The sequence below is a fragment of the Erythrobacter sp. JB2-19 genome, assembly GCF_057365005.1.
Map to the genome: position 1 here is coordinate 338,714 of NZ_CP200290.1, position 112,524 is coordinate 451,237.

Below are 112,524 nucleotides of genomic sequence, written 5' to 3' on the forward strand. Positions count from 1 at the left end.
CCACCCGTGGTCGGATCGCCTTGGCGTTTGACAGGCTCATCTGCTGGAAGCTTGGATTGAGGCACAGATCGGTTTCATCACAGCGGAAGACGCGCACGCTTTGGCCTTGGGTTCCATCAAGCAGCGCGCTCACCAGCGTCGAAGACGCATCGCCAGCGAAGGGCACAAACTTGCCCGGCTCGTCATCCTTGGGCGGGACGTAGATCACCGTGCCGATCAGCGTCATGGCGTATTCGGCGAGTTCGCGGTCGAAAGTGCCGCTGGGGTTGAAGAAGGCGCTCTCTTTAAGGACGTGCCACGTGTAGTTGCGCGCTACGCCGGGATTGACGTCGGCATAGTCAGTACCGGCGCTTTCATTGGTGGAAGCGCGCTGGCCTCGCGTGCCGCAGCCATGCTTGGCAGCGGCATAGTCGGTGAAGATGCCTTCAGAATTTCCGATCGCTTCGCAGATTGCTTTGTCGGCCAAATCGCCTTTGGGCCAGAGCCCTCCCACCAGCCCCTGCGCCATCTCGCAGGAATTGATCGAGAGATTGTTCATGAGCTGAGCCTTCTGGCTAAACTCCTGCATGATCTTATTGCATTCAGGGCAGACGGTATCGATCGCCAAGCTGAAGGCGAAGCCGACTGCATTGTTGGCCACTGCCTTCATCAGCGCGACCATCTCGCTTGCATTGATAAAGGAAAAAGAGCCGGCAAAGATATCGATCCCGCCGCACCCCGCACGCGCTCTGGGCAATTGCAAATTGGCGATATTGGTCGTCTTTTGCGGAAATCGCGTCCACACATTGCCCAGACTATAGTAGCCCGCAGACTGGCCTTCGAAGGCGGTCGGACCGGTAACGTTTGCCGCCGCGCCCATGTCATCCATAAAACGATCCATGCTGTCGCCGACATTTGCCGCGAGAGGCGAGGCTATCATGCTGGCAGCAGCAAGGCCGAGCGCAGCGTTTCTGATGCTAGTAATCATGTCCGGCTTCCTTTGAGGTGAGGAGATAGATGCGGTCTTGCAGCTCATCAGCGGACAGCACACCGTATCCGATCGGGATCGGCCGTTTGGCCTCGCTGTCCCACAGGACCAAAGCGGGCGTTGCTTTGGTCTCAAGGCCCATCCGCTCTCTTTGATTGGTTTCGACCCTGTAGTCGGGGAAGTGCCTTGACGGCCCGCCATCGGTTGAGATCGCGCGTACGGTGATCCCCCAGCGGCTGGCGACGCCTTTCACGATCGGGCTCATCACTTCGCACGGGCCACAAGTGGCGCTAAAGAAATAGAATAAGCCATAACGCTCCGAGAGCCTGCCCATCACGGTGTCGCGTTCTGCTGCCCGCACATCCTGCCACTGTTTCTTGGCGACCGCACCGACAGGACGCTGCAGCGTGTAATCGAGTTCGGGATCCTGCCAGATGGCCCGCTGCCAGACGTCGGAGAAGAGCGAAGCACGATCGAGCTGCGCGCGCTGGAAGCGGATGTACGCTGCGACATTGTCTCTCGTCGGATAGAGGATCGCGCGCGCTTTCAACTCGCGCAGCTCGCTGGTAATTGCTTCCAATTCTTGGGCGGCTGGTATCGCCTCCTGCTCCGGTTCTACCTCTTGCTGTGGCTCGTTTTTGGGGATCGGATTGGCGCAATAGAACCAATAGCCGAGCTTGCGCTCCTGGCAGTAGAGCGTGTCTGCTGCAGTGCTTCTCTCGGTGCTCTCAACTCGCTGTGCGCTTGCTGGCACTGCGCTCAAGACTGCCGAGATGAGGATTAGCGCAAGCCGTGATGCTATGCTCATCATTGACCGCCCCTTGCGTAATAGTCGTCGATCTTTTGCTGGATGAGGATGCTCGTTTCGAGCTCATCGGGGAGGCGCGCCGCTTCGGTGAATTCGGCATAGACTTCGCTGAAATCCATGAGGCTCAAATCAAGCTGCGCAAACTCGTCGAGGGTAAATCCTTCGCACTGCTCGTGCTTGGGCTTGTCCCATGGTTTGGGGAGCTGTTTGCGACCCTGTTCCTGCAAGATGCGCGAGAGCTTACTTTCAAAGCAGCAATAGGCTTTCTTCTTGGTCAGGCAGACACCGAGGAATTTCTTCGAACAATAGGTCCCGACATAGGCACAAAGCCCCTGCGCATCGCGTTCATGGAGCAGCACTTCCTCGCGGTCGCAGCCAAGCGCGACCAGCAAGCTGATGCCGGGGATCAGCGGAAAGCCTTTGCCCTTGCAGCAATTGAGCACGCCAAAGACTTTGGAAGAGCAGGTGTTTCGGGTCCCACGGAATAGCGTCAGCGTATTGGGATCGAACTGCCCACGCGCCTCATCCATTGCATTGAGCGCGGTGACCGCATCTTTGAACTCATCATTGGGCGTGCGCTCAATGGTCTCGCAGCTTCCATCGATGCAATAGACATCGCCATCGCAGACGAACTGGGGTGAGTTCTCGGTTTCTGGAATCGGGCATTCGTAGATGCGCTCCCAGGTCTCACAGGGAAGCTCCTCTGTGATACATTCTTCGCGCACAAAGCGGCAGGTGCCGAGCGCTTCGACATCCGAGCAATCGCTTGCCGCTTCGCGTGATGTGCAAGTGTAGCTTCGCTCCCATTCCCAGCAGCTCCGGGTGACAGCCACTCCATCAACAATTCGGGTTCGCGGGCTCTCATCGGTGCAGATTTCCGCATCGAGTGTGCAATCTCCATCCTCCGCAAAAGGCTGGCACTGGGTTTCATCTGGAGCGGCGTCGCCCGTGCTTTGCGTGGTGATCGCATAGGGCGTGTAGCGCGAGTCAGGCGCGTCGCAGGAAATCTCAGCGATAGGATCGCCCGGTTCAGAGCAGTAACGGTTAAAGCCGTTATCCCACCACTGCAGACATGGGCCTGGTCGATAGCCGGTGATGCGGCACAAGCCGCTGTTAAATGTAGAGCACCATGGGAGACCTTGTTGGATGCCAGTATCGTTGCAGAGATAGTGCCATTGCTGGCGCTGGGTCACGCTTGCGACTAGCGGGACAGAGCATTGCCCCTGGGCTTGCTCGACCCGTGTGCCTGTGTTGCATGTTGCTGTGTAAGTGCCAGCGGACCCGGAGCCAGGCGGCAAGGGGACGCATTCGCCTTGACTGCCCGAGATCGACATACCGCTGGTGTAATCAAGCGGTGCCTTATTGATTGCCAAGCTGCGGGCAATCACCGCTTCAATGTCATCGCTTTCAAACCGAGCGCGATTGGCCATGCTATCGCGCACCAATCGATGGCCTTGATGATTGCGCGATGCGGCCGTCGCCGTTCCCTCGATCTGGTCAGGATTGTCAGCAAGCCGCTCGAGATTTCGCACGGCGTTGCGGTCAAAATTGGGAAGCTCGGATGCGTTCGGCTCACTTTTGCTTGCAGCTTGCGCTTCACCGCGCAGGCTCTCGCCAAAGGCTTTGCCATCGCTTCTGGCCTCCTGCTGCTGAGCCGAGGCCGGAACCGCGAGCAAAGACAGAGCAAACAATAGCGCTTTCATGCCTTGGAGCCGGATCACATCTGTTCTCCTTGTATGCGGCGGAGATGAAGGCGGGCGAGGCGAGCACCGGGACCGCTGCCACTGGCAAAGGTTTCGAGCACGTCTTCAACGCTGATATTGCCAGCCACGCGGTCATGGGGTGGCACGGCGTCAGTGCAGTCGAATCCATCGCATGGAGAAAAATCGCTCGCGATCATGACGAAGCTTGGGGCCGCTTCGATCTGGAAAGCGCGGAAGAGACGCGGATCAATGCCGAGCGTACCGGCTTCGTGACCATCGCTCCAGATCGCCGCGAGGCGCCGCTTAAAGGCTTTGCTGTCGCCTTGAGGGAAACCTCGAAGGACAGTGATGCCGCCTGCTTTTGTCATGTCTCGCACCAACGCTTTCAGCGAAGCTTCCGGCATGCCGAGCGATGCAAAGGCGATGAACTTGGGCGTGCCGCCAAGGCTCGCTACTTCCGCATCGGCCTGCGCGCGGATCATGCCATCCAGATCAAGCGGGCCTTGATCTGCCGCTGCCTGCGCCGTTGCGGCGTAGCTAGCGCGATTGTCCATTGCCTCTTGCTGTGTTTGGTTGGCTTCTTGCGCCAGAGCTTCGGCTTTGGACCGTACTGCGGTGGCGAGCGCTTCGGCGTCGTTCGTGTGTTCGCTTGCGCGCGCTCGGATTTCAGCAAGATCGAGTTCGGGTGAAGCATCCTGAGCTGATGCGACAGCTACAGTTGCAGCGATCGCAAGACTGGTGATGGCGAAAAGCGGGAAGCCATGTTTCATAGCGCGCAGCAATTCCTTTTGCGCCAGACGAGATATCCCATGTCTTCGCCAATGGCGGGGATCATCTGTCCGGGAGATTGAAAGGTGGTCGAGGCACCAATCGGCGGGCAGGCGTAACGGCCTTTGGTCGCCGGATTGGGGTTGGTGGCCTGGAAGCGATATTGCTGCTTTCGCATCACAGGCATGAGGTATTTGCCGCAAAGCCCTTTCGACCCCATCGTCCCCCATGAGACGAGCTGGCGGTGCAGCTTGTAAGCAAAGCGTGAAAGAACGAGCCGCGAGGCTTGCACATGGCCGATCGAGGCAGAGACATTGCCATTCATCGGATACATTGAGCCCTGGCAGCCCGCGCACCAAAACATTTCATCAAGCGGAAGATTGGCGGTCGAAGCCGCGCAGTCGGCAGCGCAGGCGGCTAGTGCGAGCGGATTGGCGAAGAGCACCGCTTCAGGGTTGATGATCGCGGTAAGCTCGCTGTCCTGCCACAGCGGATCAATCTCGGAAATGTAGAGAATGTCGATCGAACCGGGTTCAAGGCACAGGAAATCAGCAACGATTTCCATCCAGTAGATGAGCGGATAAGCATACCAGTGGACATGCCAGCTTGAATAATACTGGCTTGCTCCGCCAATTGCAGACGGTCCGGAGATCGAGCGAAAGCCAATATCGAAGCCGGGATCGAGCTTCATCCCGCCCAGATTGACGAAGCACCATGGCTTCATGCTGACATCGGCAAGCCGTACCGGCTCCCAGAACCCCATCGCGATGCCAGGCCGGATACCGCAAAGGCAAAGCGGAAAATCAGGATTATCGGGATCAGGACGGCTTGAAGGCCAGATTTCAAGCCCGCCGACCGATATCGGGAACAGGCACGACCAGCAGATGTCGGTGATCGGATTGACGAACTGCCCGGTGCATTTGCCTGGCCCGGCATCGGCGGAAGCGGGCGAAGCGAAGGCCAGTGACAACGAGGCGATCACGAGAGCCAGGAAAGCGCGGATAGTGCTCATGGCCGCACCTTCCGCACTGGCAAAGCGATCTCGCTTACCTCAAGTATGCGCCCTTGCTGACGCACTCGTGCTGGCACAGCTTTGATGTTGAACTTGGCCGTGAGTTTGCCGGCTTGATCGAAATAGAAGCGGCGCTGACGAGTTTTCATGAGCTCGAGCGGTGCGCCTTTGACCAAGATCAGCTTGGCCTTTGAGTCTTGCTCAAGCGCCCATCGGATCTGCGCTGGATCATCGCCATCGAGGAACAGAAGGTCAGCGCGCAGCTTCACACTGTCGAGCGGATTGACCCGCGTTCCGGCAGCATGGATGAGCTCGCCTTTTGCCCCGCGAATATCGGCAGCCAGCGTGATGGTTGGATCGAAGATCCAATTGCGGCTTTCGTGCGCGCGGATGAGACCGGGAACAGGATCAGGTCGATTGACCCGCGCAATGGTTCGTCGCTTCAATTCCTGATTAAGCCGCGCGCTCTCGCCTGACTTCTCCATTGCCACAAGGCGCGAGTGGATCTGTTCGAGCAGGTCGCGCTCGACAATCGGAAAGAGCGTGCCGCGCTGACCGTAGTCGCGCGCTTCTGCCTGTGTCGGCAGGATGGCGAGAGAAAGCGCGATGAAAGACAGAGTGGCGCGCATCACAGGATGGCCCTCCCGCTGCCAGTGATCTGCCTGGCGCAGACAAATCCTATTTCCGCATAGCGGCTATCAAGCCCGCGCGGATGATCGGTTCCGGCGTAGAAACACCCTTCCGGGATCTCGCCTTGCGGCCCTTGCGTGAGCGCTATGCCGAGGCTGGTTCTGTCGAGACGCGTCGCAATGGGGTCGCCATTGATGAAGACTTGGTCGCCGTCATGGCTGACCATATCGCCGGGCATGCCCAGCACGCGCTTGCCGAACATTTGTGGCTCTTTGCCAAAATGGGTTTCGACGAGCTCGCTTTTTGGTGGCTCGAAGAAGATCAGACTGCCGCGCGTAATCGGTGTCGCCTTGTCTAGCCAGAACGCCCAATTGGGCAGGCTTGGGCTCGCATTGATGAGGAAGGCGTGGTTTTTGCTAAAGGCATCGAGTGGTGCCCAGGCGAGCGGCAAGAGGACGACCCCTAGGAGGAGCAGCGGGCGCATGAAGCGAAGAGGCAGATTCATGGCCGTTCTCCCGCTTTGAGCTTTTCAGCGATGCGCGCTTCGAGCTCGGGTGTTGCGTCATCGGCCGCGCCTGCGAGCACAGCTTCGGCAACCAGAATGACGCGCCCGTCGCGTCCCATATCGTCAACCGCGCTTTCCGCTGCTTTGAGGTAGGCAAGGCTTGCCGCCTGGACCGCCGCAGGATCCGCATCAGCGCGAGCGGCTTCTTCGACAAATGTCCCGATCGTCTCGGCAAGCCGGACTGTGACGATGCGTTGGATGTGTGGTTCGTTTGTGATCTCTCGCGTGATCCATGCGCCCCAAAGAAAAGCGGCGATGCAGGCTGACATGACAAGCGCTTTGACAAGGAGCGGGCGGGTTAGGTTTGCATCAGGCATGGGACACCTCGTCTTCATGGAGGCGGCGCTCAAGCCGACGCAGGAAACCTGGTATTCTAAAAAGGGCAAGCGTCCCCGCGATTATAAGGAAGGCGATCTGCAAATCCGATGCAAAGAGCCGCTGCGCTAGGGGTTCAGCGGTTCGGTAATGGTCAGCAAGATTGCCAAGCTGCGCGAACAGCGTGGTGAGATCCCAGCCTGCGAGCAGCAGAAAAACGAACAGCGGCAGGCCAAGCACCAGTAACAGAGTGCTGGCTGCGAAGATGACGCATTCGATCAGCACAAAGCAGCTGCCTTGAAAGAGCGCGAGCCAATTGAAGGAGCGCCGCGTACGCTGTGCCCATTTCGTCAGGGGCAACGGTGTGCGATCGACAAGCGTGTTGGTTTCGAGCGTCATTGGCTTTCCCCTTGGATGCCCGCGACGAGAGCGACTGCGCGTTCCAGTGGCATGCCGCTTCCGACATGGCTCTGGATGGCAGCATAGGTGTCAGGATCAGAGGAGAAGATCGTGGCTGAGAGCGGGTCGAGCACCAGCCTTCCCACCGCTTCTGTCTCTGGGCCCTTCACATAGATCTCGCTATATTCGGTGCCCGAGCGCTTGAGGCTGCGGATCAGCGTCTCAGTGCGGTCATCCATGTCGAGCCGCGCTTCCTTGCGGAAGTCGGCGATGGTCTCGGGCTTTTGCTGGAGCACAAGCATCCAGTCGCTGTTTTCAAGCGCGGCGCGCGCGCCATCCGATTTGTAATAGTCATTGAGAGACTGGGTGGCAGTCGCAAGAGCGCCGCCATATTTGCGCGCTGTTCGAGCGTAAGTCTCGACAAACTCGCCCATCGACCCGCCTTTGAGCATGGCCCAGGCCTCGTCGATAAGGAGCAGCTTCTTGATTGCCCTAGAGCTGCGTGTCATCGCCTGACCGGTCATGAACATGATGGCGGAGAGAACGACGCTCCTCAGTTCCTCGCGGCTCGCCAGATCGCTCATCTCAAAGACGGTGAAATCATCTTCGAGCGCAAAGCTGGCTTTGCCTGAGAAAAACCCGGCATAGCTCCCACCTTGGCAAAAGGGCGCAATCGCTGTCGCAAGCTCTTTGCCCGCTTGGTTCTCGCTTGAATGAAGCGCGTGGGCGACATCATCCACGGCCCCGCCGCTCCCAAGTGCATCCCATACATGGGTCACAGCCTGATCAATCAGCCCACGCTCGGTGTCCGATGGCGCCGTGCTTGGCCGCGCCATCTGGCCGATGATCGCTTTGATCATGGCAAAGCAATCGAGCCGGTAATCTTCGTCGATCTCGGCGCGCGCATCATCGACCATCGAGAAGGGGTTGAGCGAAAATCCAGAGGCGAGCGTAAACTCGACAAAGCGACCGCCTTGCAGCTTTACTGAATGCTCAAAGCTGCGACCGTCATCAATCACCACAACCTTCGCGCCGGCACCGCGCAAAGCGGTGCAAAGTTCTTGCAGCAGCACCGACTTGCCCGAACCGGATTTACCGCAGATCGCGATGTTGTGATTGCCCGCGTTGTTCTCGAAGGGCGACCAGAAAAAGGGTTGGCCGCGCCTTCCAAGCAGCAAGAGATGCGGGATTTCTCCGCCGAGATACTCGCCTTGCAGCGGCGCGATATTGGCAGCTGTCGTCGAGAGCATCGTCCGAAAGCGCTTGAGACGCGCCATGTCTTGGACAAGGCCGTCCGCAAGGCTCAGTGGGAACGCAGCGACCAGACCTTGCAGCTGCAGGAACCGTTCGTCGGCCAAATCCCATCCGGCCGCTTTGTAGATTGCCTTGATTGTGCGCTCATGCGCATCGCCTTCGCCAAGCGGGGAGATGGTGGTGACACCGTAGAAGAGTTTGACCAGTTTCTTGCCCGCCTGGAGCTCGGCCTGAACGTGTTTCCATTCGGCCGATTGCTGGGAGAGATTGGGAAGAAAGCGCGCGCTTTTCGTTTCAGAAAGGCTGGTCGTACGCATGAATTTATAACCTGCACGAGCGCTAGCTGCTTCCTGATCGGGATAGTGCAGGCACAGCATCGTGGCTGCAGGGCAAGGGAAGCGCAGTTTGTCGGTGAACATATCACCGATGAGGCGCGCACATTCCCACGGCGCCCAGCGTTCAGGTGTCGAACGCACGCCATAATGGCGAACGTCAAAGCGGTCGGGATAGCATTCGCCCATTTGCGGCACGCCATCGCGGCTTCGGCCGGTTTCGCGAAAGCGCTCGGTGCGAAGGATCAACCGATCATCTTCGACTTCCAGTTCGATATCGCGTCGGATCGCTTGGGCATCGAGCGTGTCTTCGCGGTTCCAATGTGTAGTCTCAGGCTCGCGCGCCGTGGTGGGCGATGTGAGTTCATCGATCAGCGCCAAGAGCCCAGCGGGCTCAAGCGGGGTTGACGAAAGGCCCAGCGAATTGAGCATGCCCATCAGGCCCTTGAGGCATTCGCTAAGCTCTGCGTCGCTCACATTGCTTGGAACTGGCACGCCAAGCGAAATGATCAATCGTGTATGGCGGGCATGGAAAGGCGCGTGCTCGGAGCCAGATTGCCAGACAAGATCGTAAAGCCGGTCGGTGCGCGCTTTGGCTATCGCTTCATAGATGCCGCCTTGCTCGTAACGCGGAGCAAACCAGGGCGCGACAATCGAGCCGATGCGCGGGCTCGCGAAATTGAGCACTTGCAGGCATGCGCCCCGCGGCAGACTTTCAGAAAAGAACTGTCCCAAGATTTCGCCCGTGCGTTCGTCGGCACCGATCAGCGGGGTCACTTCAAGAGCAAAACCTTTCGAATGGGCGTTGCGATAGAGCCCGGCGCCTTGATCGAAGACGCGGTAGGGTAGCCAGTCCGACAGCATTTCAAGCGAAAAATGCGCCGCCGTTTGGTCGGCTTTTTTGGCATCGCCGAACAGGCCTGAAAGAAGCGCATCGCGCGCAGAGCTTAGTGAGAGGGTCATAGCGTCTCTCCATCATCTGTTGGCGATTGGGGCACCCGGCCTGGGGAGGGGAAAGGCCGGGTGCCCCTGCGGCCGGCGCTATCGCGCCGGGCAGCTCCGGAGAAGTCTGGGAGGGGATAACCAGAACGTCCGGGAGCTGCTGCGGGGTAAAACTGGAAGGTGGAGCAATGGGTTGCTGTTGCTGTGTGCCTTGGCTGGCACGGCCGAGCGCGCGAAGAACCTGGCCCGTTGAGAGTGGCGCCCGCCACTCCGAATGCGGCTGCTGAGGCAAAGGCACATGGACAATGCGCGCTTCGTGCTCGCGTCCGCTGGCATCGCGCCGCGCAGCGACCACAATACGCAGCCTGCGGTCACTGCTTGGCGGTGCCACCTGAGTGACAGGTTCTTGAGGCAGGCTCGCCTTGGTCGCGGCATCATCAATCGCCGATGTGGGCGCGCAGCTGCCACCCGGCGCGCGGCAAGCGAAATCACCGCTCACATTGCTGCCCAAAGTTGCGCAGCCACTGATTGTGACAGCGAGCCCAGCAAAGATCGCAAGCTTGTAGGTGCGCCGGCTCATTGGTCTGCTCCGCCTTTGGCAAAACGGATCAGCGTTTGCGCATCGCGGTAGCCGTGAAGCACTGCACCATCTTTCGCGCGAACGATGACGGGCGTTCCGGAAAAGCCATTGGCTTTGGCAAAGGCCTCATTGGCATCTAGCGCCTCGCTTACATCGCAGCTCGAGGGTATTGGGTGTGTCTGCCCGGCATAAGCCTGATGCATCGCTTTGGCGGGATCACGCGCGCAGAGCACGCCTTCAGCCATCCGGCGGCTTGATGCGCCAAAGATCGAGATCGGGCGTTCTTCGATGAAAAGGCCTGTGTCTTTGAGGGCGCCGGTGAGCTGGCGGCAATAGCCGCATTGAAAGTCTGAAAAGACGATCAGCTTCTCAGCCCTGGGATTGCCCCAGTGCACTGCGCCGTCTTTCGGAAGGCCAGCTGTATCGACTTTGGATTTCGCAGCTTTCGCTGTGTGGCTTTGATCCGCGCTATCAGCGCCTCGAGCGGCGCGCGCGGCTCCTGCGGCCAGAAGATCGGGGTTGAGCTCGATCAGCCGAGTGGCTGTTACATCACGGCGTTTTTCAAGATCATAGAGCCGTCCGACGAAGAGATAACGCGCCGCCTCGTCGATATAGAACAGCGTGTCGCCTGAAACCACTTCGCACCAGGGCGCAAAGCTCTTGCAATCTAGCGCATCAATCGGCGTTTTTGGCAGCCGGAGCTTGAGCGCCTGGCTGACATCGCGTGCAATCGCGGCATGGGCCGGGATGGCGGTCACCATAGCGACACCGCTGGTGAGCACGGCAGCGGCGCTCGCCGCTGCAATCGAGAAATGAATAGCCCGTGTCATCAGACCGGGACGAAAATCGTGAAAGTTCATTGAGAGGGGCTCCTGACATGGACGCCGTCGAGAAAGACGATTTCGACTTCGATGCCGGTCGGCATCTCGACGACGGGTTGGTATTGTTCGGCGCGTTCGATGAGGTATTGGCTGACGGTGTCGGCGGCTTCGCCGGTGCCTTGGCCAAAACCGCCTGCAAGAATGTCGGTGGGGGAAAGTACCTCGCGCTGGCCATCCTCGCCGACACGGCCGGCAAAAATGCCATTGGCGTTGGCGGAAAAGCCCCGGCCAAACCCGCCGACAATTCCAGCGAGCAGCGCTTGACTTACAAGACTACCTTCGCGGCTCACGACGCGGCCGCGAACGCCGGACTTGCCAGCAAAGGCGATGAAGCCTTTGACCTCGCTTACCGCATAACGACCGCCTGGCTGCGCGCAGGTCATGCGCGCTAATTTGACGTAGACTTTCTCAGCCGAGAGATCGCCGCGCGCCGCGCCATTGACGAGGCAACCGGTCAAATCGGTGGTGAGGAGGCGTTTGCCTTTGAGGACAGAGCGCGCCGGGCCAGTGATGCGCAGTACCACAGGGAGCGGATCGCTTTGACTGGTCACGCCCGTAGACGCATCAACCCCGACGATGACCGTCGCTGGCGCGTAGCTGTTGGGCGGCAGGTAATCTCTGCTCGCTTCCAAAAGCAGCGGGGGTGATCCGTTGCTTGCAGTGCTCGGCGCAGGTTCGGAGGTCGCGCTTGTAAAACTGAGCAAGCTTGCCTTGGGTTCGGCAAGCGGTGCTGGCTCCAATGCTGTTGGCTTGGAGCCAGGCTGAGGCGGAGCAATCGGCGCGACAGGCGCCACAGGAGGATTGGCTCTTGCACTTTCGAGCTCCGAACGAAGGGCCGCATTTTCAGCTGAGATCGCATCGATTGCGGCCTGGCCATCGCTGAGCATGCGCGCGTTTTCGCCGCGCAGTGTATCGAGTTCCTGTTCGATCGAGCTTTTGGGAAGCTGGCTTTCTTGCAGGTCCTTGATCGCGCGGCCCTGCGCATCGAGCCGATTGCCATAGGTCGCCACAAACTCGCGTTGCGAGAGATTGCGGTTCACCAAACCGCCCGTATCGATCGTGGTCGCACCGCCATCCGCGCCATTTTCCGCTTCATCGCCGCTGAAAATGAACATCGATCCGCCGATGAGGGCTACCGCGCCGATCCCGGCGAGGAGCAGCTTTTGCCGTTTGGCGATCGCGCTGTTGAGACCCGCTCTTTTGCTGTCGGGCGCTTTGGCATTGCTCTCAGCCATCACTTCAGCCCTCCCTTGGCAAAGACGAGGAAGGCCCGCGTCGTCTCGCCGGGTGCGAGCGTCTCGCTGGCATAGGCAAAGGCCAGCGCGCCTGCGGGCCCATCGCGCTCATTTGCAAGATCGATTGTCTCAGATCCGAGATTGCGCAGGGTGAAGGCTTGGCCGGTGAGTTCCCCGCCTTCATATTCTGCGACCTGTTGAACTTGGAGACCGCCTGTGCGGCGATGCCGCGACAAAGCTGCGCGCGTCCGAAAACCGGGTAGCACTGCATCGCTCGCCATCGCTTCGATCAGACGGATCGCGGCTTCGTCTTCGGATGGTGCGGAGTTCAAGCCGTCGCCATCTTCGGGTTTGGCTAGCGCTGGATTGGTGACGAAGAGCTGGCTCGCTTCATCGCCTTCGACTGTGCAAGTGAATTTGTAGACATGGCCCTTACTGCTGGTGGCAAAGAAGCTGACCCGTGCGCTCGCATATTGCTGCGGGACGGAGACATAGATGTCACCGCGCACTGGCTCATGCGTCACTTCAAAATCATTATAGGGATAGCCGCTTGCCATCTTTGAGACATTGGCAAAGCCGTCTTTGATCAGCGCAATCCGGGTGAGCGCACCGCGCGCGAGGACGCAATCAATCGTTGCTCCATCAGCGGCTTCGACAAACTGATCTGCATGCGCAGGGGAAGCCTGGATGAGCGAGGCTGAAGCGAGCAGCACACTTGTAAGGGCTGTCGACAGGGATCGGGTGGAGAAGCTCATTGGCTTTCCTCCTCTTGGGCAGGAAGTTGGCGGAAACCGGTCAGCCCAAGGCTGAGGCCGCGACGCTGCCAGATGAACTCAAAGCTGCGGGTCTGGCTTGCGATCACTTGCGCGCCGACAAAGGTCTTGAGCGTGCCGCTGACGGTCGAAGTGAGTGTGTCAGGATCGACATGGATTTGTGCGATCACGAACGCCTGACTGATGTCCGAGCCGCGCTGCTCATCAACGATCTTGATCAGTTCAGCCTTGAGACTTCCGCGCGCTGCTGGATCAGCAAGCTTGAGGATGCTCTCCATCCAATAATCGAGGCTTTCGGGCGCGCGGTTGAGCAACATCAGAGCGGTGTCACGGGTAACAAGCTCGAGATATGTCGCGTCGATCCCGCCACTCGAGAGCTCGACCCGTTCCGAGGTGATCGGCATCAGGATGAGCGCTTCATCGCGAGTTGCTGCGGTACCGACAGCGAGAACCGTGGTGAGGCCGAGCACGCCTGCCAGCGCCGCAAAGCGGTTGCGCTGCTTCAAATGGCGTTGCGCCTCTTCATAAGCGAATTCAGATTTCATGGGTGTCCTCCCTCAGCCGGCAAGCAGGCGGCAATGGGAGGGCGGCGTGGCTTTCAAGCCGAGGAAGCTTCCCGGCAAATACCAATAGGCAGCGTGCACCAGTTTCGAGCTTGCACCAGATCTTTTCGCTTTCCGAAGAGCGAACCAGGTTACGGCCGCGAGGCCAGTCCCGATGAGAATGTGCTGCGCTAGAATACCCCAAGCAAACGGGATCAGCAGTCCCGCAAACTCATCGATTGTCCAAAAGCCAATCAGCTCCGGATCATCGAGTCTTTGAGGCACCAAGTATGTGTCGGCCATGCCGCCCTCCTTTCAGCGTAACCAGCGATCAGATGGTCGCGGTCACGACAGAGGTGACGATCGGCACACCGGTGCCAACGCCGATGCCAACGCCCACAGGCACAGCGACCTGGCCAAGCGCGAAACGGCCTGAGGCCAGCGCGATGAGGCCACCGGCGAGGCTAAGGACAGTAATGATCTTACCGCCGGAGCCTTCGAGGAAGTCTGTGAACTTCTGCAGCGCGGGATCGAAGGTCGTATCAGCGCCGGCATAGGCCGCACCGGCGCAGGCCAGGGCAACGGCTGCCGGGACGATATAGTCGCGTGTCCGTATGTTGCTTTTGGCCTTTGGGGGGAGAGTAAGGATCTTGGTCATCGAGGAACTCCATTGGGAACAAGAAGCAGCGATGTGTTCGCTGTATGTTCTTTCCTCGATTGAGTGGCGGGGTGTAGGAAAAGCGAAACTGAGAGTTTGTCGCCCGCACCAAGCAAAAAGCGACATTGAAAGGCTTTAAGGCCGGAATGTGCGTCGACCGGGCGTCGTATGGAGCGGTCTGCGCCATCTGGTGCGCCAGGCATGCCGCATTGTGCGCGTAACCTGCCGGAATCCGCGCGAGATCATGAGAATTGACTGATTCGGGAATTCCTTGATGTTCTATTTATGTTCTTTTGTATTTCCTACACCCTTCCTAGATCGATAGCTCGATCCTGAAGCCACAGCTCAAGGAAGGAATCGGCAATGACCGACATGGTGCAATTCTCCGAAGAACAGACCCGCGCTGATCTCGGACGGCTACTGACAAGCGCGGTCGAAGCAAGCGGGCGCACACGCTGCGACATTGCGCGTGATGCGCAGATTCATAAGGACGCCTTGCGTAGGGTTTTGACGGGCAAGCGGTCAGCGAGTTTGGGAGAAGCATCGCGAATCTTGCAGGCCAGCGGTGTTAGCCCGCAACAAGCTCTGTCGATGTTTTTGCTCTCCGACGCCGATCAGTCGGCAGAATGGCAGGGAACCGAGATTGGCCGGTTTCTGGAAGACTTCCTGACCGCTCTTCCGATAGCCTTGACTTGCGAGCTTGGGGGCCGGCTACAAGATGTAAGGCCCCGCTGGGCCAGAGGCACTGCGCACCGTGTTGCGCGGCTGCTGTCTGATCATATTGATGAGCTTGAGCGGAAGGATGTGTTGCTCGGAGATGTCTTTGCAGTGGCCGAAAGAAGTCATCATGGGTGAGCATTTAGGAAAAAGACTGGACGAGCCGCGCCGCGTGACACGCCTCATTCGTCTTCCAGAAGTGATGAGCCGGGTCGGGCTTGGCCGTTCAACGATCTATCGCTGGATGAGTGAGGGTAGGTTCCCCAAGCCTGTGCAACTGGGTGGACATGCCGTGGCTTGGTCTGAGGACGACCTCGACAAGTGGATCGCAGGTAAGCTCAACTAGCCTTTGCCTCGAGCTCACGGTCATTCCAGTCCTGACCCAATTGCGGACGTTAGCTTAGAGCCCAAGGTCACCGCTGGGATTGCCTTTCAACAAATGTGAGAACGGCTTTACTTCAAAGCGGCTTCAAGCGCTCGTGCTTGTCAGTCTCGCATTCAGAGTGGTCATTGATCGCCGCCATGACCTGGCATCCGCCGACCTTACCGCCCCTGCAATTTTCGATCATGCGTTTCAGCTCGCGTTCCAGAGCCTCTAGCTGCCCCAGCCGCTTTTGGACTTCGGCAAGTTGCTTCTGAGCGATCGCGTCCACCGCTGAGCAGTCTTGGTCTGGTTCAGTCTGCAATCCAATCAAATCTTTGATTGCGTCCATGGAAAAACCAAGTTCGCGGGCATGCCTGACGAATGAGAGGCGTTCCACATCGACGCTGCCATAGAGCCTTTGCCCACTTGCGCTGCGGTCTGGCGTGCCCATCAAGCCGATACTTTCGTAATATCGAATGGTGGTCACTTTGACCTTTGCAGCGCTTGAAAGACGGCCAATTGTCATTGGTTTCATATGAGTGTGCTTTTCCCTCTTGCCCCTACAGCCGCTGTAGACTGTATCACTTGATTCAGAATCATAATCAAGCGAGTCGGAAAATGCCTCAAACCCAGATTTCAGAGCGATCCAAGAAACAGAAAAAGCTGTATTTCCCGCCCCTGATGCAGTTCGCGTTCTATGGCCTTGCTGGCTATATTCTGGCGACAAACCTGCCCGCGCTTGCTTACGGATCAGTGCCTCTTTTTTGGCTATCGGTTCCCGTCATTGCGGCTGGAGCGCTGGTGCTTTTCTTTGCGGTTCGATCGTTTGGGAGGGCGAACACAACGGTAAATCCGATTACGCCTGAGCAAGCCGAGCAACTCGTTACAACAGGCCTCTATCGCTTTACCCGAAACCCGATGTATCTGGGTATGCTGCTCGTGCTTGTGGGTGGAGCCTTGGCCCTCCAAAACCTCGCAGCATTCAGCGGGCCAATTCTCTACGCCCTCTCTATCACGCTCATCCAGATAATCCCTGAAGAGCGAGTTCTGGAGCAGAATTTCGGAAGCGCATTTACAGCCTACCGCAACCAGACGCGGCGCTGGTTGTAGGAGTGCTGCACATGATTGACCTGCCTTCATGGGTCGCTTGGGGTTTGTTCGGATTAGCGGCCAGTTCGATTTGCGCGATAATCGGGCTCTCCATTTTTGCGGTCTTGAGCGGAAAGTTTCAGTTCTTCCCTCCCCCTTCAGGGGACAGTTGGCAGCACCGCACCTTCATGGCGCTGTTTCGCCTGTTCCTTTACCCATTGCTGGCCCTTTCCCTTCTCGACTTTGAGTCTGTGGCTCCCGCTGATGCCTTGCTCCAATATACTGTGGGCCTCGCACTGTTGGTTGTAGGCTTTGCTCTGGCATTCTGGATTACGTTCCAGATGGGCTGGCGCAATGCATTTGGCGAAAAGCACGGTCTGAAAACCACTGGTTGGTTCAGCCTAAGCAGGAACCCTGTCTACGTTGCGACATGGGTTGGCATGATTGGTTGGGGCCTGCTCGCTAACACGTTGCTTGTCTGGATATTATTGACGCTCTGGGCGGCCATGTATTTGCTCGCTCCTATCTTCGAAGAGCCATGGCTGGAGCAGCAATACGGTCAGGACTATTTGGACTATAAACGCCAGACAAGGCGGTTCCTGTGATCAGCAATCTTTGTCAGAATCCTGGGCCGTGTTTACCCTTCTTTTGCGGGCTGCATTTTTCTGGCGCTCGGAATAGCATCTCTCATTCAGCCGGAAATCATGAGCTACTATGCGATTGGGCTCGACCAGCCATCGGCCCGGGTGGCTATGCGCGCCATGATCGGAGGCGGCGAGATAGGTATAGGCGTTGTGCTGATCCTTGGGGGGCGCATCAACCTCTCTTCGCGTCAACTTAGTCTGATTGCTGCCGCAGTTTTTATCTGCGTAGGGTTAAGCAGAGTTGCCGCTGTTTTCATCGAGGGCGCTGATCTGCTTGCCGTCCAACCGCTACGTGAAGCTCTCATCGAGATATTGCTTGGCGGCATGGGGCTATGGGCGGCGCGTGGATGGGAGAACGATCAACTATGAGCATTTTCAGCCATCCAAGTCCCATGATTGATATAAACTTGAACAAATCTTCACGTGTTTCTAAGATGTTCACTGAAGTGACACGCAAGATTTTGCCTTTTCTCGCGGTATTAGCGATCCTTTTCAGCAGCGTGCTGTCTCTCCCGGACGTGCATGCCGGGGAAGGTGAGAGCTTCGCTCATGCAGCCGATCATATCTATGCGCATGGCGCGGACCACTTTGATACGAACGATGCAACGCCAGACCATGATGAACAGGACCATTCGGCAACGCACCACCACAATTGCAGTTTTAGTCTCGCTGACACCAGCATGCTCCTGCGATCACCTTTCTGGAGTTCGGATAACCTGAGGGGCCCGCTTGCCACGTCATCGCTCGCCTCCCTTGCTCCCCCAGTCCTGATACAGCCTCCCAAAGCCTGACCGACAATCATTTGCGAGCTCGCTTTCGAGCGCGCTCGATTGGTTTCAGTCAGGAGATAAGAAATGCGGTGCATTGCACTGGCCGCGGCCTTAATTGCCGTGTGTACGGGTTTGCCGATATCGGCACAGGAAACAATTACCCTCGATGAAGCGCTCGCCAGAGCGGGCGTTGACGGTCAAGAGGGTACAAGTTCGAACAGCAATCCGCGCGTCTACGGCCCGCAAGCGGAAGCAGAAGCCGCGCGTGCGGCTATCGACCAGGCGCGGCTTCGGCCTAACCCTTCGCTGTCGTTCGAGGTGGAAGACATTGCAGGTTCCGGTGCATTTTCCGGCCTGCGCTCTTCCGAATATACTCTGGCGATCGGCCAGCAGCTTGAACTCGGCGGCAAACGAAGGGCGCGCATCGCGAGCGCACAGGCATCGGCCGACTTCACCGGCTTGCAGAGCGACCTCGCCCTGTCGCAACTCGCGCTGGGCGTTCGTGAGCGATATGTCGAAGCTGTCGCCGCAGGCCAGCGCCTCGTCCTGGCGCTCGAAATCGTCGAGCGGAACCGTGAGCTAGCCCGGATCGCCAGTGTGCTTGTCGAGGTCGGGCGAGAGCCGCCGCTGCGTGCCATGCGCGCCCGTGCAGCGCTTGCAGAAGCGGAAGCTGAGCTCCAGGCTGCAGAAGCTGCCGATCTAGCGGCACGTCAGGCGCTCGCGGCTCTTTGGGTGTCCGGCCGGCCCAACCCGGTGGTATCGAACGTCTTTCCTGATTTAGCGCCGCCGCTCGCGCCGCTGGGTTCCGAAGATCCCTTGCAGCTGCGCATTGCGGATGCGCGAACCACCTTTGCTGAGGCCGAAATTGCGCGTGAACGCTCGCTCGGTGTTCCCGACCCCACGCTGTCGGCAGGCGTGCGCCGATTTCAAGAAAGCAACGATCAAGCCTTCATTGTCGGGATTTCCATTCCGCTGCCTTTCCGCAACCGTAACCAAGGCAACATTGCAGCCGCTGAAGCGCAATATCGCGCGGCAAGCGCGAGCGAAGCGATAGCCGAGGCGGACTACCGCGTAGAGTTTGAGCGGACGCGAACGCTGTATCTGGCCGCCGAAACGCGAGTGGAGACCCTTTCCAGCGCATCTCTGCCGCAGGCCGAGGAAGCACTCCGACTTGTCGAGATAGGATACCGCAATGGCAGGTTTCCGCTGATCGAAGTTCTGGCAGCTGCCGAAGCGCGCGACGCCATTCGTGAAAACCTGATCCAGGCAGAAGAGACCCGCGGCCTGCTCGCCGCGCGGCTCATCTGGCTCACCGCACAGTGAGGCCAATTTCCATGACACGCAAACAACTCATCGCCGCGATCGGCATCCTCATTCTTCTGGCGGTTTCGGCCTGGGCCTTCTGGCCAGAAGGTCAAGATGCTCACTCTGAACACGGACATGCCGAGGACGGGCATAGCGAGGAGGGAGACGGTGAAGAAACCGACACTCCCGAAGGCACCGTGCCAATTACAGAAGAACAGATCACAGCTTCGTCGATAGAAATCGAAGCTGTCCAATTCGGCGCTGCGACTGAGCTCGTATTCCCCGCAACGGTCGCCGCGGCGCCGAGTGCCAGTGCGCGGATCGATGCACGCGCTTCCGGAGTCGTGAGAAGCGTGAACAAGACGCTTGGCGACTATGTCAGGCGAGGTGAGCCGATTGCCCGGATCGAAAGCGCTGACGCTGCCGGACTGGCTGCGCAGGTTGCTGCGGCGCGTGCCCGCGTAAACGAACTGTCCGCACTCTATGACCGGGAAAGGCGGCTGTTCGAGGCCAATGTGACGGCTCGGCAGGATCTCGAAGCTGCGCAGGCCAATCTGCAGGTAGCAAGGTCCGAACTTTCCCGCGCGCAAGCCGCATCCGCAGCTGCTGGTGTCAGCGGGGATGGACGGTCGCTTGCTGTGACGAGCCCGATTTCAGGGCAGATCACCAGCGCGCCGATCGTGCTCGGCTCCTATGTCTCAGCCGGTGAAGAGATGTTCCAGATCGTGAACGCGAGCGGCTTGCAAGTGCAGGTTGCTCTGCCAGCCAGCGATGCCGCGAGAATTAGGCCCGGCGACGAGGCAACGCTGGAATTCGGGGAGGAGCGGGAGATCGGCGGACGTGTGCGCTCGATAACCCCCGCGCTCGATCCGGAAAGCCGAAGCGCCACCGCTATTATTTCCCTTGCGAGGGCAGTGCCCGGATTACAGCCAGGCGCATTTTTGCAGGCGCGCATCCAGCCCTCAGGTGAAACCGATGCGACCTCGATCTCGGTGCCTGAATCCGCAGTTCAGATGGTCGAAGGCCGTGAAGTCGTGTTCGTTCGCACGCGTACCGGCTTTCGGGCGACGCCTGTCGTGACGGGATCGCGCTCTGGAGGGCGCATCGTGATCGAGTCCGGATTGCAGAATGGCCAGCGGATCGCGACCGAAAACGCCTTCCTGCTCAAAGCCGAACTCGGAAAAGAGGAAGCCGAACATGGACATTGATCGTTCTGAGAGCGGCTTCGAAAAAGAGGCCGGCAGCAATGGCGGCCTGATTGGCGGCGTCCTTGACTGGTCGGTGCGCAACCGCTGGGCGGTCGTAGTTCTGGCACTCGGCGTGGCGATCTGGGGCGCGTTCAATCTTGCGAAACTGCCGATCGATGCAGTGCCGGACATCACAAATGTTCAGGTGCAGATCAACACCGAGGCACCGGCGCTCTCGCCCTCACAAATCGAAACGCAGGTAACCTTCCCTGTCGAGACGGGCCTCGCCGGGATCGAGGGACTGGAAATGACCCGCTCGATCTCGCGCAATGGCTTTAGCCAGGTCACTGCGATCTTCGAGGAAGGCACGGATATCTATTTTGCGCGCTCGCAGGTGGAGGAACGGCTTGCCACGCTCGCCTCTTCGCTTCCTGCAGGTGCGGAGCCGTCGATGGGTCCGATTGCGACCGGTCTCGGCGAGGTGTTGATGTATACCATCGAATTCGAGCATCCGGGTGGAACGGATGCGCCAAAAGGCGGCGCCATTGGCTGGCAGAATGACGGAAGCTTTGTAACCGACCGGGGCGAGCGATTGGACACGGAGGTGGCGAGAGCCGCCTACCTGCGCACGGTGCAGGACTGGGTGGTCGCGCCGCTGATGCGCTCGGCCGACGGCGTCGCGGGCGTGGATTCGATCGGCGGCTTTGAAAAGCAATATCTGGTGCAGCCCGACCCGGATCGCCTGGGCGGCTACGGTGTTTCACTCGACCAGTTGATTACTGCGCTCGAAGCGGCGAACCAGGCGGAAGGCGCGAACTTCGTCGAACGTGCCGGCGAAGCGCTCCTGGCCCGTGTCGATTCCCGGCTGAATTCGGTAGAAGACATCGATCAGGCGGTGGTTACGACCCGCGAAGGCGTGCCGATCCGCGTAGGCGATGTTGCCACAGTCGAGATTGGCGGTGACCTTCGCACAGGGGCTGCCTCGCTCAACGGCGATGAAGCGGTCGTCGGAACTGTCCTGATGCGAGCGGGCGAGAACAGCCGGACGGTTGCCGCCGGCGCTGCAGAAAGACTTGAGGAAGTTCGCGCATCGCTGCCTGCCGGAGTGGTGGCTGAGATTGTCTACAATCGGTCCACTTTGGTCGATGCGACCATCGCTACGGTTCGCAACAATCTGGTGGAGGGCGCCTTGCTTGTCATCGTCGTCCTGTTCCTGCTGCTCGGAAACATCCGCGCTGCCATCATTGCCGCTCTGGTCATTCCTTTGTCGATGCTGATGGCAGCGATCGGTATGAACCGGCTCGGCGTATCGGGCAACCTGATGAGCCTTGGTGCGCTCGATTTCGGCCTGATCGTCGATGGCGCCGTCATCATTGTCGAGAACAGTATCGCCCGCCTCGCCCATAGGCAGGAGCTTGAAGGACGCTTGCTGACGCTGCGTGAACGCCTCGTGGAGACCCGCGCAGCAGCGCATGAGATGATCAAGCCGACCGTTTACGGTCAGGCGATCATCTTTCTGGTCTTTGCGCCTCTTCTCACCTTCACCGGTGTGGAAGGCAAAACCTTCACGCCTATGGCCATCACCGTCATGCTTGCCCTGGCTTCGGCTTTCATTCTGTCACTGACATTTGTCCCTGCGATGATCGCTCTCTTATTGAACAAGAAAATCAACGAGAAAGAAGTGAAGCCAATTCGCGTGGCAAAGGAACGTTATGGTCCGCTGCTGCGCAAAGCCCTCGCCCGTCCATGGCCGGTCATCGGCACCGGTGTCGGCGTATTTGCACTTGCAGCGCTGGTGTTCAGTTTCATCGGCAGCGAATTCACGCCGCAACTCGACGAGCGAGATCTGGCGGTGCAGTCGCTGCGCATCCCATCCACCCCATTGGAGCAGTCGCTCGCTATGCAGCGCCAGGTCGAGGCGCGCCTCACACAATTCCCACAGGTCGAGCTGGTGTTTTCGCGCACCGGCACGGCCGAGGTCGCAACCGATCCCATGCCGCCGAACATCTCGGATGCCTATGTGATCCTCAAGCCACGCGAGGAATGGCCCGATCCCTCGCTGTCCAAGGAAGAGCTGGTTAGCGAGATGGAAGAAGCGCTCGGCGGCCTCGTCGGCAATCTCTACGAGTTCAGCCAGCCCATCGAACTGCGCTTCAACGAGCTTATCGCCGGTGTCCGCGGCGATGTGGCGGTCAAGCTCTATGGCGATGATCTCACAGCCATGACTTCAGCTGCAAACGAAGTCGCCGCCGTGCTGCGCGGCGTCGAAGGCGCGGCCGACGTCAAGGTCCAGCAGGTCGCTGGCTTCCCGACACTCGATATCGCCTTTGATCGGCCCACGATCGCGCGCTACGGTCTAAGCGTCGAGGAGGTGGCGCAGTCCGTTGCCATCGCGCTTGGCGGTCGCAACGCCGGCCTTGTGTTCGAAGGCGATCGCCGGTTCGATGTCGTCGTCAGATTGTCTGATGCCAATCGCAACGATTTCGACCAGCTCGGCACCTTGCCAATTGTTCTACCCAATGGGGGAAGCATCCCGCTCAGAGCCGTAGCTCAATTCGAGGTCGTCGATGGGCTGGCCGAGGTCCGGCGCGAACAGGGCCGAAGACTGGTTATCGTATCCGCCAATGTGCGGGAACGTGATCTTGGCTCATTTGTCGAGCAGGCCCAGTCCGAAGTGGCCGCAAACGTCGATCTGCCATCCGCCTCGTTTATCGAATGGGGCGGGCAGTATCAGAACTTGCAGCAAGCGCAGCAGCGCCTGCTGATCGTGGTTCCGCTCGCCTTCGCGGTCATCCTGTTGCTGCTCTACATGGCGGTCGGCGGATGGGTTTCGGCGCTCGCGGTGTTCAGCGCGATTCCGATGGCACTGGCTGGCGGGGTCTTCTTTCTGGCCCTGAGAGGCATGCCATTCTCGATCTCGGCGGCCGTGGGTTTCATTGCTCTATCCGGCGTGGCCACCTTGAATGGTCTCGTCATGATAACCGCGATCAAGCAGCGGCTCGAAAAGGGTTTGGAGCTTGGTGAAGCGATTGTCGAAGGCGCAATTGCACGCCTCCGCCCGGTTCTGATGACGGCGCTCGTCGCCTCGCTCGGCTTCGTTCCGATGGCGCTTGCGACCGGAACCGGTGCCGAAGTGCAGCGCCCGCTCGCCACGGTTGTGATCGGCGGGTTGATAACGGCAACAGCGCTCACGCTGTTCGTGCTGCCTGCCATTGTGAGCCTGATTTTCGCGCAGAAGTCGCGGCGTAACGGTTCTTTGGACACGCCGGGCCCTGTCGATGCGTGACGTCTCGACCGGCTAGGAACATGCATAAACTCAAGAAGTTGGCTTAAAGGAGAGTAGATATGAAGAATATCAATATATTACCGACAATAGTCGGCATTATGACGATCTCGATAGCTCCTGTATCGGCACAGGAGCAGACTACGCCGGCTCCGATCGCCGGCGTCTGGAGCATCGGTGAAACGCGGTCCTGCGACAGCGGGCCGGCATGGGTGTTTTTCGCAGATGGCTTTTATGCCGAAGTGCAGCTTCCGGACGGTGCGCCCGCCGCTGTAGGCGTCTGGCGCGACGAGGGCGACGCCATCGCTTACACGCATGCCCACATGCCGTTCGAAGGTCATGAGCGGCCGATGAGAATTCGTCATTTGACCATTGAAGAGCGTAGCGCCGAGCGGTTGACGATGCGGAATTTTCGCGGCGATGCGCGCGTGTTTCACCGCTGTCCGGCAAGCTCTGTTCAAAAGCCAAATGGTCGCTCAGGCCATTAAATACGACAATCGGCGGACATCGAAATCACCCCAAGAATGGCGAAAGGTTTAAGAAGGGAAATACCATGAGCGGCGAGCATGAATTCGAGCTGGATACTGCTGAAAAGCGCCGAACTTTGTGGATTGTCCTGTGGCTTAATGTCGCGTTGGCCGTCGGTTTCTTGTTCGCCGGATACTTTGCCGACTCTAACGCGCTTCTCGCCAATGGTCTCGACAATGCATCTGATGCTCTTGTCTATGTCCTGAGCCTTTTCGCACTTAGCCGTTCTCGAGTGTGGAAGCGCAACGCGGCTCGCCTTTCAGGTGGCTTGCTCCTGTTGTTTGCCGTTGGCGTCATTGCCGATGCAATACGTCGCTTTCTGGAGGGCTCGGACCCTGGCGGCATCGAGATGATGGCCATGGCTGCGATCGCAGCCGTAGTGAACCTCATTTGCCTTCGCCTGCTGCAAAACCTCCAGCAGAAGGACGTCAATCTGCGAGCCGCAACGACTTTTAGCTTCAACGATTTTGTCGCTAATGGCGGGATTATTGTCGCTGGACTGGTCGTCATGCTTACTGGTGCGAATTGGCCAGATCTACTGGTCGGCGTCGCTGTTGCCGGGATCGCGATCTATGGCGGGATCGATATCCTGCGCGATGCGCACATGGACCAGCACGATGAAGAAGGCACGACCCACAGTGAGAACTAGAGCCAATTGCTCGTGGGCCTTATGCTGGCTCTCACCTCAAACTCTTATGCAAACTGCGGCTTTGCCAGCATCCAAATCGCCATGCCGATCATGAACAGGTTTTCGGTCAGCGAAACAAAGCCGAGCGGCACGTTGCTGTCCCCACCGACGCACGCGCATTTAAGTTCACGCTTGTCGATGTAGACCGCCTTGAACACGCTCGCTGCTCCGATTGTGCCGATGAAAAGCGCTACCGGAATCGAAATGATGTTTAGCACGTGCGCAGTCATCAGCACCCCGGCAAGCCCCTCGGCGAAGGGGTAGATGTACCCGTAGGGCACCCACCGTCTTGCGAGCAGGTCATAATTCAGGAACATGGTCGAGAAGCTCTCTACGTCGCGCAGTTTGAGATAAGCGAGGCCGCACATCGAGAAGCTTACGAACCACTCGGCAGAAAGGATCGAGACAGGCTGCCCATTGGCAACCCAGGCCGCTGCAAAGGCCATAAGAGCCATCATACCAAACAGCACAACGACAGGTCGATAGGTAATCCCGTCCTTCTCGACCGCATTCCCGAAATGGGCCGCGAGATCAGTGTATCCGCCTATGCGCTTGTCGCCGATCCAGGCTTGCGGTGTAGTTTTGACACTGTGCTCGTCCTTGAAAGCATCGGTTTCTTCACGCGTTGTCAGATGATGATCTTCGACCCTGTAGCCTTTGCGCTCAAGCAACCACTTGGCCTTCAGGCCTGACGGACAAAGATGATCGGGCATCACCATGCGATAGAGTTTTGCTGTTTTCATTTGAGTCATCTCTGATTGCCTCGACGAAGTCTTAGTGTTGCTGGGATAGATGCCCTGGCCCGTGGGACAGTTCCGCTCCCCAATACCCTTGCAGGACCACAGCGATGGCAGCGATTGACAGACCTGTGCGTAGGGTTCTTCGCGCATGGTCAGGAGGTCTCGCTGCGAGTAGCGCAAGACCAATCGACAAAACGGCCAGTCCCGTTCCGACCCACCTGTGCTGTTGCATCAGGGCTTCTCCTCCCATCCACATGCCAGTGTGTATCCAGCCAAAGAGAGCTGCAATGACTGTTCCAGCGGCAGCGAAATAAAGGATGATGCGGACGGTCTGTTCCAGACCGGAGTTGGGGCGAAGGATCAGCAAGGCCTCAACCGCAGCAGCCAACAAGAGCAGCGCAATCGGGAAGTGAACTGTGGCCGGGTGCAGCATACGCAGCGTTTCGAGAGCCGAACCGACCTCATCAGCAAGTTCGATCTCGCCCCCTGCTGCGTCCGCTTTCTTGGCAGCTGGCTCATCTCCTACCGCTTGCGCAACAGGCTTTTGCGCCGCCGCAGCGGTGCCATGTTGCTCATCGCCATGCGCCCAAACAGGCACACTTGTGAAAGCCGAAAACATCGCAATGCACAAAATCATCATTCTGGCGATAATTGTCATAAGTGCCTTCACCTCGTCTGTTTTCCGCCTTGGAATACGACCTACTGCTTGGTCAGCGCGGTAATCGTGTTGCCGTTTTCGGTTGCCTCGGCTGTAAACTCGATTGCATCACCCACAGCCACATCGCCGCGCACGTCTTCGCTGGCATCGAAAGCCATCACCATCTGAGGCCAGCCAAGCTCTGCAACGGGTTCGTGATCGACAGTGAGAGTGCCTGCCTCGGGATCAATGGCGGTTACGGTACCGATGGCACTGGCGGTTTTTGCACCCTCGCTCTCATCCATCGCTGACATATCATGTCCTTCCATCGACATCTCGTCCGCGCCCATTTCGTCCATGGTCTCCATCTCCTGCCCGCTGTCGCAAGCAGCGAGGGCCAAGGGCGCGGCCAGCAACATAACTAGGTTTGAGGTACGCATTCAGTTTCTCCTTCGGATTGTGTTGGCCGATCGGGCCGGGGGCGCCGCATCAAGAGATATGCGGCGGGGATAACGAACATGGAAAGCAGCGGCGCGGTGATCATGCCGCCCACCATCGGTGCGGCGATGCGGCTCATGACCTCCGATCCTGCGCCGGTTCCAATGAGGATCGGGAAGAGACCGGCAAGAATGACGGCCACGGTCATTGCCTTGGGACGCACGCGCAAAAGAGCGCCCTCCCTGATCGCTTCGCCCACGCCGTCCGCATCGAGGGCACCGCTGCGCCGGGCCAGTGCAGACTTGAGGTAGATCAGCATGATGACGCCGAATTCCGCTGATACCCCGGCAAGGGCGATGAAACCCACCGATGTCGCAACAGACTGGTTGTAGCCCATCAGATAGAGCAGCCAGAAGCCGCCGGTGAGTGCAAAGGGCAGCGTGCCCATAACCAGAAGCGCTTCGTCGAACCGGCGGAAGATCAGATAGAGCAGGATGAAGATGATGCCGAGCGTTGCGGGAATGACGACCTGCAACCGCTCATTCGCGCGAGTGAGATATTCAAATTGGCCCGCATAGGAAATGCTCACACCGGCAGGCAGATCGACGCCCTCTGACACCGCCGCCTGAAGATCGCTTACGACCGAAGTCAAATCGCGCCCGCGCGTGTCGACATAGACCACGCTGATGAGACGGCCCTGCTCATTCTTGAGCATAGGAGGGCCATCGCTGACGCTCACCTGTGCGACCGTTCCGAGCGTGATTTGCTGGCCTGACGGGGTTAACAAAGGCAGCGCGCGCAGTTCTCCGAGGCTGTCGCGGATCTCGCGCGGATAGCGGACATTGATGGGATATCGCGCCAGTCCTTCGACCGTTCTGCCGATATTTGCGCCGCCGATCGCGCCTGACACAATCTGCTGAACATCGGCGATGTTCAGCCCGAAACGCGCCGCAGCGACCCGGTCGATGTCCACATCGACATAGCGGCCTCCCGATAGACGCTCTGCCAAAGCGGAACTGACGCCGGGAACCTGTTTTGCGACATTCTCGACCTGCAACGCCACGCGCTCAATTTCGGCAAGGTCTTCGCCGGACACTTTCACACCGATTGGGCTCTTGATACCGGTCGCGAGCATGTCGATGCGGTTGCGGATCGGTGGCACCCAGACATTGGCGAGCCCCGGCACCTGCACCGCGCTGTCGAGTTCTTCCACCAGCTTCTCCGGCGTCATTCCGGGCCGCCAGTCTTCGCGCGGTTTGAAGCGGATCGTTGTCTCGAACATCGTTAGCGGTGCAGGGTCGGTCGCAGTATCCGCACGTCCGGCTTTTCCGAAAACGGTGTCGACTTCCGGCACAGATTTGATCAGTCGGTCTGTCCGCTGAAGCAATGCGGACGCTTCACCGGGAGATAGGCCGGGCAGCGCGCTCGGCATGTAAAGGAGGTCGCCTTCATCGAGCGGCGGCAGGAATTCTCCTCCCAGACGGGTGAACGGGACCAGCGCTGTAAGGAATACAAGGCCTGCCACAACCAAAGTGGTTTTCGGTCGGCGCATTACCCAATCAAGACCCGGCCGATAGGCCTTGGTCAGCAAGCGGTTGAGGACGTTGGTGTCCTCCTTGGGTATCTTCCCGCGGATCAGCCACCCCATCAGAACGGGAACCAGCGTCACCGACAGAATGGCGGCCGCCGCCATGGCATAGGTCTTTGTGAAGGCCAGCGGCGAAAAGAGGCGGCCTTCCTGCGCCTGCAGAGTAAACACCGGCAGGAACGATAGGGTTATGATAAGGAGGCTGAAAAACAGCGCTGGCCCCACCTCTTTCGATGCTTCCGCAATCAGCTTCCAGCGCTCATCGTTGGACATCTGCTCGCCCGGATGGTCCTCTTCCCAATGCTCGATGTGTTTGTGCGCGTTCTCGATCATGACGATGGCAGCGTCGACCATCGCGCCAATTGCGATGGCGATGCCGCCCAGGGACATGATGTTCGCATCGACCCCTTGGAAACGCATCACGATAAAGGCCGCCAGCACCCCCAATGGAAGCGTGACGATAGCCACCAGTGCTGATCGCACATGCCACAAGAACAGCGCGCATACGATCGCAACGATGATGAATTCGGCAATAAGTTTTCCGGTCAGGTTTTCGATCGAGGCGTCGATCAGCTTCGAACGATCATAGGTCGTGACAATCTCGACCCCTTCGGGAAGACTGGCTTGGAGTATTTCGAGCTTCTCTTCGACAGCCGCGATGGTCGCCCGCGCATCCTCACCCTGTCTGAGCACAACAATACCGCCTGCGACCTCGCCTTCGCCATTGAGTTCGGCGATGCCTCGCCGCATTTCGGGGCCAAGCTGAATCGTGGCGACATCGGACAAGGTGACGGGGATGCCGTTTCCGACCGATTTCAGCGGAATCTGTCTGAAGTCTTCGAGAGACGTGAGATAGCCTGATGCGCGGACCATAAACTCCGCCTCGCCCATTTCGACCACCGATCCGCCAGCTTCCTGATTGGAGGCCTGGATGGCACGCACGACCTCGCTGTAAGTGACGCCAAGCGAAGCCATCCGGTAGGGTTCCAGCACGATCTGGTACTGCTTGACCATGCCGCCGACGCTGGCGACCTCTGCAATGCCCGGAATAGTCTGGAGCTCATAACGCAGGAACCAGTCCTGAAGACTTCTGAGGCCAGCAAGATCGCTGTTCCCCGTTCGGTCAATCAGCGCATATTCGTAAATCCAGCCCACCCCCGTCGCGTCCGGCCCTAGCGAACTGGTCACTCCTTCGGGCAATTCGTTTTGCACTTGGTTGAGATATTCAAGCACGCGCGAGCGCGCCCAATAGAGGTCGGTCCCGTCCTCGAAGATCACATAAACGAAGCTGTCGCCGAACATCGAATAGCCGCGCACAGTTTCCGCTCCCGGCACCGAGAGCATCGTCGTCGCAAGCGGATAGGTGACCTGATCTTCGACGATGCGTGGAGCTTGCCCAGGATAATTCGAGCGAACCACAACTTGTACATCAGACAGATCGGGGATCGCATCGACCGGCGTTGCGCGTACCGCCCAGAAGCCGGCGAGGGTGACCGCGATGGCCGCCAGAACGATGAAAAACCGATTGGCGATCGATGCGTCAATAATCCGCGCAATCATCGTTCGACCTTCCGAATGGACTCGATGCGCGGACCGGTGTCGTGCTGCGAGAACGTGAACTCGACATCGTCCCCCGGTTCGAGACCCTCGACCAAAGAGGCGTCGGCCAGGGCAAAGGGCATCACCATGCTCGGCCATTCGAGGGCGGGAACCGGCGCGTGATTGAGAGTGATCGAAGCTCCGGCAATCTTCGTTATGCTTCCCGTGGCAGTGTAGGTTTTCATCTTTGCTGAGCCGTCCGACGCCATGCTTATGGTGCCATCGATCGACCTGACATCGATCCCGGCCAAACTCGCTTCAGAGTCGATCAGGAACTGACCCGAGGTGACGACTTGCTCGCCTTCGGCGAGGCCCCCGAGTATCTCGGTCCTGCCATTCGCCTCGCGCCCGATTTCGACCTCGGCAGGTAGGAAGGCCCCGTCATCCTGCTTGAGCATCACAAGATTGCGGCGTCCGGTTCGAATAACCGCCTCCGACGGCACCAGCAGAGCACGCCGTGTGTCGGGTGAGAGCGAGACCTGCGCGAACATCCCCGGCTTCAACCTGCCGCGTGGGTTCGGCAGCTCAGCCCGGACGGTGATCGTCCGGCTTGCTGCATCGGCGCTGGGCAAAATGGCCGTAATGCTCCCTGCAAATCGTTCATCGGGAAACGCTGCCAGAGTGGCGCTGACAGTCTGACCCTGCCGTACGTTTGCGGCCTGTGCCTCGGGAACTGAGGCTTCCAGCCATATCGGCGAGAAGCCTGTAATCTCGGCCAGTGTCTGACCTTCCATCACCGTCATGCCCGGCCGCACACCGAGCATGGTGACAGCGCCGCCTACCGGAGCAGTGACAGTGATCGTGTTTTGCGCTCTGCGTGTGCGTTCAACCGACGCGATCATTGCGTCGGTCATGCCGAGCAAGCGCATGCGCTGCCGCATCGCGTCTGCAAGTGCCTGATCGCCGGTATCGAGCACGGCAATGTACTCACGCTGCGCACCGCCCCAGTCAGGAACGAGAATATCGACTATCGGAGTGCTGCGACCCACGACATCGTCCTGCGCAAGGCCATAGGTGCGTTGGACATATCCGCCCGCTCTTGGCTGGACGATGGCAACATCTCGGCTATTGTAGGCTAGGACGCCCGTCACGGTGATTTCCGGCTCGAGAACTCCGAACTCCGCCGCTGCCGTGCGAATGCCGAAATTCTGGACCAGGCCTGGATCAATCCGGACGCCCGCTTTCGCAGCTTCTCCCGCGCACTTGGGAACCAGCATCATGTCCATGAAGGGCGACTTGCCAGGCTCGTCAAAGCGCTGTCCGGGAACCATCGGATCGTACCAGTAAAGGACCTCTTCGCACTCCGCCTCAGCGGAGCCCGACATCCCACCCTCGCTCTCATCGCCTATAAGCGAGAGCGCATATCCCGCGCCGAGGCTGACAAGCGCGACGGCTGCCATGATTGCATAGGTTCGCTTTGAAGGGCCGGAGCTGTCGACTGTATTGCTCATGGCTGCTGCTCCCCGTAGGTCAAGCGAAGCATCTCTGCCCATTCCACGGTCGCAGCTTCGCGTTCAAAGATTTCAAGATCGAGCAAGGCCAAATCTGCCTTTGCTGCAATCACATCGATCAGGTCTGCGTTTCCGGCAGCAAAGCTCGCCGTCTCCAGTTCAACCCGTTGCCGGGCCAGCGGCAGTAATTCATCGCGGGCGCGTTCCCATTGACGCTTCGCGCTGCGCCATGAGGCGAGATCGGATTCGAATTGCACACGCAGTGCCCGCAAACGATCGTCGCGCTCTGCCTGCGCCGCAGCAGCTTCTGCCTCGGCGGCACGAATGCGCGGCTTTTGACGTCGATCGGTAAAAATGGGCAGGGTGACCGATCCCATGACAGAGAATGCGTCTCCGAAGGCAGGGTCGCGTCGGCCATAGTTCACGCTCACGCCGAAGTCGGGGCGCAAGTCGGCGCGCGCGAGGTCGGCGTTCGCTTCTGCGCGTCCGGTGGCAGCATCGGCAAGACGGATGACGGGGTTAAGGTCCAGAGCTTGTTCGAGGCTGCCGCTGTCGACATCGGCCGCTGGCGCATCACCCGCGACTGTAGGGTCGTCTGTCTGAATGTAGCTCGAGAGCATGGCGCGCGCGGCATCTCTTTCGGCTTCAATTCTTGTGATTGCATCTTCAATCACAAGGAGCTCGCGGCGAATGGCAAGGCTTTCAGCTGGACGCGCTGACCCCGACGCGACAGCGCTGTTTGCCACCGGCTGAAGCCTGCGCAGATCGCTCAGCGCCGTATGGGCGAAGGCGAGCTTCTCCTCGGCATAGTACAAGTCGATCCAGGCGGTTGATGTGGCGATATCGATCCGCTGCTGCGCAACTCCAAGCCGCATTTCCGCGACCGCGACGTCTGAGTCCGCGACGCCTCGACGGGCTCTTCGCCGTGCAAGGTTTGGGATTGGTTGCTCAACACCAATAGCTATCTGCGTTGGAAGCTGGCGATCAAACTCGAACGCCACAGGCCCGGTGATTGGCAAGTTTGCAATCCCGCCACGCAAAACAGGATCGGGCAACTCATCTGCGGCATCCGAGGCATCTCGTGTGCCGTCGATACGCAATTGCGCGGCCTGGAGCAGCGGCTGATCCTCGCGCGCTGCCCGCAAAGCTTCTTCATAGCCAACCGGCTGCGCGAGCACGACCTGCGCCGGCATCAGGGCGGCGGCAAGGATACCGCCTATGGACCGTTTCATGGAAAAATCTCACTCGATGTAAGCGATGCGCACGCCCAGCAGTCCATCACTGCTCGTTGATGAACAGTGACGCTCACAGACAGCATCTCAACAAGGGGCTGACAGCCCCGCTGTTACATTGGAGTTAGAAGCGCGGAGGCGGGTAGTCAGGCGGAAGCGCTCGACCAGCCAATTGATCAGTTACCGCCGTAAAAAACTGCTTGGTATTAGGGGGAAGGTTATTGGACAGGTTGGGAAGGGTGTTCCCCATCAAAACCGGAGCAACAGCGTTCATGGAAAGCATGCACTTCAACGACATGTCATCACAAGGGTCATTTTGATTTTGACCTGCGTGCCCGGAATGATCCGACGCGTGATGCTTCATCTTGGCGCAGTCCGCCAAGGTCATAGTTTCTGCTTGGGAGAGCGATGCAGCCTGGGCCGAAACCTGAAAGATCAGGCCGAGGCACATTAATACCGCAATGATGTTCCCGAAAACACGCATTGCCGAGACATAGGTGACAAACGCTTTCCCGACAAGGCGCGAAGTCTGAATAGCCAAGTTGTTCTGGGTAGTGGATTCCATGTTTATGTCGGTTGCGGCATTCTCAAACTCGACATGAAACTGTAATCACCAACCTCCGATTTCAATCCGTTCAGTCCACCAAAATCAAAATTCAGAGGTACTATTGAACAAGTCAGCGGGCCGTTTTGTGGTCCTTTTGATATCCACACATGGGAATATGCTTATTTATCAAAGGCATAGAATTTTAATTCGAGTCCTCTTCTGGGCACCATTTATCTGAAAATATACAATAAAAACAAGGTGCTGCGTGGATTCTCGAAATCCGGCCCACCCTTCCGTCCACCTCGATTTTTGCGATGTAGTGGGTTTGCATGTGCTCCTATGTTCCTTCCAATCACGCAGGTTGGAGAGAACAGATGGCCAAAGCGGATAGAACAAAGGGCGGCTCTATAGATCTGCTGATCGAGATCGATAGCTTCGAGCAATCCTATCACATTGCAGATCACCGGGCTGAGATTGGCCGCGTGGACGACGAGGCAATAATCGACATTCGCGGGAAGATCGTGCGATCCAGCTACCAGCAGCCTTTGGTTGGCGCGCCCGCTGACTTGTCACTGGTCTGTTCTCAGTCTTACCATGCCGCTCCTGATGCATCGGAGGCGCCGTTGCCGATGCTCATGACAGCGAGCCATGTCAAAGGCAGGTTCAAAGCCTTGGGTTACTTGCCTCCCGAGCCATTCTGGGCGCTTCCGAAAATGATCTCGTCTGGCAGGGTGTCTCACGTCATTGTCGATTATCGGGCAGGGGTCGGCAGAGGCTACGAGCTTCATGCCTTGTATTTTTCATCCCACGAAAACATCAAGCGCCAAGAGCTAGTCCACTCGCCATAGCGCGCTCGCATCTAGCCAATTGCCCTTGCGTATGATCTCGTCGCTGATAGCATTCGAAGTGCCTCGGAGGCTTTTGCCAACCCCGAGCATCGCGATGCTCTTCAATTAGGAGACATCGTGATGAGGATTTTGTCGAAGCGTCAGGTCAAGGAGTTAGTACTGTATTCGCCTCAGCACATCGCACGTCTGGAAAAGGCCGGCCAATTCCCCAAGAGGGTACAGCTTGGCCCGAGCCGGGTCGGATGGGTTGAGGACGAAGTGCTGGACTGGCTGCAGAAGCGCCTGGAAGCCCGAGACGAACCTGTCCGGCACTCCTGAGAAGGAGCGGGTGGTCGAGTTTGCAAGCTTGGCCACCCAACTTAATCGAAACGTTCGACATCAATATTCGGCTGCCCCATGCGGCTGATGTAGGCACCAAATCTCTGCACAATGTTAGAAAGGAAGGGCGCGGCGATTGAAGCCACCCGATCACCAAGCCGCTGATTGAGTTCTTCCATTGACATCGACTTCAGATCGCCAAAATGGACCAGCAGTGGTTCATCCTGTCCCGGCAGTGGTGGCAGGAAGTGTTTGGCAGGGCCAAGATTCTGGTTAACGTACGCACGGAGGAACTCGGCAGGCTCCCTCTTCTTCTTTTTGCTCGTCGCTTCCTTCAAAGTTTGGACCTGATCCTTCCAGTCCTTGATCCCCGGCAGGCACTTAGCGAGAATAACGTTTGGCACTTTTTGGGTTGCCATGTCGCATTGTGGCGTCAGGACGACCCACGTGTCCCCATCAAGGCTAAAAATGTCGCCGGTGTGCGACCTGTCTTCAAGAAGGGATGGGCTCACGTAGGCCTCAAATGGGTGCCAAGCGACTGAATCCGGCCCATCCAGCCCGAGAAGCTCTGCTATGTGACTGACGTATTGGCGCGTAACTATGTCAACCAAGTCCGTATCGCTACCGTCTTCGAGAGCGGCAAAGCTACTCCATTTGGGCCAAATCCGGCGTAAGAAAACCTCTGCCGCAGAGCCATCAATCTTGCTTCGCGCCGCGTCCAACACACCCAGCATACCCCACAGTTCCGAGAACCATGAGACTGCTTGGTCATAGGCGGTTCCATCATCATTTTCTGGTGCGTTCTTGTCGAACACGCGAACTTGCCCGGCTTCCCTGACTTCTGCTTCAAGAACGCTATCATCAGCGGTCATAATTCCGACAGGTATGCCACGTTCTCTCATGGCCATGAGCGCCAAACGGTTGCCCGAAGGATTGGCGGTTTGAGCGACCTGATCTTCAGATCGAACGCGGAGATCGAAGAGCGCCACATCAAATCTCTGCCGCCTCAGCAGTTCCTCTGCCTGTTCAACCGTTTCGGCTTTTTCATGATGCCAGCATCTTCCTGTCTCAGCATTCTTCTCGTTCCAGTCCTGAATGGCTGTTTCAAAAAGGTCCTGCTGAGCAGCTTCATCGTCGACAAATAGGATGTATCTATCTGGCATTGTTATCCATCACCCTCGGAAATCGGATTTCGAATCTAGCACCATCGGGAAACTCAGGGTGGTAAGCCAAGGTTGCGTCGGATCGGGCCAAGGCTTCCTTCGCAATATTCAGACCAAGACCGGTCCCACCGGTCTTCAAAGAGAAACCCACATCGAAAATCAGTTCAGCAAACTCTTCTTTGACGCCGGGGCCATTGTCCTCGACGTAAACAACGGCATTCTCACCTTTCGCGCGAATGACAATCGAGATTTGCGGATTCTCGGTATTGGAGTCTTCCAACCAATGCAGTGAGTTGGCGATTAAGTTGACCAATGCGGTCGACAGATCGTCCTGGTAGCCAATCAGTTCTATCACGTCGTCAGGATTTGATACTTGGATCGGTACGTTACGATTCTGAAAGAGGTCGATAGCGCCATTGATAGTGTTGATCGCAAAGAAGAAGCTTGGCGGCCCACGTTTGCCCCCAGCGAGCGGCTTGAGATTCCGGAACAGGGTGGCAAGTTTCCCGGCATTGTCAGCAAGCATGGGGAGCTTTTTCTTGAATTGAGCCTTTGCTTCGTCGGTCTTCTTGCCGCGGCCTCCGAATAGATCGGGATAGAGCCTCTTGAGCCTCGATGCGGTCGTGGCGATGTATGAGGCAGGTTGAGCGCCTTCGTGTAGCACCTCGCTTACAATGGCACCCAGCGAAGACTTGGCCTCCAGAATTCTCTGACGCTCTTCCAGTTGGTCAATCCGGTCGGTTAGTCGCGCAGATTCCGTATCCAAGAGTTTTTCGGCTTTCGCACGTTCGACTGGCTCAAGGGATTGAACCAGTTTCCGAATCTTGCCCAACTCAGCAAGCTGTCTTGCCTCTTGATATGTTGTTTGGCTTTTTCTCGATATTCCGGCTTGCGACCTGAACTTGTATCGCCGTGGCTCGACTTCACGGTCCAGCAACACCTCGACTTGTCTTGTGAGGCGTCTGAATGCTCCGTTCTCCTCGAAACCTTCACGACTACTACGTTCGACGAGATTGGATTCATCTTGATCTTCTACCGTGATGTAGCCTGCAATCTGATTGTGGCCCACATGAAGTGATGGATTTTGAACGCGACGCTTATCGAGAGTTAGCCAGTCATTATCAGGGTCGCCGTAAGGCCTTATCCGAAATCCACTTCTGTAGATTGCCACACCAGCAATGTTGTCGAGAATTTTGCGAGCCTCAGTCGCTGTAAGATCACCCAAGCCGGCGGCTCGCATATTGCTGCGCAAAGCATCCGCTTCACGGTCGAACAGGAATAGGCGCACTCCTACCGGACCGCAGCTCTCTTCTTCTTCATCCCACTGTATGCTTATCTCGAATTTCTGACGCCCCGATCCAGCACGACGGTTTTCAAACGTACCATCAAAATTACCCTCAGCGTCAAACGTTCCAACAACCTCATAGTCGCAACTCGTCAGAAGCGGGAAAGGCAGGACTTGGTTCGGCTTGGATGTACTCTCGTCTGATTCGCCACCGGCAGAATTGGCGAGATCAAGCAGCGCTTTCCCATCAAAACCTGCAGTCTCCTTGGTGCATTCTGTGAGATCGAGGAATATCTCGAACCGATCCTCGGTGCCCTCCAATACGATAGGTGAAAGCAGGCGCCGCAGCTCCAATATGAGCCGATTAATCTTCGCCTCAGGCCATGCTTCATGCAGGTCGAGAACTTCGATCAGCGTGCCGCTCGGACCATCTGTTAGCTGCGTATAGTAGTCTATCGCCACATCAGAGAGATAGGTCTCTCCGTCAAACACAGACCAATCCAACTCGGGAATCAAGACTTCCTCGCGCTTATCCTCGCGCTCACTCGTAGACATCAACGCCATCCGACCACCGAGCTTGGCCGCCGCAAATCTGCCTATCCCCTTTGACCCCATCATGAGTCGCCCTTTTTGCGGCGATCTTCGATTCTTGGTCTTTGCGGTCGTGGCCGGTTCCATCCATTTGTCCGTGATGTCTGAGAGGGCCATCCCGTGACCATCGTCTTGAATGGTTATTCGGCCCTGCCCGCTTCTCAGGGGAGGATGGAATTTCACAGTGACTGTTGAAGCGTCCGCGTCGTAGGAGTTTTTAACCAGCTCAATGACAGCAGCTTCCGGCCCACTGATTAACTGGTCGCCGATCGTACGAATAATCCTCGCCCTCGGCTTGAATCTCAACTTCTCAAGTTCTTCTGACACGTACGTCTTCTCCAAGAACCTAAGCTAGGTGACGCGAAAATTGTTGTCGACCAAATGATTGCGGGAAGCAGACCCTAACGTACAATTCACGCACTTTTCCACCATGTTCCGTTTTTGTTCTGGACATTTTGTTCGCTTTCTGGGATTCAATGGGACACATTGTCCAAAAGCGTCCCAGAGGTTTTCATGCTGAGCGAAACAACTAATAGTAAATTTTCGGTCCTGAGGAGAAAAGCTGGCCTATCCGTAGAAGACGTAGCCAAGCTGATCGGACGAACTGACAGGACCGTCCGGCGTTACGAGGCCAAAGATGGAGCGCCTCCACAACTTGTAATCGATACGCTTCAGCGCGTTGCTCAGATCGGGACGACTGCTTCGTCCGGATCTGATTGTGCCTTTCGTTTCATAGACCTCTTCGCCGGTATTGGCGGACTACGAAGGCCGTTTGAGGGGATCGGCGGCAAATGTATTTTTACTTCAGAATGGGACCGCTTTGCGCAGGAAACATACCTCGCCAATTTCCCCGATGATGAAGATCATCAGATGGTTGGTGATATTCGGCCATTCGCAGAAGATCCTTCTAAGATTCCTGCACATGACGTTCTGCTCGCAGGGTTCCCATGCCAACCATTCTCGATTGCAGGGGTGTCAAAAAAGAATTCGCTCGGACGTCCTCATGGGTTCATGTGTGATACCCAAGGCACCTTGTTTTACGACGTGGCGAAGATCATTAGTCACCATCAGCCAGCAGCTTTCCTGCTTGAGAACGTGAAAAACCTTAAACGTCACGATGGCGGTAGGACATTCGCCACCATCATGCACGTATTGGAGGAAGAGCTAGGCTATAAGGTTCACACGAAGGTTGTGAGTTCGGAACCTTGGGTGCCGCAAAAACGGGAGCGTATTTTCATCGTCGGTTTTAAAAACTGCGGTACGTTCTCATTTGAAGATTTGGCCATCCCTGACTACGCTGATGGCCCGGTGCTTGGCGACATTCTCGAAGATCAGGTCGATCCCAAATACACACTGACCGAGAAACTCTGGAGCTATCTCCAGAACTACAAGAAGAAGCACGCCAAGGCTGGAAACGGGTTTGGCTACTCCCTGTTTGGTCCGGGCGATGTCACGAGGACTCTCTCTGCTCGTTACTACAAGGACGGATCAGAAGTTCTCGTTGCCCAAAAGAACAATCGGCCGAGGAGACTGACGCCACGTGAGTGCGCGCGTCTCATGGGCTTTGACAGCCCACGGTCATCTGACTTCGTTATTCCGGTATCTGATACACAGGCATATCGCCAGTTCGGTAATGCCGTGGTTGTTCCGGCAGTCCAAGCAGTTGCGAATACCATGAAACCACACATTCTTGATGCGGTCTCAGTCCCCGCGATTGAACCACTGAAGGAAGCAATGGCTGTCGCCTGACTTTTATGGTGGATGTCGTGGCCAAAGCTACCCGCAGCCGGATGATGTCGGGCATCAAGGGTAAGGACACAAAACCGGAGCTCTCACTCCGTCGAAACCTACACCGACGTGGGTTCAGGTATAGATTGCACGCAAGAAATCTGCCGGGGCGACCTGACATGGTCTTTCCTCGTCTTGGTGCTGTCTTGTTTGCAAATGGATGCTTCTGGCACGGACACGACTGTGCGCTATTCCGCTGGCCTAAGACACGGCAGGAGTTCTGGGAAGAAAAGATCAAAGGAAACCAAGCTCGCGATATGAGGAATGAGCAGTTGCTTCTTGAGGCACGCTGGCGAGTTGGAAAAGTCTGGGAATGCGCTTTGAAAGGTAAATCCAGGATCGGCATTAGCGAAGTAGTAGAACAATGCACGAGCTGGTTGGAGAGCAGCACATTGCAACTTGAACTGCGCGGTATATGAAAAAGGGGCACCTATCAGAATATTTTGACGGTGTCGGAGTAAAGGTGCTTTCGGATGTCGATGCGACAGCGAAATCGCACCAGCATGAAATCGGCACCACCAAGGCAATGCGGAGATTTCTTGGTGAAGGAAAAACCAGATTCGAAGTAAACTACATCTGGCTTGGTGGAGAACAAGAAAGCGTTACCGACCACGACTGGGCCACCCATTACAATACGAGGGAGGGTAAACCTCGTAGCGCGGAGTATCGGCTCTACTATCCATCCAATAGCGTAACCAACATGATGACGGCTGGGGACACGCTCTTCCTTGCAATGCGCAAAGATCGCTCGATCCTCTTAATTGTCGTGCCCAAGGATAGCGGTTTAACCAGCCACTTACTGTGGCTTTTCGGCATGGACGAGCAACCAGAACTCCAGTTCAGCGCACAGCAGTACGACGATAATAACGATGCTGTTCTCGATTTTGCGGCAAGGTTTGTTCTTGATGAAATTGGTATCGAATTTGAGGACCCGAACGCGAATACCCTAGACGCGATCGTTGACCGGTTTGGATCTAGTTTTCCACCTACGGCGGAATTCTCTCAGCTTGCTCGTTTGACACTGCCGGAAGTTCACGCTGAGGATGACCCTGACGCGGCCCTCTTAGCGTGGCTCGACCATGAAGAAGCGATGTTCAGACGTCTTGAAAAGAAGATTGTTGCTGAGCGTATCTTGGAAGGTTTTGTGGAGGATAGCGAGGTGGATGTGGATGCCTTCATTCGCTATTCGCTCGGGGTACAAAACCGACGAAAATCTCGGATGGGACATTCTCTTGAACATCATCTCAAAGCAGTCTTTGATGCGTGTTCGATCCGATATGATGCCCAAGTGATCACCGAGAAAGGAAAGAAGCCAGACTTCATATTTCCGGGGCGGGGCGAGTACAAAGACCCGAATTTCAACGTCAGTCTACTTACCATGCTGGCTGCGAAATCGAGCTGCAAGGACCGATGGCCACAGGTGCTACCTGAAGCGGAGCGAATTCCGCAGAAGCATCTAGTAACGCTCGAATTGGGCATTTCAGAGGCACAGACTAACACGATGGAGGCATCAAACGTGCAGTTGATCGTGCCATCAAAACTACAATCAAGTTATCTTGATTGCCAACGATCTTGGCTGTGGTCGCTACAGGACTTTGTGGGCGAAGTCTCTAGCAGACAAGGAAACTGATTGAGGATTGGGGGGCTAATTGGAGTGTAAGGCATGCGGAGCAAAACTCGATCCGCGCGACAAGTTTTGTTCGAAGTGTGGAGCGGTAACCGAGCACGGCAAAGGCACTAGCGAACTTGCTGGCCGATATGTAGCGGAACTCGTCGATGGCTTTGGAAAGCTCTTTGCCGCAGTTCTTGGCTACGTCACCAATCCTGAGAATCGAAAGAGGGTCGCAATTGGCGGAGGGATAGCCCTTGTTTTGCTCATCTCTTTTACAAGCAATCCAATCTCACGCGGTGTCTGTGGTTTGTTTTCTTCCACGCCTGATGGCCCGACTTACAACGATGATGGGACACCCAATTTCGCGGAATACGAGGACGTGTTCCTTGCGGAACAGGCATCATACGACGTCAAAGGGCAAGCAAACGTTCGTGATTTTCCAACCGGCGAGGGCACTACCGTCATAGGCACCCTTGTTGAGGGCGAAACGGTCGAAGCCCAGGAGGTGATGGCATTTGACCCGCTGTCTAGGTGGTTGAAACTGACTTCAGGCGGATATGTATGGGGCGCTAACCTATCGCCGATTGGTCCAGACCCAGAGCCTAGGTTGCCTATGTTCCCACCCAGATTTCAAGGAAGTTGGTCTACCCGCGAGTCTTGCGATCGCAATGGAGCGGATATCTTTGTCGACATCGGTCCCACTGCCATTTTCGTTCAAGGAAATCGGAGTGATCTCCTCCGCACAATCGAGGATGATAGCTCTTTCACAACCTATGTCATTCGCCCGACGGCGAACCCCGATACTGAGATGCAAATCACCATCGACTATTCAGCAAACGGACGCTGGATCATTCTCAATCACAAAGAGCCCGAAGACATAGGCGTCTGGAGTTTGCATGATCCAGAAATGCCATGTCATTTGCTCTATCGCTGATGGGGATACGAGACCGGCTTACTCTATCCCCATGCTGATAGCTTCCCGATCCCCATCCATAGCTGCACATCGGGCATCACTGCGGCGCACATTGCGATGGGGATACAGAATGACTTCAAGATCTTTCTCTACTTAATTTACGAGAAATATCTTGAAGTTGCGCGAGCCCATTATTGGTTCACGGGGCCACAATAAACTTGACCCTGACAGCCTCTATTCTCCATCCTAAGAACTCAAACCACATGGAATAGGGGCATCCATGGATATTCTCTTAAAACGCGAACAGAATCGAAATTGGCGAGGACGGGTTGTCTTCCGGCTTTGGGCGAAGGCTGAGATGTCTGATGACGAGCGAGCTTTGATTGATCGCTATGATATGGGCGACTCATGCCTGATTGCAGCTGACGACTTTGACCATCTCAAAGGTGCAATGGTCATTGGTTTCGTAGCGTTTCTGACTGGGGGTCTCTTTGGAGCCTTTGCATCAGACGAAGTCTTGGGTGGCCTTGCCTTTGGCCTGATAACTGGTGTTGGCGCGGGCTATTGGTGGCTTAACGAAAAGCGCGAGACCATCTGGATGCGCGATCTGCTTTATGGCCGCAGGTTCAAATGCGATAGCATCATCGAATTGGCCCAGAAGGAAGCGATGCTCGACAACGCGTGCATTGCGCTTCGCCAAGTGGTTGAGACAGCGAAGCATTGGGACGGGGTCGAGACCCGGCCCGTGCCGGTCTTGCCGCCAGAAGAGGCCAAGGAAGTGGTCTTAAGGCTCGGCTGACATGGCTTCAGACATTGGCGCCAAGCTCCACAGTTTCTTGCATGGGTTGATCAGACCCAGCGAGAAGGATCTTGTTCGTCGCCAATGGGAAGAGGTCGCCCGTCAGTTTGAAGCACATGACCTGCGAACAATCCAAGAGCGTGAGCGGCTAATTGCGTCTATTGCGACCGAAGTGCGCTTTGAGCTGTTTGCCGATGCGCCGATGAACGATCAGGATGGTGTCATCCTAAACCTCGTTTTGCAGCTCTTCGACTACGACCAGCTCTTTGTGCTGCCAGAGGTTGATTGGGAGCGAGAGCGCACGATCGCTGAGCTATGGGAAATCCGCGAGGAGCTGACCCGCCAACAGAAATTGCTCGACGACTTCGATCGCCATGTTGAACTGATCCAATTGTCGACAGCAGCGATGCTCCGACCCGTCTACGAGGCGTGCCCCGCACTGCTTGACGAAGCCGATCCATCAGACGGTATCTCGGTTCCTACAGACCTGCTACGAAGCTTAGGAGACACTGGCGAAGTCACCGAGCAGGTGTTTGGTGTCAGCTTCGCGCAAGAGCTCGTTGAGACCGATCTGCTCACCAATTTGCGCCGACGGTTGGACTACAATCTGATCGCGGCTTCAGGTGGCAACCCCGCCGATCCGTCGAGCTTCAAGCGGGCTCCAAAGATGCCCAGCCAGTTCGATGCGAAGACCCCGGAGGTGATGCTCGAGACCTATCTAGGTGGCACACCGCTTGCCGCGCTGTTCGATCAGGAACTGACCTTCACTATTCCCACAAAGTCGCGCTTTGAACACCAGCACATTGTCGCGGGCTCAGGCCACGGCAAGACGCAGACGCTGCAATATCTGATTGCGCAAGACCTGGCCGCGATGGAAGATGAGAAGCGCACGGTCATTGTGCTCGATAGCCAGGGCGATCTCATCAACAACATTGCCAAGCTTGATGTCTTTGGTCGTGGCGGCGCTCTTCACGATCGGCTTGTTCTTATTGATCCGACTGACGTTGAGTATCCCGTCTCGCTTAATCTCTTCGATGTCGGCCAGAAGCGGCTTGATGGCTATGCGCCTCTTGAACGTGAGCGTTTGACCAACTCAATTCTTGAGCTCTACGATTTTGTGCTTGGCACGCTGCTCGATGCGCAGATGACGCAAAAGCAGAATGTGATCTTTCGCTATGTCACACGGCTTATGCTGCATATCCCCGATGCGACGATCCACACGCTGCGCGAGTTGATGGAGCACGGCAGCGAGGTGAAGTTCGCCGAGCATATCGCCAAGCTTGAAGGAACGGCCAAGCACTTCTTCGAAACCGAATTTGCCTCTCGCGAATTCGAGCAGACCAAGAAGCAGGTCTTGCGCCGCCTTTGGGGCATCCTCGAAAACCAGACATTCGAGCGGATGTTCTCACATCCACGCTCCAAGCTCGATCTCTTCACCGAGATGAACGCTGGCAAGGTCATCCTGATCAACACCGCGAAGGACTTGCTCAAAGAGCAAGGCACCGAAATCTTCGGGCGGTTCTTCATCGCTATGATTGCGCAGGCTGCCCAAGAGCGCGCCACGCTGCATGGATCAGAGCGCGTACCGACGATGGTCTATATCGATGAAGCGCAAGACTACTTCGATCGCAATATCGGCCTGATCCTGGCTCAGGCGCGCAAATACAATGTCGGCATGGTGCTTGCCCATCAGTATCTTGGGCAGCTTGAGCCCAAGCTTCAGGAAGCCTTTGCCGCCAACACCGCGATCAAATTTGCGGGCGGCGTGTCAGCCAAGGACGCGCGTTCGCTTGCGCCGATGCTCTACACCGATCCGGCCTTCATTGAGGCGCAGGGTAAAGGCAGCTTCGCTGCGTATATTCGTGGAGTCACAAAGCACGCTGTGCCGCTTTCATTCCCGTTCGGCCATTTGGAAGACTTACCGATCATGGCATCGCAGGACCGCGTTACGCAGCGTGATGTCATGCGCGAGCGGTATGCGGTGCATCACTCCCAAATTGGCGAAGGTGGGACCGAAAATGATGCGCCGGAGGGCGATGTAGGCGATGAGCTAGGCGGTGATGATCCAAAGCCCGACAAACCCAAGCCAAGCGGCCCAAAACCCAAGGGGCCATCAGGTTCTAGGCCTCAAGCGGAAGGGGTGACACAGTCGGATGATAAAAAGCCGACAAAACCTAGCAAGAATGGACGCGGACATATCGATCACACACCGAGTGATGAGTGGTAATTATTGTCGCTGACCTTAGTGGCCCAACCCTGATCTTGGCGAAACACTTCTGAATTTGCTGCACGGTTACAGGCCAGCACTATATGCATAAAGACGTGGGCCTCCGAAGTTCCAAGAGGACCACGCCATGTCACCAAAACCGAAATTCGACGCGTTGGGGCGGCGTTCCCGCACTAGGCCAACGGCAACCGGCAAGCGCATAACACCGCAATCGCGCGATCTGCTGTGGTTCGAGAAACTCGCTGAGCATGGACCTTTGCCGTCTTCGTTTCTGTTCGCGTTCGCCAAAGACTCACATCGATCTGAGAAACGAGCGAAAGAGCGTTTGACCGACCTCTTCAATGAGGATCGCACGCCGCATAAGGGCACCTATCTCACGCGTCCGATGCAGCAGTTCGACACTCTCGATGCGCGCTACAATCAACTGGTTTATGATCTCTCGCAAGCGTCAGCTGCAGCCTTGCGAAAGAGCGGCAGTACAATCCGTCCGGCGCGCTCAGGACCTTGGCAGCATAGCCTGATGGTGAGCTGCATCACCGCCTCGATCGAGCTTGTGTGCAACGAGCGCGACGACATCAATTACATCCCACAATCAAAGATATTGCAGCGTGCTGAAGCATCTCTGCGATGGCCGACCAAAATCTGCGATCCTGACAGCGGCGCAACTTATGAGAAAGATTTGATCCCGGATGCCGTGTTCGGGCTCGAATACCTAACGCCGACTGGAAAGCGCTACCGCTTCTATGCTCTTGAGGCTGATCGCGCGACCGAACCGCTGCGTTCCGCCGAAATACACCGCAAGAGCTTCCTTCGTCATCTCTTGCAGTATGAAGACTACATCGAAGGTGGCGGATATCGGGAACATCTCGACTTAACCGCGCCGGTGATGGTGCTCAACGTCACTACCAGCGAGGAACGGGTTCAGCGAATGCTCGGTCTGACGAAAGAACTGTTCCCGGCGGGGAACTCTTACCAGCTGTTTCAATGTTGGGATGCTTTTGGGGCGGTATTTGAACCACCGAGGCCTAACCCCTCATTGATCGAGGATGCTTGGCGAAAGGTGGTTGCGGAATTGGTAAGTGGTGAGCCTACGCCGCCCATGATCGCGAGCGCTTTGATCATTGGAAGCAGTTGAGTGCGCTAGTCAGTCGGCGTGCAGCCTGCAATTTCGGTCAATTGGCTCACAGTTGGATTGCTCCTGACCAGTCGATGAACTTGGCTCATCGTCACACGAGAAGTGCCACAGCTTATCGTCCCGCTTGTCAAAACTGCACCCGTGTCTTTGGCAGTGAGTTGATATGTGATGATCGAGCCACCAGTCAGTCTAAGTGGATTAAGCCCGATATATGTTCCAATGTTCTTTGTCAGAACACTTGTCCCGCCTGTCTTGTTTACAGACACTCGGAGGATTGAATTGCTTGCCGATATCATCCTCAATGCACGAACTGCCGACATGAATTTCACAGACCCATTGGCATCGGGCTTAAGCCAGATTTCTGAAAATGTCTGGTATTCAGTCAATGTAGCTCTCAATTGCGCTAGCCTCGCCTTTTCTGAGGCAGTTTGGCCATCTCCTTTGGAGGTCAACGCTACTTCTTCGAGTTTGGCTTGAGCCCTTACATCCTCAAGCTCGTTCAGAGTATCAATCAGCGGGCTTTCTGCCGACTCAACTCCAGCGACGGCATTAGGTCTGACCGCGCAGTCGGAAAGTTGCCCTGCAACGGCTCGAGCGAGCATCTCGTCATCTACACCGGTGGCACTGATTGATTGGAATTCGCGATCTGCCCGAAGCATTCCAAAAAGCGCGTTCGCAGCTGCAACACCGCCACTTACAGAGGACGGCTCGATCCAGCCAAACGCCGGTTGCGTTGGAGATAGGCCCAAGGCAGCGAACGACAACTGCAGAGAGCGCATGGTCAACTCCAATGAACCTGCGTCACTCAGCAGGAGCGCTTCATTCCCGGCAAGCACCAAGATCTTCCCGCTTGTCGAGGAGCAATTTTTACCGACACGATTCTTTATCGTGTTTGCAGCAACTCGCATAGTAATTGAGGCGAGCATGGACACTTCCATTTCACCCGCGCCTTCACCAACAGTCGTGTTACCCTCGAAAGAGGGTAAGCCTAGGGAGCCTATCGCTTTCCGTTCCGCATCGCGAAGGTTTTCACGTGCGTTAAAGGCATTGAGACGGGCCTCATCGAGTTCTTGTTGAAGCTTAAGTGCATCTATCTGTTCTTGCTCGGGAGAAGTTTCTTCATCTTGCCCATCTTGGGCAAAAGCAGGACTGGCGACTGCCAAAGCAAGCACAGCCGAAAAAATGAATTTAGACGAGATATAAGTAAACTTCATGATTAGCCCCCATGAGTTTTAGCTAATGAAGATTCTTCCCCAGATCTAGTATTTTCTCGGATCTTCTTAAAATAAATATGTAGGGGATTTTTTCAAGCCTAAACTCGAAGAGAGGTTTCCAAATGAATTAGGTAGCCAAAGAAGTTTTCTGATTTTGTCTATTTTGATTCTCGTCATTTGACTCGAACGTTAGACTGACCTCCAAATTGCTGGATATAAACAGGGCCAAGTATGTAGCTTGGCCCATGTTGCTGATCGTCCGAAGTCAATATTCGGTTGCCAGCATTATTGTGAGAACGCGTTTGGTGACGTCCGAATCCGAAAGATCTTCGCTTCCCGAAATCGTATCAGGGGCGTAGTAATCGATCTTCCAGAAGACCCCTTGCCCGCCATGATCGAATGCACCGAAGTCGTGTTCGCCGTGTGGGTCATTATCTTGATCAAACTGGTCGAAACCGGTCACCTTTGCGGCAACCGCTTTCATACCTTCATCGCCAAGCTCTTTGATGCCTCGTGTGATGAAGATGTCGCCGCCAATCCCAGACCGGCGAAACCGGTCATTGAGACGCCGGATACGCGCCGTCTTCTCTTTGTCCATGATGTGTTCTCCTGCAAAATCCGGCAACACACGATTGCAGCCGGAGCCGTGCAGAAAAGCTGAGCGGCCACGATGCCATGGCCGCGCCCTCGTTTGCTTGATGGAAAACACCAAGGGCGCTGCCCTTTCGTTTTCCAAAGCATGAAATGCATGGGGCCGTGACTCGCCCTCCTATCGTCGGGCTGCGTCCGCACCACCCCCAAAGGCATTTCACGCTTTCCTTTCTCCATCCCGTTCTCGCCGAAGGGCAGGGCCGATGGTTGCATCGGCCCAATTTGATTGAAGCAGCGCCTCTTTGCGCTGCCTCGTTTTGAAGAACTGAAGAACTACATTTGCCTTGCCAAGAGCATTGGCCCGCCGCGAACGGCCTGGTGAGCCAACGCTAAAGCCTCGAACAAAACCATATGATGCGGCTCATTGTCGCAATACTCTCGGTGAGGCACCTTATCGGCCAACTCAGGGAATAGGCTTACGAGATGGCTTGCTTCGGCCTCTCGCGTGCGAAACTCGTTTTTACGCTTGAGGGGTAAGAATTGAGCGTTCGCTTTTTCAGCCTCATCGCGGATCACCTGAAGCAGGGCTTTAGCCTTCGCACCTTTTCGTCCTGCGGTTTCGAGTTTCTCCATGACGATTACATCAGGGGAGAAAACTTCGATAAACTCACGCGTGAACTCCCTAGCAGCCTCAGTGCTTTTCGCCGCCACGCATGACGTATGCCATGTCGCCAGTTGCCCGTGCTCGATCAACACGAAGCTGATCCTGCGATACCCAGCGGCAAACGCCAGATAGCTAAGACTCCGCATGGTGCTGGGTTAAGGCGGCGGTCAGCTCCCTATCCAGTCGTTTCAGCGTGTTGTCTCGATTAAAGTTGCCTTCAGCATCGTCTGTGACCTCCGGCAGATCAGGCAAGTTGCGGAAGATGGCCTCCCGTGCCGCCTGCATCAGCTCCTGGTAGAACTGCGTGAAAGAACGGTTCAAGATGATCGAAAGCCGACAAAGTTGTTCGATCGATGGCGGACGTGTACCCGTTTCGAGGGCCGCGATGTCCTTGCTGCCAAGCTCAAGTAAGATGGCTAGATCGCGCTCCGTTAGGCCAGCCTTCCGGCGCGCTGCGCACAAATCATGCGCAAATTGTGTGAACATAAGTGGATTTGATTATTCTGATAAATCCACTTTCAAGCTTAGCGTAAGCCGCGCGATCGCAATAGTGCGAGTGAGATTCCCAATCCCCATATTCGTGGCAAACCTGGTCTCGCTCGCTTTCCTATGCCCACGCATTGTGAGCAGCGCCCGCTTCTTCGGAAAGGTTGTCACCTTTCCGGTTGGCAGCTCTCACTGCGTCGGAGGTAATACACTCTTGTTCCCCTAAAGGGGAGGATATCTCCCTGGCGCTTCATAGGTCTAGTGCGCGTGCCAATTGAGCCACGTGGCTTGACTATCACCCGCACTATCGGGAGCCATTGAGTTGGCCCACCCTAAGCCACATGGACGCGATTACCCTCGGCCACGCTGATACACGTAAAGGACCACGCCTATTTGGAGTGAGTGCTCAAGACCGTCTCTCCCATCAATATATCATCGGCCAGACCGGTACGGGCAAGAGCACCATGCTCAGGAACATGGCGCTCCAAGACGCTTCAAACGGCACCGGTTTTTGTCTGATCGACCCTCACGGCGATTTGGCTGATGATCTTGCTGCCAATATCGATCAGGAGCTCATCTATTGGCGTGTTGGCGATCCTTCCTGCCCATACGGCTACAATCCGATCAGTCGGGTTCCCATGTCACTTCGTCCTTTGGTCACCTCAGGATTCATCGAAACATTGAAGAAGCAATGGCCTGACCGATGGGGCCCGCGCATGGAGCATCTCTTGAGGCAAGCGGTCCTAGCTCTGCTGGATCAGCCCTCTTCAGACATGAGCGAGATCATGCGCATTTATGTCGACAAAGACTTCCGAAGTGAAGCGGTAAGGCGCCTGATTGATCCGCAGTTGCGAGCGTTCTGGACGGTCGAGTTTCCGAGGATGAATTACCTGACCGCCAGCGACGGTGTAGCTCCAATCGCAAACAAGCTGGGCGCATTTCTTGCTAATCCTTCTGTCCGTCAATCGCTGTGCGAACCGGAGGAGCCTTTGCGCTTTCGGCGGATCATGGACGAGGGACAGATACTGCTAGTCAGTTTGGCAAAGGGTCGCGTCGGCGCTGATATCGCCAATGTCGTAGGCGGCTTGGTTATGACCAATCTGATCAATGCCGCGATGAGCCGCCACAATCTGCCGCGGCGAGAACGGCGACCGTTCTTCGTTTACGCTGACGAGTTTCATGCGTTCACTACCGCAAGCGTAGCAGACCTGCTTTCTGAGACCCGTAAGTATGCTCTGGGACTATGTGCATCGCATCAGCATCTGAGCCAAGCGGATCAAGCCGTTGTAGACGCCGTAATTGGGAACGCGGGGACTCTTGTATCGCTGCGCATTGGTGCGAAGGACGCGGGGCTGATCGCGCGCCAATTCGGAGACATCGAGCCACGCTATTTTTCGCAGCTGCCGAACTATCGAGGCTTTGCCCAACTCATGGTCGATGGGCACAAGCGCAAAGCGTTCTCGTTCTCGACGCTGCTGCCGACCACGAATTTGGGGATTGGGAATGATAGCCGCACTATCCAGCCCAGTGGCGGCGGAAGTATCATTGCCGCATGAATGAGCGAGATCACCTCGAAGAGTACTTCCAGCTTTGCAAGCGCATCTATGAGCAAATGGAGCGCGATGGCACGTGGCCTTGGAAGACGGATTCGACGAAAATCCAAGATGTGATAGATTCAGAGAATAGTTCTGATGACCTATGAAGCGTTGCTACGGCTACATTCGCGTCTCGACCGTCAGGCAAGGTGACGGCGTTTCGCTAGAGGCACAAAAGGAGGCAATCCGGGCCTTTGCTAGTCACAACGAAATCGAGATCATCGAATGGTTCGAAGAGCTCGAAACAGCGGCAAAAACTGGCCGTCCCGTCTTCAACCGTATGATCACCAACCTCAGAAAGCGGCAAGCCGAGGGATTGGTGGTTCACAAGATCGATCGGTTTGCTCGAAACCTAACAGATTACAGCCGGGTGGCTGAGCTGATGGACCGGGGAATCTCGATCTTTACAGCAATCGAAAGTCTTGATTTCCAATCGCGAGGCGGACGGCTCGCCGCCGATGTGCAGGCCGTGGTAGCTGCTGACTTCATCCGCAATCAACGCCAGGAGACCATCAAAGGCCTTTATGGGCGTCTGGCGCAGGGCATCTACCCGTTCAAAGCGCCAATCGGTTATCTCGATAATGGTGCAGGCAAACACAAGACACCTGATCCTGAGCGCGCACCTCTTATCCGAGAAGCCTTCGAACTCTATGCGAGTGGCGATTACTCACAGTTGGCTCTTCTCGATGCCATGAGAAAACGCGGCCTGACTGGAGGACGAGGCGCACCGATCTCGTCGAGCACGCTGGAAGCGATGCTAGCCAATCCATTCTACGCGGGCATCATCGAGATCAAACGCAATGGGCGGACGTTTCAAGGCGGGCATCAACCCCTCATTTCGCTTGCCACATTTGAGAGAGTGCAGGCGGTGAAAGCCGGCAAAGCGCTCAAGAAGACGACTGTCCACCAATACACCTATCGGCGGCTCTTTCGGTGCCGTCATTGCGATGGTGCAATGACGCCTGAGCGACAAAAAGGCACAGTATACTATCGTTGCCATACAACCGGGTGCGCCACAAAAAGCATCCGCGAAAATGATCTAGAAGACTGTCTCCATCAAAGCCTTAAGAAGGCCGCACTTTCTGACGAGCAAATCAAACGGCTTATGGCTTTGCTGCGAAGCTGGATGCGAGAACGTCAGAAGCAAATTAAGCAAGAAGCAATTCCGCTCAAGCTAAGCCAGCTCGCCGAGAAACGCGAAAGGCTAACCGATGCATTGATTGATCGATTGATCACACGAGATGTCTTTGAGAAGCGCAACGCAGCGCTGCTATTCGAGGAACAACGATTGCGGGAGCGAGAAGCCCATCTGAACATCTCCAAGCAACCGGACCCAAAGAGAGCTCGAAAATTCTTCGAACTCGTAAAAAACCTTGCAGATATCTATATTTCAACTTCGCCAGCCCACCGCAGGGAATTGGTCGAGATCGCGACTTCGAACCGTTGGGTGGATGGGAAAAACGCATACGCTGAGCCGTCAAGTTGGCTCCGAAAGCTAGGACAAGTGGACCTTGTCCTGAATGGTGGACATTATAGGGGTACAGCTCGAACCTGCAGGGCTAGCGAAAACGATATTTTTGAGCTGTTTTGTTCAGAGAGGTTTTCAGAGATTTTGAGCATTGCTCATGGCACAGACACAAATGCGACCTCGTCGTAAGACAAGGTCGCAAGGTAACTTCTGGGTAATGAGTCACGTTAGGAGCGTGGTTCGACGACCCAAAGCTGGGCTCCTTCTTCACCTGACGCCATGCGGTAGTGCACACCGGCAACAGGCTCTGCTAGAGTCCGATTCACAAGCGAGACTGCGTTGAAGTAGCGAAACTTTGTTGGATCGTTTCTTCTTTCAAACAAACGCTGAAGGTCGTCCTGAGTTGCTCCTCCAGGTGCTCTTTCACGGACTTCTTTCATGAGGCCTGGTGTCAGGACAGCAGGCTTAACGAAGACACCCTTAAGTCTCTTAAAATTTCTCCCATCAATATGCCCCAGTGGTTGAGGCCCAGACTCAAAATCGATTGAAACTTTCAGACGCTCGTCCTCCTGCAAGACGCCGACCGCCTTCCCCCACTCTTGAAGCTCTTGAGTCAATTCACGCTTCTTCGCCTGGAGTAACTGCATTCTATCCATTGGAACATCCTTCCTGAGTCGGCTAACACCAACCCGGTGTGAGTTGGTGAGCTCCTGGCTCAGAAAACTAATATGATTCAATCACATATGATCTCTCTGTCAATCTCACGTCAGACATACTGTCCGGTAAGATGCGAACATGCGAGAACCAGAAAATGACCCGAATGAAGCTTACTTTGAGGTTTGTAAGCGTATTTACAAGCAGATGGAGCGCGACGACTCCTGGCCCTGGGAAGACCAAGGAAGTAAACAGGATTTGAACTGATCGAGCCCTATTTTGAGCCACATTCTAATTGGCTTCCGAAAGTCATCAAAAGTTCGAATTTCCTGCAGCAAAAGAGCCTGCAAATGCAGGCTCTTTTGCGGACTTTTCGATATGTCCTGAATGGTGGACATTATAGGGGTACAGCTCGAACCTGTGGGGCTAACTTGAACGATATTTTTGAGCTGTTTTGTTCAGAGCAGGTTTCGAAGTTTGAGAGAATGTCTCGGCAGCGCAGCAACTCCGAATCTTAGGCACCCGAATAGCTTTCCCCTTGAGGGATGTACCGGTAGGGATGCTGCAAAACTTAGAAAGGGGATTCTGGAAGAAGCGTTTCGTCAACGGCCAAAAAATGTGCTGACCTCATGATCTGAGGCCAGCACCAGGATTCGAATTCTATTTCAACCATCGCACCAATGCTCTGATTGCTCGTATTGCGTTCAGAGCAGCAGATCGCATACCACGGACTGAGAGATCACCCAAGGTAACATGAAGCCAATTTAGACCGGTACCGACCATTTTCATGGCCTTTCCGATCCATCCCAGCAGGTGCCAGGCAAAAACGACATAGCCTAATGCCAAGATCGTATTTGCGATCAACAGAACCACCATCATCGCCGGGCTGTTGGCGATGTAAGGTGGGAAGAAGATCAGGGCCCTCGTTGTTACTTCCAGATAGTGGCACGTAGCACCAAAGGGTGCTATGATGGCGGTGAGGGGGTTTGGTTCGCCATAGTGTTTCTCCAGAAATTCTCATGAACTATTCCTTTCTCGAAGCCGTTTACGCGACCGACATCGCGCAACTGGCGATCATACCCTTCGGACGGCAAGCGCCAGCTTGCAGTTCGAAGGGTTTTTATGTCGAATTGATCATTGCACAGCCTCCTGGCTATGCTCGCCCCTCCCCGCGAGCGCTGTGGGAGAATGGGCACCGGAGAATGGAGGATCATCTCCGACCGGTATGTCGTCCTGCGACACCTAGGAAGCTTTTCCATGCTATCCACATGGTCTGATTCCCTGAGCCTATTGTGCATTACCGCGACTGTAAGTAAATGCGTCGAATCGTTTTTCTGGCGTTTGCCAGACATTTGACACTAGCGCCCCTGAATCCCCTCCGTTAGTGTCCTTTTGACACTGAGGGTGACGGTGAAGGGGCAACATGTCGCTACGTAAGACGAGAAAGATCAACAAATTTGTAGAAGTGTCTCCAGAACGGAGACTAAGTCCCAACTCCGTAAGGCGGTTGCTCTTCCAATTTATCGAAGACGTTTTTGAGAAGGACTGCGTCCCCGCTGCTGCTGCCTTGTCCGAAGCCCCCAGGGAGCCCGGACATGTCCGGTATTATCAGAAGCGATTCTCAAACGAAGCTCTTTACAATTTGACGCGCGACGAGAGGCTACCCAGCTATACAGTCCTCGATGCATTTGCGCGTTATCACAAAGTGCCAATTTCTCTGGTTCTGATGTTTACCCGTGTGCATTCAGAACTGGACGACCCGACCAGACGTAAGAAGGGGCATCATCTCACAACGATTAATGCGTTCAAGGAGGCCTTGGCGGCTCTCGAGCAGGCAGCGATCAACTCTGATCCAGATGCTGAAGCGCACGAGGAATTCAGCTACGCTCTATTTGCGCAGATCGCTGAGATTTACCGAAATCAAGATGACGACAATCATCTGCCTTTTTGAGGACAATCTTCCAGTGACGTTCTGTTTTACTGAATCGGTGATACCAACTGCTCAAGATTGTCATTAAGTTGATGAATTGGGGGTTCATCGCCTTGCTTGGCGCGCCTTCACCCTACGCGCCAAAGCCGCCAGTGCGCGCGCAAAAAAGCATCCTTCGGATGCTAGGTTTTCAGCCATTCTGTCGATTTCTTCGATAGGTATGCTACCCTCCGCCATTGCATGCGTCAGGTCGTTTCTATCATTCTTCCATTGTTCCAATGCATTGAAATCAATCTGCTTATCGATCTCGGGAATGTTAGACGCTCGACTTCTCAACTCGCCAAGTTTGGGGCCGAGCATCTTGATGGGATTCCCGTTTGGCCGCAGGTCTCCGCCTGTTGATCTGAGTAATGATCGTAGTCGGTCTTCTACAACCGCATATGCATACCAGGATGATTCCAAATTGCTCCCTGCCGCCTTGGCTGCATCCATGCGTTCTATAAAGATTTGGTAGAGCTCGTGTTTATTTGCCATGTTCACCCCTTCAAGAAATCAGTCCACATTTCCATGAGTGCCCGACGCTTCTCGAGCCGGTCGGAGCGCTGATAGGCACCAACTACGCCTGTATCGACTTGGTGCCCAAGCGCAGCCTCTTTGACTTCGAATGCAGTTTCGGTTCGTTCCTCAGCCCAAGTGCGAAATGTCGTGCGAAAGCCGTGTGGCCGAGCGTCATATCCCTCACGTTTCATGAAGGTAGACATGGCCATATCGGAAATCGGCCTGCTGCGTAGCGCGGGAAACAGAAAGTCGTTTGGTGACCGTTCCCTTGCGATGTCGACAATCGCCAGTGCCTCATCCGTGAGAGGAACGCGATGTTCACGCCCAGTCTTTGTACGCTCGGGTGTGAGCGTCCAGACACCATCTTCGATCTCCTCAAAGGTGGCGAGGCGAACTTCGCTTGTTCTGGCAGCCGTTAGGATCAAGAAGCGCAGGGCCAGGGCGGCGGTGTGATCTTGGCTGCAAAGCCAACGATAGAATGTCGGCGCATCAGCGTAAGGCATCGCCGGTATGTGCTCGGTCTTGTGTCTCTGCTTACCGAGGAGCGCTCTGGCTTTCATCGTTGCCTGGAGGTCGACCTCGAGGCCCAGCGCAGCGGCATACTTGAGTGTTTGTCCAATATGTCCGAGAGACTTGCGCGCGGTCTCTGCTTTGCTGTGCCAGAGAGGCTCCAGTGCCTTCTTGATCATGTGCTGGTCGATGTCTTCGACCGGAATGTTGCCAATCTTGGGAAGGACATGGTTTTTCAGCAGGCCGAGCCAACGATTAACTGCGTTGGCGTTCTTGAGCTCGGCTTTCTTAGCCTCGAAACAGCCTTGTGCTGCCTCAGTGAGGGTGACGACTTTTGGAACTTGGCGCTGCTTCGCGCGCTCCAAGATCGGGTCTAGGCCGTCACGAACCGCTTTGCGGGCTTCAGCAGCCCGCTCACGCGCTTCTGCGATCGAAACATCTGGCCAAGGGCCCAACCCCATCTCACGGCGCTTCCCACGAATGACGAGGCGGACAATCCACTTGCCCGCGCCTTTTGATCGCTTGATCAACCAGAGGCCTTGGCCATCAGCATATTTGCCTGTATCAAGGTTCCTCGCCCGCATCTGAGTAAGTGCGTTTACCTTCACAGCCCACCTTTTGGCATTTTGGGACTCGAACAACAGAGCCTACCCAATAGCCCACCTTTTGACACGAGAAACTGTGAAAATCAATGTTCAACTATGTTGGGGTCATGCTTTGTATATCATTGTGAAATAACAAGAAAAAATGCCAGTATGTTCAGCTATGTGAGCATCGCTGTGAGTCCTCTTCTGGCACCATTTGTTCTTTCCTTGTTCTCCCAAATAATCTATAAAAACTGCAGAAATCCAAGGGATTCCGCCCTTGGGTCGTCTCGGAATGTTCCGCCCAACCTCGGCCGTTCCAGACACTTTTGCGGGTCTTTTGGAGTCTTTTCGCAAAAGCCCATATTTGAAAGGCCCCCACATGTCTTTGACCATTACCCGACTCAAATCACTGAAGCCCAAAGCCAGGCCATATGAGGTCAATGATGGGCGCGGATTGTACATCGAGATCACACCATCCGGCGGCAAGCTTTGTCGTTTTCGATACCGTTTGCCTGTTCAAGGCGCGTGAATTGCAAGGTCACACTGCTGGCATTCCGCCTGTGTGTCCGGACACAAAGTTAGCTTCGCCTGCACCGAGCAGGTCTTGGGGCCTGTGCTCGCACTATGGGTAAGACACAACGAGATAGCAGACAGTTTCTGCAGCGGATGCATTAGTGATGCAATGCCGACGGTCTGCTGGGTAGTGCGCAGTATCCCCGCTTTTCAAACCCGTCGGCGGTTCGTTGCTGACGCGCAGGTCCACTTCCCCCTTCGCCACAGTGAGTATTTCTCTCGTCCCGGCAAAATGCGCATCGCTGTCCAGTTCTCCACCGGGGGCAAAGGTCAACTCATAAAGCTCGATATTCTTTTCCATATGCAGCGGAGAAAGCGTGCGTAGGCGGCAGCCATTCTTCTCACTGAAGATCGCCTGCTCGTCATCTGCATCCACGATCTCGATCAACGAAGGGCGCGTCTCGGCTTCGATCAGATGAACGATGGACAGGCCAAAGGCTTCGGCGATGCGTGCCGCCACAGCCAGAGTGGGATTAGCCTTGCCACGCTCGATTTGCGAGAGCATCGACCGGCTGACACCGGAACGCTCTGCGAGCTGATCCAGGGTGATCTTATGCGTCCGGCGCATCACTGCGACACGGTCGCCAAATTCTTTGCTGATCGCGTTTTCCGACATAATGGAATCACTCTTGTATAAGATAATTATGTTATTATAGCGACGCAATTCTCTTATGGTGAAGGAGCGGTGTTGTGAAGGCGTTGGTCAAGGCAAGGGCGGAAAAAGGGCTCTGGCTACAAGATGTCGCGGAACCTCAGGTTGGCCTCAACGACGTGAAGGTCAAAATTTTGCGGACTGCGATCTGCGGCACCGATATGCATATCTGGAACTGGGATGAATGGGCGCAGCGCACCATTCCTGTACCGATGACGGTGGGCCATGAATTCGTCGGCCGGATTGTGGAGATCGGCGACAATGTCTCCGGCTTTGAACTCGATCAAATCGTTTCCGGCGAGGGGCATGTGATTTGCGGGCGGTGCCGCAATTGCATGGCAGGGCGGCGGCATATGTGCGCTGATGCCAAGGGCATTGGGGTCAACCGCGAAGGTGCCTTTGCCGAATATCTGGTCCTGCCTGCGGCCAACCTGTGGGTGCATGATCAGGGTATCGACCTCAACATCGCATCAATCTTCGACCCGTTCGGAAATGCCGTGCACACCGCCTTGCAATTCGACGTGCTGGGCGAAGATGTGCTCGTGGTTGGCGCTGGCCCGATAGGCATCATGGCAGTGGCAGTGTGCCGTCACGCCGGTGCCCGCCATGTGGTGGTGAGCGACCTTAACGAGGACCGGCTTGCTCTGGCCAGAACAATGGGCGCAACGGCCACTGTCAATCCGACCAAGCGCTCGATCGCGGATGTACAGAAGGAACTGGGTATGGCCGAAGGCTTCGATGTCGGCCTCGAAATGTCCGGATCGCATCCCGGCTTTGCCTCGCTTATCGACAATATGGCGCATGGGGGGCGGGTTGCGATTCTGGGCCTGCCCGCCGATGCGCCCAAGATTGATATGGACAAGGTGATCTTCTCGATGCTGACCCTGAAAGGGGTCTATGGTCGCGAGATATTCGAAACCTGGTACAAAATGTCCGTCTTCATCCAGTCGGGATTGGACCTCGCGCCGATAATCACCCATCGCCTGCCGGTTGACCGCTTCGAAGAAGGATTTGCGGCGATGGCTTCGGGCGAGGCCTGCAAGGTTGTACTGAACTGGGAAGAATGAGGATCAAGCGATGAGGACACGGTTTTACGAACATCTCGCACAGGAACTGCAATCGATTGAAGATCAGGGCCTGACCAAGTCGGAACAACAGATCACCACCGCGCAAAGCGGCACAGTTTCGCTCGTCGAACGCGAGGTCGTGAACCTGTGCGCGAACAATTATCTCGGCCTCGCCGATCATCCTGAGATCATTGCCGCCAGCCACGCGGCGCTCGATCAATACGGGTTTGGCATGGCCTCGGTGCGTTTTATCTGCGGCACGCAGGACCAGCACAAGCATCTCGAGCGCAGCATTTCAGAGTTTGTCGGGTTCGATGATACGATCCTATATCCGTCTTGCTTCGATGCCAATGGCGGTTTGTTCGAAACGCTGCTCGGACCGGAAGATGCGGTCATTTCCGATGCGCTCAATCACGCGAGCATCATTGACGGCGTGCGCCTGTGCAAGGCTAAGCGCTATCGCTACGCCAATAATGACATGGCCGAACTGGAAGCGCGCCTGAAAGAGGCTGACGCAGCTGGCGCCCGGTTCAAGCTCATCACCACCGACGGTGTGTTCTCAATGGATGGTTTCATCGCGCGGCTCGACGAGATTTGTGATCTGGCTGAAAAATATGACGCGCTTGTCCATTTCGATGATTGCCATGCGACCGGCTTCCTCGGCAAAAATGGGCGCGGCACACACGAATATCGCGGCTGTATGGACCGGATAGACATTACTACCGGCACGTTGGGCAAGGCGCTGGGCGGTGCGAGCGGTGGCTACACCAGTGCGCGCCCGGAAATCGTCAATATCCTGCGCCAGCGTTCGCGCCCGTATCTCTTTTCCAATTCCGTCGCACCGCCTGTGGTTGCCGGATCAATCAAGGCACTGGAACTCGCAGCTCTCCCCGAACAGCGCGCCACACTCTGGGAAAACACACGCTATTTCCGCCAGCGTTTGGAAGAGGCCGGCTTCGATGTCTTGCCGGGCGAACATCCGATCATCCCGATCATGCTCTACGATGCAAAAGTTGCCGCCGAATTCGCGGCTCATGCGCGTGCCAATGGTGTTTATGTCACCGCGTTTTCTTTCCCGGTGGTGCCCACGGGGCAGGCCCGCATACGTACACAGATGTCATCCGCACTTTCCAAGGACGAACTGGACCACGCCATCGATGTCTTCATCGAAGCGCGGCGCGGCGCAGGGTGAGGGCATGGTGAGGATCGCCCCCCGTGACTGCGAATAGGGTAGATGCGTAGCAGGAAAGAAGGGTCGATGAAGCCAACAAACGGGCGATTGTAATGCTGTCATTTCTGAAACATTCCGGCCCGGCATTGGCCCTTCCAGATCCCACACGGTTGGCCCGATGCGGATTGCGCACCGGTTTGCAACGGACTTACAGAGCGCCAGCCTGCTGGACGAAGAATTCTATTCTACAGGAGGCGGCTTCAGCTCAAAACCCCGACTACGTATGATCTGTTGCCAGCCGGCAAGGTCGTGCCCAATTCCTTTGGATCGGCCGAAGTGCTGCTCGGTCTTCGTGCAAGCCACGGTTCAAGCATCGCGGAGCTGATTGCCGAGAACGAAGGCGCTTTTCGTCCGCGAGAAAAGGACGCTGGCTGGTTTGGACAATGTCCTGCGCATCATGATGGCCTCGGTCTACAAGGGATTGACCACCACCGGCACGCTGCCCGGCAGCCTGAAGGTCCAAAGGCCGCGCGCCAGCCCTGTGGGACAAACTCATTTCGACACCGCAAGCCAATGATGCGGCAGGCACCATTCCGGTACTGCTGTGCCATTATTGCATGCAGGAGCCCGTAGACATCGACAATGCCCGGAATTTCCTGCTGACTGCCGGTGGTATTGGCCTGCTTTACAAGCAGCGCGCGTCGATTTTGGGCGCTGGAATGGGCTGCCAGGGCTAGGTAGGTGTGGCCTGCTCCATGGCACCGGAGGTCTGGCTGCGGTCTGGGGTGGGTCGCCAAGCCAGGTTGCCAGTGCAGCCGAAATCGCCATGGAACACAATTTGGGCTTAACCTGTGATCCGGTCGCCGGGCTGGTGCAAATCCCGCGCATAGAGCGCAAAGCCATCGGTGCGGTAAAGATGGAATGTCACTGAAACCGCCACTTCGGATTTGCTGAGGTCTTCATGCACAAGAACTTTCAGGCCATTGTCCAGAGTGAAGATTTCGTGCTGGAGATAACTGGCATAAGGCAGCTCATCGCCAGATTTCTCTGATTGGACCTCTGATGCGTCCCCATCAGTTTGGCCGCCGGCATCGCGGGCGTCTTGCGCATGCCCGGCTACGCTCCACAAGAATGCCGTGGACACCATAAGCGGCGCGCCAATCAGGGAAGGTTTTCGAATCAACTAATCCTTTCTTATTCGGATGGCCAGCGATCCTGGCTTTCTATCTCGCGGTCGTGGTTATATCGCTCTGTCGTTTGCTTGGATCATGCAGACTCCAACCTTCATCCTTCATGATTTCGAACAGGAAGTGGCCAATTTTCTCACGGAAAGCGAATTTGACGGCGAAACCTTGTCGCCCGACATAGAGTCCAAAATCATCGATTTGCGCGCTGCCTATGATGTCGCATGGGTGCGTATCTAAGGCGCAGAGACTGAGTTTTCATTCGGCCCGGTCCCGGACGAGGTCAATGACGCACGCGCGCTCCAGCAATCCCGGAACATCGACTTTTTTGAAGGGGGCAATCCGGACACCGTGCTGCGCATTCACCGACTGAGGTATAACAACATACGCTGTGAGGAACGGGGCACATGCGACACAATCCTGATCAGCGGCTTTATAAGAAGCCAGATACCGACTGCCGAAATACCGGATTCTTCGTTCATCCAGCTGTTCAGGGGGTTGATGACCTCACCAAGCTTACCGCTGTTTCTGTTCGGATCACCGATCATTCTTTTTCTGACGGTCTGGTTGCTCACCCGCCCCTTGCGCAGGGCTACACAGCAGGCGGAGAAAATTCGTCCGTCGGATATCGATATTCGTCTCGATGAAAAGTCGGTTCCGCTTGAAGCGCTACCGCTTGTACACTCGGTTAATCAGGCACTGGAACGACTGGATCGCGGCTATGATACACTCGGCAAATTCATCGCTGCCGCAGCCCATGAACTGCGCACACCGCTGGCTTTGTTTGACGTGCATTTGAAAGATGTGCCCGAAGATGAGCCCCGCAAAAATCTGCTGGCGTTGGTCGTCCGGCTCCAGCAAGTTATCGACCAGATCCTGTATCTGGCGCTAATGGGATGGGCGAATGCGCCGCTGGAGAACTTTGACCTGATTTCCCTCACCTGCGAGGCGATTGCCGACCGCGTTCCGATGCTGGAGGAAAAAGATATCGGGATAGAGCTGGAGCACACGGTTGATGCCTTCCCGATGAGAGGCATGAAAATGGCAATCTATTCAGCGATCACCAATCTGATCGACAATGCCGCGAAACATGTACCCGATGGCGACTGTATTCGTCTTATTGTTCATGAGAATGGCCTCGACGTGATCGATCATGGTCCGGGTTTGAGTAAGGATTTTGAACCGTTTGCGTTCAACTCGTTTAAAAAGCAGAATTCCCAATCGGTCGGCTTCGGGCTTGGCTTGTCGATTGTTGAAGAGATCATGAAGCGTCACGGGGGTTCTGTCACCTATTCACCAACCGAAGGTGGCGGCGCGACGTTTTCGTTGAAGCTGACAAGCGTATGATCCTGGTTCCAATTTGTGGGGAAACGGAGCCTTCACCCGCAACGAGATAGCGTGGTGTCATTGCTTGGAGCGCCTTTCTCCCCCAACTTTATGTAGCAGTTGCCGATCGCCATTGATCGTATGCGTGAAATTCAAGGAAGCTGCCCATGGCCAGCTTTGGTAAGACTTAAGTCGCTACTGGTACTAGCGCCTGCTAAAAATGATCCGGACGGTATCGCTGACCCCGTCCGCTTGTTTCCTCAAATAGAGCGTTCTTCTGGCACCACTCACTCATTCATCGATGTTCGAAATGATTGCTAAGTCTTGGTAAACTAACAAGAATACACGGTTTCCTGGTTGCTGGCGTCCGTCTAGCTTGTCTGCAATCGCAGCATGTTCGGGGCCACGATGGGGGCCGCATTTGAGCGCTGAATGAAAGTGGCCCCCACATATGGCTTTGACCGAGATAGCGCTTCGCAACGCCAAACCATCGGGCAAAGGTTGGCAATCATCAGATGAAAAGCAGACGCCTTCGACTTGAATGCATTGACTTCGTACTCATGGAATCTCTTCAGCCGAGTCTTGCTGCAATGTGATTTGATGGCAGCTTTCGGATCCTTTTCCGGCCGAGCAGACCAAGGATCCGATTTTGACGCAATAGCGCCCCAGCCTCGAAAGAGGATAGACCGTCATCGGCCAGCACAGGCGATCGCACGAGGCTGCGCACATAGTCGCCAACAGCGCCGTAGATTTGCACAGCGCTCACGCCGTTCGTTTGGGCCTCTTTGGGGGCTAGGCGAGACATGCGCTCTTGCTCAATGAAGCAATCCAGTTCGATCGAGGCCAAAGCGTATTGGTACCAATTGTCGGGTTCGCTAACGATGTCATTCAAGGCAATCGCTTTTGGTATGTTTTGCGGTGAGCCATCGTTGCAAAATTCTAGAAACTCCAGAATTTTCTTTGTGCTGCCCGCACAGGCCATCCCATTGAAAGAAATGAAAATGCCGTTCTCATCTGCATAGTCATACAGCACTTGTGCAAGGACAGGCCGGTTTTCTTCTATCAGGCGTTCCGCATTTTCCATCATATGCCGGCAGATCATGAAGACACCGGAAATGAACTGGAATTGGCTGGTCAGATCATCGCTCACCCTGTTTGCAACTTTGGCCTGACGATTAAAGCGCATTTGATAGGCAATAAGAGCGATGCTGGCACGCGCCATTATGTAAAGATCCCAGATGCCTAGCGGATTAGCGCTGCCTTTGTGATCAACATGATAGGACTGCACCGCTTTGGTGATTGCTAGTGCAACATCAAAATTCTGCATCGCGGTCCGAAGGGCTGACATATTGATCAGGCGCCCTCTTCGAGATCCCTCATACTTGCAGGCAATCGTTTCAGCAGGCACATGGTGATTTAGTGCAAAGGGCCGGGTGTTTTCTTCGCCCAATTGGCGGCCACTGACTGAATAGAGCGCCGACACGCCATGCCATAGCCCATAGTGGAACTCCATATCTGGAGATTTCCATGGCTTGGGCAGCATGGGCCACAAGGAAGTCTTCATTAACTCGCGCAAGTGCACATTTCCCAAATCAGGACTGGACGATCTTTAAGCTACGCTGGAATTCAGGAATGGCTAGCTCAAAGAGCGTTTAAATTCGATTAGTTTCTTGATCTTACGAGGCTGTCGCTTCGGCCAGAGAATTATGCACACACCCACTTTGTCCAAGTCAGTGAACACCTATCGCTCGCGTGAAGATCACGCTCTCTCATGGCTGTGTGGGGACTTAACGCTTGATACTTTGTGCACCTTGGCGCCTGAGTGGGAAGAATTGACGCAAGGGGCGACCGAAAAGAACATATTTCAGTTCCCTCACTTCATTCGCAATTCCCTCCCCTTGCTGGCTGAGCAAGAGCCCAAAATTGTGACTGTCCGAGCTGCGGGCTTGCTCATTGGCATTGTGATCCTGCGACGCGATGTAGGTTATGCGAAGCTGCCGGTGCCGTTCTGGAAAAGCGCCCTACACCACGAACAATACCTTGGTTCGCCTTTGGTTCGGGCAGGCTTCGAAGAAGAGTTTGTGGCGGGATTGACCTCGTGGTTGGACCAGGCTCCGTTCCATTGCGGTTTTCTGCAATTGGCAAAGATATCGAGTGATGGCCCATTCGCCCAAGCTATGCTGAGGCATTGCGCTAAGACCGGGCGAGGTATCATAGTGGCCAACCGGCATGAGCGTGCCGCAATCGCACCAAAAGTCAGATCGGGAACCAAAGACGACAGTCATCTCAGTTCTTCGCGGCGCAAGAGTATCCGAAGGGCGAAAAAGCGGCTTCATGAAGCCGGTGAGGTATCCATCGAAAGATTGAGTGAGAGGGATGATCTCGACGAATGGACTGACCAGTTTCTGTCCATGGAAGACACTGGTTGGAAGCACGAGGCTGGCTCATCGATCCTTTCGTGTCCTAATGAGACCGCTCTTTACCGGGCAACAATTCGAGACGCGTTTGAGGGAGGGAACCTCACCCTCACAAGGCTCAGTCTCTATGGAAGGCCGATCGCCTACACGCTCGACGTTCTTGCTCCGCCCATGGGGTTCTGCCTGAAATCGGCGGTCCATCCGGATTATCGCAGGTTTTCGCCAGGCGTGTTGATGGAGTTTGAAACACTCCAATATTATCAGCGGCAAGATGAACTCGATTTGATCGATTCCTGTACGCAGCCGGATAATGCCATGCTCAATGAACTTTGGCCGGACAGGCGGGCAATCATGGATGTGGCAGTTGCGAGGCGCAGTCTGATATATGGCCCGATTTTCGCAGGCACTCGCGCTGCCAAAGCCATTATGCAGAGGTGCGCTGATGCCTGAGATGCAAAACCCTGACACGCCTTTATCACAACAGGCTGCGGAGGTGCGTTCACTTGATCGCAAGAACGCTCCCTTGCTTGAAGCTATGATTGACCTGTTTGGGCAAGGTCAGGAGCCGCACCATCGATCCTTTCCAGAGCATTTTGGTCCAGCAGATAATCTCGTCGCGATTTCTGTTTATCTTCAAGGCTTCTTGAAACCGCGCAATCCATTTCGCCAACGCACTGGGTTTGCCAAAGGCCTATTTCTCCAAGAGAGTTTGGTCGGTTACCTGCTCTACCGGCTCAGCGAAACCAACGATGTCTTCTACGGGAAGCCGCGCTGGCATTGCCATATCGAGGATATCGTCGTTCATAAGCGTGCGCGCGGTCTAGGCGGGGCTTCGGCTTTGATCAGCACGTTGTTGGTCGAGCTTGCCCCTTTGGGCGAGTGCGCGGTTTCTGGTACTGTTTGGGACGGCAATTCGGCATCCCAGGCGCTGTTCCAGAACCAGGGTTTTGAGCCGCTTTCTCAGAGTTTTTTCAAGGTGATTTCATGAACTCCCTCCGCTTATTCACTTGCCTTGCGCTGCTTGGTAGTGCGTCTTGTTCTGAGCCTGCGCCACGCAATACCATCGAGCTAACGGGTGTCTCTCCTCACTTGCTCCTGTTGGTCGGCGATCAGGATGAGCAGGACGAAGACTTCATCACAGTCTTAGATGTCGATCCCAGTTCGGACGGGCGCGGGCAGCCCTTGGGTTCAACCCCAATTGGGCACAAGGCATCAATGGTGCATCACATGGAATATGAGGCGCCGCCCAAGGGCGAACCTATCTTCATGAATGGTCACCATCATGAACTGACATTTGTCGTCGATATTTCTGACCCAAATGCTCCCACAATTGCGACGACCTTTGGCTCGCCATCACCCCTGCGCTTCGCTCACGACTACGCCCGCACGGCCGAAGGCACGCGATTGGTTGGATTCTTGCGAAGCGCTGGCGAGAGTCCAGATCCCGATGAAACGACCACTCCAGGAGGCCATGGGGGGATCGCGGAATATTCCATAACCGGAGAATTGATTCGTTCAGCCTCTGCTGAGGTTTCTGGTTTCACCAAGGCGATCCGCCCCTATTCCTTCGCCCAACTTCCCGAAATGGACCGGATCACCGTAACCAGCGCGCCAATGATGGAACAATCGTGGGCTGAGGTCGTCCAGATATATCGTTATTCCGATTTCGAACTGCTGCACACGCTCGATCTTGAAGTGGGTGTGGATCACACGGGTAGGCCGGTTGAGGGTCTGAATGGAGCCAGCTTTGGGCAGCACGTCCTGCGCGACGGGTCTGTCTTTCTCAACTCCTATGGCTGCAATTTCTATCATCTGAGCGCGATCGACAGCGAGAAACCACAGCTTGATCTGGTCTATTCGGTCGAAACGGATCCCTCTGAAGATCCCACACGCATTCGCGGAGCTTGCGGCGTCCCATTGTTGATTGGTCAATATTGGGTGCAGCCGATTGGCAAGAAGCAGCAAGTGGTCGTCCTCGATATTTCCAACCCACAGTCGCCCAAAGAGGTCTTTCGGTTAGATACGCCGGAGGGTTTTGCACCGCACTGGATGGGCAAGGACCCGGCAGGCAATAGATTGATCATGGGCGCAGAACTTGGCGGAGAACAGGGCTTCTACGTGCTGCGTTTTGACGAAAGCACAGGGCGTATTGAGTTCGATTCAGACTTTGCCGACTACACTAGCGACAGTGCGCTCAACTTTTTCCGCTCCAAAAGTCCCGGCTACATTTCGCTCCATCGGAGCGAGTGGCCGCATGGCCCGACGGGGCCTGCCTGGGGCCATGCAGCAGTCTTCTTTGACGGCCGCTAGAGTGGGAGTTGTTGGCCTCTCGGTACGTCTTTTGCGATGAGTGATACGCTTTCCTTCGGCGAGCGCGTGCGTAAAGCTTTGATATGGCGTTCGGGAACGCAGGTTCTGGCCCAGCTAATCTCCTGGGGCAGCACACTGGCGGTGATCCGTATCCTTGACCCGTCGGATTATGGTCTGTTCGCGATGACGCAGGTCGTGCTGGTCTTCTTGAGTTTTCTTAATGGTTACGGGCTTGCCAGCTCAATCGTTCAGAGCGAGGAGCTTGATCCGCGCCGACTTAAGCAAGCCTTTGGCGCCCTGTTGCTGCTCAATGGAGGGCTTGCCGCAGCGCAATTCCTGCTCGCCCCCTTGATCGCCGACTATTATAACCAGCCGATCGTCGGTGATTTGCTCCGCGTTCAGGCACTGATTTTCCTGGCGACGCCCTTTATCGTGCTGCCCGAAGCTGTGATGGCGCGCGAGTTGGAGTTTAAGAAGACTGCAATTGTAAATCTGCTCTCTGCAGTAATTGGGGCAATCGTCGCCCTGAGCTGTGCCCTGTCCGACCTTGGGGTTTGGACACTGGTTTACGCCGCGCTGGCGATTTTCTGGACTCAGGGCATTGGGCTATTCTTATCTGCCCGGATGTTCATCTGGCCGAGCTTCGATTTTCGCGGCTCTAAAGATATGTTTACTTTCGGCGGAACCATCCTTTTGGCGCACGTGCTTTGGACGGTTCAAAGCCAATCAGACATCTTCATCGGCAGCCAATCGCTCACGACTTACGAGCTTGGCCTTTATGCAGAAGCGTTGTTCCTGACGACAATTTTCGCGGCGAAGTTTGTCCCACCTTTGAACGAGGTCGCGTTTCCCGCCTATTCGAGAATGCAGGATGACCCAGAAGCCGTGCGCCGTGCATTCCTTAAGGCCGTCCGCCTCATAATGATGGTCGCTTGCCCCTTCTACCTGGGGATGGCGGTGACCGCGCCAGAATTGGTCCATGTCGTGCTGGGTGAGAAGTGGTTGCCAATGGTGCCTATCGTCTCAGTGATGGCTCTGGTTATGCCGCTGATGACGCTACAAATCCTGTTTGCGCCGCTCAACAACGCCATGGGCCATCCCGAGATCTCATTGCGCGCAACTTTGGTGGGCGCGGTCGTAATGTCCCTCGGCTTTCTGATTGGGGCGCAATTCGGGGTTATGGGCCTCGCATATGCATGGGTTGGCGGCTTCCCACTCGTGACGATCGCAACTGTTTTGCTTTCACGGCGACACTTGCGGTTGCCAGCCATGGACCTTGTCCAGGCGATCTGGCCAGGTCTGTCTGCCGCTGTGGTCATGGCCGGTGCAGTGTATCTTGCGAAAACGGTCCTGCCGCCGCTGCCAGTTTTCGCCAGCCTATCAATAAACGTTCTGCTTGGTGCCTGCATCTGTGCGGCTGTCCTGTATTGGCTCGCGAAACCGACATTGATTGAATTGTTCCATCTGATCTTTCGCCGCAAACGCAAAGAGGAGCCTGAAAGCAACCTTCAACCTGCTCTTCGGGGCGCTGAACCTCGTTGATCGACGGGACTAGAGAAAGCAAATCAGGCCGGAGGATGAGGGCGATTGGGTGATCGCTTCGGCGAGAACATAACCATCGGCCAATTGAGCACAGCCAGTTTCGAGGGATATAGGCTTGGACAACTGGCGAACAGGTGAGATTTGCACCAAAGACCAGCTTTGTTAATTACGCAGTGCAGCTGGCGCCACCAAGGACGCAAAAGCGCGCGCAATGTGGATGATTGAGTTGAACAGGAGAATTTGCCTCTTCAAGCGTTGCTCCTAAGTCAAAACCTTCTTGATAGGGCAAAAGAGTGCAAGCTGCGACGCGCGGTGTCTTCTCACCCTTACGCTTCACCACCATTCGGCTGGATGCGCACATCATGCTTTGCGGGTTGAGATTCAATTTGTCCCAACAGTCACTGGTGATCTCGGCGATATCGGCATCGGCGTCCATTTGCGGGAAAAGCGTCAATTCGATCGGATTGTTCGCATCGACAGGCAAATCATGCTGGGCGAACAAGTCAGCAAATCCTTGGCGTGCAGATGCTTCGGTTTCACCTTCTAAAAGGCGCCCTGCAATCGCCACTTTAAAGCCGTTTGAAGTCAGCCATTCTAGGCCGTTCATTGCCTTGTCCCAGCTTGTTCCGCGTTCTTCCTCGTGAACAGCCTTGGTAAAGTGATCAAGACTGACCCGGATGGTCATTCGCTCGGTACCTTCAAGCTCTAGCAATTCCTGTTCAAATCGTCGCATCGGCCGCATCGCATTGGATAGGACCAAGACATCAAAACCGCGAGCCAGACACAGGCGCAGGATCTCAATAATGTCCGGATTCATAAATGGTTCGCCGCCGGTGAACGCTATCTCGCGAGTGGTAAGGTCTGTTTCGGCAATCTCATCCAGATAGGTCTGTACCTCCGCCAGTGTGAGATAGACCAGCGCATCATTTTTGGGCGAGCTTTCGATATAGCAAGATTTGCACGCCAAATTGCACAAAGTTCCTGTGTTAAACCACAGCGTTTCCAATCGCTGGAGTTCTACATAGGCTCGTTCATCGCCCTTTGCGGTGTGATAGGGATCTGCAAATTTCTCATCTGAAATTTTCTGAGTCTTGCTCAAGGCGAATGGGGATTGATCATCCATCGTCTAGCTTTCCAGAGCGGGGGTCATTGTGCTGCATTCGCTTTCCGGCTCCGCCAGAGAATGTCCCGCGCAAGCGAGCTTTGTAAGCTCTGGCCATCGCCTGAGATCTTCTGGCAGATCGCAATCTGAAAGCGGCTCAAGCAAAAGGGGGTAATGCCCATCTGCTTTGCGCGCCGAAGTGTCTCTGGCAAGACTTGATCTGTGCTCCAAGGCATATCGGTAAGCAATTGCGGCAGAGGTTCCCGCATACCAATCAGATAATATCCGCCATCCAGTGCGGGTCCAATCACCAACTCATGCTCGGCCAGTCCAGCAATGGCTGCTGAAACATGTGAAGGACTTAGGTCTGGGGTGTCTGAACCGAAAAAAATAATTGGTGCATCATCGACGAATGCTAGGAGTCGCTGTGAGAGATCGCCTTCGGCTTGCGGAACGAGAGCCGCCCTTTCGCCGAGCCATTGCATGAAGGCGGTTCTGTCACCTCCAGTATAGGCGAGCGTCAGCGGACATCCGGCTTTGGTCAGAACACCAAAAACGTGCTCGGTCAGATGTCGATGGATTGCTGCAGCCCCCTCTGAACCGACAGCTGGGATCAGTCTGGATTTGCATTCTCCAGCCACTGGGTAGCGAGTGAACTGAACAAGGCGCGGGTTTGGCATAGAATGATCAATCACAGTTCGCTGGCAGGTGGCAAGCGCTAAGTGCGCGCATTAGCTATTGTTAAGTGACCAATCATAAGCATAGCCTGCAACATCGGTTGCTCCGTCGAGCAAGGCCGCCGTTGGTCCAGTGGCATATTCGCGGGCATGATCCAAGACATCCTCTACAGATCCCCAATCATCCTGATACCATTCGTAAATGTTGGATGCGATAATACGGCCGTTCTCGCCGCCAAAACCACGTGGGTGGTTTACATATGCGGCAGCTGCTTGTTCGAGCATTGGCTCCAATTTTGCCGCCGTATAGGCTTCGAGAGCCAAATTCGGGCAGCCAATTGAGGCGCAATTTACGGCATAGTGGATACGGACATCCTGCCATTCTGGCCGCAGAATATCATGCTCAATATTGTCGAGGCTCAGCGTGCGACCCGAAACGGTAACGGCGTCGTCCTTCCAAGGTCCGCTGCCCAGCAAACCAATATCACGGATAGAGTCCAGCGGCAGATTTTTGAGGATCACGTCTACTGTTACGGCATTGTAGAGATTGACCCAGAACGCGAATTGCTCATCGCTGGAGAAATCTTCGACGGCCACGGCCTGCATTGCATCAAGGTAGGATTTCAGAGCATCAGCGGCTTCGCCCTTCATCCGGTTATAGTCCACCAAATTGACGCCATTTTCGCCCGCGGTCACATATTCGCGCAGCAACGCGTCCCATTTCGAATGGTCGATCATTTCGCTTGAATCCTCATTCGTCGTGAAGCTGTCTTCTCCTAAGCCACCGGGATCGGAGGCTCCGCATGCTGCCAACAGGGCGGTCGCGGGTATCGCGCCGATTATGGTGCGGCGCGACATTTGCATTGATGATTGTATCTGAACTTGCGGAGCCGTCATGACTTCATCCTCGTAACTTAAAAGCGTTCAATTGATGTTCGCCGTGTTGCCAGCAATTGTTACATAGAATTCAGTTCTGAGCTGCTGCTTGGCCAGCTTCGCCTCGAATTGTGGTTCGTGACCCTAGGTGAGAGTGGTCAAAATCACCGAAGGCCTCGCGCCCGATAACGTACAAAATTTTCCAGCCAGCGGCGAAAACGCCCTTTATCGTGCCAGATATTTTTGAGGTGCCAACACGCTTTCGGTAGCGTGCCGGACGCTCACATACCCGTAAGCCCATCTTCGCAGCCCTAACCTGCATTTCGATCGTCCAGCCGAAGTCTCGATCGGCCATTGCAAGACGTTCCAAGGCATCTCGGCGGATTGCTCTGAAGGGGCCAAGGTCGGTGTAACGCACCCCCAAATCAATCTTACCAACGCTGGAGCTAGCCAGTTGCCGAGACGCTGCGGTACAGTCATTGCTCCTGGATCAATTGTACCCAAGGGGCGCGATCCAATCACCATATCAGCATCACCTGCAACTATCGGTGTAATTAAACTTGCGGCTTCCTCAGGAACATCAGACAAATCGGCATCCATAAACAGGATGATATTGCTCTTACGATCAACCTTTACCAAACCAGCCAGGCAAGCCGCCCCGTATCCTTTTTCTGGTTCCGTAACGAGGACAGCACCGGCTTCTTTCGCGATCTGTGCCGTGCGGTCTTGCGAACCATTGTCGGCGACAATGACCTCTTTTAAGCCATCGGGGTTAGCGCGCATAATGCCGCTGACTGTTTCACCAATGGACCTCTCTTCATTCAGCGCGGGGATCACCACTGAGACTTGCGGGGATGATATAGGCGCGGCAGTGCGCTCTTTCGCTGATCGACTGCCTCTAAGCCGCCAACAATCATAAATGATTGCTGCGGCAATCAAACTCCATTCGGCATATTGTGCAGCCGGATGGACCTGAAATTCTTCAAGCGCAAAATTCTCCAAATTTAGACCGGTCAGGTATGACAACGGCAAAGCTGCACTGGCAACATACGGCCAGACCTCTTTGCGTCCCACCGCCAAAGGTAATAGCCACATCAGATACCAAGTGTTGACCGCCGGAGCGAAGAGCAAAATCACTCCGAATATTGCCGCCAATGGCACATCATCAAAACTGCGTGATTGGGCGTGCATCCAAAGGACAATCATGCCTGCTACAAACAAGGCGACTAACCGTCCCCAAGTCGGTCCAAAAAGCAGGAAAAGAGGCTGATAAGCGAGTGGGTTATAGTACCAAATTGTCGCGAAAGTCTCAGTGGAGTCGAGCCCCACACCTTGGCCTTGAACTGCAAAGATGCCGTATAGCAGCAGCAATGTTGCCAAAGCCGCAATCAAGGCTCTGGGCCTGAGCCGCAAGAAAATCGGCCAAGCGGCCAATGCCACTAACTTAACCCCTGCTGCGACCGCCAAGAGGCTGCCAGCCATAAGGGGATGTCGTCGCCCTGCTAGGATGGCCGAGAACAGCGCCAATCCAACAAAAATGTCGGAATGCAAATGCAATGTTGTTTCTGCAATTACGACTGGGTTCCAAGCGAACAGGACCACACGTTCTGGGCGAAATTTGCGAAGTAGCAATCCACTTGTGAGCAGGCTTGCCGCGGCAAAAACTAACCGCAGGCCAAATTCATCAGTGCCGGCAAAGACACTGGTAATGGCGAAGATGATTTGGAGAACCGGACCGTAAATGGTCGGATATTGAGGATAGTTCACCCACTCTAGCACCGCTAGCATTTGCGGTGGTACGCTCTCATCATCGAAAAAGTCTGCCGGCGGGATACCGTAAGGTGTACCGGTTTCCAGAATGCGCCATCCATCCCAAATGAAACGATAATAGTCGTCTTCAAAAATCGTGAAGCCGAAAAGCGCAATTCCATTGCCGAGCAGCGCAATAGCCATAACGGTAACTGGCCTTAGTGGGCCTGAATGCCATAGCAGCGCACTGGTCAAAGCGCTGCCCAGGGATAGCGCCGCAACGTACGCCAGAACCGATGTGTCTGGCTGCCGCGACAGCAAGACCAATGCAAATATAGTCGCCAAACACAAAAACGCCCCGCCTACCAAACGGTAGCGAAGCGTTTTGTGCGAATGTTTTTCGGGCATGATTGTATAGCCCAATGAGGCTAGCGGAGGCTGTTAAACTCCGTAGCGTTGCCGCAGATAGTACAAAACCGCTTCACGGTTTTTGCCTTTCAAATTGAACTGACCGCCTTGAACAGCTTTTGCAACTTCAGCGGCTGTTTGCTGATTCAACTTCCCATGATAACTGCACTTTTTACACGTGATGCGTTTGCGCACTTGGGATTTGCCGCGACGCTCCAATCTTTCAGCTGGTGAGATGCGCGGTGCTGAGGCACCGGAACCGCCACTGAAGCCGCCATAACCGCCTCCCCCCGCCAGAACCTGACGCGAGAGTTGGAGCGGAACCCAATGCCAAGACGATGGCTGCCGTTGATAAGATTGCGCTTCGCACGATGTTTTCCCTACAATTGAGTTAGACGTTACCCGTCCGTTCGTTGGAAGAGTCGATTGGGTTACAAAATTCTGAAAAATTATTTCGGAAATTTGGATACGAACGATTTTCGTTCGAGAAGTTGCCCCCAATTATCATCATAGGGATGGATCAGCATAGTTGCTTCACCTCGTTGGTTGACAAGCGGGCGACCATCATTGTGCCAGCCGAACAGGCCGAGCTCTAAATTGACGGTTTTGATGCCCCCATTTGTTCGTATCGCGTTCTGAATTTTGCTTGCGTATTGTGTTGAGCGCACGCCAACCGAGCAATAGAAAACCGCCGTTTTACCCGATATCAAATGCCCAAAATTTCTCATAAAATCTGCAACTGGCATCTCTGGCGGGATGCGAATGGAGCCGGGGAGGTGGCTAACGGCGTATTCTTCTGCCTCACGGGTATCAAAGATGATCGTTGTGTCGGGATCGCTGGCCGCAAGCTGCTGCGCCGAAATATGCGCAATTTCGGGCATGTTTGCTTTGATAGTGCTGTGGACACCGGTCAAGTCACTTGCCGGTCCCCAAGGGAATGTTGCTGTCCCCCAAAGCAAAGGTGCGCTGATAACGCTAGCGAGGCCTAGGTAAAGCCATCTGCGTTTGGTCATGTCTTGCCCCGGTTTGTAAAAGGGCGGATCAGATAATCATGCCAGTTTTCCAGCGGCGCGTAACCGTCAATGCCGGTTGCATGAAAGGTTTCGTCCCGCGGCATATGCTGCGTGCCAAAAATCCGGTCGTAGAAAGAAAAGAACGAGCAATAGTTGCGCCCCCAATGCTCGATGCGGCGCGAATGGTGATAATGATGATAGACATTGTCGGCCAGCACATGTCGAAGAATCGGTGGGAACGACAAGGCCGGATTGTCGGTGTGCATGTAGTAGTTCGAGATCAAATAGAACGTCGTTAGCAATGCGACAAAACCCTGCGGGCTCTCAACCAGAAAGATCAGAGGGACTGTAATAACTGCCAGATATACCGCGTCCTGAGCCCAGTGGGAGTAGCTGCGCGCGGCGTTCATGTCTTCGATTTGGTGATGGATAGCGTGCAACCGCCAAAGGAAGGGAACATCGTGAAGCGCGCGGTGCAGCCAGTATTCGAAGAAGCCGATTATGACCATGTAGATGATCGGGAATAGCAGCGAGACCGGCCCCAAATCTTGGATCTGGAAAACAGGCTCGAAATCCAAGGTTTGCAGACTGGAGAAAGCCGCAGTTTGCAGCATTACCGCGATGACAATAGCTGTGGCTCCATACAGCAAACCCTCGGCATAACGTCGGCGAAAGTCTTTAAAGCCCAGGTGGCGCCATTCAAAGAAGGCGAAGAGCGCGACCAAGCCCGTGTAACTAAAGATCGCATTGACCAAGGCTGCTGCGAAGCCGGCCCAGAGGAGATCAATATCATGGTCGATCAACGCCCAGCCAACCGCGTCTTGAGCCCAAGCGACCAATCGCAAAAGACCCTCTGAAAGAGCGATTAACAGACCGAAGGTAATGACAAACGCCAAGGTCCGTGGGCGACGGATTTCCTGGTCTGTACTTTCTTTGGCGCGCTTATCAATGGTGTCAGCCATGCTCGCCCCTTACTCGAGAATTTCTGTCCTGCGCCAAAACATTCGTCAACACGATAGTTTCGGTTACAAATTTCGGTGACGTGACCTTGGGCTGGTGGCGGTTGTATCGGCTCAGCCTGATGGAGAAGGGAAAACTAGCTTGGAACGGGCGTGAACGTAAAAAGGCAGTGATAAACGGCTGAGGTTTCTCGGCTTGCACCGTTTCTATTCCACACAGCCTTGATCGATCGAGAGCCTTGCCGGCTGGCTCGAGGCATCTGTTTTGTCATTCAGAGCCCGTGCTGTTTGCTGCAATTGCGCGCAATCAAACTTTGCGCCCAGATCTTGTGCTTCGGCAATCAGTTCAGCGAACGCCCGCGGCTTCAGGTTCAGCAACCCGCGCCTTAGGAAAGTTCGATGCCAGCGCTTTGCCGGAGCTAAAACAGCGGCAAAGGTACTGCGGCCTTCAGAGGTCTCCAAGGCTGCCCCTCCCAGTTCAGACAGCAGGGCGTTTGACGTGTTTGGCATGGCCATCAAGGCCGCATATCGTCTGGCGGCCTCCCTGTGGTTGCCCGTTTCGATGGCTAGTCTCAAAACTGCTTCCTGCGTGATTGGGTCGCGCCAGCCGCGCTGGCTCGCGGTTTGCAACGTCTGCAGGCTCCCTAGGTCGTCTTGATTGAGGGCTTGGGCGATGGCCAAAATGCGAAGATGTTCGGCGGGGAGCGGACGCCGCGCGACCAATCGCTGAGCTTCAGCACGCGCTTGTTCTGAGTCGCTGGCTGCAAGGGCTCGGGTGGCGAGCCTCTCTTGAGCGAAGGCTCGAAACGGCGTGGGAATCAGCGCCGCGAGCTCGCCTGATACGCGGGCCTGCCGGTCCAGCTGCGCTCCTGCGGTAACGAGACCGATCAGGACCAAAGCGATGAGCCATAAAGCCTGCCTCATGCCTATTGTTCCTGTCCAACTCTACTAAAACGCAGCAGCAAGATGAGCGCGAATGCGACCACCCCCAACATGGTTTGGCTGCGGAGTGGAAAATCCACCAATGACTGAGCCGCGATGCCAACCAATACTACGCTGCCGCCCCAAGCGACCCATTTATGCGCTGACAGCCGCGCCTGCCATGTCATCCAGGCGATCCAAGCAAGCCATAAAGCGATGAGGAAAATCCCAATTAAGCCTGCTTCAATTGCGACTTCCAAATAGTCGTTGTGAGCGCGCCCAGCTCGCCGAGGTGTCAGATTCTCAAGAGACTCGTCGAGCTGAAAAACCTCGTCGAACGTGCCCATGCCCGATCCAATCGGCCAATATCGACCGGCAGTGTAGGTTGCATCTTCCCAGATATAGATGCGCGCGTCGTCTCTTGCCTCAAACCGATCAAGGCTGTCGCTGATCCGCCCCGGCGCAAAGACGAAAAGGCTGGCGATCAATGCCACGCACGAGAGACCAGCAACAATGCCTTTCTTGCCTCGTGGGTGTCCTTCGTTAGGGTTCGCCCGCGCCTTGTTCAGCCTTGCTCCCATGCTCTTCGCAAGCAACATCGCGAGCGGCAACGCGGCCAGAACAATAGCGGTGCGTGAGCGGGTGAGAAGAATGGCCGTGATCAGGATCAGGCAGATCATGGCGCGCCAGAAAAGAAACGATGAGGTGTTGGACGGAGCGGGCAACAGCGCGGCAAGCGCAAGCGCTGAAACCATAAACAGGCCAGTGGAATTGCGATTGGCAAAGGTTCCAAAAAGCACCCCGGGCATTGGGTTCTCTGGATAGAACAGACCACTTTGACCCTGGCTAGCGACCTGTACGGCGCCCAGCAATACGCTAGCCAGTGCCAAGCCCACCAGTGTCCAAGCGATCCAGATCAATTGGTGCCGCGAAAGTTGGTAAGCGACAACGAGTACCGAGAGTGGCAAGATCAGGCTGGCAAATGCGACCAGCGTTCTGGCCGGATCAACGCTTATGGGGAACCAGGTGTTCACTCCGGCCAGCGAGCGCGCTTCGAGCACAAGATTTCTGCCGGGCAAGATTGCAAGAATTCCGTTTGGTAAGGGGATGAGCTGTATAGCCGGAAGCAATAAGCACGCACCAATGAGCGCGCGAAGGCCAAACGGTGTCGTGCTCCAAAACTTAACAAAGGCACTGCGATGAAAGCCGAGAACGAAGAGCGCTGCAAGTTGTACAGCCAGGTTTGCCAGACCGTATCTGACGCCGCCTCCACCAATGATCACCGCAATGGTCAGTAGCGCAACCAGCGCATAGGCGCTTGATCGAGGAGAAATGCGATCAGCACGCATAGAAAGCGATCAAAAGGCCTGCTTCAATTGGCCCCTGGAGATTGATTGAGGCCTCCATCACCGCGCTGCGCAGGATCATCATCTTCTTGGATAATCAGGATTCCGATGATTATTCCCACACCGCCCAAAAGCGCCAGCCATAGTGCACCGCGATCTGCATCCTCAGCAAACCAGCCTCGATCACTGATAGCGTTAGACGAGGCCCCATCGGTTGAAGCTGCGCAGCAGACAGAATAGTCGCCTGCTCGCGTGTTGGCATGCGCAGAGATTGGCGCGAAAAACAGTCCAAGCGCTGCGGCTAAAAACGCTATTTGAGCTCGTAATGTTGGCACCATCGTCCGCTCCCGCCTTCTGACCTATGTAATACTACTAGGTTGGGAGCAATTTACAAACCGAGCTGGACCACTGAGAGGATCAGACATGCCGATTACTTGTTATGTGGGGCGATTGGCTTTGAATTGTGCGGAAAGATTGGAGTGTAAAGCTCTTTGCTGCTGCCCAGCACGATCTGGCCTCCCCACAGCAACCAAGCATGCGAGTTTAAGCCATTGGCCTCTTCTCGTTTAACTCCAAGCTCAATCACACTTGGGATGCCTAATTGGCTTAGCCAGTTCTGCCCAGCGATCGCTTGTATCAAGCAATCACTACGCCACGGCAAGCGAGCGGACAAACGAGGCAGAATATAGCCGATGCGGGCGATGGTCTCCGCTCGTTTTGAGCCAGGCTGAGGCTGCTCTTGACGGGCCAAGGCCGCCTTTTCATTGCGCTGATCAAGTGCGCGCATATCCAGTTTCGCGAATGCCAGCCGAGCCTGAACGAGCTCCACCATACAGCGCACGCTGTAGCGCCCAATCCAAAGAGCATCCCTCAGTTTGGGTTTCTGGCCCTCTGTGGGCACGGCGGAAACTCTCGTTGTCACTTTACAATAGATGCCAGACTTGGTCGCTCGCGACAATCTGAGGGCGCATGAAGCAGCGTGGTTTATCCGCCTTATCGCCTATGCCTCGCGGTGTGCTATGTGAGCCAAATGCTGAGTGAGGCGATCAAAGACAGGTTGGGTGATCGTGACTATCTCGATCTTCATTTGGCGGCCATCGCGTCGGTCGCAAAGCTCGGCGAAGTGCCGTGGTACGACGCGCATTTCTTGCGCCGGTTCGAGGCAGCAAAGTTGTATATAGGAGAGGTGGCTCCCGAGTATTTGGAGCGATTTGTCGCTGGATTCGCGCCGCTGCACCCAGCCGATAAGTTCGAGATCTGCATTATCGATGCCCTGTTTGATGACACTGTTCGGCATGAGATCAACTCGGTGGTCCAAAGCCTTCCCGCCGCGCAGCTCGAACGCCACGAGGTTGAGAAATTCGGACGCGATGTAGTCCACGATCATCCATTCTTTCTGCAATTGCAGCAGGGCCTACTGCCTTTGGTGAGCGAGCTTGCAGGGTGCGAATTGGTGATGGGATACAACTTCCTGAGTCTATACAGAGGTTCCGGCCAGTGCGCACCGCATCTGGATGAGCCGATATCGATGTACACGCTCGATTATTGCATCGAGCAAAGCGGCAGCTGGCCGATACACTTCAGCAAGCAAGTGGAATTGCCTGATGCAGATACGATCCAGGCTTGGAATGAGGAAGACCTCAAGGATGACGCCGGGATGGATTGGACATCGCATGAGCTAGAGCCGAACCAGGCGTTGCTCTTTAATGGCTCGTCCCAGTGGCATTACCGTGATCCGATCACGCGCGGAGGGTATTGCAATCTTTTGTTCTTCCACTTTTATCCCGCTGGCTGTGAAAAGCTGGTGAGGCCGCGCCTCTGGGCTGAGCATTTCGAGCTCAGCATATTGCAACCATTGTGCGATGTCTTTGCGACGGAAGCTGAGAATGGGCAGATTGGGTGATTGAACTGCGTCACTTGAAATCATGCAGAGTCATTGAGGCCGAATGACCGGAATCGCCGGACTCTATTGCGCTGATGGTGTGGACCCTGCGAACCTCAAGGCAATGACGGACGCCATCGTGGATCGCGGCCAGGATGGCGCCGCCACTTGGCTATCGAATGCATCCGACCATGATCGCTCAACGGGACATGAGAGCCTCGTGGGATTGGGTGCCAGCCTACTGCGTGTAACGAGCGAAGCGCAGGACGAAACCCAGCCGCATTGCAGCGAAGACCGGCGGATTGCTCTCGTGTTTGATGGGTTCCTCACCAATTGGGAGGAGCTTCGCGCCGAACTGCTGGGTTTTGGCGTGGTGCTGCGCAATAGAACGGACACAGAGCTGGTGCTGCGCGCGTACCAGCGATGGGGCGAGGATTGCGCACGTCATTTAGACGGCGAATTTGCCCTCGCTCTGGCTGATTGTCGGTCCGATCCGAGCAATCCGCTTGTCTATTGCGCGCGCGATCACATGGGTCTGCGGCCCTTGTTTTATCACTTTGATGGCCAGCAATTGCTGTTTGCTTCTGACCTATCGGCACTGGTTCCGCAGATCGAACCAAAGCCGAGGCCAGATTTTGATTATTTGGCCGGCGTTATGGCGGACAAATGGCATCAGCGCGATGCAACACCTTGGCGGGGCATTAAGCGCCTACTTCCCGCCCATTCGCTGAGTTTCTCGGCAAATCGCCTGACCTTAAAAGAGCACTGGTCGCTGGACCCGGAAGTCACCATTCGGTATCCCCGTGATGAGGACTATTTTGAGCATTACCGACATCTATTGAAAGATTGTGTCCGCCGAACTTCGCGTTCTCATAGCCCTCTTGGGGTGACGGTAAGCGGCGGTCTCGATTCTAGCGCGCTTTATTGTTTGGCATATCAATTGGCAGGACGAGGCGAACTGCCCGCGCCATCAATCTCAGGGTATACTCTTACGGGAGCGCCAGGCTCCCCCGCCTATGAATTGCCGTTCGCCAGAGCCGCGGCGGAGCATGTCGGTGCTCAATTATGTGAAGTGCCTCTAACGCAGCCGCCCATCGATTGGTTCACGGAGCAGGCACGCACGCGATATGATCTACCGATCCCTACCAATGGCGCGATGAGTATTGGGTTGGAGAATGCAGCTGCGGCAGATGGTTGCAGGGCTTTGATGGGCGGCGACGGGGGTGATGAGTGGCTGCAAGGCAGCCGTCATTACTACCGAGAGTTTACCGAGGCTGGCGACGTTGCGGGGTTTGCGCGGGCCTTGCGCCAGGACGCGGCGGCTGAAGGATGGCGGCAAACATTACCTATTGCCTTGCGGCATATGATCAAGACGCTTCTGCCGGAAATCATTCGAGTTCGCGGCCGAGACTATAAGCGGCAGAAGGCGAGGGAGCGGAAGGAATATCTCGATTGGTTGACGGAGGAGGCCAGACACCGACTAGCCGAGTTTGAAGACAGCTACATCACCTCACTGCCAAGCGAGCCGGTGCGTTGGAGCAAGCTCAATCTCGTACGCGCGCCGGGCACGGACATGGCAAACACGATGATGCAGGGGCAATATGCGAGGGCTGGTTTGGAACCGCGCAATCCGATGTTGAGCAAGGCCTTTATCGAATTTTCAGCCAGCACGCCTGAACATATTCGCAAGCGAGCTGGTCACAGCAAATATATCCATCGTAGGGCACTGCGAGGAATTGTGCCGGATGTGATCCTAGACCGGACTACCAAAGCGGATTTCCCGTCGCCAGAGCTGGACCGAGAATTCGCTGACTTCGCTCGCAAAAATGCCGATCCTCTGCTCGATAATATGTGCGATGAAGCCGGGTTTCAGCGTCTTCTGCGGCCAGATGCGTCTGGCACAATCCCAGATGAGTGTTCGTGGGAGGTGTGGGGAGTTTACGCTTGCGCGGCTTTTTTGTATCATTTCCGCTGATGGTCGCAATGTTTCCTGACGCGCGGCCAAACCAGCAAGGTCGCCTTATGAAACAGCAAGCAAAAAAAGCGAAATATACGCCGCCACGCCTGACCGCATACGGTTCTGTACGAAATTTGACCGGCGGTAGCGCCACCATGATGATGGACGGTATGATCATGATGGCGATGAACTAGCATCCTGCTGTTTTCACGCCGGACGGATAAGGCCCGTGGCTCAAGAGGTGCCTTCGCCTAAATGATCGACATCCTGAACGAGCATCTTGAATATCTCAATCTCTCCGAGCGCCTGACGATATATCGCCAAGCTATCGAAGAGGTTATTCAGCCTGGAGATACCGTAGCGGATCTTGGCTGCGGGCTCGGCGTGTTAGGGCTGCTTTGCTTGGAGACAGGCGCTTCAGAGGTGTGGGGCGTTGATAGCAGCGATGCGATCCATCTCGCGCGCGCGAGCATGGCGAAGGCTGGTTTGGAAGATCGCTATCACTGCGTTCCGCAATCAACTTTCCACGCTGAATTACCAGAGAAGGTCGATCTGCTGATTTGCGACCACGTTGGCTTTTTCGGGTTCGATTATGGCATCATTGCGATGCTTGAGGATGCGCGCAGGCGGTTTCTAAAGCCGGGCGGCGCGATTGTGCCTCAGTCGATGAATTTGATGGTTGCGGGCGTTTCAAGCGAGGAATGCCGGAGTAAGGCCGGCGCATGGCAGGCAGAGCATATTCCGTCAGAATATCGCTGGCTTGATGGCTATAATCGGCACGCAAAGCATCACCACAGCCACTCTGCTGACGAGCTGATTAGTGGTGCGGTGCGACTGGGTCGCATATCCCTTTGTGAAGACAGCCCAGAGATCTTCAGGTTTAGCGCTTCGCTATCGATCATTCATTCCGGCGTGTTTGACGGAGTGGCTGGGTGGTTTGATTGTGCATTGAGTCAGGGTGTGCGGATGACCAATTCGCCGTTTGATCCTGCCAGCATTGGCCGCTCGCAAGCGTTCTTGCCAGCAGCCGAACCTTTCCGGGTTGAAGAGGGCGATGAAGTCGAATTCTCAATCAACATTCGCCATGCGGAAGAGATGCTGGCTTGGACGATACAGCCCCCCAATGACGCGCCCGTTCAGAAGCTCTCAACCTGGCACGGGACCTTGCTAAAACCCTCTGACTTGGCGGTGTCAAACGGACAATCGCCTGCCTTATCAGATCAGGGCGCGGCGCGTGCGTTTGTCTTGGCCCAGGTTGATGGGGTGCGGACGAGGCAAGAGATTGTGGATCAGGTCTTGAGGGATCGACCAAAGCTGTTTCCAAGTGATCAGGCCGCTCTTGATTTTGTGATGCAGGTGTTAGCCAAGGATTGCACGCTGTGATCGGCCTGGAGCTCGCAGAGGTGCGAGCGCAAACGGATTTATCGCCCCAGCCCTATGATCGCTGGGTTGATCCTGACGGCGAGATAAAGGCCGAATTCCGTCGGGACGACGATGGCTTCCACTTGAGGTTCCTGGATGAGGCCGACTTTCAAATCACGAGCAATAGCCAAGGGGTGATCGCTTGGCCTGCGCCCGGCAGCACTGAGCAAACGGCGCAGAACCTGTTTCACAATGCAATACTTCCGCTGCTCACCAATCATTCCGGCGGGCTGTGCCTTCACGGGAGCGCAGTTGTGATTGACGGTAGTGCTGCAGCCTTTTTGGGGCCATCGCGCAGCGGCAAGACGACACTAGCAGGAGCCTTTGCAAAATCAGACGCTCCATTTCTTACAGAAGATGTGGTTGAGCTTGAACGGAGAGAAAGCGATTATTGGGTCCAGCCAAAGGCTACAGCGCTGCGCCTGTTCAATGACAGTGCTGAGTTTCTGCTCGGCTCGCAAGACCACTGGATTGAAGCCGAGGACAAACAAGCTGTTTCAGTGCCTGAGCAATTGCCATTTGCTCAGGAGGCTAAAGGCTTGGACGCAATCTTTGTGCTCGCCAGCGCAGAGCCAGAGAAAGTAAGCATCACCAGGCTCAGCCCACTCAGCGCTCTGACGCACTTGATACCGCATTCATTCATTCTAGATGTCGAAGACAAGCCGCGCCTCAAGGCCCATTTCTCAAGGCTTGTCGATCTGTCGCGGGACGTTCCGTGCTATGCGCTGGACTATCGCCGCGACTATCGCGAGCTTGAGCATGTTATCGAAGCGGTTCGTGCAGTGAGGAGCAGGTAGGAGGTGCACAATGCAATTGAGTGATGTCATATGTGCGTCTGAAGACGTGGTCTCGCGAGAGGTGGGCGGCGAAATGGTGCTGCTCGATATGGCCAGCGGGACTTATTTTGGTCTGAATGCTGTTGGCACTCGAATTTGGAGCCTGCTCGACGAGAAACCCTATTCGATTGCCGAGCTTTGCGACGTAATTGAAGCGGAATTTGATGCGCCGCTTGCGAGTATCCAGCAAGACGTACTCGGCCTGGCAATAGAGTTAAGCGAGCAAAACCTGATCAGGGTTGAGTAGCAACCTCGCATACGGTCTGATCGCTCACCTCGAAAACCCGGTCGGCAAGGGCAAGGCTCGCTATGCGATGTGTTATGATGATGACCGTGCGACCGCTAAGCGCGCTTTCGCATTCGGCAATGAAGGCTGCTTCGCTTTCAAGGTCATACATGCTGGTTGCTTCGTCCAGTATGAGGATGGGTGGATCATTGAGCAGTGCCCGGGCCAGCGCAATGCGCTGACGCTCTCCACCTGACAATCGGATACCATTGTCGCCAATTTCCGTGTTCAGGCCATCGGGGAGCTGCGCGATGAATTCCCATGCCTGAGCCTGCCTGGCGGCACGCTCAATTGCTTGCGGTTCTGCTTCTTCGCATCCAAACTCGATGTTGTCGGCTATCGTCCCGTTGAACAACAACGCGCGCTGAGGAACATATCCGATCTGCCTGCGCCAGGCCTGTATTTGCAAATCGGCGATATTGTTCGATCCGTGCAAGATGCGTCCGGCGTCTGGCTCGTAAAAGCGCAAGAGCAATCGGATAAGGGTCGACTTTCCAGCGCCATTTGCTCCGGTCAGCGCAATCACTTGCGCAGGTTCTATCACAAAGTTGATGCCGCGAAGAATCGGCTCGCGGCTATCATATCCAAAGCTCACATTTTCGAACCGGATGGTCGAAAGTGAGGCGTTTGTGATGTCGTTTCCAAAACCGTCGATTTCAGGCTCCACCGCGAAGATTTTTTCCATCCGCGCGGCCGTTCCACGTGCGATCTGCCACTGGCCGTAGACATTGGCTAAGCCGCCGACAGGACGAGTAAGCAAGGCAGCATAGAGCAGAAAGGCGAACATTTCTGCCGGATCGCGCTCACCGACAGCTTCCCCAGAGGTAGCAAGCACGATAATTGCGATGGTGGCCAATCCAGCGGCAAGGGCGATCACAGGGCCAATTGCGGCTGTAATGCGGTCTTCCTGCAAGCTGAGGACACGCGCCGCATCAACAATCCTAGCGTAGGCTTTGCTGTGCCGGGCTTCGGTTGCAAAGGACTTGATCGCAGGCAGCATCTCTAGGTCACTGTCGGCCACCCACATCACCTTTGCCTCTGTTTCTCTGACCCGCTCGGCCAGCCCTCTGAGCCGCCGGCTAAGGAGTTTGAGTACAATGAAGAATACAGGCACGAGTATCGGAACGATGAAAGCGATTGTTGGATCGATGAGAAACAACAATATCACCGCGCCGCCAGCCATCATTAGCATGGCTGGCACATTGGCGATGGTGGAGGTTAGGAAGTCGCTGAGTAAGCGTACTTCATAAGTCATCATCGCCAGGAGATCGCCTCGCCTGCTTTGTTCGTGAAAACCTATCGGAAGGTTCTGGATGTGGCCGTAAGCATCAAGTCTCAGCCTAGCGAGTATTCGCCCTGATGTCTGAGCGGTTACCATGCTTGCAGCAATATTCATGGCAGTCATAATGACCAGCGCGAGCACCAACAGGCCTGTGATCTTGCCGAGGTCGGTAGGCGCATCATCAGCAAGCCTGCCGAGCAATTGTCCGGCCAGCCAAGGCACGGATAGCGTGGCCATGGAACTTAATAGAGTAAGCCCGCTGATAAGAGATAGCTCGCGCTTAAACTCCAGCGCGCGCCGCCATAGGAATGAGCGCTTCATGAAGGCTTTCGTCCAGCCACTAATCTGATGAAGGAACGAGCCAACCACCGCACGCGCAGGCCAGCGACTGACCAATTTTGGGCTGCCCCGAATTTTTCCTTCAGATGTGCTGCACTGGGCCAAGCCTGCGCGAGGGCGAAGCGAGCTTTAGCTGCCGGTGAATGCACATTGGCGAGATCGGTTTTGAACCGCGTGACTGGGTCTGTTTCTGCGAGATAGGCTTGAATTTCGGGGCATCCAGTTTGGGGTGCTAGTTGGGTTTTGACTTCTTCAGGAATGGGGGTGTGGAAAGCATTTCTCGCGGTTTTTAGGGCCGCATGTACAATTGGCCCTACACCGACCTTTTCGCAGAACTCTGCCAGCATGGACCAATCGCGCTGGCCGAAACTGCGGGCAAGCAAATCGTAGTCCTTCGCCCAGATCAGCCGCTCTCCACCATGCACTTTGGTTTCATTGACTGAATAGCCATGTGTTTGGTGCCACGCCTGATTGAGCGCAATTTGGACCAAGGTGAGCACAGGCGGTGCTGCCATCGCAGCTTTGCTGAGGTTGGGCAGGGGAACGGCTTCTTCGAAATATAGCTCAGCAGGCAGGATTGCTTGCAATGTGGGACCATCGACCGCTTGCCAATGGAGGTCCAGTTCATGCACGAAATGGGCGCCTGTCTTGAACAGCCATGTTTCCTGATAGACTAAACCGTGCGGCACCTCACGCATGATCCAGCCGCTTGATGAGAGCACGTCTCGCGCTGTCTTTCGGTCACTCGGTTTTACCAGTAAATCCGTGTCACCGCGCCGACGGACCGAAGCATCCTCGTAGAGAGAATAGGCAAGGGCGGTTCCTTTCATAACGACTGTTTCAACGCCTCGATCTGCCAAATGCTGGATAAGTTTCGCCACACAAAGGCGGTGCGTTTCTTCCCATAAAGCGGCAATCTGCGCTTCCTGCCCGATGTCATCCAGTATCCGGATGGGCCAGTCCGAGAGTTGGTTACGGCGTAAATTGAGCGCTCCTGCGATCCCGTGGAAGGCGATCCGGTCCCAAACCTGCGTAACGCCTTCGCCTGTCCATTGCGCAGCCTGGCCGCGCATTGCGCTGGCTAACATTGCATCGATGGTCGCGGTTTCTGTCATCTGTTTGGCGACAAGCCTCTTGGGTTCGGGCAATTACTTCCCGCTGAAGGTGCGTCATTTTTGGCAGATTATCCAGCGTATCAATCAGGCTTTTGACGCGTCCATGGGATTAGCTGCTCTGGCTAGTCCAAGGAGTTTGGTGGAAGCCGGCTGTTGTACATTGACCAGGCTAGACTGCACTGCAATGAATCGAAGTTGCAAACGCATGAGGTGTTTGCTCCAGAATTAGGAGCCTTCTTTCCATGACCACCAGCCGTAAAGGCATCATTCTAGCTGGTGGCTCGGGTACGCGTTTATACCCGCTGACGCGCGGTGTTTCTAAGCAGTTGATGCCAGTTTTCGATAAGCCAATGATCTACTATCCGCTCAGCACTCTAATGCTGGCCGGGATCCGCGACATATTGATCATCACCACGCCAGAGGATGCGGCGCAATTTCACCGAGTGCTGGGTGATGGCAGCGCTTGGGGCTTATCTCTGAGCTATGCGGAGCAGCCAAATCCTGAGGGGTTGGCGCAGGCTTTTCATATTGGTGCAGATTTTATCAATGGCGAGCCAAGCGCTCTCATTCTCGGTGATAATATTTTCTATGGCCACGGGTTACCGCAAGACCTGACCAATGCCGATGCCCGCACCTCTGGTGCAAGCGTATTTGCTTATCGCGTAAACAATCCAGCGGCATATGGCGTCGTAGAATTTGATGATCGCGGACGGGCTGTGTCCATCGCAGAAAAGCCGGCAGCTCCAAAATCCAATTATGCGGTAACGGGATTATATTTTTACGATAAGACGGTCGTGGACCGGGCTCGGGACCTAAGGCCATCGCCGCGCGGTGAGTTGGAAATCACCGATCTCAATCGCTTGTACCTAGACGATGAAGCGCTTTCGGTGGAGTTGATGGGGCGCGGCTATGCGTGGCTGGATACTGGTACGCATGCTTCATTGCTTGATGCTGCGACTTTTGTTCGCATCACAGAAGAGCGTCAGGGTTTGAAGCTGTGTTGCCCTGAGGAGATCGCTTGGCGGCAGGGTTTCATAGACGATGAAAAGCTTCAGGAAATTGCGGAACCTCTGCGCAAATCGGGCTACGGGACTTACTTGCGGCAATTGCTTGAAAATCCGGTGCAAGTGTGAAGTTGATCGAGTGCGATATTCCAGGGCCGATATTGATCGAGCCGCGCGTGTTTGGTGATGATCGTGGTTTCTTTTTGGAAAGTTGGAACGAGCAAATCTTCAAAGAACTTGGTCTGGATGCCGGGTTTGTCCAAGACAATCATAGCCGCTCTCAAGCCGGAGTATTGCGGGGCTTGCATTTTCAAAATCCCAGTCCTCAAGGCAAACTGGTGCGCGTTACCAAGGGCGCGGTGTTTGATGTGGTCGTCGATTTACGGCGTTCATCTGAGCATTTTGGGAAGTGGGTCGGCGTAGAACTTTCAGAGGCGAACAAACGGATGTTTTGGGTGCCAGAGGGCTTTGCCCATGGCTTTTTGACGCTCGCGCCGGATACTGATTTTCTTTACAAATGTACGTCTGCCTACGCACCAGAGTATGAGCATACGCTTGCTTGGGATGACCCCAAGCTGGCAATTGATTGGCCAATTGATGATCTTGAGTTGGTGTTGTCGGATAAAGACTGCCGAGGCGCCATGCTAGCCGAAGTGGAAGCCTTTGCATGAAGGTGCTTGTCACTGGCGCCAACGGGCAGGTTGGGCGTGCGTTGCAGGCCTGCGTTCCTGGTAGGGTTGATCTGATCCCCCTTGATCGTCTGCAATTGGATGTCACCGATCAACTGGGTGTACAGCGCACGATTGATGAGCATCAACCAGACTGGATCATAAACACTGCTGCGTACACCGCTGTTGATAAGGCCGAGGGTGATGCTTCTGCCGCGCAGCTGCTGAATACCGATGCCGTCTCATTTTTGGCAAAGGCAGCAGCCGGCTGCGGCGCTCGATTGGTGCAAATTTCCACCGACTTCGTTTTCAATGGTGAACGCAAATTTTCCTACAAGCCGACGGATCGACGGGACCCTTTGTCGGTTTACGGCACTACAAAAATGGCTGGTGAAGATGCTGCTGGCAAAAAGGCCCTGATCGTGCGGACAAGTTGGGTGTACGCCGCAGGGCATGCTAACTTCGTGACAACGATGCTTAGGCTGATGAAAGAGCGCGATGAACTGCACGTAGTGTCTGACCAGATAGGCGCACCGACTTATGCAGGCAGCTTAGCGAAAGTGATTTGGGAACTGGTCGAAGGCGGCAAGCAGGGCGTATTTCACTATTGCGATGCTGGCGAAGCGAGCTGGTACGATTTCGCGGTGGCCATACAGAAAGAGGCTTTGGCAATAGGTTTGCTTGATCGCTCTATCCCGATCATGCCAATTTCAAGTGAGGAATACCTGGTACCAGCCAAGCGGCCCAGGTTTTCTCGGCTGGATTGTTCGACCACCAGCGAAGTGCTGGGGCGCGGTTTCCCTGATTGGCGCGACAACCTGCGCGTGATGCTGAAGCAGGAGCAGGCTCTTGGCTAATCTACTCATCACGGGCGGTGCGGGCTTTATTGGCGGCAATTTTGTGCATTTTTGGAGTAACCACCATCCTGCTGACCAGCTTGTTGTGCTCGATGCGCTAACCTATGCGGGCAATCGTTCGACTATAGAGGGCGTTGAGCAATGTGAGCTGATCGAAGGCGATATTCGTGATCAAACCTTGGTTCAGCGGCTGCTTAGCGAGCGCGACATTGACACGATTGTACACTTCGCGGCGGAAAGCCATGTGGACAGATCCATCACTGGGCCTGATGCCTTCATCGATACCAACATTCTGGGAACGAATTGTCTCTTGAAGGCGGCTCGTAAAGTTTGGTTAGACGAGGGTGGCGGGCGCGAGCATCGCTTCCACCATATCTCGACTGACGAGGTTTTTGGCTCACTGACTGCGGATGAACCTGCGTTCAGTGAGACCACGGCATATGCGCCCAATTCGCCCTATTCCGCCTCAAAGGCAGCCTCTGACCACTTGGTCCGGGCCTACCACCACACATACGGCCTTCAGGTAACCACCAGCAATTGTTCGAACAATTATGGCCCCTACCAATATCCTGAAAAACTGATTCCGCTGTTCTTGCTAAATGCGCTGTCGGGTCGGCCCCTGCCGATTTACGGCGACGGTATGAATGTGCGTGACTGGCTTCATGTCGAGGATCATTGCCGCGGAATAGAAGCCTGCATTGAGCGCGGCAAGATTGGCGAGACCTACAATATTGGTGGCGGCGCTGAGCTCCCCAATATGGCTGTGATCGATGCGATTTGCCTGGAAGTCGACCGGGCCTTTGCGCGGAACGAGGCATTGGTGAAAAGATACCCTGATGCGCCAGCAGCACAGGGACGAGAAACGTCAGAGCTGAAAACCTTCGTCGAAGATCGCGCTGGCCATGATCGTCGATACGCTATCGATGAAACGAAAGCGCGGCGTGATCTCGGTTGCGCACCTCAACGCAGCTTCGAGCAAGGTCTGGCGCAATCGCTGCGCTGGTATTTGGATAATGAGGCGTGGTGGCGCCCTCTGCTGGCGGTTTGAATAAAGCCGTGCCGCAAGCCAAGTCCGCTGCGCTGAAGTCTGATGATTTCTGCCTGATCGTGGCGGTCGATAATGATGAGATATTAAGCGAATGCTTGCTGCGTTCTCCTGATGTCGCGAGCGGCGCTCTGACAATCACCGAGATCCGTGGCGCGAGCAATATGGCCGACGCTTACAATCAAGGCCTGGCGAGAACTATGCGGCCCATTTGCGTCTTCACCCACCAAGATGTCTATTTGCCGCAGGGTTGGCTTGAGCGGGCAGTCGCGGTTCTCAATGGACTCAGCGAGAGCGCACCTGGCTGGATGGTTGCAGGCCCTTACGGCGTTCGTCCAAACGGCGAGCATGTTGGCCGGGTTTGGGATGTGACGATGGGCAAAGAGCTGGGATCGAGCGGCTTTGCCCCGGCAGAGGTCGGTTCATTTGACGAGCTGGTTTTGATCTTGCGCCGAGAGCCGGGTTTCCAATTCGATCCAGATTTGCCGTATTTCCACCTCTACGGAACGGATCTGGCGCAGGCCGCGATTGCAGCTGGCAGAACGGCTTGGGCAGTGGAGCTGCCCGTGGTTCATAACAACCGCCCAATTGTCTCACTTGGTGGAGGCTATCGCGAAGCTTACCATTACGCCCGAAAAAAATGGCGAGCAAAGCTGCCAATTCCTACCTCAATTTGTTCGTTATCGAACAATCCACTGGCGCTTTGGCGTGCACAGTGGAGGCGGAGGAAAGTAAAGTCGCGCGGCCTTTGTTTACAAGCTGACGCGCAAGACATCGCTAGGCAAGCAGGTTATGAGGATCCATAGTTTAGATGACTTTAGGGGTGGGGCGAAATTCTTGGCTAGGAGGCTAGGTCTTTGCCATCATTAGCAGTGCTGGGCATGCATCGTTCCTACACTTCGCTCGCCGCGCGGTGGCTGGCCAGTTGTGGGATTGATATGGGCGGCTCCACATTGGGGGCCGGGATTGGTAATGAGCATGGTCATTTTGAAGATGTCGAATTTCTGACGTTTCACATCAAAATTTTGGCGGCGCATGGTCTGTCCAGTAACGGCATGGCCGATTGGGGCGCGCGTTCGTTCGATCCATCCGCTTATCGTGCGATGAAGATCGAAGGCGAACTTGCCGAGGAAGGCCGCACTCTTTTGGAGCGCAGGCAAAAGTCCAAGGCATACTTTGGCTGGAAGGAGCCTCGCACCTGCCTGTTCCTGCCGTTCTATCGCGAGGCGCTTGATCCCTTCGCGCTGATCTTGTTTCGCCCCTTTGAGGAAGTCGTGTCTTCATTGCTGGATCGGGAACGACGTGTCCATGCAGAGACCGGCCATCGCGGCTGGCTCCGGGCGTATTATTGGGCCACGCGATCGCGCAGTGAGGCGTGGTTTGAGCAATTGCGCAGCGATTATCTGGAGGCCTGGATATATTACAATCAATGCTTGCTGGATCATGTCGAAGCGAGTGACCCGGGCCGTTATATGGTGCACGATCTGGCCAGCATGGTGGCAAATGATGGTAATATTCTTGAACGGCTGAACCAATGGGGTTTTGACTGTGAGGCAAGGGGACTTGGCGCGTTGAAGGAGCCTACTAAAACACGTGAATTGAAGGGATTGAGTGGTGATGAGTTGGACCGCGCCCAGCATATAACGCAGCGCTTTTCCGAGTTAATTGGCCGATAGCGCCGTGACGGTCTGGAAACGAATACGCACGAACGCAGGCTGGTCACTGGTATCACTGGGTGCAGTCGCCGTGTTCGGGTTTGCCGCAATGTATTTCAACGCCCGCGCGCTCGGCGTAGATGGCCTTGGCACGCTGGCCGCACTGCTAGCCCTTACGATGATGCTAGAGGTTTTGGCCGGCATGCAATTGTGGCAGGCGATCTTGGCATTGTCTGAAGGGCGTGAGAGCCGAATATTGGGCGCGGCCTTGATCATAAATCTGGCAGCGGCGGCGATTGGGGTGCTGATCGGCCTCGGCGCTCTGCGGTGGCTGAATTGGCCGGGCGGCTGGTCGGCGATCATGCTGATCGGTTCCCAGCTGTTTCGAACGTCTGACCCGCTGACTGGAGTTTTGCGCAAGCACGACCGCTTCGATTATTTAGCCATCGTGCGGTCAGGATCCGCTGCGGTTACCCTGCTGGTAGCCGCGGTGTTTTGGTATGCAGCGGCTCCGATAGACGCTTACCTGATCGCCTTTGCGCTTGTTTTTGTCGGCACTAATGCCGTTCTGCTCGCAAAGGTATGGCAATTGTGTGTGCCTGAGCGGCCGCCGCGCGGTGAAACTCTTGAGGTCTTGAAGTTCTGCCTGCCGACCGGGCTATCTGGCGCGGTGGGTGCGGTGAGGCAGCGTGGCATAGTAGTGCTGTTGGGGGCAGTTGCTGGCAATTCGATGGTCGGCATTTATGCCGTGGCTGACCGGATCGCTTCACTGATGCAAATGCTCTACCGGGCGGCATTCGAAGCCGTTTTTCGGGAAATGCCAACCACGCCAAATCCGCTGAGATTGGCAGGTGTGATTGCCGCATTCGGACTATTCACTTCCGCAGCCGCCTTGGCGGCGGTCTATTGGTTGGGGGTGCCAATCATAGAGCTTGTCGCAGGGCCAGAATTCGTCCCCGCTGCAGCCACCTTGCATTGGCTAGTCTTGGCCATTTGCTTGAGCCTGATGACCCTAGGGATGAGGGCGGTCACGATTGTTAAAATCGGTCCAGCAGCGATGTTGAAATGCAATCTCTTTGCCTTGATCGCACTGCTTGCAGCGCCCTGGATGATTGTACAACATGGCGCAGTCGGGGCGGCCATGATCCAGGTTGTGTTTGAGGTTTTGTGGATCGGCGCCGTCTTGCTGGTGATGCTGCGGAATTGGCCTTCGCTTAGCAGGCCTGCGCAAAATTAGGCGGCGTGAGAGCCGGAACATACAAGTAGCACCGGCTCCCTTCGCTCACCGCAAGACTCAACCAAAGATCGATTTTCCGACAGCGCCTACTGCGCCGTAGGTTGAGCGTTTTGCGCAGTTCAAATCGCCGCGCAGCACCGGGCCCTTGCCATTGACCAGGAGATCGCCGGACGGGCTAAAATCACCATTGTCAGCGTCCACATAGAGCGAACCAAAGTTGCCGCCAATGGACGTGCCGCTGGCACCTGCTGGCGGGGACGATCCAGCGTGCACGTGATTGTCAGCAACAATTGGATCAGGATCAGCGGCTCCGCCCCACCGCAACTCTTGCGAGATATTGTTTGCAATCAAGCAGTAACCGTCTGGATTGAACGTGCTGTCGCTACGCATGGTGATTGTTTGGCTCGCCATGGAATTATGCGCGATAATCACATGGCTATGCGCTGAGCTAAATTGGCTCTGCGCGCCGCTGCTTAGAAAGTTCTCAAACGCATTATTCACAATCATCACATCGCTGAAGCCTCCTGGTGCGGTCAGGAAGATGTTCTGGGCATCGATATCCCACATTCGGTTTTCTGCGATAATGAGATTCTCAATCGCTGAATTGCCGCTCAGTTGGTAGATATCGGCGTGGATGTCGAACTTGGTGTGCAAGACCAGTGGCGCGGATTTCACATCTTGCTGACCGAAAGCAGCCTGCGGAGAGCCGCTATCGAGGCATAGGCCAAAAGCAGCAAAACGATTGTCCAGCACGGTCGCGCTCCAACCAGGCTGTGCATTGATCCAGTCGGCCAGATTTTGGACCGTGTAATTGGTGTCGGCAAGAAATGCGGCCTTGTTGGTTCCAGTCACAAACGTTCCGATGCTTGAACCATCTTCTCGGAGGGTGAAGGTTTTGGGACCAATACCGTTTGCTGCGATGGTCGCGCTTCCAGCAGGCCCGGCGTATTCAACACTCAGCGCGGCCATGCCGTTGCGATAATAGCTGCCATCGAAATCCTGCACGGTGTTGCCGACAAAGGCATATGTGCCATTGGCGAGATCCGACCAGCACTGGGTGAACTCGCATCCGCGCACCAGATGCTGACCCGTCGCGCAGTTTGCCAAATTGCTGAAACTGCATTCGGTGATCCAATGGCGGCCGCGCAATATCCAAGCCAGCGTGTTACGAGGCACCTTCAGCGGGGCATCATTGCGGCCGTTGCTATTGGTCAATACGCAGCCATCGAACCAATTGTTCCGCGCCCATCCAGGCTCGAAATAATACTCGCTTGATCCAGCAAAATCGAACTCGCAGCGACGAAAGCAAACTGGTTCAAATCTGGGCCTAAAGAAGTTGAGCGTGCCGTCCGCTCGCAGGCTCTGTGAAAAGCGCACGCCTGGAACAGTCGCTTCAATGACGAGCCATTCAGCGGTCGCGCCCCTGTTCCAATTACGGTCGGTGAGCGCGTAATCGCCAGCTTTCTCAATTCGCACTCGCAAGGCACCGGAGGCACCTTGCTGCTTCATCGCATTGATGGCTGGATTGATGTCATGATAATTCGTGGCTGAAAGCGGCAAGTCGGGATTGACGGTGAAGTCGAGTTCCCACTCGTCGTCATTCGGATGAAACGTATAGGGGCCGATCACGCGGTTCTGCATGCTGGTGTCGGTCGGGACCGCCTCAAAATACACATCGGCAGAGCCATTGCCGGTGTATTCAAGCTCACACCACCAACCCCAATAACATCTGGTGAGGCCATTAGCATCGACGAGATTTCGCACACTCGGGGCGGCAATATCTACAACATTGCCCTCATAATGGACGCGGACAAATGACAGGCCGTCTGTGTCGAACAAAGTGCCAGCATTGTTCGCCGCCGCCCGGACTCCAACCGTGAGATTGCTTGAAAAGCGTTGCTTGGGAGGGGTGATGAGACGCAGCACAGGCTTGGCGGTTGTTCGAGCCGGATCGACGGGTGTGGAGGCAAAACCGCTCCCCGCTGTTCCAGTCCAGTTTTCGCCCGGCATGATGGTCGCTTTGCTTGATGCAGAGGCTGCATTCAGCAGTCTCGACACCGAGCCAAAGCCATATCCGACGCGCCCCATTAGGCCAGCCCGATAATGTTCGCTGCTGTCGTGCCGGATGCGCTGACTTTCCGGGCGCGGACATCGATAATGCTGCCTGATGGAACGCTGGTGAAGACCACCGGAGCATCGGCGCGGACCGAGGTGATGGCCAGGTCCCCGCCTTCGCCAACGTACAAAGCCTTGGTCGCGCACATCAGATCGTCAGTGTCGCTGGGTGTGATTTCAAAGCAATATTCTGCTGGTGCCATTGGGCTGTCGGCTTGGTTGCGGAATGGATCTTGTTGCATTTCAATGTCCTCGGATTCGCTTTTGGTGAAACTATCCGCAATAGAGAACATAAAAAGAACATGTAGGAAAGTTGTTTGCGAGAACTTGGGTCTGGCAAGAACATGCGCCGTGATGCACAGTGCGAGTATTTCATAGCCTTAGTGTATCGTTCAAGGATCAAGGGAAGTCGCCGCAATATCGCAATGGGAAATTCTGCAACCCCACCAATCCACTCAATGGCCGCGCCACAAATGGCGAGAAATCACGAGGCTGAGCGATGGCGTGTTTTTGGTGCGGTGGCGCTGGTCTATACTCTACTGATCCCGTTACCTTTCAATTTTAGCGTCGGCACCTTGTTGCTTCCGCCGTATCGGCTTTTCCTGATCGGTGCGGCTTTCGTGATCCTGCGTGATATTCTTAAGGGTCACCTGCGACTTTGCCTGGCCGATTATGTGGTCGCCGCGCTTGGGGTTTGGATTGCCATATCCTCAATTGTGACGATGGGGTTGGACCAGGTCGTGCAGGCCTCTGGTTCTTTAGTTCTGGACATAGTCGTCGCCTACTTCTGGCTGCGAACGACGATTAGTTCCCTCAGGGATTTGCGCATTCTGCTGGTTTTGAGTGCACCGGGGCTGGCAATGACGGGGCTAATCATTGGTGCCGAGTCGCTTCTCCAGATGCATCTGGTTATGCCCGCTGCAAGCGCGATCACCGGACAGGTTCACGAGCTTGAGCCGTCGATACGACTTGGTCTGATGCGCGGGCAGGGGCCGTTTCCGCATCCAATTCTCGCCGGTATTTTCTTAGGCAGCTTCTTGCCGCTCTATCTGGTGGCTGGTCTGCGTGGATGGCCATTGTGGCTTGGCCTTTTCGGAGGCTTTTGCTGCGTGTTCACATTCAGCTCCGGTGCGTTTTTGGTGCTCGCTTCGGGCCTCGCTTTGGTGGCGGCCAATTTTATGATTTTGCGTACCAGCATGGTCAGTTGGCGGCTCGCGCTTTTGGGATTGCTGGTGGTGATTATCTTTCTGGAGGTCGCCAGTCAGTCTGGGGTTGTGAAACTGATTACCCGGTTTGCGGCGCTGAACAATCAAACCGCCTTCTTCCGTCTGCTGATCTGGGACGAAGGCATCAAGACGGTGGTCGAAAACCCCATTTTTGGGATCGGCTTTGGTGACTGGGCACGCCCGCGTTGGATGCCGCCATCGGTGGACAATTACTGGCTGGTCTTGGCAATGCGGCATGGGGTCATCGCTCCACTGCTTGCCTTGCTGGGGGTATTGCTTGCCGTGGTGGGCCTCGCCCGCAATTCAGTGCGATTAGCCACGGTGGATCAGAACACGATCCGCGGCACTGCGATCGCCTTGTCGGTTATGTGCCTTGGGGTGTTTTCAGTGGCCTTGTGGTTGTCCCCTCAGGTCTGGTTCTTCGCCTTGCTGGGCATCGCGGCATCGCTTGTTCAGCACACTGCGCAAAGTGCCGCTGAGACATAGCGTCAGCGGTTTAGAGTTCGCTTTGCCAAGGCAATTGCGCGCTCTCGAACCCATCTCATTGGCCACCAAATCCATCTGTCCGTTTTGGTCGCAAGCACACTCGGAGGGCGGGGCAGTCGGTGCTCTGTAATTTGAAAGCTCAAAAGCGTCGTAGGACTATCCACGCGCGGGCCCCTGATACGGTTCGAGACATTCTCGCCATGAATTGTCTGAAGCCAAGCGGGTGGCGATTGAATCTGCTGATATGGATAGCTGCGTTGTAATTTTCTATGCTGATCGCACCAAACAGTTTTTATGTCGTCCGACCCTTCTAGCAGAGACACAAAGGGGCTGTTTGGGTCGCTCGCATGGTACAATTTATGCTCCCTTAGACTGTAGCCCGTTGGAAAGTTAAGCGCCGTCCCAATCGGCATCTGATCTGCTGTTTCATGCAGCTTGGCAACGAAAAAACGGGCAATTGCATCATCATTGTCGAGCCGCGTTGTCAGCAGCTTTTCGGTGCTCACGATGAGGCGTTTTCTGATATCGTTAGCCGCTCTGCGTGATACGAAATCATCGACAAACAATGCCTCGAACGGCACAATCATACGCCAGTTTTGGATCCGTTTGCGATAGACATCATCGGTTCTGGCATCGAAATAGATGAGCCACTGGAAATCGTGCACAGTTTGTGCCGCCACACTGGGCAGGCATATTTCTTCAAACAAATCCATTCGTCTGTCGAGCCATCCACTACGGCCTCGGATCGCGGCCTCTCGGCCGTCGCTCGCGATATTGAAACGCGTGAGAAGAAAGTGCTGAAGGCTCACTGCTTCGTTCGATCGGCCAGTGCACCGCGATCAAGTCTAGCCTTCAAACCGGACCTGGGGTGATAGCCGCGCAGCCATAGGTCCGGACGCAATGCAACGTGGCGATATCCCTTGCCAGCAGCGGCAAGCCTATCGCTACACCATCCCAGAAGTACGCCGAGACTTACCCGCAATATTGCGGCCTTCCACATCATGCCAGCCGCAATGATCCGCCTATGCATAGGCCAGTGCTTCCTGAGAAATTCCATGGTCCCAGCGGCTTGATAGAGGCGGCGGAGTGGCGACTGAAAATTGCCATGTGCGATTTTGTGGTGTGCCTTTGCAGCGGCTATCTGCCACAAATCATATCCTGATTTGTGCAGTCGCAAACACAGGTCGACCTCTTCACAATATAGGAAGAAGCGTTCGTCCAAACCGCTCATCTCTTCCCAAAGATCGCGCCGGATCATGAAGAAACCACCGGACAGAACGTCTGCCCGCCGGTCGTTCGTAATGCCTGAAGAATGGGTGTCTTGCGCCCCAGAGAGGCCAATCATGCTGGATAGAAAGCCTCGCAAAGATGGCATCTGAATGGAATTGCCAAAATCTGGCTGACCATTGCCATCCAGAGTGATCCCGCCCCAGGCACCGGCATCAGGGTGGCGGGCGGCGCCATCCAGCAGCGCATCGAGCGCTCCATACTGCAGAAAAGCATCTGGATTGAGCAGCAGTAAATATTGGCCCTTCGCATGCTGGGCCAGTCGGTTGTTCGCTCGCGCAAATCCGACATTGCCTTCGCTGGCTATTGTCGTGACTTGCGGGAAGGTATCCGAGACATGTTTCTCCGTCCCAACACTGCCATTGTCGATGAGCAGAACTTCAACGCGTGCCCGCTCTTTAGCCTTTTCAATGGAGTCCAAACATTCATCAATGAAGCCCCGCGAATTGAAGGTCACAACCAGAACGGAAATGTCGATTGGTGAAGATGTCCGGGGCTGATCCATGTTCACAGTTTGCGCGAGCTGTGATCGCGGACCCAAATTGCTTGTTTCCCTCGCAGCTTGCGCCATTCCGCCAGTAGTTTCGAGGCGAATTTCATTCCCGCAAAAGTCATGGCGGCTAAGGGTGACGTTCCTCCTGCAAATGCGGATTTGAAGATGGTGCCTTTGCTTGCCTCTCGCAAATGAGGACTTGGGAAATGGCGACGGACCTGTTCGCTACCTATCCGACGTCGCGCTTCGACGCGAACCTGTTCGATCGCAGTTTGGGGCGGGGTTATGGTGCAATAAACTGGCTCACCAGCACTATCTTGCATCACCAACACTCTTTCATGGCCTGCGAACCGAGACAAAGCCCACAAATCATCTGCGATGATCGTGGGGAAGGGGCCGATGCGTTCCAAGCCTTGCTCTGAGATGGCAAAGCATCCCGCACCGCCCAACGCCGAAGACGCAAAGCGCTGCTGTTGCCAGACTTTGTAATAGGCTCGCACGGGTGAGCTGGACTTCGATGTATCGAAGCGCGCTTTGGGTACGGCAGCCAAGACCTCACTATTCTCTAGTGCGTCAGTCAGAGACCGGAGCGTTCCAAAGCTACACATCACATCTGCGTCTAAGAACACTTGAGGGTAGTACGACGCTGCCTCTCGCCCCGCATTCATGGCCGCAGTTTTGGACGTCTCAGCTATTTCCATAACCTTGGCCTGAGGAGCGAACTCGCGCGCTATTTGCGCGGTTTGATCGCTGCATCCATTGGCGACCACGATCACTTCAAAATCGGCGTCTACCGGTGCATCCTTGTACAGACAGGCGAGGCAACGCGCGATCACTGCGGCCTCATCATGAGCAGGGATGATGACCGTAAAGCACGCCGTGTCCACCGGCCTTTGGTCCCGCTTATTTGTCCTCATATTGGTAATAGCGGTATTGGTAATCATAGCTTTGCCCGGCGGTCAGCGCGCGATACTTTGTCAGGACCACGCCCAAGACATTGGCGCCGACGCCTTGCAGCCGCTTTACGGCCGCTTTGGCTTGGCCGAATTGTACTTTGTTCGCCTCAAGAATGAAGATTGTCCCATCAACATGTTTGGCGAGCAGCGGGGCATCTGCGATCCCCATAACGGGAGAGGAATCGATCAGGATGATCGAATAGTCTTGCCGCTGCTTTGATAGAAAATTGGCCAGATAATCAGACGACAGTGTCTCAACTGGATTGGGCGGAAGGGCCCCTACAGCCAGTACATCAAGGTTTTCATGAGGCCCTTTGACCACCGCTGTTCCAAATTCAGAATGCCCGAGCAAGACCTCTACGAGGCCCGCCTCGGGCGGTTCGCTGCCAAGCAATTTTGCGATCGAGGGTTTGCGTAGATCCCCGTCAATCAGCAACGTCTTGCGGCCTAGCCGAGCGAACATTTCAGCCAGGATTAGCGCGCTGGTCGATTTCCCTTCACCCGGCTGGGCACTGGTGAATTGCAGTACATTTTTATCCCGTGACATCGCGTAGTCGAGTGTCGACTGGATCGACGCATAGGCTTCTATCAATGCCCCATGCTGCTCTGTCCCTTCTTCATGGATCTTGGCCTCATCGACATAGGGCGTGTGCCCAAACAGGGGCAATCCAACTTTCGTTTCAACGTCATCGAGTGAGCGCAAGCGATCATCGAGGGTCTCGCGTATCACTGCTAGTCCTCCAGCCAGTGCGAGGCCGCTTACGAGAGCGATCAGCAAGTTGCGCATAAGATTGGGCGATATCGGCGAGGATGGCACTAAGGCGGGGTCAAGCCGCGTGATGGAGCCGCTTTGCACATTGGCGGCTGTGCTAATCGAGTTGAACCGCTCCAAGAGCTCTGCAAGCTGGCTACGAAGGGCGCCAGCCTCTCGTTCGAGCACACTGTATTGCACCTGGCGATCCTGTTCGTTGAGCGTTTCTTGCGTGACCGAGCGCAATTCGCGCTTGAGCGCACGTTCCTGCTCGCGGGCAATTACGAAATCGCTGCGAATGCTTGCTTTGATATCAGCACTGGCGTTTGCGATCTGACGCTCAACTTCGGCGATTTGAGCGTTGATTTCTACGATTGAAGGATATTGGTCGTTGTAGCGCTGCTGCAGATTGGTGCGTTCTCCGATCAGCCGTGCTCGCGTGTTTTGCAGATTTTGGACGACCACATTGTCCTGCACCTCCGGCAATTGTGCAGCCGGTATGGAGGAAACGGCTCTCCATCTTTGCTCCGCGGCTATGCGTTTTGCACGGGCCGCGCTGGTGGTCTGGTTTATGCTCGTCAGATTGGCTGCGGTCGTTGTTGTTGTCGCTTCGCCTTCTTCGCTTGCTGGCCTTTGAGTGACGATACCATTGCTTCGGGCATAGGCGTTTGCCGCCTTCTCAGCATCTTGCAGCTGAGCCCGCACATCGGTGATCTGTTCCTGCAAATATGCGCGCGCATATTCGTTGCTGTCGACATTCCGCCTAGCGTCTGATGAGACATAGGCCTCGGCATAACCATTGGCGATTTCCGCCGCCAATGCCGGGTTTTCCGACTGGTAGCTGATCGTCGCAATGCGGCTGTCATAGGGAATATCCGCAGTCAGCCCGCCCTTCAGCATCGACGCGGCCATAGCGGTTTTGTCTTCAAGCCATTGTTCGTCACTGCGGCCATTGGGGCGGCCGCTGTCTGTTTCCGCACCGATGAACTCCTGCCGTTCGGCTAGCTTGAGATTTTGGGCAACGACGAGCGCAAGGTTGTAGCTTTCGATGACGCCAACCTGAGTGGCCATGTAGCTGGAAATTTCATTGTTGTAGATTTGCGGAGCGACGTCCTGGCCTTCGACGACATAGAGTCCGCGCGGCTCCACTCTCAACGTTGTTTCGGCTTGGTAAACCGGTTGCTGCAGCATTGTGAGGATGAGCCCGGCAACAAGAGCAAGCAGGACAGTGCCGCCAATCGACCAGCGTTGCCTGAAAAGCAGTCCGCGCAAAGCCGTCACATCGAACAGCTGGCGCCGCTCCTGTGTGCTCGGTTGAGACGATGGAAGATAGCGATCGTACCAAGCGGGAGGCGGCTGAGGCGTGGACTGTTGGACTGCAGATGTCTCGTTCATGATCGGCTCAATTGTCCAGGCTTGCGAACACGCCAAAGGCTGGTAGCGCGCGGAGTGTGTCTTGCCAGAACTGCGACAATGTCGAGGTGCCCACCACAACCCTGTCGCCTGGCTCTAACACCGGGTCCAGCATCGTGCCGCGGCTGACCTCGCCATAGTCAAAGCGCGCCGCATAAATGCCATCGGGGCGGGTGCGGAAGACCGCCACTTGCTTAAGCTCAGCAACGCGGGTCACCCCTTTTGCCATCGCGATCGCGGATGATAGCCGCGCACCAGGCTGAAACGGGTACACGCCTGCTTCTTGCACGGCTCCTTCGACCGTCACCAAATGGGATGCATAATCGGAGATATTGACGCTGACGCGCGGGTTTTTGAGGCCCAGAGTGTCCAGCCTTTGGGTGAGTTCGCTCTCGATCTCACCAGTTGTCTTGCCGCCAACTTCGTGACGTCCCAACATTGGCAGAGAAACGATCCCATCGACCCCTACGCGTACATCACTGAGCGAAAGGTCAGGCTCACGAAAGACACTGACGGAAATGATGTCCGAAGCGCGCAGCCGATATGTGCCTGGCTTTTGGAAGGTATAGTCTGCCTGTCCCAGCGCTTCATTTGGCGCGGTGACGCTTGCGCCAATGTTGGCTGGAGGTAGAGAGGCGCAGGCCCCCAGGATGGCCGCGGCGCCCAAGATTACAGAACTGCGAAGTGCTTGATCAATAATCTGAATTCTCACAATAATGATCCCCAAGGCTCTTCGGTAGAACCTTAAGTATTGGAGACTAGTGCGGCAAATCCTTAGGCGCAACAAGTTACGCAGATTCCTATGAAGTGTCCTGGTGCTACGCGGTGAGTAGAGCCTATTCGTCGATTGCTGGAAGATCGAGTATTGAATGCGATCTGGCTCCTGGACCGGTTGGCGGACGTAAATTATGGCTTGGGGGCGAATTTGATTTCACTCGGCTAAGAAAGGGCAGCGGCAGTGCTTCTGGATGTATCGCTCCTCAATTGGCTTGGCGCAGGCCTCTATCTGTTTGTGGTCATAATGTGCGGCGCGGCATGGAGGGTTTCTGTGCAGCGGGGCATGAGCGTCTCTCTGGCGCGCGCGTGGCGGCTGATGGCCGTGTTCTTTGGTCTGCTCATTGCGTCACGGCTGCTGGGTTTTGAGGACATGTTGCGCGATGTGATGCGCGATCTGCTGCGATCTCAAGGCGCTTATGACGGGCGCAGTTTTTGGCAGCTTCCCTCGGTGATTGCTCTATTGGTAGTCGCGGCAATCGCCGTTGGCTTGATGGTCCGACAAGGATTTCGTGCCAAATCTGGTGCGGTCAGCGTGAGTGCATACAAGATGCTGCTCACAGCACAGCTATCCGCTTTTGCAATGCTGCTCCTAATCGGTCTGCGCATAATATCGCTGCATTCAGTGGACACTTTGCTTTACGGTGGACCGATAAAACTGAACTGGATTATGGATATTGGCGCCTCACTGCTCGTCGCTGGATGCGCGGCGCGATACTCGATGACCGTAGCGGGGAAGCAGAGCAGCTAGTGCTAAATCTGGCCTCGCTCAATGAACCCTGCGACCGCACTTAGAAGCTCCGAGGAGGCCTGAGGTTCGACATGTGGCAAGGTGGAGTTTGTCAGGCCCTTTCGGATCGTAACACCTAGCTCATTTGTGCTCCAAGCAACAAGGATCCCGGGCTGGCTACGCAATTGCTTGGCTGTTGCCAGCTGATGATCATTGCGATGCTCGTCCAAGTCCGCTTGTCGGGGGATCAAGACGATTGGCTTTCGAAGCCTTTGGGCGGTTAGAACCGTGCCAATGCCCGCGTGTGAGACGATCAACTTGGAATCGGCTGCCAGTTCTTCAAACTGGCCTGCGTCGAGATTGTTGTGCAATTCCATATTAATCGGGCGATACCGGCTTCGTCCCGTCTGAGCGATCACGGGCATATCAAGCGTTGGCGCAATTTCGTCCATCGCGCGTATCAGCCGATCAAACCCCAGCTGCATGCCCACGGTTACTAAGATCACAGAACCGACCCACGAAAAAGCGGTTTGGTGTCGCTCGCCAAATGGTCCCATTGCGTCAGGCATTCATGGGCCACGTGCTTGGACAGCTTGCCGCACATTGAGAGCTGCTCAGCATTGGCCACACTATCAACCCATAGTGTTTTGGCGCCAATCAATCGTCCGGCAAGAATGCAGAAAAATCCTGGTGCGGCGCCAGTTGAGATCACAGAGGAAGGCCTGGCTTTCAGGACGAGGCGTATCGCCGCAATCAGGCAAAGGAGTGCGCGAGATCGGCGTATGCTGATTGCAATCCGGCAGTTCTGCTACGCGCTCAATACCATGCGCGGTCGCCATATCCCTTTGGGTTGTCGCATAGCAGACATCGTGCGGATCGAGTGATGATCGCAGCATCATCAACTGCTCCCAATGTCCGCCGCCTGATGCGACTGCCAGGACCTTTTTCATATCGTAACCGGCCCTCACTTGGAAAAATCGCAGACCAAACAATTGCGTGACTTCTGCTCACAAAGTCAATCAATCTCCCTTCGATATCTTGCCACCAGAACAAGGGCAGGCCAATGTCGCTGACAAGAGGGAGAAAAATTGCATGACGCAATCCAGTGGGCCGCTAACCGGCCTCAAAGTGGTCGAATTCACAGGCATAGGCCCCGGTCCGCACGTTGCGATGCTGCTGGCCGATATGGGCGCTGAGGTCGTTCGGATTGAGCGGCATGGCACACAAATCAGCAATCCGGTGGTCGAGAGGGCGCGCAACCGAGTTGCCGTGGATGTGAAGAGCGATGAGGGCCGCGCATTTTGCCTCGACACCTTGGCCAATGCAGACGTGTTGATCGAAGGGTTCCGCCCTGGTGTGATGGAGCGTTTAGGTCTGGGGCCAGACGACGTGCTGAGCGCAAACGAGCGTTTGGTCTATGCTCGGATGACGGGATGGGGCCAGGACGGCCCGCTCGCAAAGGCGGCTGGCCATGATATCAATTACATTGCAATCACCGGCGCGCTCGCTGCGGTTGGTAGAGAGGGAGAGCCAGCGATACCGCCGCAAAACCTTGTCGGGGATTTTGGCGGCGGGTCGATGTACTGCGCATTTGGCATCCTTGCTGCTCTCTATGAACGGGAGCGGTCAGGCAAAGGGCAAGTTGTCGATGCGGCGATTGTCGATGGCGCGACCAGCCTGATGAGCTTCTTTTTCGGGGCCGGATCGCGGCCAATCCTCTCGACGGAGAAGGGCAAAGGGATGCTCGGGGGGCGGCGCATTTCTATCGCTGTTTTGAATGCGCAGACGGCTTAGAAGTCTCTGTGGGCGCGATTGAGCCGCAGTTCTACGCCGAATTTCTCGCTAAGTCAGGCGCGCCAAACGAGCTTAGCGAAGGCCAGCTGAACCCGAGCAATTGGGATGACTATGCCAAGAAATTGGCCATCATGTTCAAAACAAAGACACAGGCGGAGTGGTGCGAATTGCTGGAGGGAAGCGATGCGTGTTTTGCCCCAGTCCTTCCGGTCGAGAAAGCCCGCGAACACCCGCATTTGAAGGCCCGCGGCGCCTATGTCGAGCACGGCGGCGAGTGGCACACGGCGCCTGCTCCGCGATTTAGCCGCACGCCGGGTGTAATCCGTGACAGCGCGATGGATGGCGCAGACGTCGCCGGAAGCTGGAAAAAAGAAGGCTAAAGCCAATGGCTGGAAAGTACTTTGACGAATGGCAGGTGGGTGAACGGATCGAACACGATATCCGCCGCACAGTGACCGAGACGGACAACCTCCTGTTTTCGACCATGACACACAACCCTCAGCCGCTTCACCTTGATGTCGAGGCGGCGAAGGAAAGCGGGTTTGGGCAAATCCTGGTCAATTCGACCTTCACATTTTCGCTTCTGGTTGGGCTCTCAGTGGGTGACACAACCTTGGGCACATTGGTCGCGAACCTAGGCTTTGATAAGGTCGTGACGCCCAAGCCAGTGTTCATCGGCGACACCTTGCGCGCGGCGAGCGAAGTGAAAGAACTTCGCCCCAGCAAGTCGCGCCCAGAGGCGGGCGTCGTGACCTTCATCCATGAGTTGACGAACCAGCGCGATGAGGTTGTGTGCCGCTGTGAGCGTTCTGCCTTGCTGCAAAAGTCAGGCTGACATTCCCCTTTGGCTTGACGAAGTGCGCTATCTCAGCCCACATTCTTGGCCATAAAAAGAGGAATGGGAGGGACGCCATGCAGATGACATGGAAAGCGGCAACTTTGGCCGGCATTGCGAGCATTTCGCTCGCTGGATGCGACGCGCTGAGCGGCGTTGATGAGGCGCAAAGCGGCGATGGCGAAGGCACTATCGAGCTCGCAGAGTTCCCCGACCGCCCCTATTGGGGTGACACTCACCTGCATACAGACAATTCGGTCGATGCCTTTGGCTTCGGCGTCCGCCTTGGTCCGGAAGAGGCGCTGCGTTTCGCCAGCGGTGAAGAGGTAACGGCGACCACTGGTGCGCCAGCCAAGCTCGCCCGGCCGCTCGATTTTCTGGTTATTGCTGACCATTCCGATGGTCTCGGGGCAACGCGGCGGCTTTACGATGCCCCACGGATCGGCGTGCAGGCGATGGGCGATGAGACTATGCTGCGCTGGTATGACATGATGCATGAAAGCCCCGAGCAATCTCAGCGCGCAATCGGGGAGCTAATTACTGCGGCAGCCAATGGCACTTTGCCTGAGGCGATGAGCGATCCAGAGCGGCAAAAGGAAAACACTACCGACATTTGGAATACCCAACTGGAGATCCTTGATCGCTACAATAAGCCGGGCAGCTTTACCGCGCTGGCCGGGTTTGAATGGACGCTCATGCCGAATGGCAATAATTTGCACCGGGTGGTGATGTTTCGCGATGGCAGCGATCGAACCAGCCAAGTCTTGCCTTTCCCGGGCCTGAGCACAACGCCGGAGCAATTGTGGGACTATATGAGCGCCTATGCCGATAAGACGGGCGGGAAAGCGCTCGCCATTCCGCACAACTCGAACCTTTCCAACGGGATGATGTTTGAGATGACCATGCCTGATGGCAGTGCAATGACCGCAGAATATGCAGCCAAGCGAGCGGCGGCGGAACCAGTGGTCGAGGTCACGCAGATAAAGGGGGACAGCGAGGCTCACCCGCTGCTCTCTCCCAATGATGAGATGGCAGGTTACGGCGTGAAAGGTTGGGAGCTTGGCAATTTGCCACTCACCGCAAAAACCGAGCCTGAGATGCTGGGCGGAAATTATGTCCGAGAAGCGCTGAAGCGAGGCCTCTCGCTAGAAGAACAGCTTGGCGTGAACCCCTATGCCTTTGGTATGATCGGTTCGACCGATAGTCATACGTCGCTCGCCACGGGTGATGAGGACAATTTCTTCGGTAAGCATACCGGCAATGAGCCAAGTGTCGAAGATCGTGCTGCTGCCGCGCAGAACCTTGGAACACGCGAAGGACGGTTCGGCTGGCATTATCTTGCAGGCGGTTATGCAGCGGCATGGGCGCGCGGCAACACAAGGGCGGAGATTTTCGACGCGTTTGCCCGGCGAGAGGTTTACGCTACTACCGGTCCGCGCATGTCTGTGCGTGTCTTCGGAGGGTTCGACTTCACCGATGCAGATTGGGACGGCGATTGGGTGAGGGCTGGCTATACACGCGGCGTACCAATGGGCGGCGAATTGACCGATAATGGCAGCGCTCCAAACTTCATGATATCTGCCCTGAAAGATCCTGATGGCGCAAACCTTGACCGCGTTCAGGTTGTGAAGGGGTGGATTGATGCCTCAGGCGAAGCTCAGGAACAGGTCTATGATGTCGTGTGGAGCGCCATGGAAAGCCGCGCGCTGTCAGCTGGCAAGGTGCCCTCTGTCGGCGATACGGTAGACCGGGAGACGGCGAGCTACACCAATGACATCGGTGCAGCTGAGCTGCGCACGGTCTGGACGGATCCCGACTACGCCGAGGGTCAGCGCGCATTCTACTACGTGCGTGTCATCGAGATCCCAACACCGCGCTGGTCGCTGTTTGATGCGGTACGCTTTGGGATCACCCTGTCAGAGGAAGCGATGGCCGACGCGGTGGCCCAAGAGCGTGCGTACACCTCACCAATATGGCTGCGGCCTGCGGTGGTGGCGACGGCTCCTGCGATCATGGGGGAAGGGTGAGCGAGCCTGACGACGCGGCCAGAACCTGGCCCAACTGGACGCGCGAACCGCTGGTGCATTTCCTGGCTGCGGGCGCGCTCGTCTTTGCCCTGTTTGCTTGGCGCGGCGAAGAGGTTGATCCCGCCAGCCGAACGATAGACATCGACCGCGCGGTTCAGGCCGACCTGTCCCTGAGATTTGAGCGGACCCTGGGCCGGGCACCCACCGACGCCGAACTCGACCAGCAAATCGAGCGGTTTGTCCGCGATGAAGTGCTGTATCGCGAGGCGCTGCGTCTGGGTTTTGATCAAGGTGATGCTGTCGTTAGGCGAAGGCTTGCGAGCAAGATGGACCTCGCGGCCAGCGCACGTGCAGAAGCGGCGACACCGTCTGATGAGACCTTGCGCGCTTGGTATGATGTCAATGCGGAGCGTTACGCCGGCGCGGTGAGCTACAGCTTTGACCAGCTCTATTTCGAGACCGAAGGCGCGGCCAAGTCTGCGATTGCCGGTCTCACCTCGGGCGCTGATTGGAGCGCTATCGGTGAGACCATCAGCTTGCCCGCGTCCGCGCAAGGCATGCCTGCGCGCGAAGTCGATACCCGCTTTGGCGAGGTGTTCTTGGCGGAGCTCGCCAAGCTTGATCCTGGAGATGGTTGGCAGGGGCCCGTCCGCTCTGGCTTCGGCTGGCATGCGGTCCGATTGCGAGCGAGAACCGGCGCGGCTGCGCCCGACTTTGCCGAGGTCCGCGGCCAAGTCCTCAACGATTGGCGCAGCGAGACGATCGCCTCCCGCAAGGAAGCGGCCTACGAACTGCTGCGCAGCGCCTACACGGTTGAGATCGCTGAGTGAGGTCATGGCTTGGATGGCTGCTGACGTGTGCCGCGGTGCTGCTTGCGGCGCCTGCGTCGGCTGATGAGATCCGCCCCGCCGTTGTTGAACTGTCTGAGCAAGAGGCAGGCGAGTGGCTGCTCGATTGGAAGCTGCCCGTCGCATCCGCCGATCAGGCCGCCGGTCCCGTTCCAGCGCTGGTGATCCCGGAGAACTGCTCCTTTATCGAAGGGCCCGTTCTTCGCGCTGCCCCGCTGGAACAGCTTGGCCACGGCCGATTGCAATGCGAGGGCGCGCTTGCGGATCAGCGGATTGGCTTTGCTGCATTGCCCAGCGGTTCGGACGCTCTGCTGCGGGTGGTTCCGATTGGGCAAGTGTCGCAGACCTCTCGGCTGACATCGGATATGCCAAGCGCCCGCATCGCCGCCGCGCCCACCACTTGGGGCGTCGCTCGCAGCTACTTTGCCATCGGCGTTGAGCACATCCTGCTCGGCTGGGACCATCTGCTGTTCGTCATCGCGCTGGTGCTGCTGGTGCGCGGGGGCTGGTCGGTCGTCAAAGCCGCCACGGCCTTCACGATAGCGCACTCGGTTACCTTGGTCGCGACCACATTGGGCTATGCCGGATTGCCGCAGCGACCCGTTGAGGCGCTGATCGCGCTGTCCATCCTGTTTCTGGCGGTGGAGCTGCACGGTCGCGGCAAGCCGGATCGCCCGAGGAGCTGGACGCAGCGCGCGCCGTGGCTGGTGGCGCTTGGGTTTGGCCTGCTGCATGGGTTTGGCTTTGCCGGCGCGCTGTCGGAGATTGGCCTGCCATCGGGCGAGGTGCCCGCCGCATTGCTGGCCTTCAACATCGGCGTTGAGGCGGGGCAATTGCTGGTCATCGCTGCCGTTCTGTGTTTGCGCTGGGTGATCCTGCGCTGGGCGCCTCAGGCATGGCCGATTGCGCTGAAGCTCATCACTTACGCGATCGGCACCATCGCCAGCTTCTGGCTGTTTGAGCGGATTTTGACCTAGCTCCATCCATCGCACGTGAGGCACGCTTGGAACGGCTGGAACACAGTCATGGCTGAAAAACCAATCGATCACAGGCGCGCTGATTGATCGATCTACTCGATTAACGAGGGGCTGGAGAGCACGGGGCAAAAGCATGCCTCAGACATAGCGAACGCGCATTGAGTAGGAAAATTGGCTCGCTGCCATGCCTTACCCCGTGTCGTCACCCTGAACTTGGTTCAGGGTCCATCCTCAGAACAAACATCTACCAGTAGCGCGCCGCGATGGATGCTGAACTGAATTCAGCATGACGTGTTTGGATTTGGGGTGACGCAGGAGGGAAAGACCAGGTTTGATAACCACCGCAGCCCACCTCGTTCGTCATCCCGGGAAGCGCAGCTCTGCAAAGCAGACTTGATCCGGGATAACACCTTCAACGGCGCGCTGGTTTTGCCAGCCGCAATCCCTGCCAATGGCATCTCTGATGCGTGCGATCATTGCCCCAAAAGGAGCATCGGCAAGTGGCGATAGCCGCGCTGGTTTACTTGATGCGGGGTGCTTGGAACGACGATGCGTGGAAGTCTGGCTGCAGAGCTGAGGCTATGGCTGAGTGCTGTCACCGTCGATTAAGTATCCTGTCCCTGGAACTCCTGCCTGCAAGATGGTTTAACACAAGTTGGTGGAACTGTTGGCTGCACATGATTATGAAATCTGTATGGATCAAATCGAGTGGGAAACATCGATCAATGCGCCGGGCATGCTGCTGCATATTTGGCAAGAACAGCCGGACTATCTTCGCACACAAATTAGGCAGCTTCATCGTTTTCTGATCGACTGCTGTTGGAGGCACCAGCACCTCATTCCACAACCTGGCTTGCGAGGCGGCCTAAGGGGTGCCGAAAAATGGCTCGCAGGCGAAATCGACGATGAGGCTCTCAATCAGCTGAACTATTATGCTGAATCTGATGCATTCATGATCGATTTTGCCAAGTCTTCGGAGGATCTGGACGAGCTGAAAGCGCTGATAGATAGTGTTCAAGAGGTTCGTGGTTTTCCTTTCGAAGAGGCGCGCGCGCTCTTGTTGAAGGCCGCCTACTTTGCCGAAAGCTCAATGATCTATCCGATGTTCAACAAGCTGCCTTACATAGAGAGCCTGTTCACATCAGAGTTTCTTTGCGCTGATTTGCTGAGACGCCACTTAAAACCAAACTTCGCTAGCTGAACGACTACTTTTGGGTCGAAAGCAGAAAGTCTGCTCTCGGCTAACACCGGCCAAAATCGGTCATGCAAGAAGGACAGCGCGTCAGCCGTCGTTAGGTATTCGAGTTAAGTTGACTGAAGGCTGCGGCGACCGATGGCCGCCGCCTACATCTCCTCCCCGCCCAATGCCTGCCACAGGAGCACGCGCGCGCGCTGAGCCCTGCCAAGCGCGGCGGCGGCTCGTTCTCCGCTTGCGTCGGCGGCGCGGCGGGCCTCTAGCACGGTCAGGAAGTCGGCTAGTCCGGCGCGGTAGCGTGAATTGGCGAGGCTGGCTGCGCGCTGCAATTCGTCTCTTTCCTTCACCGCCAGATCCGCTTCGCGGTCGCTCGCTTCGATCAGGCCGTAAGCCGTTTCTGCTTCGCCTAGCGCTTGGAACACCGCGCCGCGATAGGCGGCGAAGGCGGCCCTTTTGGTCGCAGCCGCGCCGTCGATCTCAGCCTCTATCCGGCCAAAGTCGAGCAAGGGCGCGGCCAAGCCTCCGCTGAGCGAGCCGACCAGAGAGGCTGAGTCGAACAGATCGCCGAGGTTGAAGGCGAGCAGGCCGAGCGCGGCCGATAGAGTGAACTGCGGAAAGCGCTGGCGCGCGGTCGCGGCAAGGTCTGCGTCGGTTGCGGCCAGCTCTGCGGTTGCCGCCAAGACGTCAGGCCGGTTGGTCAGCACCAGGGACGGGACGGCGGCTGGTGCCAGCGCCCGCACGCCCGCCGGGCCCTGCTTTTCCAGAGCTGCGGTGACGAAGCTCGCGTTCTGACCGGTCAGCGTGACCAAGCGGCCAATGATGCGGACCCGCTCGCTAGCGAGAGCGGCCAGGCGAGAGCGCGAGGCGCTTGCCGCCGCCTCTGCGCGGACGCGGTCAAATCCGGGGGCTAGCCCGGCGTCTTCGCGCGTTTTGGCTAGCCCTGCGAGTTGTTTGGCGGCGAGCACGTCTTGCTCCAACGCCTCTTGCCGCTGAGAGAGGGTGCGCCAATCAATCACGCTGGTTGCGATCTCTGCGATCAGAGCCAAGCGGACGGCACCCGCAGAGGCGCTGGCGGCGTCAATTCGGGCGATGGCCGCGCGTTCCTGCGCGCGCAGACGGCCGAACAAATCCAAGTCCCAGCTGGCCGCAACATTGGCGCCATATTGCACCTGTTCAGTGTCGATAAAGCCGCCCTGCGCCGCGCCGTCGCCGAATTGATTGGGATTGATCCGCGTGCCTGTTGCCGATGCATCACCGGTGACGAGCGGGAGGCGCGCTGCGCCTGCGCGCCGGGCGCCGGAGCGCGCAATATCGATGCGGGCCAAGGCCTCCTGAAGGCTGGGGGCGCTGTCCAATGCCTGGCTGGACAGATCGAGAAACGCCGGGTCATCACTCGGCAAAAGCTCAGCCAGAGCAGTGCTCGTTTCGGCTGAGGGCGCGAACAAAAAGCTCTCTGGCAGCTCAGGCGCAGGCGTGGCGATTTCCGGCGGAGGCCCAGCGACGCAGGCACCGAGCGAGAGGGCTAGCGCCGCAGCGAAGGATCGGCGTAGGACCACGGAGGAGAGGCGGGCCATCGGCTATTCCTCCGTCTCACCATCAGGTGTCTCGGCGGTATCGCTGGAGCTGCTGCGG

The 112,524-nt window shown here is 55.9% G+C and carries 113 protein-coding genes and 1 pseudogene (2 of these 114 only partly in view); 55 read left to right on the top strand and 59 right to left on the bottom strand.

What is annotated here, in order from left to right; translation table 11 throughout:
- The 16 genes from AC0V6O_RS01685 to AC0V6O_RS01760 all read right to left on the bottom strand — a co-directional run.
- Window positions 1-967: the 5' portion of a conjugal transfer protein TraH gene (locus AC0V6O_RS01685; RefSeq protein WP_486141222.1), read on the bottom strand. It extends 470 nt beyond the left edge of the window; only the first 967 of its 1,437 coding nucleotides appear in the window; its start codon is at window positions 965-967; its stop codon lies beyond the left edge, outside the window.
- Window positions 957-1,775, bottom strand: a complete 819-nt coding sequence (locus tag AC0V6O_RS01690) for a conjugal transfer protein TraF (protein WP_486145454.1) — start codon at window positions 1,773-1,775, stop codon at window positions 957-959. The genes AC0V6O_RS01685 and AC0V6O_RS01690 overlap by 11 nt, the downstream gene beginning before the upstream one ends.
- Entirely contained in the window at window positions 1,775-3,478 is a 1,704-nt protein-coding gene (locus AC0V6O_RS01695; RefSeq protein ID WP_486145456.1) for a conjugal transfer protein TraN, read from the bottom strand. Before AC0V6O_RS01695 ends, AC0V6O_RS01690 begins: the two co-directional genes overlap by 1 nt.
- Window positions 3,479-3,492: 14 nt before the next feature.
- Window positions 3,493-4,248 carry a type-F conjugative transfer system pilin assembly protein TrbC gene (gene trbC, locus AC0V6O_RS01700; protein ID WP_486141223.1) on the bottom strand — a complete coding sequence of 252 codons (756 nt, stop codon included), beginning with the start codon at window positions 4,246-4,248 and terminating at the stop codon, window positions 3,493-3,495.
- Window positions 4,245-5,258 (bottom strand): conjugal transfer pilus assembly protein TraU, encoded by a 1,014-nt coding sequence (gene traU / locus AC0V6O_RS01705; RefSeq protein WP_486141224.1) that lies wholly within the window; start codon window positions 5,256-5,258, stop codon window positions 4,245-4,247. The genes trbC and traU overlap by 4 nt, the downstream gene beginning before the upstream one ends.
- Window positions 5,255-5,887, bottom strand: coding sequence for a type-F conjugative transfer system protein TraW (traW, locus tag AC0V6O_RS01710; RefSeq protein WP_486145458.1), 633 nt, complete (start codon window positions 5,885-5,887; stop codon window positions 5,255-5,257). The genes traU and traW overlap by 4 nt, the downstream gene beginning before the upstream one ends.
- Complete coding sequence (locus tag AC0V6O_RS01715) at window positions 5,887-6,393, bottom strand: S26 family signal peptidase (protein WP_486141225.1); 507 nt, start codon at window positions 6,391-6,393, stop codon at window positions 5,887-5,889. The genes traW and AC0V6O_RS01715 overlap by 1 nt, the downstream gene beginning before the upstream one ends.
- Window positions 6,390-6,770: a TrbI F-type domain-containing protein gene (locus tag AC0V6O_RS01720; RefSeq protein ID WP_486141226.1), complete on the bottom strand. Its 381-nt coding sequence runs from the start codon at window positions 6,768-6,770 to the stop codon at window positions 6,390-6,392. The genes AC0V6O_RS01715 and AC0V6O_RS01720 overlap by 4 nt, the downstream gene beginning before the upstream one ends.
- Window positions 6,763-7,167 (bottom strand): hypothetical protein, encoded by a 405-nt coding sequence (locus AC0V6O_RS01725; RefSeq protein WP_298336072.1) that lies wholly within the window; start codon window positions 7,165-7,167, stop codon window positions 6,763-6,765. Before AC0V6O_RS01725 ends, AC0V6O_RS01720 begins: the two co-directional genes overlap by 8 nt.
- Window positions 7,164-9,716, bottom strand: coding sequence for a type IV secretion system protein TraC (gene traC / locus AC0V6O_RS01730; protein WP_486141227.1), 2,553 nt, complete (start codon window positions 9,714-9,716; stop codon window positions 7,164-7,166). Before traC ends, AC0V6O_RS01725 begins: the two co-directional genes overlap by 4 nt.
- A 555-nt stretch (window positions 9,717-10,271) precedes the next feature.
- Window positions 10,272-11,135 (bottom strand): DsbC family protein, encoded by an 864-nt coding sequence (locus AC0V6O_RS01735; protein ID WP_486141228.1) that lies wholly within the window; start codon window positions 11,133-11,135, stop codon window positions 10,272-10,274.
- On the bottom strand, window positions 11,132-12,391 hold the full coding sequence (locus AC0V6O_RS01740; RefSeq protein ID WP_486141229.1) for a TraB/VirB10 family protein: 1,260 nt from the start codon (window positions 12,389-12,391) through the stop codon (window positions 11,132-11,134). Before AC0V6O_RS01740 ends, AC0V6O_RS01735 begins: the two co-directional genes overlap by 4 nt.
- The gene (locus AC0V6O_RS01745; RefSeq protein ID WP_486141230.1) at window positions 12,391-13,146 is read right to left on the bottom strand and encodes a type-F conjugative transfer system secretin TraK; all 756 of its coding nucleotides are present in this window, start codon (window positions 13,144-13,146) and stop codon (window positions 12,391-12,393) included. The genes AC0V6O_RS01740 and AC0V6O_RS01745 overlap by 1 nt, the downstream gene beginning before the upstream one ends.
- A complete protein-coding gene (locus tag AC0V6O_RS01750; RefSeq protein WP_486141231.1) occupies window positions 13,143-13,709 on the bottom strand; it encodes a type IV conjugative transfer system protein TraE in 567 nt (188 codons plus the stop codon). The genes AC0V6O_RS01745 and AC0V6O_RS01750 overlap by 4 nt, the downstream gene beginning before the upstream one ends.
- Before the next feature lie 12 nt (window positions 13,710-13,721).
- Window positions 13,722-14,009, bottom strand: a complete 288-nt coding sequence (traL, locus tag AC0V6O_RS01755) for a type IV conjugative transfer system protein TraL (RefSeq protein ID WP_298300501.1) — start codon at window positions 14,007-14,009, stop codon at window positions 13,722-13,724.
- 28 nt (window positions 14,010-14,037) lie between these two features.
- Entirely contained in the window at window positions 14,038-14,364 is a 327-nt protein-coding gene (locus AC0V6O_RS01760) for a hypothetical protein (protein ID WP_486141232.1), read from the bottom strand.
- Window positions 14,365-14,727: 363 nt separating this feature from the next.
- On the opposite strand from AC0V6O_RS01760, the gene AC0V6O_RS01765 reads away from it, so the two are divergent.
- Window positions 14,728-15,219 (top strand): helix-turn-helix domain-containing protein, encoded by a 492-nt coding sequence (locus AC0V6O_RS01765; RefSeq protein ID WP_486141233.1) that lies wholly within the window; start codon window positions 14,728-14,730, stop codon window positions 15,217-15,219.
- Window positions 15,212-15,427: a helix-turn-helix transcriptional regulator gene (locus AC0V6O_RS01770; protein ID WP_486141234.1), complete on the top strand. Its 216-nt coding sequence runs from the start codon at window positions 15,212-15,214 to the stop codon at window positions 15,425-15,427. Before AC0V6O_RS01765 ends, AC0V6O_RS01770 begins: the two co-directional genes overlap by 8 nt.
- A 112-nt stretch (window positions 15,428-15,539) precedes the next feature.
- Here AC0V6O_RS01770 and AC0V6O_RS01775 read toward each other — a convergent pair whose 3' ends face one another.
- Window positions 15,540-15,980, bottom strand: a complete 441-nt coding sequence (locus AC0V6O_RS01775) for a MerR family transcriptional regulator (protein WP_486141235.1) — start codon at window positions 15,978-15,980, stop codon at window positions 15,540-15,542.
- Window positions 15,981-16,063: 83 nt separating this feature from the next.
- On the opposite strand from AC0V6O_RS01775, the gene AC0V6O_RS01780 reads away from it, so the two are divergent.
- From AC0V6O_RS01780 to AC0V6O_RS01820, 9 genes are all read left to right on the top strand, one after another.
- The gene (locus tag AC0V6O_RS01780) at window positions 16,064-16,555 is read left to right on the top strand and encodes a methyltransferase family protein (protein ID WP_486141236.1); all 492 of its coding nucleotides are present in this window, start codon (window positions 16,064-16,066) and stop codon (window positions 16,553-16,555) included.
- A gap of 11 nt (window positions 16,556-16,566) precedes the next feature.
- Entirely contained in the window at window positions 16,567-17,139 is a 573-nt protein-coding gene (locus AC0V6O_RS01785; RefSeq protein WP_486141237.1) for a methyltransferase family protein, read from the top strand.
- Window positions 17,140-17,160: 21 nt separating this feature from the next.
- On the top strand, window positions 17,161-17,547 hold the full coding sequence (locus AC0V6O_RS01790; RefSeq protein ID WP_486145460.1) for a DUF4345 family protein: 387 nt from the start codon (window positions 17,161-17,163) through the stop codon (window positions 17,545-17,547).
- Entirely contained in the window at window positions 17,544-17,969 is a 426-nt protein-coding gene (locus AC0V6O_RS01795) for a hypothetical protein (RefSeq protein WP_486141238.1), read from the top strand. The genes AC0V6O_RS01790 and AC0V6O_RS01795 overlap by 4 nt, the downstream gene beginning before the upstream one ends.
- 63 nt (window positions 17,970-18,032) lie before the next feature.
- Complete coding sequence (locus AC0V6O_RS01800) at window positions 18,033-19,271, top strand: TolC family protein (protein WP_486141239.1); 1,239 nt, start codon at window positions 18,033-18,035, stop codon at window positions 19,269-19,271.
- A gap of 11 nt (window positions 19,272-19,282) precedes the next feature.
- The gene (locus AC0V6O_RS01805; RefSeq protein WP_486141240.1) at window positions 19,283-20,461 is read left to right on the top strand and encodes an efflux RND transporter periplasmic adaptor subunit; all 1,179 of its coding nucleotides are present in this window, start codon (window positions 19,283-19,285) and stop codon (window positions 20,459-20,461) included.
- Between the two features lie 46 nt (window positions 20,462-20,507).
- On the top strand, window positions 20,508-23,726 hold the full coding sequence (locus AC0V6O_RS01810) for an efflux RND transporter permease subunit (RefSeq protein ID WP_486145462.1): 3,219 nt from the start codon (window positions 20,508-20,510) through the stop codon (window positions 23,724-23,726).
- A 59-nt stretch (window positions 23,727-23,785) separates the two neighbouring features.
- Window positions 23,786-24,211, top strand: coding sequence for a hypothetical protein (locus tag AC0V6O_RS01815; RefSeq protein WP_298336107.1), 426 nt, complete (start codon window positions 23,786-23,788; stop codon window positions 24,209-24,211).
- 65 nt (window positions 24,212-24,276) lie between these two features.
- The gene (locus tag AC0V6O_RS01820; RefSeq protein ID WP_298336109.1) at window positions 24,277-24,900 is read left to right on the top strand and encodes a cation diffusion facilitator family transporter; all 624 of its coding nucleotides are present in this window, start codon (window positions 24,277-24,279) and stop codon (window positions 24,898-24,900) included.
- A 44-nt stretch (window positions 24,901-24,944) separates the two neighbouring features.
- On the opposite strand, the gene AC0V6O_RS01825 is transcribed toward AC0V6O_RS01820, so the two are convergent.
- From AC0V6O_RS01825 to AC0V6O_RS01855, 7 genes are all read right to left on the bottom strand, one after another.
- The gene (locus AC0V6O_RS01825) at window positions 24,945-25,691 is read right to left on the bottom strand and encodes a glutaredoxin family protein (protein WP_298336111.1); all 747 of its coding nucleotides are present in this window, start codon (window positions 25,689-25,691) and stop codon (window positions 24,945-24,947) included.
- Window positions 25,692-25,713: 22 nt separating this feature from the next.
- Window positions 25,714-26,298: a DUF2231 domain-containing protein gene (locus AC0V6O_RS01830; protein ID WP_486141241.1), complete on the bottom strand. Its 585-nt coding sequence runs from the start codon at window positions 26,296-26,298 to the stop codon at window positions 25,714-25,716.
- Between the two features lie 80 nt (window positions 26,299-26,378).
- The gene (locus AC0V6O_RS01835; RefSeq protein WP_486141242.1) at window positions 26,379-26,756 is read right to left on the bottom strand and encodes a copper-binding protein; all 378 of its coding nucleotides are present in this window, start codon (window positions 26,754-26,756) and stop codon (window positions 26,379-26,381) included.
- Window positions 26,738-29,902, bottom strand: a complete 3,165-nt coding sequence (locus AC0V6O_RS01840) for an efflux RND transporter permease subunit (RefSeq protein ID WP_486141243.1) — start codon at window positions 29,900-29,902, stop codon at window positions 26,738-26,740. The genes AC0V6O_RS01835 and AC0V6O_RS01840 overlap by 19 nt, the downstream gene beginning before the upstream one ends.
- Complete coding sequence (locus tag AC0V6O_RS01845; RefSeq protein WP_486141244.1) at window positions 29,899-31,392, bottom strand: efflux RND transporter periplasmic adaptor subunit; 1,494 nt, start codon at window positions 31,390-31,392, stop codon at window positions 29,899-29,901. The genes AC0V6O_RS01840 and AC0V6O_RS01845 overlap by 4 nt, the downstream gene beginning before the upstream one ends.
- A complete protein-coding gene (locus AC0V6O_RS01850; RefSeq protein WP_486141245.1) occupies window positions 31,389-32,624 on the bottom strand; it encodes a TolC family protein in 1,236 nt (411 codons plus the stop codon). The genes AC0V6O_RS01845 and AC0V6O_RS01850 overlap by 4 nt, the downstream gene beginning before the upstream one ends.
- A gap of 124 nt (window positions 32,625-32,748) precedes the next feature.
- Window positions 32,749-33,189, bottom strand: coding sequence for a hypothetical protein (locus AC0V6O_RS01855; protein WP_486141246.1), 441 nt, complete (start codon window positions 33,187-33,189; stop codon window positions 32,749-32,751).
- 356 nt (window positions 33,190-33,545) lie between these two features.
- Here AC0V6O_RS01855 and AC0V6O_RS01860 point away from each other — a divergent pair, with 356 nt between their 5' ends.
- Window positions 33,546-34,019, top strand: coding sequence for a hypothetical protein (locus tag AC0V6O_RS01860; protein WP_486141247.1), 474 nt, complete (start codon window positions 33,546-33,548; stop codon window positions 34,017-34,019).
- 120 nt (window positions 34,020-34,139) lie between these two features.
- A complete protein-coding gene (locus tag AC0V6O_RS01865) occupies window positions 34,140-34,337 on the top strand; it encodes a helix-turn-helix transcriptional regulator (protein ID WP_081888610.1) in 198 nt (65 codons plus the stop codon).
- 41 nt (window positions 34,338-34,378) lie between these two features.
- Here the strand turns inward: AC0V6O_RS01865 and AC0V6O_RS01870 are convergent, their stop codons facing one another.
- Window positions 34,379-35,500 carry a hypothetical protein gene (locus tag AC0V6O_RS01870; RefSeq protein WP_486141248.1) on the bottom strand — a complete coding sequence of 374 codons (1,122 nt, stop codon included), beginning with the start codon at window positions 35,498-35,500 and terminating at the stop codon, window positions 34,379-34,381.
- On the bottom strand, window positions 35,490-37,703 hold the full coding sequence (locus AC0V6O_RS01875) for a sensor histidine kinase (protein ID WP_486141249.1): 2,214 nt from the start codon (window positions 37,701-37,703) through the stop codon (window positions 35,490-35,492). Before AC0V6O_RS01875 ends, AC0V6O_RS01870 begins: the two co-directional genes overlap by 11 nt.
- Before the next feature lie 186 nt (window positions 37,704-37,889).
- Here AC0V6O_RS01875 and dcm point away from each other — a divergent pair, with 186 nt between their 5' ends.
- From dcm to AC0V6O_RS01910, 7 genes are all read left to right on the top strand, one after another.
- On the top strand, window positions 37,890-39,125 hold the full coding sequence (dcm, locus tag AC0V6O_RS01880) for a DNA (cytosine-5-)-methyltransferase (protein ID WP_486141250.1): 1,236 nt from the start codon (window positions 37,890-37,892) through the stop codon (window positions 39,123-39,125).
- Window positions 39,126-39,130: 5 nt separating this feature from the next.
- Window positions 39,131-39,583: a very short patch repair endonuclease gene (locus AC0V6O_RS01885; protein ID WP_486141251.1), complete on the top strand. Its 453-nt coding sequence runs from the start codon at window positions 39,131-39,133 to the stop codon at window positions 39,581-39,583.
- Window positions 39,580-40,794, top strand: a complete 1,215-nt coding sequence (locus tag AC0V6O_RS01890) for a type II restriction endonuclease (RefSeq protein WP_486141252.1) — start codon at window positions 39,580-39,582, stop codon at window positions 40,792-40,794. Before AC0V6O_RS01885 ends, AC0V6O_RS01890 begins: the two co-directional genes overlap by 4 nt.
- A gap of 19 nt (window positions 40,795-40,813) precedes the next feature.
- On the top strand, window positions 40,814-41,710 hold the full coding sequence (locus AC0V6O_RS01895) for a zinc ribbon domain-containing protein (RefSeq protein ID WP_486141253.1): 897 nt from the start codon (window positions 40,814-40,816) through the stop codon (window positions 41,708-41,710).
- Window positions 41,711-41,969: 259 nt separating this feature from the next.
- Window positions 41,970-42,488: a hypothetical protein gene (locus AC0V6O_RS01900; protein WP_486141254.1), complete on the top strand. Its 519-nt coding sequence runs from the start codon at window positions 41,970-41,972 to the stop codon at window positions 42,486-42,488.
- 1 nt (window position 42,489) lies between these two features.
- Window positions 42,490-44,715 carry a type IV secretory system conjugative DNA transfer family protein gene (locus AC0V6O_RS01905; protein WP_486141255.1) on the top strand — a complete coding sequence of 742 codons (2,226 nt, stop codon included), beginning with the start codon at window positions 42,490-42,492 and terminating at the stop codon, window positions 44,713-44,715.
- Window positions 44,716-44,842: 127 nt separating this feature from the next.
- Window positions 44,843-45,850 carry a replication-relaxation family protein gene (locus AC0V6O_RS01910; protein WP_486141256.1) on the top strand — a complete coding sequence of 336 codons (1,008 nt, stop codon included), beginning with the start codon at window positions 44,843-44,845 and terminating at the stop codon, window positions 45,848-45,850.
- A 5-nt stretch (window positions 45,851-45,855) separates the two neighbouring features.
- On the opposite strand, the gene AC0V6O_RS01915 is transcribed toward AC0V6O_RS01910, so the two are convergent.
- The 4 genes from AC0V6O_RS01915 to AC0V6O_RS01930 all read right to left on the bottom strand — a co-directional run bounded on the left by AC0V6O_RS01915 (window position 45,856) and on the right by AC0V6O_RS01930 (window position 48,805).
- Window positions 45,856-47,064, bottom strand: a complete 1,209-nt coding sequence (locus AC0V6O_RS01915) for a hypothetical protein (protein ID WP_486141257.1) — start codon at window positions 47,062-47,064, stop codon at window positions 45,856-45,858.
- Window positions 47,065-47,329: 265 nt separating this feature from the next.
- The gene (locus tag AC0V6O_RS01920) at window positions 47,330-47,662 is read right to left on the bottom strand and encodes a DUF3768 domain-containing protein (protein ID WP_486141258.1); all 333 of its coding nucleotides are present in this window, start codon (window positions 47,660-47,662) and stop codon (window positions 47,330-47,332) included.
- A gap of 326 nt (window positions 47,663-47,988) precedes the next feature.
- The gene (locus tag AC0V6O_RS01925; RefSeq protein WP_486141259.1) at window positions 47,989-48,465 is read right to left on the bottom strand and encodes a hypothetical protein; all 477 of its coding nucleotides are present in this window, start codon (window positions 48,463-48,465) and stop codon (window positions 47,989-47,991) included.
- Entirely contained in the window at window positions 48,452-48,805 is a 354-nt protein-coding gene (locus AC0V6O_RS01930) for a helix-turn-helix transcriptional regulator (protein ID WP_486141260.1), read from the bottom strand. The genes AC0V6O_RS01925 and AC0V6O_RS01930 overlap by 14 nt, the downstream gene beginning before the upstream one ends.
- Window positions 48,806-49,146: 341 nt before the next feature.
- Between AC0V6O_RS01930 and AC0V6O_RS01935 the strand changes: the two genes are divergently transcribed.
- The gene (locus AC0V6O_RS01935; RefSeq protein WP_486141261.1) at window positions 49,147-50,361 is read left to right on the top strand and encodes a type IV secretory system conjugative DNA transfer family protein; all 1,215 of its coding nucleotides are present in this window, start codon (window positions 49,147-49,149) and stop codon (window positions 50,359-50,361) included.
- A 142-nt stretch (window positions 50,362-50,503) separates the two neighbouring features.
- Entirely contained in the window at window positions 50,504-52,057 is a 1,554-nt protein-coding gene (locus AC0V6O_RS01940) for a recombinase family protein (protein ID WP_486141262.1), read from the top strand.
- Window positions 52,058-52,095: 38 nt separating this feature from the next.
- On the opposite strand, the gene AC0V6O_RS01945 is transcribed toward AC0V6O_RS01940, so the two are convergent.
- Window positions 52,096-52,524, bottom strand: a complete 429-nt coding sequence (locus AC0V6O_RS01945) for a thioredoxin domain-containing protein (RefSeq protein WP_486141263.1) — start codon at window positions 52,522-52,524, stop codon at window positions 52,096-52,098.
- 1,421 nt (window positions 52,525-53,945) lie between these two features.
- On the opposite strand from AC0V6O_RS01945, the gene AC0V6O_RS01950 reads away from it, so the two are divergent.
- Window positions 53,946-54,473, top strand: a complete 528-nt coding sequence (locus AC0V6O_RS01950) for a hypothetical protein (protein ID WP_486141264.1) — start codon at window positions 53,946-53,948, stop codon at window positions 54,471-54,473.
- An 84-nt stretch (window positions 54,474-54,557) separates the two neighbouring features.
- Here AC0V6O_RS01950 and AC0V6O_RS01955 read toward each other — a convergent pair whose 3' ends face one another.
- From AC0V6O_RS01955 to AC0V6O_RS01965, 3 genes are all read right to left on the bottom strand, one after another.
- The gene (locus AC0V6O_RS01955) at window positions 54,558-54,986 is read right to left on the bottom strand and encodes a hypothetical protein (protein ID WP_486141265.1); all 429 of its coding nucleotides are present in this window, start codon (window positions 54,984-54,986) and stop codon (window positions 54,558-54,560) included.
- A gap of 2 nt (window positions 54,987-54,988) precedes the next feature.
- Window positions 54,989-56,128 (bottom strand): tyrosine-type recombinase/integrase, encoded by a 1,140-nt coding sequence (locus tag AC0V6O_RS01960; RefSeq protein WP_486141266.1) that lies wholly within the window; start codon window positions 56,126-56,128, stop codon window positions 54,989-54,991.
- A 601-nt stretch (window positions 56,129-56,729) separates the two neighbouring features.
- On the bottom strand, window positions 56,730-57,296 hold the full coding sequence (locus AC0V6O_RS01965) for a helix-turn-helix domain-containing protein (protein WP_486141267.1): 567 nt from the start codon (window positions 57,294-57,296) through the stop codon (window positions 56,730-56,732).
- A gap of 74 nt (window positions 57,297-57,370) precedes the next feature.
- Here AC0V6O_RS01965 and tdh point away from each other — a divergent pair, with 74 nt between their 5' ends.
- The 4 genes and pseudogenes from tdh to AC0V6O_RS01985 all read left to right on the top strand — a co-directional run.
- On the top strand, window positions 57,371-58,399 hold the full coding sequence (tdh, locus tag AC0V6O_RS01970) for an L-threonine 3-dehydrogenase (protein ID WP_486141268.1): 1,029 nt from the start codon (window positions 57,371-57,373) through the stop codon (window positions 58,397-58,399).
- A 10-nt stretch (window positions 58,400-58,409) separates the two neighbouring features.
- A complete protein-coding gene (locus tag AC0V6O_RS01975; RefSeq protein WP_486141269.1) occupies window positions 58,410-59,591 on the top strand; it encodes a glycine C-acetyltransferase in 1,182 nt (393 codons plus the stop codon).
- A gap of 100 nt (window positions 59,592-59,691) precedes the next feature.
- Window positions 59,692-59,955, top strand: a complete 264-nt coding sequence (locus AC0V6O_RS01980) for a serine dehydratase beta chain (RefSeq protein WP_486145464.1) — start codon at window positions 59,692-59,694, stop codon at window positions 59,953-59,955.
- Between the two features lie 39 nt (window positions 59,956-59,994).
- Window positions 59,995-60,486: pseudogene (locus tag AC0V6O_RS01985) on the top strand (L-serine ammonia-lyase, iron-sulfur-dependent, subunit alpha); the annotation flags it as partial.
- Here the strand turns inward: AC0V6O_RS01985 and AC0V6O_RS01990 are convergent.
- Window positions 60,415-60,717, bottom strand: coding sequence for a hypothetical protein (locus tag AC0V6O_RS01990; RefSeq protein WP_486141270.1), 303 nt, complete (start codon window positions 60,715-60,717; stop codon window positions 60,415-60,417). The pseudogene AC0V6O_RS01985 and the gene AC0V6O_RS01990 sit on opposite strands and share 72 nt — an antisense overlap.
- A 121-nt stretch (window positions 60,718-60,838) precedes the next feature.
- Between AC0V6O_RS01990 and AC0V6O_RS01995 the strand changes: the two genes are divergently transcribed.
- The gene (locus tag AC0V6O_RS01995; RefSeq protein WP_486141271.1) at window positions 60,839-60,994 is read left to right on the top strand and encodes a hypothetical protein; all 156 of its coding nucleotides are present in this window, start codon (window positions 60,839-60,841) and stop codon (window positions 60,992-60,994) included.
- Between the two features lie 261 nt (window positions 60,995-61,255).
- Window positions 61,256-62,101 (top strand): HAMP domain-containing sensor histidine kinase, encoded by an 846-nt coding sequence (locus AC0V6O_RS02000; RefSeq protein ID WP_486141272.1) that lies wholly within the window; start codon window positions 61,256-61,258, stop codon window positions 62,099-62,101.
- 550 nt (window positions 62,102-62,651) lie between these two features.
- Here the strand turns inward: AC0V6O_RS02000 and AC0V6O_RS02005 are convergent.
- Window positions 62,652-63,644 carry a hypothetical protein gene (locus AC0V6O_RS02005; protein WP_486141273.1) on the bottom strand — a complete coding sequence of 331 codons (993 nt, stop codon included), beginning with the start codon at window positions 63,642-63,644 and terminating at the stop codon, window positions 62,652-62,654.
- 142 nt (window positions 63,645-63,786) lie between these two features.
- Here AC0V6O_RS02005 and AC0V6O_RS02010 point away from each other — a divergent pair, with 142 nt between their 5' ends.
- The 4 genes from AC0V6O_RS02010 (at window position 63,787) to AC0V6O_RS02025 (ending at window position 68,349) form a co-directional block, all read left to right on the top strand.
- On the top strand, window positions 63,787-64,947 hold the full coding sequence (locus AC0V6O_RS02010) for a GNAT family N-acetyltransferase (RefSeq protein WP_486141274.1): 1,161 nt from the start codon (window positions 63,787-63,789) through the stop codon (window positions 64,945-64,947).
- A complete protein-coding gene (locus AC0V6O_RS02015; protein ID WP_486141275.1) occupies window positions 64,940-65,485 on the top strand; it encodes a GNAT family N-acetyltransferase in 546 nt (181 codons plus the stop codon). The genes AC0V6O_RS02010 and AC0V6O_RS02015 overlap by 8 nt, the downstream gene beginning before the upstream one ends.
- Window positions 65,486-65,586: 101 nt before the next feature.
- Window positions 65,587-66,807 carry a hypothetical protein gene (locus AC0V6O_RS02020; protein WP_486141276.1) on the top strand — a complete coding sequence of 407 codons (1,221 nt, stop codon included), beginning with the start codon at window positions 65,587-65,589 and terminating at the stop codon, window positions 66,805-66,807.
- Between the two features lie 36 nt (window positions 66,808-66,843).
- A complete protein-coding gene (locus AC0V6O_RS02025; protein ID WP_486141277.1) occupies window positions 66,844-68,349 on the top strand; it encodes a lipopolysaccharide biosynthesis protein in 1,506 nt (501 codons plus the stop codon).
- A 166-nt stretch (window positions 68,350-68,515) separates the two neighbouring features.
- On the opposite strand, the gene AC0V6O_RS02030 is transcribed toward AC0V6O_RS02025, so the two are convergent.
- From AC0V6O_RS02030 to AC0V6O_RS02075, 10 genes are all read right to left on the bottom strand, one after another.
- A complete protein-coding gene (locus AC0V6O_RS02030) occupies window positions 68,516-69,472 on the bottom strand; it encodes a radical SAM protein (RefSeq protein ID WP_486141278.1) in 957 nt (318 codons plus the stop codon).
- Between the two features lie 23 nt (window positions 69,473-69,495).
- The gene (locus tag AC0V6O_RS02035) at window positions 69,496-70,146 is read right to left on the bottom strand and encodes a TIGR04282 family arsenosugar biosynthesis glycosyltransferase (RefSeq protein WP_486141279.1); all 651 of its coding nucleotides are present in this window, start codon (window positions 70,144-70,146) and stop codon (window positions 69,496-69,498) included.
- A 36-nt stretch (window positions 70,147-70,182) separates the two neighbouring features.
- Window positions 70,183-71,025: a DUF547 domain-containing protein gene (locus AC0V6O_RS02040; protein ID WP_486141280.1), complete on the bottom strand. Its 843-nt coding sequence runs from the start codon at window positions 71,023-71,025 to the stop codon at window positions 70,183-70,185.
- 204 nt (window positions 71,026-71,229) lie between these two features.
- Window positions 71,230-72,957, bottom strand: a complete 1,728-nt coding sequence (locus tag AC0V6O_RS02045; RefSeq protein WP_486141281.1) for a glycosyltransferase family 2 protein — start codon at window positions 72,955-72,957, stop codon at window positions 71,230-71,232.
- A 653-nt stretch (window positions 72,958-73,610) separates the two neighbouring features.
- On the bottom strand, window positions 73,611-74,042 hold the full coding sequence (locus AC0V6O_RS02050) for a rhodanese-like domain-containing protein (RefSeq protein WP_486141282.1): 432 nt from the start codon (window positions 74,040-74,042) through the stop codon (window positions 73,611-73,613).
- A 128-nt stretch (window positions 74,043-74,170) separates the two neighbouring features.
- Window positions 74,171-75,136 (bottom strand): sterol desaturase family protein, encoded by a 966-nt coding sequence (locus AC0V6O_RS02055; RefSeq protein WP_486141283.1) that lies wholly within the window; start codon window positions 75,134-75,136, stop codon window positions 74,171-74,173.
- Between the two features lie 204 nt (window positions 75,137-75,340).
- Window positions 75,341-76,057: a hypothetical protein gene (locus tag AC0V6O_RS02060; protein ID WP_486141284.1), complete on the bottom strand. Its 717-nt coding sequence runs from the start codon at window positions 76,055-76,057 to the stop codon at window positions 75,341-75,343.
- Between the two features lie 2 nt (window positions 76,058-76,059).
- On the bottom strand, window positions 76,060-77,115 hold the full coding sequence (locus AC0V6O_RS02065; protein WP_486141285.1) for an O-antigen ligase family protein: 1,056 nt from the start codon (window positions 77,113-77,115) through the stop codon (window positions 76,060-76,062).
- A 397-nt stretch (window positions 77,116-77,512) separates the two neighbouring features.
- Complete coding sequence (locus AC0V6O_RS02070; protein WP_486141286.1) at window positions 77,513-77,662, bottom strand: hypothetical protein; 150 nt, start codon at window positions 77,660-77,662, stop codon at window positions 77,513-77,515.
- Between the two features lie 168 nt (window positions 77,663-77,830).
- Entirely contained in the window at window positions 77,831-78,232 is a 402-nt protein-coding gene (locus AC0V6O_RS02075; protein WP_486141287.1) for a lasso peptide biosynthesis B2 protein, read from the bottom strand.
- A 147-nt stretch (window positions 78,233-78,379) separates the two neighbouring features.
- On the opposite strand from AC0V6O_RS02075, the gene AC0V6O_RS02080 reads away from it, so the two are divergent.
- The 6 genes from AC0V6O_RS02080 (at window position 78,380) to AC0V6O_RS02105 (ending at window position 83,744) form a co-directional block, all read left to right on the top strand.
- Complete coding sequence (locus tag AC0V6O_RS02080) at window positions 78,380-79,303, top strand: hypothetical protein (RefSeq protein WP_486141288.1); 924 nt, start codon at window positions 78,380-78,382, stop codon at window positions 79,301-79,303.
- Window positions 79,304-79,346: 43 nt separating this feature from the next.
- A complete protein-coding gene (locus tag AC0V6O_RS02085; protein ID WP_486141289.1) occupies window positions 79,347-81,257 on the top strand; it encodes an asparagine synthetase B family protein in 1,911 nt (636 codons plus the stop codon).
- Complete coding sequence (locus AC0V6O_RS02090) at window positions 81,227-81,433, top strand: lasso RiPP family leader peptide-containing protein (protein ID WP_472640543.1); 207 nt, start codon at window positions 81,227-81,229, stop codon at window positions 81,431-81,433. The genes AC0V6O_RS02085 and AC0V6O_RS02090 overlap by 31 nt, the downstream gene beginning before the upstream one ends.
- A 61-nt stretch (window positions 81,434-81,494) precedes the next feature.
- Window positions 81,495-82,622 (top strand): 50S ribosomal protein L11 methyltransferase, encoded by a 1,128-nt coding sequence (locus AC0V6O_RS02095; RefSeq protein WP_486141290.1) that lies wholly within the window; start codon window positions 81,495-81,497, stop codon window positions 82,620-82,622.
- Complete coding sequence (locus AC0V6O_RS02100) at window positions 82,619-83,458, top strand: hypothetical protein (protein ID WP_486141291.1); 840 nt, start codon at window positions 82,619-82,621, stop codon at window positions 83,456-83,458. Before AC0V6O_RS02095 ends, AC0V6O_RS02100 begins: the two co-directional genes overlap by 4 nt.
- Window positions 83,459-83,468: 10 nt before the next feature.
- Entirely contained in the window at window positions 83,469-83,744 is a 276-nt protein-coding gene (locus AC0V6O_RS02105; RefSeq protein WP_486141292.1) for a PqqD family protein, read from the top strand.
- On the opposite strand, the gene AC0V6O_RS02110 is transcribed toward AC0V6O_RS02105, so the two are convergent.
- The gene (locus AC0V6O_RS02110; RefSeq protein ID WP_486141293.1) at window positions 83,731-85,386 is read right to left on the bottom strand and encodes an ABC transporter ATP-binding protein; all 1,656 of its coding nucleotides are present in this window, start codon (window positions 85,384-85,386) and stop codon (window positions 83,731-83,733) included. The two genes, AC0V6O_RS02105 and AC0V6O_RS02110, sit on opposite strands and share 14 nt — an antisense overlap.
- A complete protein-coding gene (locus AC0V6O_RS02115) occupies window positions 85,383-86,519 on the bottom strand; it encodes a nucleotidyltransferase family protein (protein WP_486141294.1) in 1,137 nt (378 codons plus the stop codon). The genes AC0V6O_RS02110 and AC0V6O_RS02115 overlap by 4 nt, the downstream gene beginning before the upstream one ends.
- A gap of 242 nt (window positions 86,520-86,761) precedes the next feature.
- On the opposite strand from AC0V6O_RS02115, the gene rfbA reads away from it, so the two are divergent.
- The 7 genes from rfbA to AC0V6O_RS02150 are packed head-to-tail and all read left to right on the top strand — an operon-like array spanning window position 86,762 to window position 92,985.
- Window positions 86,762-87,652, top strand: coding sequence for a glucose-1-phosphate thymidylyltransferase RfbA (rfbA, locus tag AC0V6O_RS02120; protein WP_486141295.1), 891 nt, complete (start codon window positions 86,762-86,764; stop codon window positions 87,650-87,652).
- Window positions 87,649-88,194: a dTDP-4-dehydrorhamnose 3,5-epimerase gene (gene rfbC, locus AC0V6O_RS02125; protein ID WP_486141296.1), complete on the top strand. Its 546-nt coding sequence runs from the start codon at window positions 87,649-87,651 to the stop codon at window positions 88,192-88,194. The genes rfbA and rfbC overlap by 4 nt, the downstream gene beginning before the upstream one ends.
- On the top strand, window positions 88,191-89,048 hold the full coding sequence (gene rfbD / locus AC0V6O_RS02130) for a dTDP-4-dehydrorhamnose reductase (RefSeq protein WP_486141297.1): 858 nt from the start codon (window positions 88,191-88,193) through the stop codon (window positions 89,046-89,048). The genes rfbC and rfbD overlap by 4 nt, the downstream gene beginning before the upstream one ends.
- Window positions 89,041-90,096, top strand: a complete 1,056-nt coding sequence (gene rfbB / locus AC0V6O_RS02135) for a dTDP-glucose 4,6-dehydratase (RefSeq protein WP_486141298.1) — start codon at window positions 89,041-89,043, stop codon at window positions 90,094-90,096. Before rfbD ends, rfbB begins: the two co-directional genes overlap by 8 nt.
- Entirely contained in the window at window positions 90,069-90,899 is an 831-nt protein-coding gene (locus tag AC0V6O_RS02140) for a hypothetical protein (protein ID WP_486141299.1), read from the top strand. Before rfbB ends, AC0V6O_RS02140 begins: the two co-directional genes overlap by 28 nt.
- A gap of 51 nt (window positions 90,900-90,950) precedes the next feature.
- Window positions 90,951-91,769 (top strand): hypothetical protein, encoded by an 819-nt coding sequence (locus tag AC0V6O_RS02145; RefSeq protein WP_486141300.1) that lies wholly within the window; start codon window positions 90,951-90,953, stop codon window positions 91,767-91,769.
- Window positions 91,759-92,985: a lipopolysaccharide biosynthesis protein gene (locus AC0V6O_RS02150; RefSeq protein ID WP_486141301.1), complete on the top strand. Its 1,227-nt coding sequence runs from the start codon at window positions 91,759-91,761 to the stop codon at window positions 92,983-92,985. Before AC0V6O_RS02145 ends, AC0V6O_RS02150 begins: the two co-directional genes overlap by 11 nt.
- Before the next feature lie 57 nt (window positions 92,986-93,042).
- Here the strand turns inward: AC0V6O_RS02150 and AC0V6O_RS02155 are convergent, their stop codons facing one another.
- Both AC0V6O_RS02155 and AC0V6O_RS02160 read right to left on the bottom strand, forming a co-directional pair.
- Window positions 93,043-95,073, bottom strand: a complete 2,031-nt coding sequence (locus tag AC0V6O_RS02155; RefSeq protein WP_486141302.1) for a hypothetical protein — start codon at window positions 95,071-95,073, stop codon at window positions 93,043-93,045.
- Window positions 95,073-95,342 carry a spike base protein, RCAP_Rcc01079 family gene (locus AC0V6O_RS02160; protein WP_472640555.1) on the bottom strand — a complete coding sequence of 90 codons (270 nt, stop codon included), beginning with the start codon at window positions 95,340-95,342 and terminating at the stop codon, window positions 95,073-95,075. Before AC0V6O_RS02160 ends, AC0V6O_RS02155 begins: the two co-directional genes overlap by 1 nt.
- Before the next feature lie 216 nt (window positions 95,343-95,558).
- Here AC0V6O_RS02160 and AC0V6O_RS02165 point away from each other — a divergent pair, with 216 nt between their 5' ends.
- Complete coding sequence (locus AC0V6O_RS02165; RefSeq protein WP_486141303.1) at window positions 95,559-96,812, top strand: O-antigen ligase family protein; 1,254 nt, start codon at window positions 95,559-95,561, stop codon at window positions 96,810-96,812.
- Window positions 96,813-96,814: 2 nt separating this feature from the next.
- On the opposite strand, the gene AC0V6O_RS02170 is transcribed toward AC0V6O_RS02165, so the two are convergent.
- From AC0V6O_RS02170 to AC0V6O_RS02190, 5 genes are read right to left on the bottom strand one after another with little or no spacing between them, the layout of a single operon-like run.
- A complete protein-coding gene (locus AC0V6O_RS02170; protein WP_486141304.1) occupies window positions 96,815-97,621 on the bottom strand; it encodes a glycosyltransferase in 807 nt (268 codons plus the stop codon).
- Entirely contained in the window at window positions 97,618-98,604 is a 987-nt protein-coding gene (locus AC0V6O_RS02175) for a glycosyltransferase family 2 protein (RefSeq protein WP_486141305.1), read from the bottom strand. Before AC0V6O_RS02175 ends, AC0V6O_RS02170 begins: the two co-directional genes overlap by 4 nt.
- A gap of 2 nt (window positions 98,605-98,606) precedes the next feature.
- Window positions 98,607-99,509, bottom strand: coding sequence for a glycosyltransferase family 2 protein (locus AC0V6O_RS02180; RefSeq protein ID WP_486141306.1), 903 nt, complete (start codon window positions 99,507-99,509; stop codon window positions 98,607-98,609).
- A complete protein-coding gene (locus AC0V6O_RS02185; RefSeq protein ID WP_486141307.1) occupies window positions 99,496-101,694 on the bottom strand; it encodes a GumC family protein in 2,199 nt (732 codons plus the stop codon). The genes AC0V6O_RS02180 and AC0V6O_RS02185 overlap by 14 nt, the downstream gene beginning before the upstream one ends.
- Window positions 101,695-101,701: 7 nt before the next feature.
- A complete protein-coding gene (locus AC0V6O_RS02190; protein WP_486141308.1) occupies window positions 101,702-102,424 on the bottom strand; it encodes a polysaccharide biosynthesis/export family protein in 723 nt (240 codons plus the stop codon).
- Between the two features lie 348 nt (window positions 102,425-102,772).
- Here AC0V6O_RS02190 and AC0V6O_RS02195 point away from each other — a divergent pair, with 348 nt between their 5' ends.
- The gene (locus tag AC0V6O_RS02195; protein ID WP_486141309.1) at window positions 102,773-103,237 is read left to right on the top strand and encodes a hypothetical protein; all 465 of its coding nucleotides are present in this window, start codon (window positions 102,773-102,775) and stop codon (window positions 103,235-103,237) included.
- A 2-nt stretch (window positions 103,238-103,239) separates the two neighbouring features.
- Here the strand turns inward: AC0V6O_RS02195 and AC0V6O_RS02200 are convergent, their stop codons facing one another.
- Together AC0V6O_RS02200 and AC0V6O_RS02205 are read right to left on the bottom strand one after the other, a co-directional pair.
- Window positions 103,240-103,722, bottom strand: a complete 483-nt coding sequence (locus AC0V6O_RS02200; protein ID WP_486141310.1) for a glycosyltransferase — start codon at window positions 103,720-103,722, stop codon at window positions 103,240-103,242.
- 126 nt (window positions 103,723-103,848) lie between these two features.
- Window positions 103,849-104,166, bottom strand: coding sequence for a hypothetical protein (locus tag AC0V6O_RS02205; RefSeq protein ID WP_486141311.1), 318 nt, complete (start codon window positions 104,164-104,166; stop codon window positions 103,849-103,851).
- Between the two features lie 142 nt (window positions 104,167-104,308).
- On the opposite strand from AC0V6O_RS02205, the gene AC0V6O_RS02210 reads away from it, so the two are divergent.
- The 7 genes from AC0V6O_RS02210 to AC0V6O_RS02240 all read left to right on the top strand — a co-directional run bounded on the left by AC0V6O_RS02210 (window position 104,309) and on the right by AC0V6O_RS02240 (window position 110,898).
- Window positions 104,309-105,010: a CaiB/BaiF CoA transferase family protein gene (locus tag AC0V6O_RS02210; protein ID WP_486141312.1), complete on the top strand. Its 702-nt coding sequence runs from the start codon at window positions 104,309-104,311 to the stop codon at window positions 105,008-105,010.
- On the top strand, window positions 104,920-105,390 hold the full coding sequence (locus AC0V6O_RS02215; RefSeq protein ID WP_486145466.1) for a CoA transferase: 471 nt from the start codon (window positions 104,920-104,922) through the stop codon (window positions 105,388-105,390). Before AC0V6O_RS02210 ends, AC0V6O_RS02215 begins: the two co-directional genes overlap by 91 nt.
- Window positions 105,391-105,395: 5 nt before the next feature.
- Complete coding sequence (locus AC0V6O_RS02220; RefSeq protein WP_486141313.1) at window positions 105,396-105,845, top strand: MaoC family dehydratase; 450 nt, start codon at window positions 105,396-105,398, stop codon at window positions 105,843-105,845.
- Between the two features lie 83 nt (window positions 105,846-105,928).
- Window positions 105,929-107,872, top strand: coding sequence for a DUF3604 domain-containing protein (locus tag AC0V6O_RS02225; protein ID WP_486141314.1), 1,944 nt, complete (start codon window positions 105,929-105,931; stop codon window positions 107,870-107,872).
- A complete protein-coding gene (locus tag AC0V6O_RS02230; RefSeq protein WP_486141315.1) occupies window positions 107,869-108,702 on the top strand; it encodes a peptidyl-prolyl cis-trans isomerase in 834 nt (277 codons plus the stop codon). The genes AC0V6O_RS02225 and AC0V6O_RS02230 overlap by 4 nt, the downstream gene beginning before the upstream one ends.
- A complete protein-coding gene (locus tag AC0V6O_RS02235) occupies window positions 108,699-109,697 on the top strand; it encodes a HupE/UreJ family protein (protein ID WP_486141316.1) in 999 nt (332 codons plus the stop codon). Before AC0V6O_RS02230 ends, AC0V6O_RS02235 begins: the two co-directional genes overlap by 4 nt.
- Before the next feature lie 658 nt (window positions 109,698-110,355).
- On the top strand, window positions 110,356-110,898 hold the full coding sequence (locus tag AC0V6O_RS02240; RefSeq protein ID WP_486141317.1) for a hypothetical protein: 543 nt from the start codon (window positions 110,356-110,358) through the stop codon (window positions 110,896-110,898).
- A gap of 143 nt (window positions 110,899-111,041) precedes the next feature.
- Here AC0V6O_RS02240 and AC0V6O_RS02245 read toward each other — a convergent pair whose 3' ends face one another.
- Together AC0V6O_RS02245 and AC0V6O_RS02250 are read right to left on the bottom strand one after the other, a co-directional pair.
- Window positions 111,042-112,466 (bottom strand): efflux transporter outer membrane subunit, encoded by a 1,425-nt coding sequence (locus AC0V6O_RS02245; RefSeq protein WP_486141318.1) that lies wholly within the window; start codon window positions 112,464-112,466, stop codon window positions 111,042-111,044.
- 3 nt (window positions 112,467-112,469) lie between these two features.
- Window positions 112,470-112,524 carry the final stretch of an efflux RND transporter periplasmic adaptor subunit gene (locus AC0V6O_RS02250; protein ID WP_486141319.1) on the bottom strand. Its footprint extends 962 nt past the window's final position, so the window shows 55 of its 1,017 coding nt (coding positions 963-1,017); the start codon falls outside the window, past its right edge; its stop codon occupies window positions 112,470-112,472.

Excerpts from the sequence above, each read along its gene's own strand:
- AC0V6O_RS02040 (WP_486141280.1), bottom strand. The coding sequence starts at position 71,025 with ATGACGGCTCCGCAAGTTCAGATACAATCATCAATGCAAATGTCGCGC.
- AC0V6O_RS01940 (WP_486141262.1), top strand. The coding sequence starts at position 50,504 with ATGAAGCGTTGCTACGGCTACATTCGCGTCTCGACCGTCAGGCAAGGT.
- AC0V6O_RS01745 (WP_486141230.1), bottom strand. The coding sequence starts at position 13,146 with ATGAGCTTCTCCACCCGATCCCTGTCGACAGCCCTTACAAGTGTGCTG.
- AC0V6O_RS02095 (WP_486141290.1), top strand. The coding sequence starts at position 81,495 with ATGATCGACATCCTGAACGAGCATCTTGAATATCTCAATCTCTCCGAG.
- AC0V6O_RS01715 (WP_486141225.1), bottom strand. The coding sequence starts at position 6,393 with ATGAATCTGCCTCTTCGCTTCATGCGCCCGCTGCTCCTCCTAGGGGTC.
- AC0V6O_RS02205 (WP_486141311.1), bottom strand. The coding sequence starts at position 104,166 with ATGAAAAAGGTCCTGGCAGTCGCATCAGGCGGCGGACATTGGGAGCAG.
- AC0V6O_RS01995 (WP_486141271.1), top strand. The coding sequence starts at position 60,839 with ATGCAGACTCCAACCTTCATCCTTCATGATTTCGAACAGGAAGTGGCC.
- AC0V6O_RS01720 (WP_486141226.1), bottom strand. The coding sequence starts at position 6,770 with ATGCCTGATGCAAACCTAACCCGCCCGCTCCTTGTCAAAGCGCTTGTC.
- AC0V6O_RS01900 (WP_486141254.1), top strand. The coding sequence starts at position 41,970 with ATGGATATTCTCTTAAAACGCGAACAGAATCGAAATTGGCGAGGACGG.
- AC0V6O_RS02195 (WP_486141309.1), top strand. The coding sequence starts at position 102,773 with ATGAGCGTCTCTCTGGCGCGCGCGTGGCGGCTGATGGCCGTGTTCTTT.
- AC0V6O_RS01965 (WP_486141267.1), bottom strand. The coding sequence starts at position 57,296 with ATGTCGGAAAACGCGATCAGCAAAGAATTTGGCGACCGTGTCGCAGTG.
- AC0V6O_RS01855 (WP_486141246.1), bottom strand. The coding sequence starts at position 33,189 with ATGGAATCCACTACCCAGAACAACTTGGCTATTCAGACTTCGCGCCTT.
- AC0V6O_RS02160 (WP_472640555.1), bottom strand. The coding sequence starts at position 95,342 with ATGCAACAAGATCCATTCCGCAACCAAGCCGACAGCCCAATGGCACCA.
- AC0V6O_RS01945 (WP_486141263.1), bottom strand. The coding sequence starts at position 52,524 with ATGGATAGAATGCAGTTACTCCAGGCGAAGAAGCGTGAATTGACTCAA.
- AC0V6O_RS02210 (WP_486141312.1), top strand. The coding sequence starts at position 104,309 with ATGACGCAATCCAGTGGGCCGCTAACCGGCCTCAAAGTGGTCGAATTC.
- AC0V6O_RS02045 (WP_486141281.1), bottom strand. The coding sequence starts at position 72,957 with ATGGCTATTGCGCTGCTCGGCAATGGAATTGCGCTTTTCGGCTTCACG.
- AC0V6O_RS01925 (WP_486141259.1), bottom strand. The coding sequence starts at position 48,465 with ATGCGGAGTCTTAGCTATCTGGCGTTTGCCGCTGGGTATCGCAGGATC.
- AC0V6O_RS01885 (WP_486141251.1), top strand. The coding sequence starts at position 39,131 with ATGGTGGATGTCGTGGCCAAAGCTACCCGCAGCCGGATGATGTCGGGC.
- AC0V6O_RS02005 (WP_486141273.1), bottom strand. The coding sequence starts at position 63,644 with ATGAAGACTTCCTTGTGGCCCATGCTGCCCAAGCCATGGAAATCTCCA.
- AC0V6O_RS02110 (WP_486141293.1), bottom strand. The coding sequence starts at position 85,386 with ATGAAGCGCTCATTCCTATGGCGGCGCGCGCTGGAGTTTAAGCGCGAG.
- AC0V6O_RS02175 (WP_486141305.1), bottom strand. The coding sequence starts at position 98,604 with ATGGATCAGCCCCGGACATCTTCACCAATCGACATTTCCGTTCTGGTT.
- AC0V6O_RS01935 (WP_486141261.1), top strand. The coding sequence starts at position 49,147 with ATGGACGCGATTACCCTCGGCCACGCTGATACACGTAAAGGACCACGC.
- trbC (WP_486141223.1), bottom strand. The coding sequence starts at position 4,248 with ATGAAACATGGCTTCCCGCTTTTCGCCATCACCAGTCTTGCGATCGCT.
- AC0V6O_RS01690 (WP_486145454.1), bottom strand. The coding sequence starts at position 1,775 with ATGAGCATAGCATCACGGCTTGCGCTAATCCTCATCTCGGCAGTCTTG.
- AC0V6O_RS02180 (WP_486141306.1), bottom strand. The coding sequence starts at position 99,509 with ATGAGGACAAATAAGCGGGACCAAAGGCCGGTGGACACGGCGTGCTTT.
- AC0V6O_RS01905 (WP_486141255.1), top strand. The coding sequence starts at position 42,490 with ATGGCTTCAGACATTGGCGCCAAGCTCCACAGTTTCTTGCATGGGTTG.
- AC0V6O_RS01825 (WP_298336111.1), bottom strand. The coding sequence starts at position 25,691 with ATGACTCAAATGAAAACAGCAAAACTCTATCGCATGGTGATGCCCGAT.
- AC0V6O_RS02030 (WP_486141278.1), bottom strand. The coding sequence starts at position 69,472 with ATGGATGATCAATCCCCATTCGCCTTGAGCAAGACTCAGAAAATTTCA.
- AC0V6O_RS01910 (WP_486141256.1), top strand. The coding sequence starts at position 44,843 with ATGTCACCAAAACCGAAATTCGACGCGTTGGGGCGGCGTTCCCGCACT.
- traW (WP_486145458.1), bottom strand. The coding sequence starts at position 5,887 with ATGCGCGCCACTCTGTCTTTCATCGCGCTTTCTCTCGCCATCCTGCCG.
- AC0V6O_RS02055 (WP_486141283.1), bottom strand. The coding sequence starts at position 75,136 with ATGGCTGACACCATTGATAAGCGCGCCAAAGAAAGTACAGACCAGGAA.
- AC0V6O_RS01955 (WP_486141265.1), bottom strand. The coding sequence starts at position 54,986 with ATGGCAAATAAACACGAGCTCTACCAAATCTTTATAGAACGCATGGAT.
- AC0V6O_RS01930 (WP_486141260.1), bottom strand. The coding sequence starts at position 48,805 with ATGTTCACACAATTTGCGCATGATTTGTGCGCAGCGCGCCGGAAGGCT.
- AC0V6O_RS01915 (WP_486141257.1), bottom strand. The coding sequence starts at position 47,064 with ATGAAGTTTACTTATATCTCGTCTAAATTCATTTTTTCGGCTGTGCTT.
- AC0V6O_RS02050 (WP_486141282.1), bottom strand. The coding sequence starts at position 74,042 with ATGCCCGAAATTGCGCATATTTCGGCGCAGCAGCTTGCGGCCAGCGAT.
- AC0V6O_RS01725 (WP_298336072.1), bottom strand. The coding sequence starts at position 7,167 with ATGACGCTCGAAACCAACACGCTTGTCGATCGCACACCGTTGCCCCTG.
- AC0V6O_RS02165 (WP_486141303.1), top strand. The coding sequence starts at position 95,559 with ATGGCCGCGCCACAAATGGCGAGAAATCACGAGGCTGAGCGATGGCGT.
- AC0V6O_RS02015 (WP_486141275.1), top strand. The coding sequence starts at position 64,940 with ATGCCTGAGATGCAAAACCCTGACACGCCTTTATCACAACAGGCTGCG.
- AC0V6O_RS02115 (WP_486141294.1), bottom strand. The coding sequence starts at position 86,519 with ATGACAGAAACCGCGACCATCGATGCAATGTTAGCCAGCGCAATGCGC.
- AC0V6O_RS02245 (WP_486141318.1), bottom strand. The coding sequence starts at position 112,466 with ATGGCCCGCCTCTCCTCCGTGGTCCTACGCCGATCCTTCGCTGCGGCG.
- AC0V6O_RS01695 (WP_486145456.1), bottom strand. The coding sequence starts at position 3,478 with ATGAAAGCGCTATTGTTTGCTCTGTCTTTGCTCGCGGTTCCGGCCTCG.
- AC0V6O_RS01820 (WP_298336109.1), top strand. The coding sequence starts at position 24,277 with ATGAGCGGCGAGCATGAATTCGAGCTGGATACTGCTGAAAAGCGCCGA.
- AC0V6O_RS01760 (WP_486141232.1), bottom strand. The coding sequence starts at position 14,364 with ATGACCAAGATCCTTACTCTCCCCCCAAAGGCCAAAAGCAACATACGG.
- AC0V6O_RS02105 (WP_486141292.1), top strand. The coding sequence starts at position 83,469 with ATGCAATTGAGTGATGTCATATGTGCGTCTGAAGACGTGGTCTCGCGA.
- AC0V6O_RS02155 (WP_486141302.1), bottom strand. The coding sequence starts at position 95,073 with ATGGGGCGCGTCGGATATGGCTTTGGCTCGGTGTCGAGACTGCTGAAT.
- AC0V6O_RS01990 (WP_486141270.1), bottom strand. The coding sequence starts at position 60,717 with ATGGTGTCCACGGCATTCTTGTGGAGCGTAGCCGGGCATGCGCAAGAC.
- AC0V6O_RS01870 (WP_486141248.1), bottom strand. The coding sequence starts at position 35,500 with ATGCCAGATAGATACATCCTATTTGTCGACGATGAAGCTGCTCAGCAG.
- AC0V6O_RS02070 (WP_486141286.1), bottom strand. The coding sequence starts at position 77,662 with ATGCCAACACGCGAGCAGGCGACTATTCTGTCTGCTGCGCAGCTTCAA.
- AC0V6O_RS02085 (WP_486141289.1), top strand. The coding sequence starts at position 79,347 with ATGACCGGAATCGCCGGACTCTATTGCGCTGATGGTGTGGACCCTGCG.
- AC0V6O_RS02025 (WP_486141277.1), top strand. The coding sequence starts at position 66,844 with ATGAGTGATACGCTTTCCTTCGGCGAGCGCGTGCGTAAAGCTTTGATA.
- dcm (WP_486141250.1), top strand. The coding sequence starts at position 37,890 with ATGCTGAGCGAAACAACTAATAGTAAATTTTCGGTCCTGAGGAGAAAA.
- AC0V6O_RS01740 (WP_486141229.1), bottom strand. The coding sequence starts at position 12,391 with ATGGCTGAGAGCAATGCCAAAGCGCCCGACAGCAAAAGAGCGGGTCTC.
- AC0V6O_RS01950 (WP_486141264.1), top strand. The coding sequence starts at position 53,946 with ATGTCGCTACGTAAGACGAGAAAGATCAACAAATTTGTAGAAGTGTCT.
- AC0V6O_RS02000 (WP_486141272.1), top strand. The coding sequence starts at position 61,256 with ATGACCTCACCAAGCTTACCGCTGTTTCTGTTCGGATCACCGATCATT.
- AC0V6O_RS01865 (WP_081888610.1), top strand. The coding sequence starts at position 34,140 with ATGAGGATTTTGTCGAAGCGTCAGGTCAAGGAGTTAGTACTGTATTCG.
- AC0V6O_RS01800 (WP_486141239.1), top strand. The coding sequence starts at position 18,033 with ATGCGGTGCATTGCACTGGCCGCGGCCTTAATTGCCGTGTGTACGGGT.
- AC0V6O_RS01815 (WP_298336107.1), top strand. The coding sequence starts at position 23,786 with ATGAAGAATATCAATATATTACCGACAATAGTCGGCATTATGACGATC.
- AC0V6O_RS02075 (WP_486141287.1), bottom strand. The coding sequence starts at position 78,232 with ATGGTGGAGCTCGTTCAGGCTCGGCTGGCATTCGCGAAACTGGATATG.
- AC0V6O_RS01975 (WP_486141269.1), top strand. The coding sequence starts at position 58,410 with ATGAGGACACGGTTTTACGAACATCTCGCACAGGAACTGCAATCGATT.
- AC0V6O_RS01850 (WP_486141245.1), bottom strand. The coding sequence starts at position 32,624 with ATGAAACGGTCCATAGGCGGTATCCTTGCCGCCGCCCTGATGCCGGCG.
- AC0V6O_RS01735 (WP_486141228.1), bottom strand. The coding sequence starts at position 11,135 with ATGAACTTTCACGATTTTCGTCCCGGTCTGATGACACGGGCTATTCAT.
- AC0V6O_RS01780 (WP_486141236.1), top strand. The coding sequence starts at position 16,064 with ATGCCTCAAACCCAGATTTCAGAGCGATCCAAGAAACAGAAAAAGCTG.
- AC0V6O_RS02060 (WP_486141284.1), bottom strand. The coding sequence starts at position 76,057 with ATGAGGCAGGCTTTATGGCTCATCGCTTTGGTCCTGATCGGTCTCGTT.
- AC0V6O_RS01770 (WP_486141234.1), top strand. The coding sequence starts at position 15,212 with ATGGGTGAGCATTTAGGAAAAAGACTGGACGAGCCGCGCCGCGTGACA.
- AC0V6O_RS02220 (WP_486141313.1), top strand. The coding sequence starts at position 105,396 with ATGGCTGGAAAGTACTTTGACGAATGGCAGGTGGGTGAACGGATCGAA.
- AC0V6O_RS01890 (WP_486141252.1), top strand. The coding sequence starts at position 39,580 with ATGAAAAAGGGGCACCTATCAGAATATTTTGACGGTGTCGGAGTAAAG.
- AC0V6O_RS01765 (WP_486141233.1), top strand. The coding sequence starts at position 14,728 with ATGACCGACATGGTGCAATTCTCCGAAGAACAGACCCGCGCTGATCTC.
- traC (WP_486141227.1), bottom strand. The coding sequence starts at position 9,716 with ATGACCCTCTCACTAAGCTCTGCGCGCGATGCGCTTCTTTCAGGCCTG.
- AC0V6O_RS02010 (WP_486141274.1), top strand. The coding sequence starts at position 63,787 with ATGCACACACCCACTTTGTCCAAGTCAGTGAACACCTATCGCTCGCGT.
- AC0V6O_RS01845 (WP_486141244.1), bottom strand. The coding sequence starts at position 31,392 with ATGAGCAATACAGTCGACAGCTCCGGCCCTTCAAAGCGAACCTATGCA.
- AC0V6O_RS01840 (WP_486141243.1), bottom strand. The coding sequence starts at position 29,902 with ATGATTGCGCGGATTATTGACGCATCGATCGCCAATCGGTTTTTCATC.
- AC0V6O_RS01920 (WP_486141258.1), bottom strand. The coding sequence starts at position 47,662 with ATGGACAAAGAGAAGACGGCGCGTATCCGGCGTCTCAATGACCGGTTT.
- AC0V6O_RS01805 (WP_486141240.1), top strand. The coding sequence starts at position 19,283 with ATGACACGCAAACAACTCATCGCCGCGATCGGCATCCTCATTCTTCTG.
- AC0V6O_RS01830 (WP_486141241.1), bottom strand. The coding sequence starts at position 26,298 with ATGTTTTCGGCTTTCACAAGTGTGCCTGTTTGGGCGCATGGCGATGAG.
- AC0V6O_RS01860 (WP_486141247.1), top strand. The coding sequence starts at position 33,546 with ATGGCCAAAGCGGATAGAACAAAGGGCGGCTCTATAGATCTGCTGATC.
- AC0V6O_RS01835 (WP_486141242.1), bottom strand. The coding sequence starts at position 26,756 with ATGCGTACCTCAAACCTAGTTATGTTGCTGGCCGCGCCCTTGGCCCTC.
- traL (WP_298300501.1), bottom strand. The coding sequence starts at position 14,009 with ATGGCCGACACATACTTGGTGCCTCAAAGACTCGATGATCCGGAGCTG.
- AC0V6O_RS02185 (WP_486141307.1), bottom strand. The coding sequence starts at position 101,694 with ATGAACGAGACATCTGCAGTCCAACAGTCCACGCCTCAGCCGCCTCCC.
- rfbD (WP_486141297.1), top strand. The coding sequence starts at position 88,191 with ATGAAGGTGCTTGTCACTGGCGCCAACGGGCAGGTTGGGCGTGCGTTG.
- AC0V6O_RS01795 (WP_486141238.1), top strand. The coding sequence starts at position 17,544 with ATGAGCATTTTCAGCCATCCAAGTCCCATGATTGATATAAACTTGAAC.
- AC0V6O_RS01750 (WP_486141231.1), bottom strand. The coding sequence starts at position 13,709 with ATGAAATCTGAATTCGCTTATGAAGAGGCGCAACGCCATTTGAAGCAG.
- AC0V6O_RS01775 (WP_486141235.1), bottom strand. The coding sequence starts at position 15,980 with ATGAAACCAATGACAATTGGCCGTCTTTCAAGCGCTGCAAAGGTCAAA.
- rfbA (WP_486141295.1), top strand. The coding sequence starts at position 86,762 with ATGACCACCAGCCGTAAAGGCATCATTCTAGCTGGTGGCTCGGGTACG.
- AC0V6O_RS02225 (WP_486141314.1), top strand. The coding sequence starts at position 105,929 with ATGACATGGAAAGCGGCAACTTTGGCCGGCATTGCGAGCATTTCGCTC.
- AC0V6O_RS01785 (WP_486141237.1), top strand. The coding sequence starts at position 16,567 with ATGATTGACCTGCCTTCATGGGTCGCTTGGGGTTTGTTCGGATTAGCG.
- traU (WP_486141224.1), bottom strand. The coding sequence starts at position 5,258 with ATGAGCACTATCCGCGCTTTCCTGGCTCTCGTGATCGCCTCGTTGTCA.